The organism is Candidatus Pantoea rara (assembly GCF_051136265.1).
GTDB classification, from domain to species: Bacteria; Pseudomonadota; Gammaproteobacteria; order Enterobacterales; family Enterobacteriaceae; genus Pantoea; species Pantoea rara.
The window spans coordinates 2,061,499-2,174,399 of the sequence record NZ_CP194942.1; the positions used below are offsets into that span (position 1 = coordinate 2,061,499).

The 112,901-nt window shown below is 57.0% G+C and carries 108 protein-coding genes (2 of these 108 only partly in view); 51 read left to right on the top strand and 57 right to left on the bottom strand.

Going from position 1 to position 112,901, the window contains the following annotated elements; genetic code table 11:
- From ACR8BF_RS09685 to ACR8BF_RS09700, 4 genes are all read right to left on the bottom strand, one after another.
- Positions 1–842, bottom strand: the 5' portion of a protein-coding gene (locus ACR8BF_RS09685; RefSeq protein ID WP_434744856.1) for a sugar ABC transporter ATP-binding protein. The gene continues 661 nt to the left of window position 1, outside the view; 842 of the gene's 1,503 nt are visible here — the first part of the coding sequence; it begins with the start codon at positions 840–842; its stop codon lies off the left edge, out of view.
- 16 nt (positions 843–858) lie between these two features.
- Positions 859–1,899, bottom strand: a complete 1,041-nt coding sequence (locus ACR8BF_RS09690) for a sugar ABC transporter substrate-binding protein (RefSeq protein WP_179895765.1) — start codon at positions 1,897–1,899, stop codon at positions 859–861.
- A gap of 55 nt (positions 1,900–1,954) precedes the next feature.
- Positions 1,955–2,935, bottom strand: coding sequence for a TIM barrel protein (locus ACR8BF_RS09695; RefSeq protein WP_179895766.1), 981 nt, complete (start codon positions 2,933–2,935; stop codon positions 1,955–1,957).
- Positions 2,936–3,237: 302 nt separating this feature from the next.
- Positions 3,238–5,595 (bottom strand): membrane-bound PQQ-dependent dehydrogenase, glucose/quinate/shikimate family, encoded by a 2,358-nt coding sequence (locus tag ACR8BF_RS09700; RefSeq protein WP_434744857.1) that lies wholly within the window; start codon positions 5,593–5,595, stop codon positions 3,238–3,240.
- 668 nt (positions 5,596–6,263) lie between these two features.
- Between ACR8BF_RS09700 and ACR8BF_RS09705 the strand changes: the two genes are divergently transcribed.
- Both ACR8BF_RS09705 and ACR8BF_RS09710 read left to right on the top strand, forming a co-directional pair.
- Entirely contained in the window at positions 6,264–7,277 is a 1,014-nt protein-coding gene (locus ACR8BF_RS09705; RefSeq protein WP_434744858.1) for a GT-D fold domain-containing glycosyltransferase, read from the top strand.
- Between the two features lie 190 nt (positions 7,278–7,467).
- Complete coding sequence (locus tag ACR8BF_RS09710; protein WP_434744859.1) at positions 7,468–8,790, top strand: MFS transporter; 1,323 nt, start codon at positions 7,468–7,470, stop codon at positions 8,788–8,790.
- A 93-nt stretch (positions 8,791–8,883) separates the two neighbouring features.
- Here the strand turns inward: ACR8BF_RS09710 and ACR8BF_RS09715 are convergent, their stop codons facing one another.
- Both ACR8BF_RS09715 and ACR8BF_RS09720 read right to left on the bottom strand, forming a co-directional pair.
- Positions 8,884–10,314, bottom strand: a complete 1,431-nt coding sequence (locus tag ACR8BF_RS09715; RefSeq protein ID WP_434744860.1) for a purine-cytosine permease family protein — start codon at positions 10,312–10,314, stop codon at positions 8,884–8,886.
- A 235-nt stretch (positions 10,315–10,549) separates the two neighbouring features.
- Positions 10,550–11,005, bottom strand: a complete 456-nt coding sequence (locus ACR8BF_RS09720; RefSeq protein WP_434744861.1) for a winged helix-turn-helix transcriptional regulator — start codon at positions 11,003–11,005, stop codon at positions 10,550–10,552.
- A gap of 127 nt (positions 11,006–11,132) precedes the next feature.
- Here ACR8BF_RS09720 and ACR8BF_RS09725 point away from each other — a divergent pair, with 127 nt between their 5' ends.
- Both ACR8BF_RS09725 and ACR8BF_RS09730 read left to right on the top strand, forming a co-directional pair.
- Entirely contained in the window at positions 11,133–12,341 is a 1,209-nt protein-coding gene (locus ACR8BF_RS09725; protein WP_434744862.1) for an MFS transporter, read from the top strand.
- Between the two features lie 113 nt (positions 12,342–12,454).
- Complete coding sequence (locus ACR8BF_RS09730) at positions 12,455–12,721, top strand: hypothetical protein (RefSeq protein WP_434744863.1); 267 nt, start codon at positions 12,455–12,457, stop codon at positions 12,719–12,721.
- Between the two features lie 44 nt (positions 12,722–12,765).
- Here ACR8BF_RS09730 and ACR8BF_RS09735 read toward each other — a convergent pair whose 3' ends face one another.
- From ACR8BF_RS09735 to ACR8BF_RS09750, 4 genes are all read right to left on the bottom strand, one after another.
- Positions 12,766–13,398, bottom strand: coding sequence for a DapH/DapD/GlmU-related protein (locus ACR8BF_RS09735; RefSeq protein ID WP_434744864.1), 633 nt, complete (start codon positions 13,396–13,398; stop codon positions 12,766–12,768).
- Positions 13,399–14,025: 627 nt separating this feature from the next.
- Positions 14,026–15,327, bottom strand: coding sequence for a PQQ-dependent sugar dehydrogenase (locus ACR8BF_RS09740; protein WP_292992507.1), 1,302 nt, complete (start codon positions 15,325–15,327; stop codon positions 14,026–14,028).
- Between the two features lie 12 nt (positions 15,328–15,339).
- A complete protein-coding gene (locus ACR8BF_RS09745) occupies positions 15,340–15,747 on the bottom strand; it encodes a DUF2231 domain-containing protein (RefSeq protein WP_179895776.1) in 408 nt (135 codons plus the stop codon).
- Between the two features lie 165 nt (positions 15,748–15,912).
- The gene (locus tag ACR8BF_RS09750) at positions 15,913–17,028 is read right to left on the bottom strand and encodes an ABC transporter substrate-binding protein (protein ID WP_434744865.1); all 1,116 of its coding nucleotides are present in this window, start codon (positions 17,026–17,028) and stop codon (positions 15,913–15,915) included.
- 347 nt (positions 17,029–17,375) lie between these two features.
- Between ACR8BF_RS09750 and ACR8BF_RS09755 the strand changes: the two genes are divergently transcribed.
- The 6 genes from ACR8BF_RS09755 (at position 17,376) to ACR8BF_RS09780 (ending at position 23,793) form a co-directional block, all read left to right on the top strand.
- A complete protein-coding gene (locus ACR8BF_RS09755; protein ID WP_434744866.1) occupies positions 17,376–18,530 on the top strand; it encodes a mandelate racemase family protein in 1,155 nt (384 codons plus the stop codon).
- 194 nt (positions 18,531–18,724) lie between these two features.
- Positions 18,725–20,251 carry an ABC transporter substrate-binding protein gene (locus ACR8BF_RS09760; RefSeq protein ID WP_434745931.1) on the top strand — a complete coding sequence of 509 codons (1,527 nt, stop codon included), beginning with the start codon at positions 18,725–18,727 and terminating at the stop codon, positions 20,249–20,251.
- The gene (locus ACR8BF_RS09765) at positions 20,248–21,279 is read left to right on the top strand and encodes an ABC transporter permease (RefSeq protein WP_292992514.1); all 1,032 of its coding nucleotides are present in this window, start codon (positions 20,248–20,250) and stop codon (positions 21,277–21,279) included. Before ACR8BF_RS09760 ends, ACR8BF_RS09765 begins: the two co-directional genes overlap by 4 nt.
- On the top strand, positions 21,276–22,181 hold the full coding sequence (locus tag ACR8BF_RS09770) for an ABC transporter permease (protein WP_434744867.1): 906 nt from the start codon (positions 21,276–21,278) through the stop codon (positions 22,179–22,181). Before ACR8BF_RS09765 ends, ACR8BF_RS09770 begins: the two co-directional genes overlap by 4 nt.
- Complete coding sequence (locus tag ACR8BF_RS09775) at positions 22,153–23,019, top strand: ABC transporter ATP-binding protein (RefSeq protein WP_179895782.1); 867 nt, start codon at positions 22,153–22,155, stop codon at positions 23,017–23,019. The genes ACR8BF_RS09770 and ACR8BF_RS09775 overlap by 29 nt, the downstream gene beginning before the upstream one ends.
- A 9-nt stretch (positions 23,020–23,028) precedes the next feature.
- Positions 23,029–23,793 carry an ABC transporter ATP-binding protein gene (locus tag ACR8BF_RS09780; RefSeq protein WP_179895783.1) on the top strand — a complete coding sequence of 255 codons (765 nt, stop codon included), beginning with the start codon at positions 23,029–23,031 and terminating at the stop codon, positions 23,791–23,793.
- 67 nt (positions 23,794–23,860) lie between these two features.
- On the opposite strand, the gene ACR8BF_RS09785 is transcribed toward ACR8BF_RS09780, so the two are convergent.
- Positions 23,861–24,499 carry an RpiB/LacA/LacB family sugar-phosphate isomerase gene (locus ACR8BF_RS09785; protein WP_003853539.1) on the bottom strand — a complete coding sequence of 213 codons (639 nt, stop codon included), beginning with the start codon at positions 24,497–24,499 and terminating at the stop codon, positions 23,861–23,863.
- Positions 24,500–24,638: 139 nt separating this feature from the next.
- Here ACR8BF_RS09785 and ACR8BF_RS09790 point away from each other — a divergent pair, with 139 nt between their 5' ends.
- The 3 genes from ACR8BF_RS09790 (at position 24,639) to ACR8BF_RS09800 (ending at position 26,264) form a co-directional block, all read left to right on the top strand.
- Positions 24,639–24,965 (top strand): cupin domain-containing protein, encoded by a 327-nt coding sequence (locus ACR8BF_RS09790; protein ID WP_434744868.1) that lies wholly within the window; start codon positions 24,639–24,641, stop codon positions 24,963–24,965.
- 265 nt (positions 24,966–25,230) lie between these two features.
- Positions 25,231–25,470, top strand: a complete 240-nt coding sequence (locus tag ACR8BF_RS09795) for a hypothetical protein (RefSeq protein WP_136199271.1) — start codon at positions 25,231–25,233, stop codon at positions 25,468–25,470.
- Between the two features lie 299 nt (positions 25,471–25,769).
- Positions 25,770–26,264: an AAA family ATPase gene (locus ACR8BF_RS09800; RefSeq protein WP_179895785.1), complete on the top strand. Its 495-nt coding sequence runs from the start codon at positions 25,770–25,772 to the stop codon at positions 26,262–26,264.
- A gap of 14 nt (positions 26,265–26,278) precedes the next feature.
- Here ACR8BF_RS09800 and ACR8BF_RS09805 read toward each other — a convergent pair whose 3' ends face one another.
- On the bottom strand, positions 26,279–27,172 hold the full coding sequence (locus tag ACR8BF_RS09805) for a dihydrodipicolinate synthase family protein (protein ID WP_179895786.1): 894 nt from the start codon (positions 27,170–27,172) through the stop codon (positions 26,279–26,281).
- 127 nt (positions 27,173–27,299) lie between these two features.
- Here ACR8BF_RS09805 and ACR8BF_RS09810 point away from each other — a divergent pair, with 127 nt between their 5' ends.
- The 5 genes from ACR8BF_RS09810 (at position 27,300) to ACR8BF_RS09830 (ending at position 31,161) form a co-directional block, all read left to right on the top strand.
- Positions 27,300–27,614 carry an antibiotic biosynthesis monooxygenase family protein gene (locus tag ACR8BF_RS09810; RefSeq protein WP_313699126.1) on the top strand — a complete coding sequence of 105 codons (315 nt, stop codon included), beginning with the start codon at positions 27,300–27,302 and terminating at the stop codon, positions 27,612–27,614.
- 1 nt (position 27,615) lies between these two features.
- Positions 27,616–27,999, top strand: a complete 384-nt coding sequence (locus ACR8BF_RS09815; protein ID WP_434744869.1) for an amino acid-binding protein — start codon at positions 27,616–27,618, stop codon at positions 27,997–27,999.
- 4 nt (positions 28,000–28,003) lie between these two features.
- Complete coding sequence (locus ACR8BF_RS09820) at positions 28,004–28,717, top strand: ArsR/SmtB family transcription factor (protein ID WP_434744870.1); 714 nt, start codon at positions 28,004–28,006, stop codon at positions 28,715–28,717.
- 319 nt (positions 28,718–29,036) lie between these two features.
- A complete protein-coding gene (locus ACR8BF_RS09825; RefSeq protein ID WP_434744871.1) occupies positions 29,037–30,341 on the top strand; it encodes an MFS transporter in 1,305 nt (434 codons plus the stop codon).
- A 10-nt stretch (positions 30,342–30,351) separates the two neighbouring features.
- A complete protein-coding gene (locus ACR8BF_RS09830) occupies positions 30,352–31,161 on the top strand; it encodes a molybdate ABC transporter substrate-binding protein (protein ID WP_434744872.1) in 810 nt (269 codons plus the stop codon).
- On the opposite strand, the gene ACR8BF_RS09835 is transcribed toward ACR8BF_RS09830, so the two are convergent.
- Both ACR8BF_RS09835 and ACR8BF_RS09840 read right to left on the bottom strand, forming a co-directional pair.
- A complete protein-coding gene (locus tag ACR8BF_RS09835) occupies positions 31,136–32,035 on the bottom strand; it encodes a LysR family transcriptional regulator (protein ID WP_434744873.1) in 900 nt (299 codons plus the stop codon). The genes ACR8BF_RS09830 and ACR8BF_RS09835 overlap by 26 nt on opposite strands.
- Before the next feature lie 14 nt (positions 32,036–32,049).
- Positions 32,050–32,544: a MarR family winged helix-turn-helix transcriptional regulator gene (locus tag ACR8BF_RS09840; protein WP_434744874.1), complete on the bottom strand. Its 495-nt coding sequence runs from the start codon at positions 32,542–32,544 to the stop codon at positions 32,050–32,052.
- Between the two features lie 73 nt (positions 32,545–32,617).
- Between ACR8BF_RS09840 and ACR8BF_RS09845 the strand changes: the two genes are divergently transcribed.
- The gene (locus ACR8BF_RS09845) at positions 32,618–33,553 is read left to right on the top strand and encodes a quinone oxidoreductase family protein (protein ID WP_434744875.1); all 936 of its coding nucleotides are present in this window, start codon (positions 32,618–32,620) and stop codon (positions 33,551–33,553) included.
- A gap of 49 nt (positions 33,554–33,602) precedes the next feature.
- Here ACR8BF_RS09845 and ACR8BF_RS09850 read toward each other — a convergent pair whose 3' ends face one another.
- The 16 genes from ACR8BF_RS09850 to ACR8BF_RS09925 form a co-directional block, all read right to left on the bottom strand.
- On the bottom strand, positions 33,603–34,043 hold the full coding sequence (locus tag ACR8BF_RS09850; protein ID WP_314983869.1) for a thiol-disulfide oxidoreductase DCC family protein: 441 nt from the start codon (positions 34,041–34,043) through the stop codon (positions 33,603–33,605).
- Entirely contained in the window at positions 34,012–34,635 is a 624-nt protein-coding gene (locus ACR8BF_RS09855) for an AAA family ATPase (protein ID WP_314983867.1), read from the bottom strand. Before ACR8BF_RS09855 ends, ACR8BF_RS09850 begins: the two co-directional genes overlap by 32 nt.
- Positions 34,632–35,069: a PTS sugar transporter subunit IIA gene (locus ACR8BF_RS09860; RefSeq protein WP_314983865.1), complete on the bottom strand. Its 438-nt coding sequence runs from the start codon at positions 35,067–35,069 to the stop codon at positions 34,632–34,634. Before ACR8BF_RS09860 ends, ACR8BF_RS09855 begins: the two co-directional genes overlap by 4 nt.
- Positions 35,070–35,078: 9 nt before the next feature.
- Positions 35,079–35,348 carry a hypothetical protein gene (locus ACR8BF_RS09865; RefSeq protein ID WP_434744876.1) on the bottom strand — a complete coding sequence of 90 codons (270 nt, stop codon included), beginning with the start codon at positions 35,346–35,348 and terminating at the stop codon, positions 35,079–35,081.
- 94 nt (positions 35,349–35,442) lie between these two features.
- The gene (locus tag ACR8BF_RS09870) at positions 35,443–36,285 is read right to left on the bottom strand and encodes a class II fructose-bisphosphate aldolase (protein WP_434744877.1); all 843 of its coding nucleotides are present in this window, start codon (positions 36,283–36,285) and stop codon (positions 35,443–35,445) included.
- The gene (locus tag ACR8BF_RS09875; protein ID WP_313699113.1) at positions 36,272–37,639 is read right to left on the bottom strand and encodes a PTS sugar transporter subunit IIC; all 1,368 of its coding nucleotides are present in this window, start codon (positions 37,637–37,639) and stop codon (positions 36,272–36,274) included. The genes ACR8BF_RS09870 and ACR8BF_RS09875 overlap by 14 nt, the downstream gene beginning before the upstream one ends.
- The gene (locus ACR8BF_RS09880) at positions 37,632–37,946 is read right to left on the bottom strand and encodes a PTS sugar transporter subunit IIB (protein WP_434744878.1); all 315 of its coding nucleotides are present in this window, start codon (positions 37,944–37,946) and stop codon (positions 37,632–37,634) included. The genes ACR8BF_RS09875 and ACR8BF_RS09880 overlap by 8 nt, the downstream gene beginning before the upstream one ends.
- A gap of 10 nt (positions 37,947–37,956) precedes the next feature.
- Positions 37,957–38,937: a 6-phosphofructokinase gene (locus ACR8BF_RS09885; protein WP_179895794.1), complete on the bottom strand. Its 981-nt coding sequence runs from the start codon at positions 38,935–38,937 to the stop codon at positions 37,957–37,959.
- Between the two features lie 450 nt (positions 38,938–39,387).
- The gene (locus tag ACR8BF_RS09890) at positions 39,388–39,972 is read right to left on the bottom strand and encodes a YceI family protein (protein ID WP_179895795.1); all 585 of its coding nucleotides are present in this window, start codon (positions 39,970–39,972) and stop codon (positions 39,388–39,390) included.
- Between the two features lie 115 nt (positions 39,973–40,087).
- On the bottom strand, positions 40,088–42,364 hold the full coding sequence (pqqF, locus tag ACR8BF_RS09895) for a pyrroloquinoline quinone biosynthesis protein PqqF (RefSeq protein WP_434744879.1): 2,277 nt from the start codon (positions 42,362–42,364) through the stop codon (positions 40,088–40,090).
- A complete protein-coding gene (gene pqqE / locus ACR8BF_RS09900) occupies positions 42,364–43,530 on the bottom strand; it encodes a pyrroloquinoline quinone biosynthesis protein PqqE (RefSeq protein WP_218928054.1) in 1,167 nt (388 codons plus the stop codon). The genes pqqF and pqqE overlap by 1 nt, the downstream gene beginning before the upstream one ends.
- Positions 43,493–43,771, bottom strand: a complete 279-nt coding sequence (gene pqqD / locus ACR8BF_RS09905) for a pyrroloquinoline quinone biosynthesis peptide chaperone PqqD (protein ID WP_013357814.1) — start codon at positions 43,769–43,771, stop codon at positions 43,493–43,495. The genes pqqE and pqqD overlap by 38 nt, the downstream gene beginning before the upstream one ends.
- A 3-nt stretch (positions 43,772–43,774) precedes the next feature.
- Complete coding sequence (gene pqqC / locus ACR8BF_RS09910) at positions 43,775–44,530, bottom strand: pyrroloquinoline-quinone synthase PqqC (protein WP_010245074.1); 756 nt, start codon at positions 44,528–44,530, stop codon at positions 43,775–43,777.
- A gap of 3 nt (positions 44,531–44,533) precedes the next feature.
- Entirely contained in the window at positions 44,534–45,451 is a 918-nt protein-coding gene (pqqB, locus tag ACR8BF_RS09915) for a pyrroloquinoline quinone biosynthesis protein PqqB (RefSeq protein WP_292992586.1), read from the bottom strand.
- Positions 45,452–45,505: 54 nt separating this feature from the next.
- Positions 45,506–45,577: a pyrroloquinoline quinone precursor peptide PqqA gene (gene pqqA / locus ACR8BF_RS09920; RefSeq protein WP_010245082.1), complete on the bottom strand. Its 72-nt coding sequence runs from the start codon at positions 45,575–45,577 to the stop codon at positions 45,506–45,508.
- Positions 45,578–45,720: 143 nt separating this feature from the next.
- Positions 45,721–46,737, bottom strand: a complete 1,017-nt coding sequence (locus tag ACR8BF_RS09925; RefSeq protein WP_434744880.1) for a dipeptidase — start codon at positions 46,735–46,737, stop codon at positions 45,721–45,723.
- A gap of 164 nt (positions 46,738–46,901) precedes the next feature.
- Here ACR8BF_RS09925 and leuA point away from each other — a divergent pair, with 164 nt between their 5' ends.
- Positions 46,902–48,617 (top strand): 2-isopropylmalate synthase, encoded by a 1,716-nt coding sequence (leuA, locus tag ACR8BF_RS09930; protein ID WP_434744881.1) that lies wholly within the window; start codon positions 46,902–46,904, stop codon positions 48,615–48,617.
- On the opposite strand, the gene ACR8BF_RS09935 is transcribed toward leuA, so the two are convergent.
- A complete protein-coding gene (locus ACR8BF_RS09935; protein ID WP_179895801.1) occupies positions 48,538–49,317 on the bottom strand; it encodes an AraC family transcriptional regulator in 780 nt (259 codons plus the stop codon). The genes leuA and ACR8BF_RS09935 overlap by 80 nt on opposite strands.
- Positions 49,314–50,174, bottom strand: coding sequence for an NAD(P)-dependent oxidoreductase (locus ACR8BF_RS09940; RefSeq protein ID WP_434744882.1), 861 nt, complete (start codon positions 50,172–50,174; stop codon positions 49,314–49,316). Before ACR8BF_RS09940 ends, ACR8BF_RS09935 begins: the two co-directional genes overlap by 4 nt.
- A gap of 195 nt (positions 50,175–50,369) precedes the next feature.
- On the opposite strand from ACR8BF_RS09940, the gene pqqU reads away from it, so the two are divergent.
- A complete protein-coding gene (gene pqqU, locus ACR8BF_RS09945) occupies positions 50,370–52,484 on the top strand; it encodes a TonB-dependent receptor PqqU (RefSeq protein WP_434744883.1) in 2,115 nt (704 codons plus the stop codon).
- Between the two features lie 51 nt (positions 52,485–52,535).
- Here pqqU and ACR8BF_RS09950 read toward each other — a convergent pair whose 3' ends face one another.
- The 3 genes from ACR8BF_RS09950 to ACR8BF_RS09960 all read right to left on the bottom strand — a co-directional run bounded on the left by ACR8BF_RS09950 (position 52,536) and on the right by ACR8BF_RS09960 (position 54,161).
- Positions 52,536–53,096, bottom strand: coding sequence for an isochorismatase family protein (locus ACR8BF_RS09950; RefSeq protein ID WP_179895804.1), 561 nt, complete (start codon positions 53,094–53,096; stop codon positions 52,536–52,538).
- A gap of 15 nt (positions 53,097–53,111) precedes the next feature.
- The gene (locus ACR8BF_RS09955; protein WP_179895805.1) at positions 53,112–53,537 is read right to left on the bottom strand and encodes a MarR family winged helix-turn-helix transcriptional regulator; all 426 of its coding nucleotides are present in this window, start codon (positions 53,535–53,537) and stop codon (positions 53,112–53,114) included.
- A gap of 66 nt (positions 53,538–53,603) precedes the next feature.
- A complete protein-coding gene (locus ACR8BF_RS09960) occupies positions 53,604–54,161 on the bottom strand; it encodes a helix-turn-helix domain-containing protein (protein WP_434744884.1) in 558 nt (185 codons plus the stop codon).
- A 120-nt stretch (positions 54,162–54,281) separates the two neighbouring features.
- Between ACR8BF_RS09960 and ACR8BF_RS09965 the strand changes: the two genes are divergently transcribed.
- The 4 genes from ACR8BF_RS09965 to ACR8BF_RS09980 all read left to right on the top strand — a co-directional run bounded on the left by ACR8BF_RS09965 (position 54,282) and on the right by ACR8BF_RS09980 (position 62,358).
- Complete coding sequence (locus tag ACR8BF_RS09965) at positions 54,282–55,454, top strand: benzoate/H(+) symporter BenE family transporter (protein ID WP_434744885.1); 1,173 nt, start codon at positions 54,282–54,284, stop codon at positions 55,452–55,454.
- Positions 55,455–55,625: 171 nt separating this feature from the next.
- Complete coding sequence (locus ACR8BF_RS09970; protein ID WP_434744886.1) at positions 55,626–57,029, top strand: SrfA family protein; 1,404 nt, start codon at positions 55,626–55,628, stop codon at positions 57,027–57,029.
- A gap of 2 nt (positions 57,030–57,031) precedes the next feature.
- Positions 57,032–59,995: a virulence factor SrfB gene (locus ACR8BF_RS09975; RefSeq protein ID WP_314983847.1), complete on the top strand. Its 2,964-nt coding sequence runs from the start codon at positions 57,032–57,034 to the stop codon at positions 59,993–59,995.
- Positions 59,992–62,358 (top strand): virulence factor SrfC family protein, encoded by a 2,367-nt coding sequence (locus ACR8BF_RS09980; RefSeq protein WP_434744887.1) that lies wholly within the window; start codon positions 59,992–59,994, stop codon positions 62,356–62,358. The genes ACR8BF_RS09975 and ACR8BF_RS09980 overlap by 4 nt, the downstream gene beginning before the upstream one ends.
- On the opposite strand, the gene ACR8BF_RS09985 is transcribed toward ACR8BF_RS09980, so the two are convergent.
- From ACR8BF_RS09985 to ACR8BF_RS09995, 3 genes are all read right to left on the bottom strand, one after another.
- Entirely contained in the window at positions 62,355–62,618 is a 264-nt protein-coding gene (locus ACR8BF_RS09985) for a barstar family protein (protein ID WP_292992606.1), read from the bottom strand. The two genes, ACR8BF_RS09980 and ACR8BF_RS09985, sit on opposite strands and share 4 nt — an antisense overlap.
- A 2-nt stretch (positions 62,619–62,620) precedes the next feature.
- Positions 62,621–63,055 carry a ribonuclease domain-containing protein gene (locus ACR8BF_RS09990; RefSeq protein WP_292992608.1) on the bottom strand — a complete coding sequence of 145 codons (435 nt, stop codon included), beginning with the start codon at positions 63,053–63,055 and terminating at the stop codon, positions 62,621–62,623.
- 86 nt (positions 63,056–63,141) lie between these two features.
- On the bottom strand, positions 63,142–63,483 hold the full coding sequence (locus tag ACR8BF_RS09995) for a helix-turn-helix domain-containing protein (RefSeq protein ID WP_003853463.1): 342 nt from the start codon (positions 63,481–63,483) through the stop codon (positions 63,142–63,144).
- Between the two features lie 302 nt (positions 63,484–63,785).
- Between ACR8BF_RS09995 and ACR8BF_RS10000 the strand changes: the two genes are divergently transcribed.
- Together ACR8BF_RS10000 and oqxB are read left to right on the top strand one after the other, a co-directional pair.
- A complete protein-coding gene (locus ACR8BF_RS10000) occupies positions 63,786–64,940 on the top strand; it encodes an efflux RND transporter periplasmic adaptor subunit (RefSeq protein ID WP_179895813.1) in 1,155 nt (384 codons plus the stop codon).
- A gap of 12 nt (positions 64,941–64,952) precedes the next feature.
- Positions 64,953–68,105 carry a multidrug efflux RND transporter permease subunit OqxB gene (oqxB, locus tag ACR8BF_RS10005; RefSeq protein WP_434744888.1) on the top strand — a complete coding sequence of 1,051 codons (3,153 nt, stop codon included), beginning with the start codon at positions 64,953–64,955 and terminating at the stop codon, positions 68,103–68,105.
- Between the two features lie 80 nt (positions 68,106–68,185).
- Here oqxB and ACR8BF_RS10010 read toward each other — a convergent pair whose 3' ends face one another.
- The 4 genes from ACR8BF_RS10010 to ACR8BF_RS10025 all read right to left on the bottom strand — a co-directional run bounded on the left by ACR8BF_RS10010 (position 68,186) and on the right by ACR8BF_RS10025 (position 70,855).
- Positions 68,186–68,542: a type II toxin-antitoxin system HicB family antitoxin gene (locus tag ACR8BF_RS10010; protein ID WP_179895815.1), complete on the bottom strand. Its 357-nt coding sequence runs from the start codon at positions 68,540–68,542 to the stop codon at positions 68,186–68,188.
- Positions 68,535–68,816, bottom strand: coding sequence for a type II toxin-antitoxin system HicA family toxin (locus ACR8BF_RS10015; protein ID WP_179895816.1), 282 nt, complete (start codon positions 68,814–68,816; stop codon positions 68,535–68,537). The genes ACR8BF_RS10010 and ACR8BF_RS10015 overlap by 8 nt, the downstream gene beginning before the upstream one ends.
- A 152-nt stretch (positions 68,817–68,968) precedes the next feature.
- Entirely contained in the window at positions 68,969–69,463 is a 495-nt protein-coding gene (locus ACR8BF_RS10020) for an RrF2 family transcriptional regulator (RefSeq protein ID WP_314983842.1), read from the bottom strand.
- Between the two features lie 207 nt (positions 69,464–69,670).
- The gene (locus ACR8BF_RS10025) at positions 69,671–70,855 is read right to left on the bottom strand and encodes an MFS transporter (protein WP_434744889.1); all 1,185 of its coding nucleotides are present in this window, start codon (positions 70,853–70,855) and stop codon (positions 69,671–69,673) included.
- A gap of 203 nt (positions 70,856–71,058) precedes the next feature.
- Between ACR8BF_RS10025 and tus the strand changes: the two genes are divergently transcribed.
- Positions 71,059–71,988 (top strand): DNA replication terminus site-binding protein, encoded by a 930-nt coding sequence (gene tus, locus ACR8BF_RS10030; protein WP_434744890.1) that lies wholly within the window; start codon positions 71,059–71,061, stop codon positions 71,986–71,988.
- A gap of 45 nt (positions 71,989–72,033) precedes the next feature.
- Here tus and fumC read toward each other — a convergent pair whose 3' ends face one another.
- Positions 72,034–73,431, bottom strand: coding sequence for a class II fumarate hydratase (gene fumC, locus ACR8BF_RS10035; protein WP_179895820.1), 1,398 nt, complete (start codon positions 73,429–73,431; stop codon positions 72,034–72,036).
- Positions 73,432–73,627: 196 nt separating this feature from the next.
- Between fumC and manA the strand changes: the two genes are divergently transcribed.
- The 3 genes from manA to add all read left to right on the top strand — a co-directional run bounded on the left by manA (position 73,628) and on the right by add (position 77,621).
- The gene (gene manA, locus ACR8BF_RS10040) at positions 73,628–74,803 is read left to right on the top strand and encodes a mannose-6-phosphate isomerase (RefSeq protein WP_434744891.1); all 1,176 of its coding nucleotides are present in this window, start codon (positions 73,628–73,630) and stop codon (positions 74,801–74,803) included.
- A gap of 132 nt (positions 74,804–74,935) precedes the next feature.
- Positions 74,936–76,435, top strand: a complete 1,500-nt coding sequence (locus ACR8BF_RS10045) for a YdgA family protein (RefSeq protein WP_434744892.1) — start codon at positions 74,936–74,938, stop codon at positions 76,433–76,435.
- Between the two features lie 190 nt (positions 76,436–76,625).
- Positions 76,626–77,621, top strand: coding sequence for an adenosine deaminase (add, locus tag ACR8BF_RS10050; RefSeq protein WP_292992627.1), 996 nt, complete (start codon positions 76,626–76,628; stop codon positions 77,619–77,621).
- A 73-nt stretch (positions 77,622–77,694) separates the two neighbouring features.
- Here the strand turns inward: add and ACR8BF_RS10055 are convergent, their stop codons facing one another.
- From ACR8BF_RS10055 to ACR8BF_RS10075, 5 genes are all read right to left on the bottom strand, one after another.
- The gene (locus ACR8BF_RS10055) at positions 77,695–78,741 is read right to left on the bottom strand and encodes an oxidoreductase (protein ID WP_292992628.1); all 1,047 of its coding nucleotides are present in this window, start codon (positions 78,739–78,741) and stop codon (positions 77,695–77,697) included.
- Between the two features lie 79 nt (positions 78,742–78,820).
- Positions 78,821–79,738 (bottom strand): arabinose operon transcriptional regulator AraC, encoded by a 918-nt coding sequence (gene araC, locus ACR8BF_RS10060; protein WP_179895825.1) that lies wholly within the window; start codon positions 79,736–79,738, stop codon positions 78,821–78,823.
- Between the two features lie 76 nt (positions 79,739–79,814).
- The gene (gene araH, locus ACR8BF_RS10065; RefSeq protein ID WP_314983828.1) at positions 79,815–80,798 is read right to left on the bottom strand and encodes an L-arabinose ABC transporter permease AraH; all 984 of its coding nucleotides are present in this window, start codon (positions 80,796–80,798) and stop codon (positions 79,815–79,817) included.
- Between the two features lie 12 nt (positions 80,799–80,810).
- Positions 80,811–82,331, bottom strand: coding sequence for an L-arabinose ABC transporter ATP-binding protein AraG (gene araG, locus ACR8BF_RS10070; protein WP_314983827.1), 1,521 nt, complete (start codon positions 82,329–82,331; stop codon positions 80,811–80,813).
- Positions 82,332–82,430: 99 nt separating this feature from the next.
- Positions 82,431–83,414 carry an arabinose ABC transporter substrate-binding protein gene (locus ACR8BF_RS10075; protein WP_003853437.1) on the bottom strand — a complete coding sequence of 328 codons (984 nt, stop codon included), beginning with the start codon at positions 83,412–83,414 and terminating at the stop codon, positions 82,431–82,433.
- Positions 83,415–83,779: 365 nt separating this feature from the next.
- Between ACR8BF_RS10075 and ACR8BF_RS10080 the strand changes: the two genes are divergently transcribed.
- The 3 genes from ACR8BF_RS10080 to ACR8BF_RS10090 all read left to right on the top strand — a co-directional run bounded on the left by ACR8BF_RS10080 (position 83,780) and on the right by ACR8BF_RS10090 (position 88,182).
- Positions 83,780–85,483 carry a ribulokinase gene (locus ACR8BF_RS10080; protein WP_292992637.1) on the top strand — a complete coding sequence of 568 codons (1,704 nt, stop codon included), beginning with the start codon at positions 83,780–83,782 and terminating at the stop codon, positions 85,481–85,483.
- Between the two features lie 139 nt (positions 85,484–85,622).
- Positions 85,623–87,122 (top strand): L-arabinose isomerase, encoded by a 1,500-nt coding sequence (gene araA, locus ACR8BF_RS10085; protein ID WP_179895828.1) that lies wholly within the window; start codon positions 85,623–85,625, stop codon positions 87,120–87,122.
- Positions 87,123–87,714: 592 nt separating this feature from the next.
- Complete coding sequence (locus tag ACR8BF_RS10090) at positions 87,715–88,182, top strand: GNAT family N-acetyltransferase (protein WP_434744893.1); 468 nt, start codon at positions 87,715–87,717, stop codon at positions 88,180–88,182.
- A 43-nt stretch (positions 88,183–88,225) separates the two neighbouring features.
- Here ACR8BF_RS10090 and yjfF read toward each other — a convergent pair whose 3' ends face one another.
- From yjfF to ytfQ, 4 genes are all read right to left on the bottom strand, one after another.
- Positions 88,226–89,212 (bottom strand): galactofuranose ABC transporter, permease protein YjfF, encoded by a 987-nt coding sequence (yjfF, locus tag ACR8BF_RS10095; protein WP_179895830.1) that lies wholly within the window; start codon positions 89,210–89,212, stop codon positions 88,226–88,228.
- Positions 89,209–90,225: a galactofuranose ABC transporter, ATP-binding protein YtfT gene (gene ytfT, locus ACR8BF_RS10100; RefSeq protein ID WP_292992645.1), complete on the bottom strand. Its 1,017-nt coding sequence runs from the start codon at positions 90,223–90,225 to the stop codon at positions 89,209–89,211. Before ytfT ends, yjfF begins: the two co-directional genes overlap by 4 nt.
- A complete protein-coding gene (locus ACR8BF_RS10105; RefSeq protein ID WP_179895832.1) occupies positions 90,218–91,738 on the bottom strand; it encodes a sugar ABC transporter ATP-binding protein in 1,521 nt (506 codons plus the stop codon). Before ACR8BF_RS10105 ends, ytfT begins: the two co-directional genes overlap by 8 nt.
- 76 nt (positions 91,739–91,814) lie before the next feature.
- Positions 91,815–92,771, bottom strand: coding sequence for a galactofuranose ABC transporter, galactofuranose-binding protein YtfQ (gene ytfQ, locus ACR8BF_RS10110; protein ID WP_090961336.1), 957 nt, complete (start codon positions 92,769–92,771; stop codon positions 91,815–91,817).
- A 216-nt stretch (positions 92,772–92,987) separates the two neighbouring features.
- Between ytfQ and ACR8BF_RS10115 the strand changes: the two genes are divergently transcribed.
- From ACR8BF_RS10115 to ACR8BF_RS10175, 13 genes are all read left to right on the top strand, one after another.
- Positions 92,988–93,182 (top strand): hypothetical protein, encoded by a 195-nt coding sequence (locus ACR8BF_RS10115; protein ID WP_434744894.1) that lies wholly within the window; start codon positions 92,988–92,990, stop codon positions 93,180–93,182.
- A 274-nt stretch (positions 93,183–93,456) separates the two neighbouring features.
- The gene (gene ydgT, locus ACR8BF_RS10120) at positions 93,457–93,672 is read left to right on the top strand and encodes a transcription modulator YdgT (RefSeq protein ID WP_179897057.1); all 216 of its coding nucleotides are present in this window, start codon (positions 93,457–93,459) and stop codon (positions 93,670–93,672) included.
- 110 nt (positions 93,673–93,782) lie between these two features.
- Positions 93,783–94,226 (top strand): DUF2569 domain-containing protein, encoded by a 444-nt coding sequence (locus tag ACR8BF_RS10125; protein WP_275770274.1) that lies wholly within the window; start codon positions 93,783–93,785, stop codon positions 94,224–94,226.
- A gap of 123 nt (positions 94,227–94,349) precedes the next feature.
- The gene (gene rsxA, locus ACR8BF_RS10130; RefSeq protein WP_136198741.1) at positions 94,350–94,931 is read left to right on the top strand and encodes an electron transport complex subunit RsxA; all 582 of its coding nucleotides are present in this window, start codon (positions 94,350–94,352) and stop codon (positions 94,929–94,931) included.
- Positions 94,931–95,509: an electron transport complex subunit RsxB gene (gene rsxB, locus ACR8BF_RS10135; RefSeq protein WP_434744895.1), complete on the top strand. Its 579-nt coding sequence runs from the start codon at positions 94,931–94,933 to the stop codon at positions 95,507–95,509. The genes rsxA and rsxB overlap by 1 nt, the downstream gene beginning before the upstream one ends.
- Positions 95,502–98,210, top strand: a complete 2,709-nt coding sequence (gene rsxC / locus ACR8BF_RS10140; protein WP_434744896.1) for an electron transport complex subunit RsxC — start codon at positions 95,502–95,504, stop codon at positions 98,208–98,210. Before rsxB ends, rsxC begins: the two co-directional genes overlap by 8 nt.
- On the top strand, positions 98,211–99,269 hold the full coding sequence (gene rsxD / locus ACR8BF_RS10145; RefSeq protein WP_292992658.1) for an electron transport complex subunit RsxD: 1,059 nt from the start codon (positions 98,211–98,213) through the stop codon (positions 99,267–99,269).
- 3 nt (positions 99,270–99,272) lie between these two features.
- A complete protein-coding gene (gene rsxG, locus ACR8BF_RS10150) occupies positions 99,273–99,905 on the top strand; it encodes an electron transport complex subunit RsxG (RefSeq protein WP_292992660.1) in 633 nt (210 codons plus the stop codon).
- Positions 99,898–100,602, top strand: a complete 705-nt coding sequence (locus ACR8BF_RS10155; RefSeq protein ID WP_003849003.1) for an electron transport complex subunit E — start codon at positions 99,898–99,900, stop codon at positions 100,600–100,602. The genes rsxG and ACR8BF_RS10155 overlap by 8 nt, the downstream gene beginning before the upstream one ends.
- On the top strand, positions 100,599–101,231 hold the full coding sequence (gene nth, locus ACR8BF_RS10160; RefSeq protein WP_061062392.1) for an endonuclease III: 633 nt from the start codon (positions 100,599–100,601) through the stop codon (positions 101,229–101,231). The genes ACR8BF_RS10155 and nth overlap by 4 nt, the downstream gene beginning before the upstream one ends.
- Before the next feature lie 205 nt (positions 101,232–101,436).
- Complete coding sequence (locus tag ACR8BF_RS10165) at positions 101,437–102,156, top strand: HPP family protein (RefSeq protein WP_292993049.1); 720 nt, start codon at positions 101,437–101,439, stop codon at positions 102,154–102,156.
- A 233-nt stretch (positions 102,157–102,389) separates the two neighbouring features.
- Positions 102,390–103,733 carry an MFS transporter gene (locus ACR8BF_RS10170; protein ID WP_292992667.1) on the top strand — a complete coding sequence of 448 codons (1,344 nt, stop codon included), beginning with the start codon at positions 102,390–102,392 and terminating at the stop codon, positions 103,731–103,733.
- Positions 103,711–105,054 (top strand): enolase C-terminal domain-like protein, encoded by a 1,344-nt coding sequence (locus ACR8BF_RS10175; RefSeq protein WP_434744897.1) that lies wholly within the window; start codon positions 103,711–103,713, stop codon positions 105,052–105,054. The genes ACR8BF_RS10170 and ACR8BF_RS10175 overlap by 23 nt, the downstream gene beginning before the upstream one ends.
- 39 nt (positions 105,055–105,093) lie before the next feature.
- Here ACR8BF_RS10175 and ACR8BF_RS10180 read toward each other — a convergent pair whose 3' ends face one another.
- Positions 105,094–105,789, bottom strand: coding sequence for a CTP synthase C-terminal region-related (seleno)protein (locus tag ACR8BF_RS10180; protein WP_434744898.1), 696 nt, complete (start codon positions 105,787–105,789; stop codon positions 105,094–105,096).
- Positions 105,790–106,458: 669 nt separating this feature from the next.
- Between ACR8BF_RS10180 and dtpA the strand changes: the two genes are divergently transcribed.
- Complete coding sequence (dtpA, locus tag ACR8BF_RS10185; RefSeq protein WP_179895842.1) at positions 106,459–107,961, top strand: dipeptide/tripeptide permease DtpA; 1,503 nt, start codon at positions 106,459–106,461, stop codon at positions 107,959–107,961.
- Between the two features lie 151 nt (positions 107,962–108,112).
- The gene (gstA, locus tag ACR8BF_RS10190; RefSeq protein ID WP_434744899.1) at positions 108,113–108,718 is read left to right on the top strand and encodes a glutathione transferase GstA; all 606 of its coding nucleotides are present in this window, start codon (positions 108,113–108,115) and stop codon (positions 108,716–108,718) included.
- A gap of 32 nt (positions 108,719–108,750) precedes the next feature.
- On the opposite strand, the gene pdxY is transcribed toward gstA, so the two are convergent.
- The 4 genes from pdxY to ACR8BF_RS10210 form a co-directional block, all read right to left on the bottom strand.
- Entirely contained in the window at positions 108,751–109,611 is an 861-nt protein-coding gene (gene pdxY, locus ACR8BF_RS10195) for a pyridoxal kinase PdxY (RefSeq protein ID WP_013357761.1), read from the bottom strand.
- A gap of 57 nt (positions 109,612–109,668) precedes the next feature.
- Positions 109,669–110,943 carry a tyrosine--tRNA ligase gene (gene tyrS, locus ACR8BF_RS10200; RefSeq protein WP_179895844.1) on the bottom strand — a complete coding sequence of 425 codons (1,275 nt, stop codon included), beginning with the start codon at positions 110,941–110,943 and terminating at the stop codon, positions 109,669–109,671.
- Positions 110,944–111,083: 140 nt separating this feature from the next.
- Entirely contained in the window at positions 111,084–111,740 is a 657-nt protein-coding gene (pdxH, locus tag ACR8BF_RS10205) for a pyridoxamine 5'-phosphate oxidase (RefSeq protein ID WP_179895845.1), read from the bottom strand.
- Between the two features lie 25 nt (positions 111,741–111,765).
- Positions 111,766–112,080: an MliC family protein gene (locus ACR8BF_RS10210; RefSeq protein ID WP_179895846.1), complete on the bottom strand. Its 315-nt coding sequence runs from the start codon at positions 112,078–112,080 to the stop codon at positions 111,766–111,768.
- 190 nt (positions 112,081–112,270) lie between these two features.
- Here ACR8BF_RS10210 and ACR8BF_RS10215 point away from each other — a divergent pair, with 190 nt between their 5' ends.
- Together ACR8BF_RS10215 and ACR8BF_RS10220 are read left to right on the top strand one after the other, a co-directional pair.
- Positions 112,271–112,474, top strand: coding sequence for a hypothetical protein (locus tag ACR8BF_RS10215; RefSeq protein ID WP_003848989.1), 204 nt, complete (start codon positions 112,271–112,273; stop codon positions 112,472–112,474).
- 356 nt (positions 112,475–112,830) lie between these two features.
- Positions 112,831–112,901: the 5' portion of a YgdI/YgdR family lipoprotein gene (locus ACR8BF_RS10220; RefSeq protein ID WP_010245442.1), read on the top strand. 163 nt of this gene lie beyond the right edge of the window; the window shows 71 of its 234 coding nt (coding positions 1–71); it begins with the start codon at positions 112,831–112,833; its stop codon lies off the right edge, out of view.

The window sequence follows — 112,901 nt, forward strand, 5'->3', positions numbered from 1 at the left end:
TCGCCAGCACGAACGCTGAAGTTTGCCGCCACCACCTCATTGCCACGCGTCAGATCCTCTACCCGCAGCACTTCGCGATCGGTGACAAATGCCTGATGGTCGAGCTTGTCGATCTTCCGTCCGACCATTTTGGCGACGATGCTCTCCTCATCCTCATCACTGATATTGACCACCCCAACCTGCTTTCCGTCACGCATAATGGTGGCGCGGTCGCAGACCCGGAAAATCTCATTCATCTTGTGCGACACATAGATCAGTGAGACGCCGGTCGATTTTAAGTCGCCAATCAGTTCCGCCAGCCGGTCGAACTCGCGGGGCGTCAGGCTGGAGGTCGGCTCATCCATGGCGATGATTTTCGCGTCATCCAGCAGCGCGCGGGCGATCTCCACAATCTGCTGCTGCGACACCTTAAGGTTCCTGATCGGCGTATCGGGATCGATAGTGGGATCCAGCGTCTTCAGAATCAGAGTAGCCCGTGCCAGCTGGGCTTTCTTATCCACCCACCAGCCGCCAGCGCGGGTCAGCGGGCGACCCAGAAACATGTTCTGCGCCACGGAAAGCTCAGGCACATGCTGCAACTCCTGGTGGATCATCGCGATCCCTGACTGACGGGCGCTGAGCGGACTGCGGATTTGCACCCGGTTTCCGTTGACGCTAATCTCCCCGCTGTCCGCACCGCGCACGCCGGAGAGGATATTCAGCAGCGTCGACTTACCTGCGCCGTTTTCCCCAATCAGCGCGTGCACCTCGCCGGGCCGCACTGAGAAATCGACATCCTGTAGCGCGGCGGCGTTACCGTAACTTTTGCTGATGCCACGCATCATTAAGCGAAACTGTTCCATACCCGCTCCCGCTGACCTATTGTTGAGCCAGCAACTGACGCAACCGGCTGTTGTCTTTAGTGGAGAACGCCCCGACATTCTCTTTGGTGATCAGCGCCTGCGGTGTGGAGATAACGCGCGACAGTTTCTGTCCATTGATCAGACGGATCACCACGTCCATGGCCACTTCACCGGTCAGCACCGGGAAACTGTCTACCGTGCCAGTAAGCTCGCCGCGCTTAATGGAGGCGTAGGCATCGGAAATGCCGTCGGTGCCAAAGATCGCCACCTGTGACGCTTTGTTCTGCGCGCGAACCGCCTCTACCACGCCCAGCGCCATGGTGTCGTTGTTGGCGTAGAAGCCGATGAGATCAGGATGCTGTTGCAGAATGGTCGATGCAGCGTTAAAGGCCTGCTCGCGACTCCAGTTAGCGGGCACGCTGGCCACGATGGTGAACTTGCCGGCGCTGTCCAGCGTCTCTTTAAAGCCACGGGTACGCTGTCCGGCGGCATAAACCCCTGGCTGCCCTTCAATCACCGCCACTTTGCCGCCCTGCGGATGATGCTGAATAAACCATTTCGCCACCCGCACGCCATTATCCTTCTGGACGTTGCCGACGTAGTAACGCGCGTTCGGCATCACCGCATCATTAACATTAACCACCGGGATATTTTTACTGTTGGCGCTCTCCAGCGCAGGCTCCAGGTTGATGTCGGTCTGCGGCGAAACCAGCAGGCCGTTAAAGCCCTGCGAGATCAGGGTTTCCGCAATGGAGAGCTGACCGAGCTGATCGTCTTCATTAGCCGCCGCCTGATAGGCCACGGTAACGCCATATTTTTTCGCCGCGACCTCGTAGCCCTGACCGAGCAGACGCCAGTATTCATTGGTCAGGGTTTTCGATACCCCACCAATCTTCAATGACTTATCGACTTTTGGCAGTGCACCATATTTGGTGTCAAGCTGGGTCCAGTCGGTGCGGTCCGGTTCAGTATCGGATTGCAGGGGTGCCAGTTCTGCCGCATAAACCGTGCTGCAGAGTAGTGAAGAAGCGATAAAGGCAAGCAGGCGTTTTTTCATTTTTATAGTCTCAGCATGTGGGTAGAGATGTGATGTTCTTATGATTAATCGGCTGTCAGCGGGCCAGCATGATGTCGTTGACGATCTGCTGTGAGGCGACCGCATCCTGACGCTCAATAGCAGCCTGTAACTGCGCGTTACCGTGCAACTGGTCACAAAGTCTGAGCAGGCGCTTAACGGTGGCGATGTTGCTCTCCGCTTCACGAATCGGGTCAAGCCCGCTGGCATCCGGGAAGGTATCGAAGTAGTAGGCGCCGCGGTAGCCGTCGCGCTGCATCTGCCAGAGAAACTCCAGCGTGGCGCGCGGATTAACGGAGGCGACCATCAGGCCGTCGTCACGTTTGCCCCAGCCATCATTCAGGTCCAGCCCCAGCAGTCGTGAGCGGCGTGCCACCATCGCAGCAGCGTAAGCCGGGATCTCATTGGCAAACAGCACGTGCGCAAAATCCAGGGTGATCCCCAGATTGGCGCAGCCCGCCTCTTCCACCGCCAGCAGACAGGTAGTGGCGTTGGGGAAGATGCTGTAGGCGCGCGGCTCATTGGGTTTGTATTCGATGCTGACGTCAACGTCCGGGGCATACTCCGCCACTTCACGCACGGCGCTGACCGCATCCTCCCAGATCTTTTTATAGTCGGCCTGGAAGCAGTAATCGAAACCGTCCTGCCCCATCCACAGCGTCATCAGCTGTGAACCAAATTCCCGCCCCGCGTCAATGCCGCGCTTGGTCAGCTCGATCGCTTCGCGACGCACTTTCGCGTCGGGATGAGTGAACGCGCCGATTTTGAACTGCGGCGCATCCCAGCGCATCTGCATGCCGTTGACAGCAAGCCCCGCATCACTGATCGCCTGTCGAAGAGTGGGAATATCGCTGGTCAGATGCTGCGGAAAGTTGAGGTCGAGATGCGTTAAGCCTTTTACCTTGCCTGCGCGGGCAACCATCTGCAGCACAGAGGGCTTGCCCTGCTGATCGGGCCAGTAGAGATGTGCGCCCGAGGCGAACGAGTTGAGACGGGTAGCAAATTTCAGTTCCGACATGAGCATCAATCCTTCAGAGTGCGTATTGTGAAGTACTTTTCATATTCACGATTAGTTGTGAAGTTATGTATTAATCTACGCCTCGCGCTTCAATGCGCAAGTCTGTCAGGACGGGAAAATCCTTAAACCGCGAGCACGGTCACGAAATAGTTTCGGTGTGTTATCAGATGAAGTACAGGGAGTGCCGGGAGAATTTATCTGGAATACAACGGGTTGTAGTGAGCAGCCGGGCGTGGAGTCTGACAGGGAAAGAAATGAAAAAAGCTGAGCGCCAGGGTGGCGCTCAGCGGGACGAGATAACTTTACTTCAGACGGAAAGCGACAACGCTGTCGCCCTGCGTGGTGCCGAGCGAGCCGTGGCCGCCTGCGGCAATCACCACGTACTGCTTGCCATCTTTACCCATAAAGGTGGATGGCGTGGCCTGCGCTCCGGCGCTGAGTTCAGTCTGCCACAGCAGTTCGCCGGTAGTGCTGTCGTAAGCGCGGAAGAAGTTATCTGCCGTTGCGCCGTGGAACACCAGATCACCGGCCGTCAGCAGCGGTCCGCCGTGCGCGACCATCCCCATCGGGAAACCGAGCGGGAAGCGGCCAGGCAGGAAGCTGGTCTTCAGGTTTTTGGTGGTGCCGACGCGGCGCAGCCATTCGGTTTTGCCGGTGGTCAGATCCACACCCACCATCCGTCCCCACGGTGGCGCGATGCAGGGAATACCCAGTCCCGACGCCATCTGCTGGATGTGAATAGCGTAGTCACCGTGGAAGTTCTCATTCCAGTACGGCGTGCCATCTTTGGTGAAGGTACGCTGCGTTTCGGTTTCCGGTGTGCGCTTAATCAGGTTGTATTTGTAAGCCAGGCGTACCGGTGCCGCAATCAGCATCTGACGCTGGGGATCAACGGCTACGGAACCCCAGTTAAACACCCCGATGTTGCCCGGGAAGATCAGCGAGCCTTTCTCGGTAGGCGGCGTCCACGGGTTACCGTCATAACGCAGCTCACGGAAGGTGGTGCGGCAGGCCATCTGGTCAAACGGCGTGATGCCCCACATGGACTTCTCAGTCAGCGGCTGTGGAATGAAGTTCAGGCTCGAGACCGGCTGGGTCGCCGCATACTGCTCGCCTTTAATGCCATCCGTTGAAACCTTAACCTGCTCTACCGGGTAAACCGGCTCGCCGGTCAGGCGGTTCAGCACAAACAGATTGCCGGTTTTGGTCGGCAGAATGACCGCGGGCTGCGGTTTACCCTGATAGTTGATGTCCACCAGCGACGGCTGTGACGGGTTATCGCGATCCCACAGATCGTGGTTTGAACTCTGATAACGCCATTTGAACGCACCGGTTTTCAGATCCAGCGCCACCAGCGCATCACGGAATTTTTCGGTGTTACTGGCCGGATCGCGTTCGATACCGACTTCATCCGGCGAGGCGTTACCAAACGGCACATAGACCAGGCCGTTTTTCAGATCGGCGCTCAGGGTGGCCCAGGCGATCGGGGTATCCTGAGGATAGGTTGCCCCTGCAGCGACCGGTGCAGTGTTATCCGGGTTAGCCGGATCAAAGTTCCACACCAGACGACCGCTGACAGCGTCATAGGCACGAATTACACCTGATGGGTTGCCGCTGTTGAAGCCGTTATCCATCACCGAACCGCCAACAATCACCAGATTGCCTGCCACCAGCGGTGCTGCGGTCTGCATCAGCGCGTGCGGACGCACCTCGCCCATGTTGGCACGCAGGTTCACCACGCCGTTGTCACCAAAGTCCGCGCAGGGCTTGCCGGTATCGGCATCCAGCGCCAGCAGGCGGGCATCGGTGGTCGCGTTGAAGATACGCTTGCGGCAGATCGCCGGTGCTGCGCCCGTCTGCTGCTGCCCCTGCTGACCGGCCTCGAAGTAGCTTACGCCACGACAGGTCTGGTGCTGCTGCAGATAAGAGCGGTTTTTATCCGGCAGGGTTTTCCATTTTACCGCACCCGTTTCCGGGTCGAGAGCATGGACTTCGTTGTGCGGCGTACAGAAGTAGAGCATGCCGTTGGCTTTCAGCGGCGTCGCTTCAAAAGTGTATTCAGTCGCATCATCACCCTGGCGCAGATCGCCGGTGTGATAGGTCCAGGCCACTTCCAGGTCTTTAACGTTATCTTTAGTGATCTGCTTCAGCGCCGAGAAACGCTGGCCATCCGCCGTTCCGCCATAGGCGCTCCACTCTTCAGCGGCTCCGCCGGTCGCAGAGGCGTTGCGCGGCGTAGCGATAGTGCCCTGTTGCGGCAGCGGATCGTAGAAGCAGAGGCCAACCACCAGCAGCACCATCAGCACCACTGAACCGCCGAGGAAAGGATGGAAGCGACGCTGTTCCTGATAGAGCGGACGTACCACCCACGGCAGAGCCAGCCAGACGCCCAGCACACCAAACAGGTCGCCGCGCGGGATCCACTGCCATTTGTCGAAGCCCACTTCCCAGATAGTCCAGAACAGCGTGACCCACATCAACAGCGCATAAAGCGTCAGCGCACTGCGTTTGTTCATCATCAGCAGGATCGCGCTGAGCAGAACGCCCACGCCCATCAGCGCATAGAACGCGCTGCCTCCTGCAAGCAGGAGTTGTCCTCCCATGTAAATCAGGGCGATAGCAAATATCACCATGATTATACTGGTTATTTTATTGATCATGATCCTTCCTCGGGTCATTAGCGGCGATAAGTAAGTTAAGCTGGAAACATAAATTCAACGAGATTTTAACTTACGCGCGAAATATGTAAAAACGTGTTCAGGCGTAAATCATTAGTAATATTTATTATAAATATTACCTTCTGAGGTATTCAGGCCGCTTTTTTTACTTTCTGAAGGCAGAATAACGAGATATACATCACAAAATGTTAACCATAGGCTGCTAACTACCGCACCTTTTGTTCAAAGGCGAACAATTATCAGACAAGGCGCGCTTCTGTAATGCAGCCGTACGTTTGCCCGGTGAACATTTTTCAGTGTCAAATAGTCATAATGATTTATTCACCCTGCCCTGCAATAACTCTTAATGCTGAATTTGGAAAAGCCATTGACCCGTTTTTTTTCTCAGCGCGAACATCAAGGCTGATGCGGTGTGATGAATTTTAAAATTTTTTTAAAATGTCGATAACGCCGCGACTTTACTTATTTCAGGGAAAATTAAAGGCAGAGAACAGATTAATAAAATAAGGAATTTCTACGATGAAAACGATTTCAGATATTCCGTAGCCTGACACGGATTTTACCTGTGATATATATCATCACGCTTATTATTATTTATCCGGCCATCAGGCGGGATTTTCTATGGCAGCAATAACCCAGGCAGGTTCATTATGTCCGCACTTCATGCTATTTATCGCAAGTTTCGTTTTCCGTTTAAATTTATCAATGCCGCGCTTCGCTATCCTGCTGCACAGGCACAGGTAAAACGTTATTCCGTGATGTCGATAGAAGAAACAATTGATCTGTTGTTACGTAACCCACATTTATCCCTGGCCCGATATGGCGACGGTGAACTGGAAATGACCTGGTATAAAAATATCGGTTTCCAGCCATTTGACCCGAAGCTCTCTGCCCGGCTCAAATCCCTGCTGCAGCAGGAGCCAGCAGCCAATCCAGACTGTCTGATCTGCCTGCCGGATGCCTTTCGCACCACCCGCAGTATGCGAAGTGGATCGGCCCTGTTCTGGTTCTTCCATAAAGCATTTTACTTTAAACATTATGAGGCTCTGCTGAATAAACAGGTCCGGTATGGCAATACTTCTGTTACCCGGCCTTATCACGATTATAAAGGCAAGCAATTATCCCGGACGATATTTGATAAATTCAAACAGCTCTATCAGGGGCGCCGGGTATTAATTGTTGAAGGCAGTGGTACACGTCTGGGATTAGGCAATGATTTACTTGAGGGGGCCAGCGACGTTAAACGTATTACCACACTGAACCGTAATGCCTTTTCTGTTTATGATCGCCTGTTTGAAACCGTTTCAGAGCATGCCGTCAACTTTGACCTGGTCTTAATTTCATTGGGCCCGACCGCCACCGTACTGGCGTATGATTTAAGTCAGCGCGGTATCCGTTGTATTGATAGCGGCCATGTCGATATCGAATATGAGTGGATGCTGGCCAGTGCCACCACAAAAATAAAAGTGGAAGGCAAAAACGTCAATGAAGCGGGCGTACTGCTGAGTGAGCAAACCACGGTGGACGATGCGACTTATCAGCAGCAGATTTTGCTGCACCTTGGCGAAATGCCGCAGAACAAGACCGCAGAAGAGGTCGCGATTGATGAAGCCGTGATTATCCCGCTGCCACATGTCAGCACCACACATCATAACGCCGCCTGAGACTCACCATCGACAGGCAACGCCTGCACTGCATTGATGCGCAGGCGAATAATGAGCGGGATCAGTGTACGCCATTCAGGGCTGGCCTGGCGGCCCGCACCCACTCTCCGCCCCCTGTTTGCCGGATACATGCCTTTCCGGCATCAATTTTGCTTGAGCTCTCCTGAGACACTTAATCAGGAGAAGTGAGATGACATCCAGCCGTTACCGTTACACCCTATTTTCACTGCTGTTCCTGATCGCCCTGATCAACTACATCGATCGCGGCGCCTTGTCGTTTGCAGCCAACGCTATCGCAGCGGAGTATCACTTCAGCAAAGTCCAGCTTGGTGCAGTGCTGGGTTACTTTGGTTTTGGCTATCTGTTTGGTTCATTGTGCGGCGGCTTTCTGGCTGACCGCATCGGCACGAAAAAGGTCTGGCTGCTGGCCGGCGTGCTCTGGTCACTGCTGGAAATCGCTACCGCCTGGGCGGGTGAGCTGGGTATGGCGCTGTTTGGCGGCTCCGCCATTATGGGCTTTGCTGCCCTGCGCATCCTGTTTGGTTTTTCCGAAGGGCCGGCCTACGCGCTGATGAACAAAGCGATTGCCCACTGGGCACCTGATAACGAGCGTGGTTTTGCGCTGGGCATCGGTCTGCTCTCGACACAGGTTGGCGCGCTGCTGACGGCCCCGATGGCGGTTGGCCTGCTGCTGCTGACCCATGACTGGCGCATGATGTTTATCCTGCTCGGGGTGTTCTCCCTGCTGGCGATGGCGCTGTTTGCACGCACTTTCAGCGACAGCCCGGATAAGAGTCCCCATACTGATGCCGCAGAGCGCGCGCTGATTCAGAACGGTCAGCGCCGCAGCGCGGGCGACAGCGTGCCATTGCCCTGGTGGCGCTTCTTCACCAGCCGCACGCTGGTCTGCAACGCACTGGGCTACTTCTCCTTCCTCTACATCACCTTTACCCTGGTGACCTGGATGCCGAAGTATCTGCAGGATAATTTCCATTACGATCTGCATTCGCTGTGGTACGTGGCGATGATCCCGTGGAGCGGTGCCTGTATCACCGTGCTGCTGGGCGGACGCATTGCCGACGCCCTGCTGGCCCGCTTCAGTAATCTGCGGCTGGCGCGTAATCTGTTTGCCGCCGTCACGCTGTGCGGCACCGCCTGCTGCTTTATGGCGATCCCGTATGTGCAGTCGGCCGCCGGAATTATTGCGCTGATGACCCTGGGCAATGCACTGAACGCGCTGGTGAATAATGTCTACTGGTCGGTGGTCATTGATGTCACCCCGAAAGCGTCGGTCGGCACCTACAGCGGCATGACGCTGGCGATTGCCAATCTGGCAGCGATTATTTCTCCCATGCTTTGCGGCTGGCTGGCGGAATACTACGGCTACAACGCGATGTTTACCGTCACCGCAGTAATCGCCTTCGGCAGCATGCTGGCGATGACACTGCTGCAGCCTGAAAAGCCGCTGGTGGCCGAGGCGCAGACCGGCGTGGCGGATGTTTCAGCGGCCTGATTTCAAACGCGCAGTTTTCCTCACACGCGGGTGAACACCCACCCGCGCAGAGTGACATTCCCTGAACCTAAGCCGCCCAGCGGCTTAACCTGGTCACACCGCAGGATAAATGGACTGTTCAGGTGTGCCACGGCGATCCCAGCGGCTGGCGATCAGCCACAACAGTGCCGTCGCAAACCAGCCGACGATCCACGAGACATCATTACCGGCAAAGATCCAGGTGAGCGATCCATGGTACAGCGGATTATCGATAAACGGCAGTTGCACCAGCACGCCCAGAAAATAGACGGTAATACCGGCAAGGTTCCAGCGTCCATAGCGTCCGTCCGGCTGCGACAGTGCCGGGACATCAACCCTGCCTTTGGTGATCAGATAAAAATCGGTCAGGCTGATCGCACTCCAGGGTACAAAGAAAGCCAGCAGAAAGAGCAGGAAGTGGGTGAAAGATTTCAGGAAGGCCGGTTCACTGAGCAGAGCAATGACGCAAGCCAGCGCCACCATCAAAACCACAAACAGAATGCGCGCTCCCCGGCTCAGCGTAGTTTGCTGCCGGAAGCCAGAGACAATGGTCGTCAGTGACATAAAACTGCCGTACGCATTCAGTGTGGTAAAGGTGATTTTCCCAAAGCAAATCGCGAAATACATCACCATAGCCATGGTTGCCGTGCTGCCCATACTTACGATGTAACCGACCTCATTGCCTGCAAACGCACTTCCGGCAATGGCAGCAACGATCACCCCCAGCGTCATTGACGCCTGGGTGCCCAGTACGGTGCCCAAAAAGACCGAACTGAAGAGTTTCCTCGCGGAGACATCTGCTGGCAGATAGCGCGAATAGTCCGAGACATAAGGACAGAAGGCAATCTGCCAGGAGGAAGAAAGAGAGACCGCCAGCAGGAAGTTTGCCAGGGTAAAGTGCTGATTCTGCCACACGACGGATAAATCATGCGTAGTGAACAGCGTGATAAACAGATAAGCAAAAGCTAAAACGCCAATGACGCTCGCCACCTTCCCCAGTTGATGAATCACGCGATAGCCCAGCACCGCAATGATCACGATCAGGGTGCTGAACAGGATCATCCCGGTGGAATGACTGACATCGATAAGTTTAGCCAGCGCCTGCCCCGCCAGGACGGTCCCGCTGGCTGAAAATCCCACATACATCATGCACACCAGCACCAGAGGAATGACGGCACCAAACACCCCAAACTGCATACGGCTGGTGATCATCTGCGGTAAACCCAGGCGCGGGCCCTGGATAGCATGCAACGACATGATCGCTGCGCCCAGAACCTGACCCACCAGTAAGCCTGTCAGCGACCACACGACGTCCCCGCCCAGCACCACGGCCAGCGCACCCGTGACAATCGCCGTGATTTGCAGGTTGCCACCAAACCAGAGCGTAAACTGGCTAAAGGGATGGCCGTGACGTTCACGCAACGGGATGTAATCAATGGAACGGGTTTCTGACAGGCGCGGTGTCTCTGCGCCTGAATAATCTGATACAGATGATTTGACCGACATAGATTCCTCGCTGAAGCAGTGAGAGACGCGTTTGCTGAAAGAGTGACGTGCCCTATCCAGGGTTGAAGATACCTGTCTATACAACTAGTGAGGATGTCATGCGAATTGGCAAGTTACAAGGCAACCTGTCATTGGAAAATGTGATGATATCGACAGGCCGACAACGCAGATCGGGATCGCATGCGATGCCAGCCTGTCAGGTGCAGCGTGCAGTGAGGAGGCAATACGCTGACGGTTATTCTTCCGCAATCACCCGCTGACGATGGCAGTCGGTGGGATCCAGTTTCTGTCCCTGAGACGAATAAACTTCAAGACGTGGCAGCGGCTTGCCTTCCGCATTATCCAGCAGCACCGAGTAGGTCTCGCCCTTTTCAAACAGATAACGTTCGCCCCACTGGCGCATAGCCACTATCACCGAAAACAGTGAACGGCCTCTTTCGGTCAGGACATATTCGCTGTAGGCACTGCCATCCGAGGCCGGCGCAATCTCAAACACCCCAATCTCCACCAGCTGCTTCAGGCGCGACGCCAGAATATTTTTCGCCAGCCCTAAGTTGCGCTGGAAGTCACTGAATCGGCGAACGTCATCAAAGGCTTCACGCACAATCATCATGCACCAGCGCTCACCTATCGACTCCAGGGTTCTTGCAACCGGACACTCGCTGGTTCTCAGGGATTCCTGCTTAGCCATTTTATTCTCTCACTCTGCCAGTCTGATGAGCCCAGCTTAGCCACCCTGAAAAGAAGTTGCAAAAAAAAACCACCGCGGTTAATGATATTGCTAATCCAGTTTCAAATAAAAACCAGAAGGCATAATCATGACCACGACGACATGCAAGGCTCAGGAAGCCGATCCATCGCCCGCCGCGATGCCGGTGCTCTCGCCCCGGATGATCTTTTTGTTCTCACTCACCTCTGCGCTGGCGGTCGCCAATGTTTATTCGGCGCAGCCGTTGCTGGAATCGATAGCCACCAGCCTGCAGGTTTCTCCCGGCACCATTGGCACAGTGGTCACGGTCACCCAGACCGGCTACGCCCTCGGATTACTCTTTCTGGTGCCGCTGGGCGACTGCATCAACCGCAAAAAACTGGTGCTAACCCAGCTGCTGCTTTCCGTGCTGGCGTTAGCCGCCGCGGCTTTCGCGCCCGACCTGATGACGCTGCTCTGTGCAATGCTGCTGGTGGGATTAATGGCGGTAGTCACACAGCTGATGGTGGCCTGGGCCGCCATGCTGGCATCGCCCACGCAGCGCGGACAGGTGGTGGGCAGCGTGACCAGTGGTATCGTGATCGGCATCCTGCTGGCGCGCTTTATTGCCGGAATGATTGCCGATCTGGCGGGCTGGCGCGCGGTCTATCTGACGGCCGCCTGCCTGTTACTGCTGATCTCGCTGGTACTGGTGAAAGTGCTGCCTGCCACAACCGGCCAGCCGCAGCGCAACGCTTACCTTCAGCTGTTACTGTCGGTTTTACGGCTGTTTCGAACGGAACCGCTGTTGCGCAGGCGAGGCATTCTCGCGCTGCTGATTTTTGCGGCCTTCAGTATGCTCTGGTCTTCGATGGTGCTGCCGCTGACGGATCTGTCGCTGACACACACCGCGACTGGAATGTTCGGACTGGCAGGTCTGGCCGGGGCGCTGGCGGCCTCCAGAGCGGGCACATGGGCTGACCAGGGACGGGGGCAGCGAGCCACCGGCTTCGCTCTGGTACTGCTGACCTTCTCCTGGCTGCCGATAGCCGCGCTGCAAAGCTCGCTACTGCTGCTGATAGTCGGGGTGGTCCTGCTCGACTTCGCGATCCAGACGGTACATGTGATTAATCAGAGCCTGCTGGTGGCTGCCCGGCCCGAGGCGGCCAGTCGTCTGGTCGGTGCCTATATGTGCTTTTACTCGCTGGGCAGTGCGTTGGGCGCGATTGCCGCTACCCAGCTTTATGCCCACTGGGGATGGCAGGCCGTCTGCTATGCCGGTGCTGCGGTCAGCGCCTCTGCCTTTCTTTGCTGGTACGGGTCCCGTCATGCAGGATAGCCGCGCCCTCCGGCGGACCACTTCTGAACCTGCTGCCAGAAGACTTTGGTATACAATGCCCTGCCGGTTCATATAGGTTATTTCTCACAGCCACCCTGTTCCAGGAGGAGCACATGCCTGACTATTGTTTTTTTAAAAAGGGTCACCAGATTACCGTGCTGGAGAGAGACGACAGCGCGGGCGCGGCTCAACTGTCACAGCACGGCTACGAAAAGCAGTCTGAAGAAGTGACCGCCCTTGATGAAAACCGCGCACTGGCGCGTTTTCATGATATTCGAAATGAAGAGCAGCATCGGCAGAATGCTTCTGCCCGCGGCAAAGTGTTTGTCGTGTTGACTCTGGGACTGCTTAGCGTGGTGGGCTGGCTCTTTTTTAAATAGGCAGACGCACCCTCAGTCAGCGGGAAAATGGCCCTGGAGGACCATTAACCGTCGTGCCGCTGGCAGAACGCGTCGATGTCGCCGTGCTGAAAATCGGGCAGATTCGCAAGCAGTTTCTCCAGCGACCAGTTCCACCAGGCAATACGCTGAAGGCGGGCGGCAATCGCTGGCGTAAACCGCACCCGCAAGGGTCTGGCTGGCACACCGCCAACCACGCTGTAGGGCGCAACGTTTTTTGTCACCACCGTGCCTGCGGCCAGCACGGCACCATCACCAATAGTGACGCCGGGCAGCACAATCACACCGTGGCCGATCCAGACATCATTTCCGATCACCGCCCGATCGGCGCGACGGGCCGCAAAGAAGCCCTGATCGCGGCGGGCGTCGGGATGGTAATACTCCGGGCAGTAAGTAAAGCGATGCTGGGAAGCGCGATCCATCGGATGATTCGGTGCGCCGATCCGCACCTGATTTGCGATGGCGCAGAAGCGCCCCACCTGGGTGTCGGCCAGGCAGCAGTGTTCGCCGACATACGAGAAGTCACCCAGCTCGCTATATTCCAGCGAACTGTGTGCCAGGATCTCACACTGCTGACCCACGGTGGTCTCCCGCATCTTCACACTTTCATCAATCCAGGTGTGGGCTAAACGGGCGGGCATAACGGCGGCAATGGACATAAAATTCCCGGTCTGAATAAGCAGCGCCCCGGCGGCGTGCTTTGCCGCACCACCTTACCCGCCCCTGATGACAGAGAATTGACACAGAAAAAAGGCGGAGTGGTTAGCTCCGCCTTGTTTCAAGTTCCGGTTAACCTGCGTGACCGGTCAGTTGCATAAGGGCAACGATGATCTGCAAGATGACCCGGATAAGATCCAGAATCAGCTTAGTCAGTTCCATCACTTTCCTTCTCCTTCTACAGGAGCGCGCTGTTCGGCAACCAGGGCTTTGACTCTACCCGCCGGGCGCCTAAGCACATCTTTGTGGAGAGGGCTGAGCGGCACTCATGGTTAAAGCCACAGGCCAGCACCACCTGATGCCTGCCGGGATTTTAAAACCGTGCCCCTGGGAGCGGCCAGTCGACAATGAGGCGATGCTCAACACTCAACACCTGTATAAACATACAGCATTTTGGCGAAACTTGAAATCCTTAGCCGCACATTTTACAATCTGGTTTGTGGAGAGTGCTGAGCACCTCGTTCGCAGCGCGGTTACCAGCCGGGTAGCGAACAAAAAAATAAAGGATTTGGCGAGATGCCAAATCCTTTTTTTATGCCTGCTTTCTGCTTAAAAAAGCAGCACAGAACCTACTTCGCGGCGCTGATACGCCAGACCGTATTCCCTGCATCATCCGCAATCAGCACGCCGCCCTGTTTGTCGCTGGCCAGACCCACCGGCAAACCACGCACCTGCTTTTCATCATCCGTCAGGAAGCCCGAAACCACCGTCTGCGGCTGACCCACCGGCTTGCCGTTTTCGAACTTCACCCACACCACTTTGTAGCCATTGAGCGGCGTCCGGTTCCAGCTGCCATGTTCACTGATAAACGCACCGCCCCGATATTGCGGCATGTTATCGGCACCGTAGAACAGCAGGCCCAGCGGGGCAACATGCGAGCTCAGGGCATAATCGGGCTTGATCGCCTTCTCTACCAGGTCGGGACGCTGCGGTTCGGCACGGGTATCGACATGCTGACCAAAGTAACTGTAGGGCCAGCCGTAAAAGCCTTTATCCTGCACCGAGGTCATGTAGTCCGGCACCAGATCGGAGCCGATTTCATCACGCTCATTGACCACAGCCCACAGCTTGCCGCTCTGCGGTTCCCACTGTAATCCGGTCGGGTTGCGCAGTCCGCTGGCGTAGATTCGGCTGGCACCGCTGGCCGCGTCCACTTCCAGTACCGCTGCACGGCGATACTCCGCGCCAATGCCGTTCTCGGTGACGTTACTGTTAGAACCGACACCCACATAAAGCTTGCTGCCATCGGGGCTGGCTAACAGCGATTTCGTCCAGTGGTGGTTAATCGGTCCGCCGGGCAGTTCCGTCACCTCTTCTGGCGCAGTCCGGATTTCCGTGTCGCCTTCGCGATACGGGAACTTCACCAGGCTGTCAGCATTCGCCACATAGAGCGTATTGCCAATCAGTTGCATGCCAAACGGTGAATGCAGATTCTCAATAAAGCGATGCTGCTCCCATTTGCCATTGACATTACGCAGCAGCGTAATGCGGTTGCCACCTGCGCCACCTTTACCCGAGGCTTTTTGCACGAGACCCATAATCAGCTGTTTAGGCCGGGTGGTTGGTTTCGGTGGCCCATTAGATTCTGCCACCAGCACATCATTATTCGGCAGTACGTAGACCTGACGGGGGTGCTGCAGATTCTCAGCAATTTTTTCTATTTTCAGCCCGTCAGCCACTTTTGGCATCTCCCCGGCTTTCCAGGGCGTGCCTTCCGGCACCTGCATCGGCGGCATAAAGAAATTCTTCGCCTGCGGCAGTTCAGGATTCGCTCCGATCTGCTTTTGCGGATCGACCAGCGCACCCTCATCACAGCCTGCCAGCAAGGCGGTCAGGGTCAGCGCGAGCAGCGTTTTATGCGGTATGTTCATGGTGGCTCCTCCTTAAGCGCTACGCTGACGTAACGCAAGTTGCACATTCGCCAGCAGCAGCAGCGCTACCACCAGCGTCGAAAGCGTCACGCCCAGCGGGATCACAGCGGCGGCATCACGGCTGTGAATAAACGCATTGACGATAGCGATCACAATCGCCACCAGCCAGAGCCAGAAATGGCCTTTTTCCGCACTGTCACTGCCACGAAACAGATAAATCAGCGCGATGAGTCTTGGCACAATCGCCACGATCAGTCCCAGCGCAATCAGCCAGCTGGCGGCATCCGTCCAGAACTGCACAAAGGTCTGCATGTATAAGATGTCGAACAGCCAGGCCGCCACAAAAAAGCCCAGCGGCACAGGCTCCAGCAGAGCATACAGCGTCACGGCAAAGGCCGATCTTCCCAGGGTATTGCGCATGTTTCTCTCCATTTTTAACGTGAATGCGGATCGGGTCAGACGTCGCGCTGCTCAGAGCAACCGACCCCGCGCCTGTAAAAGATTAGTAAATCTGAAGAGAAACAGAGGGTTTATTCGAAGGGAATTCCAAATCAGGCGGATGACGTCCCTGTCATCGCCGGTCAGTCAGGGCTTATCAGCGGGTAACGTCACCCAGTATCCTGGCTGATAAGGCAGCGGCAGGAACTTCTCGTGGAACGCGCGGAAGGTGGCGTCCGGATCCACATCGGCAAACAGATCGGGATGCAGCCATTTCGCCAGTGCCTGGATAGCCACAAACTGATACGGGCTGTCGTAGAACTGATGCCAGATGGCGTGGACGTTGCCGTTGTGCGCGACCGGTAAGGTTTTAAAGGCATCACGCATCATCAGCGCTTTCAGACGCGATGTGGCGTCGGTGACATTGGCACCCGGACCGACGCCGACCCATTTGCCTACGGTGTTGTAGTTCTTCCAGTTTGCGCCGGTTACCACCACCACATCCGGCTGGCTGGCGATAATCTGCTCAGGGTTAACGGTGCCGAAGGTGCCAGGAATCAGATCTTTGGCGATGTTGCGACCGCCCGCGATCTCCACCATCTGACCAAAATTCTCATTGCCGAACGACATGCAGCACTCGTCGCTGTAGCCGCCTGCGCGGTCAATCATCACTTTCGGCCGATAGCCGGTGAAATTTTTCAGACGCGAGGTCACAAGGTCAATCTGCTGCTGGCGGAAGGTGATGATCTCCTGAGCCCGTGCCGGTTTGTTCACCAGTTCGCCCATGATGCGGATGCTTTTCTCCGCGTTCACCATCGGCGCTTCACGAAAATCGATAAACACCACCGGCACGCCAACTGCCTGCAGTTTTTCGATCAACTTGCCTTCATCAGTAGCGGCTTTGGATTCCAGATTCATCAGCACCAGATCGGGCTTCAGCGTTAATGCCTGCTCAACGTTGAACGTGCCATCTTTGGCGCCACCAAAGGTCGGTAATTTTTTGATTTCCGGGTAACGTTTCTCATAAGCCTGATACCCGTCCCAGTCGGCTTTGTGCAGGTCATCACGCCAGCCAATCACCCGTTTAAACGGCGCGTTGGTATCAAACGCCGCCAGAAGATAGATCTGACGGCCCTCACCCAGAATGATGCGTTTGGCCTCCTGTGGCACCTCGACCTGACGGCCTGCGACATCGGTAATCATTTTGGCCGAAGCCGTCCCTGCCAGCGTGAGCAGCCCCAGTGCTAAAAACCATTTTTTCATTGTAAAAGCCCGCACAAATGATAATGAGAATTATTAATGTAAAGCGGCGTTACTATTACCTAAAAGTGCTGTCAGGGGAAGTCCCGGGCACATGTTTTTTGCGGCGGCGGTTAACGGGCAGCGAGGAGGGTGAAAAGTCAGCTTCCAGAGACAAAAAGCGCAGCGTGTCGTTGCTCACAAAACGGTCAGCTTTCGTGAATATGTTCACAACATCCTGGGCAGATGCACACATATTAGCCATCAATCGTATCGTTTTGGCTAATGCGTTAATGATTTGTGAACGCTAGATTGAAAATGAAACAGCGTTTTAATAATCAGTCAGGATAGCCTGCCACAGGAGCTTAACCGTGAAGATCAGCGCCATTGATGTCACCCTTTTCACCTATCCCACCCAGCGCTGTGCCGACAGCGCTGGCCACTCCCATCCCGGTCCGGAAAATGATGCGCAGATGGCGTTACTGACCCTGACCAGTGAGGATGGCGACTGCGGTTATGCCTTGGCGCCGCCGGAAGTGGTGCGCTCCCACGTGGTTAACGCCTTCTTCCGCAAGGTGCTGATCGGTCAGAACGCCTTTGACCGTGAGCGTCTGTGGCAGGACCTGGCACACTGGCAGCGCGGTAGCGCCCACCAGCTCACCGAACGTGCACTCTCCGCTGTGGAGCAGGCACTGTGGGATCTGATTGGGCGCAAACTGAAACAGCCGGTCCACAAGCTGCTGGGCGGCTATCGCGAGAAGATCCCGGCTTATGGCAGCACCATGTGTGGCGATGAGCTGAACGGCGGTTTATCGACGCCGGATGAATATGCACAGTTTGCGGAAAAGCTGGTGGCGCGCGGGTATCAGGCGATCAAGCTGCACACCTGGATGCCGCCGGTCTCCTTTGCGCCCAGCCCGGCGATGGATATCAAAGCCTGCGCGGCAGTGCGCGAAGCAGTGGGTCCCGATATCGCACTGATGCTGGATGGCTACCACTGGTACAGCCGCAGCGACGCGCTGACCATCGGCAAAGCGCTGGAAAAGCTTAACTTCGCCTGGTTCGAGGAGCCCATGGAGGAAGAAAGCATGGCCTCTTACGCCTGGCTGGCCGACAACCTCTCCATCGACGTGCTCGGCCCGGAGAGTCTGGGCGGCAAGCATCACAGCCGCGCAGACTGGGTCCGCGCGGGCGCCTGCGACATTCTGCGCGCCGGTGCCAACGGCGTGGGTGGCATTTCCGCCACCCTGAAAGTGGCCAGTCTGGCTGAAGCCTTTGGCATGGATTGTGAAGTGCACGGCAACGGCGCGGCCAGCCTGGCGGTGGTCGGGGCAATTCGTAACTGCCGCTGGTATGAGCGCGGCCTGCTGCATCCCTTCCTGGATTATGAGACGCCGCCCGCCTACCTCAACAGCCTGATTGATCCGATGGACGATCAGGGCTTTGTCACTCTGCCCACCCGCAGCGGCCTGGGTGAAGATATCAACTTCAGCTGGATTGAGACCCACACCCTGAACCGCTGGTAATGAAGTACAGCAAATAATAATAACGCCGTTACCGCGCTGCTCTGACAACGCGGTAAACGGGAAAACCTCTGACCTGCTGGACTTTACCTATGACCCTGACACAACGATGTGGCGCGTGGCTGATCACGCTGCTGGTTCTGACGGGCAGTGCGTCAATCCAGGCGAAGACCCCGGATGACCAGCTGATCATCGGCATGAACATGAACAACCTGCTCACCCTGGATCCGGCCGCCATGACCGGCAACGAGGTGGTCGGCATTGTCGTCAATCTCTATGACGGCCTGGTGGAGCTGAACCCGCAACAGCTCACCGAGGTGCGCCCGGCGCTGGCAGAACGCTGGTCAGTCAGCCCGGATAACCGCACCCTGACGTTTCATCTGCGCAACAACGTCAGGTTTCATTCCGGTCATCCCCTCACCAGCGCCGATGCAGTCTGGTCGATGCGACGGGTGCTGCATCTGAACCTGGCGCAGGCGTCGGTGTGGAAATCGTACGGCTTCAGCCGCGACAACGTTGACCAGATGATCACCGCCCCCGACGACCGCACGCTGGTGATCACCCTGCCGAAGCCAAACGATCCACAACTGGTGATTTACTCGCTGGCGGCACTGGGCAGCATGGTGGTACTGGACAGCAAAACCGTGCAGCAGCATGAGGTCGGGGGTGACTGGGGCAACCGCTGGCTCACGACCCATGAAGCCGGCTCCGGCCCGTTCCGGCTGGATGTCTGGCAGGCAAAAGATGTGCTCCGGATGAGCCGCGCGGCAGACTACTGGCGCGGCGAAGCAAAAATGTCACGGGTCGTGTTCCGTCACCTGCAGGAGTCGCAGACACTGCGGCTGATGATGGAAAAAGGCGATCTGGATATCGCCAGCAACATGGCAATCCCGGACGTGCGCGCCCTGCGTCACGATCCCGACCTCACCATCGACGCCGTCAGAAAAGGAACACTCTACTACCTGGCAATGAGCATGAAAGATCCGCACTTCGGGAATATCAAAGTGCGTGAGGCGATCCGCTATCTGGTCGATTATCAGGGCATCAATAAGAGCCTGATGACCGGCTACGGCGAACTCCATCAGCGCCCTATTCAGGCCGGGATGCCCGCCACGCTGCCCGACCCCGGTTACCGGCTTGATGTGCCGCGTGCCCGGGCCTTGCTGGCTGAAGCGGGTTATCCGGACGGCTTCGACACTACGCTGAGGGTACTGGCCGATCAGCCGTTCCTGAATATCGCCATCGCGGTGCAGTCCACGCTGCTGCAGGGCGGGATTCGCGCAAAAATCATTACCGGCACCGGTAACCAGATTTATGGCGCAATGCGCGATCGCCAGTTTAATCTGCTGGTCGGACGCGGCGGCAGCGGCGTGGAGCCGCATCCCCACTCCAGCCTGCGTTCGCTGGTCTACAACCCGAACAATGCGGACAGCGCCCGGCTGACTAACTTCCAGGGCTGGCGCACCGGTTTCTACGACGCACAGCTCAACCGCATGATCGATCAGGCATTGGTTGAACGCGACAAAACCCGTCAGCAGCAAGACTATTTCGCCATCCAGCAACGCTATGACCAGCTGGTGCCTGCGCTGATGCCCATTTCACAAATGCTCGACTCCGTGGTGGTCAGTAACCGGGTGCAGGCGTATCAGCCCCATCCCTCCGCGACCACCTTCCTGCGCGACGTCTGGAAAACCCCTGAAGCCCTGGCGGGAGGCACACAATGACCCTCACTCTGACCCGACATCAGTGCCGCCGCATCAGCCATCGCGCGGTGCAGGTGCTGATTACCCTGCTCGGCCTGCTGCTGCTGACCTTTTTTATTGGCCGGGTAATGCCGCTGGATCCGGTGCTGGCGATTGTCGGCCCCGACGCCGACCACGCCACTTACCAGCAGGTCTACCACCAGCTCGGCTTTGATAAACCCTTGTGGGTACAGTTTGGCATCTACCTTAACGCGCTGTTGCATGGCGATCTCGGTCATGCGCTGCTCACCGGCCAGCCGGTAGTACAAGACATCCTGCGCGTCTTTCCCGCCACCGTAGAGCTGGCCACGCTGGCGATTGTGATTGGCGCGGGCCTCGGCGTGCCGCTGGGTGTGCTGGCGGCGGCGCGCCGTAACAGCGTCATCGACTATGTGGTGCGGATGCTCAGTCTGGCCGGTTACTCCACGCCAATTTTCTGGGTCGGCATGATGGGCCTGCTGCTGTTCTATGCCCATCTCGGCTGGGTCGGCGGCGCAGGACGGGTGGATTTCAGCCTGGATGGCATCGTGCCCCATCGCACCGGCTTTATGCTGATTGACGCTCTGCTGGCCGGCAACAGCCAGGTGTTCCGGAACGCGCTGAATCATCTGGTGCTGCCCGCCTCTCTGCTGGGTTTTCACTCTATGGCTTACATCAGCAGAATGACGCGCAGCTTTATGCTGGCGCAGCTGTCGCAGGAGTTCATTCTCACCGCACGGGTCAAGGGCCTGACTGAATGGCAGGTGATCTGGCAGCACGCCTTCCGCAACATCCTGGTGCAGTTGCTGACCGTCGTGGCGCTGGCTTATGGCTCGCTGCTGGAGGGTGCGGTGCTGATCGAAACGGTCTTCTCCTGGCCCGGCTTTGGTTCCTACCTCACCGGCAGCCTGATGCTGGGCGATATGAATGCGGTGATGGGCTGTGTGCTGGTAGTGGGCCTGATTTTTGTGCTGCTTAACCTGATCTCCGACCTGCTCTATCAGGTGTTCGATCCGAGGACCAAAGTATGACGATCTCCTTTGACACTGCGTCTGTGAGTCAATCCCGCGAGCGTCTGGCACGCTGCCAGCGGTTTGCAGCCCGCTGCGGCTATTTCCTCTGGCGCATGGCCTGTAACCCCCTGACCGCCATTGGCGGCGGCATTGTGCTGCTGCTCTGCATTGTTGCTCTCTTTGCGCCCTGGATCGCGCCGTATCATCCGCTGATTCAGGATCTGAACAATGCGCTGACACCGCCCGGCGCGGCACACTGGTTCGGCACCGACGAGTTTGGCCGGGATATCTTCAGCCGTCTGGTGTGGGGCGCGCGCATCACGCTCTACATCGTGCTGCTGGTGTCGGTCACTGTCGGGCCGCTCGGCCTGCTGCTGGGCATTACCGCCGGTTACTTCGGCGGCAAAGTTGACGGCGTGCTGATGCGCGTTACCGACATCTTCATCTCCTTCCCGAGCCTGGTACTGGCGCTGGCGTTTGTTGCCGCGCTGGGACCGGGTCTGGAGCATGTGGTGATTGCCATTACGCTCACGGCGTGGCCGCCCATTGCCCGTCTTGCGCGCGCCGAAACGTTGTCGCTGCGACAGGCGGACTTTATCTCGGCGGTCCGTTTACAGGGTGCGTCGCCGCTGCGGGTGTTGTGGAAGCACATTATTCCGCTCTGCCTGCCGTCGGTGATTATCCGCATCACCATGAACATGGCGGGCATTATCCTCACCGCCGCCGGTCTGGGTTTTCTTGGGCTGGGCGCGCAGCCGCCCGATCCGGAATGGGGCGCGATGATCGCCAGCGGCCGCACCTACATGCTGGAGTGCTGGTGGGTGGTCACTGTACCCGGTCTGGCGATCCTGATTAACAGCCTGGCATTTAACTTCTTAGGAGATGGCCTACGTGACCTGCTCGATCCCCGCAGTGAGTAACGCCTCACCGTTGCTCGACGTGCGCGATTTGCACGTGAACTTTGTTAACGGACGCCAGGCAACCCCGGCGGTGCGCGGCGTCTCCTTTCAGCTCGGTCAGGAGAAGCTGGCGATTGTCGGCGAGTCCGGCTCCGGTAAATCGACTGTGGGCCGCGCCCTGCTGCAGCTGCATCCGGCGAAGGCGCGCATCGAGGCGAGCCGGATGCAGTTTGGCGATATCGACCTGCTGCACGCCAGCCCGGCGCAGATGCGCGCCATTCGTGGCAAACGCATCTCAATGATTATGCAGGACCCGAAATATTCGCTGAATCCGGTGATTCGGGTGGGCGAGCAGATTGCCGAGGCCTGGCGCAGTCATCATCGCGACCAGAAATCAGCGGCGCGTCAGCGGGCACTGGCGATGCTGGAGGAGGTGCAGATCCGCGATCCTGAACGGGTCTATCAGCTTTATCCCCATGAGATTTCCGGCGGTCAGGGGCAGCGTGTGATGATTGCCATGATGCTGATTACTGAACCGGAACTGGTCATTGCCGATGAACCGACCTCTGCGCTGGATGTCTCGGTGCGCCTGCAGGTGCTGGCACTGCTCGATGATCTGGTGAAAGCACGCGGGCTGGGGCTGATTTTTATCAGTCACGATATCAATCTGGTGCGCAGTTTCTGCGATCGGGTGCTGGTGATGTACGCCGGGCGCGTGGTGGAGTCGCTGGCCGCCAGTGAACTCGACCGCGCGCAGCATCCTTACACGCAGGGGCTGCTGGCAGCACTGCCCGACCTGGACCGCCGCCGTACGCGCCTGCCGGTGTTACAACGTCATGCAAGCTGGCTAACTGACTAAGGAGTGGTGATGATTAACGTGAAAAATCTCAACCTCAGCTTCGGTGATGAGGGTGCACGGAATCAGGTGCTGTTCGACGTGAATCTGCAGGTGAAACAGGGTGAAATCTTCGGGCTGGTCGGTGAATCAGGCTCAGGCAAAACGACGGTCCTGAAGTGCCTGGCGGGCCTGTTTACTCACTGGCAGGGAGAGCTGACGATTGATAATCAGCCGCTGACGCATCGAATCGAACGGGCGCGCTGTCGGCAGGTACAGATGGTGTTTCAGGACCCTTACGGCTCGCTGCATCCGCGTCACACGCTGGGTGATATCCTTGAAGAGCCGTTGCAGATTCAGGGCATCGGTCAGCGCCAGCAGCGGGTAGTGGCGATGCTGGATAAGGTCGGGCTGAACCGTGCCTGGCAGACGCGCTATCCCCATCAGCTTTCCGGGGGGCAGCGTCAGCGCGTGGCGATTGCAAGGGCGCTGATTTTAGAACCGCGCGTCCTGTTGCTGGATGAGCCGACCTCAGCACTGGATGTTTCAGTGCAGGCAGAAATCCTGAATCTGCTCAGCGATCTGCAGCAGCAGGAGAACCTGACCTATCTGATGGTGACGCACGATCTCGGGGTGGTGGCGCATCTTTGCCATCGCGTAGCAGTCATGCAACAGGGCAACGTGCTGGAGACGCTGGATGTGCCGACGCTGGTAGCCGATCGCGCTGCAATGCCCTATACGCGGATGCTGGTGGAAGCGAGTCGCCACAATCATGCGGTGCTGGCGCAGCAGAGCTGAATAGTCGCGGACGCTGAGAGAAGATAAAAAAAGGGCCGGTCAGACCGGCCCTGTCAAATCGGCGCGCTTAGTGAGTCAGCTGACGCACAAAGGCAACGATCTCCTGATTTTTGCCATGCTCAAACAGGCACTGCTGGAAGCGCGGGCCGCTGACGGCGGTGCGTACCAGTTCAGGATCGATGGCGCGCAGGGTGTCGAGATAGTTCTCTTTGATCACCGCAGCCTTGACCTGATTCAGCAGGCCGGCATTGCGCACCTGCGGCTCTTTACGCTCTGGCGGATAGCCATTGCCCTTCTCGCCCGTGAATGCTTTTTCAAAGATAAAGCGCAGATTAAGTTCAGCACCCCAGCCAAACCCTTTGGCGAATGGCAGGGATAAGGCATTGCCGTTGTTGATTTGCGCGAACAGGTAAGCATCCGCCGGATCGATACAGTAGCCGCAGACCACACCCGGATGGATGTTCAGCGACATCAGCGCACCCTGCCCGGTGCCGCAGCCCGCGACCACGAAATCCACCGCCTGGCTGTTGAGCAGCACGCTGGCCTGGATGCCAAGATGAATGTAGGTCAGATGGTGATCCTGCTCATCGCTCATCCCGACGTTGAAGACCTGATGGCCCAGCGGCTGCGCGACGCCTTCCAGTTCTTTCAGCACGGTAACGTTTTTAGCGGCCTGGCTGTTTTCCATCATTAACGCGATTTTCATGATCTACCCTCATAAAATAAATGAAACACCGTTTCATTTTAGAGAAAAACCACTAAAGTGCATGGACTAATTGACCCTGGTGCTGTGAGACCCATCACAAAACGGCCACTGCAGCGCCCACTACCGCGTGAGGATAGCGATGTTTATCTACCATAAAGAGCGACCACTGGAAGATTTGGGTAACGGCGTGACCCGCCGCGTACTGGCTTATGGCGGCACAATGATGGCGGTTGAGGTGTGTTTTAAAAAAGACGCCATCGGCCCGCTGCATCACCATCCCCATGAGCAGCTGACCTATGTCCTGAGCGGACGCTTTGCCTTCACCATTGATGGTGAAACACGGGAAGTTGGCGCAGGGGACACACTCTACAAAGCGCCCGATGTGGTTCATGGTTGTATCTGTCTTGAGGCCGGTGTGCTGCTGGATACCTTTACACCACAACGCGAAGATTTCCTGGCCATATAACAGCGCAGGCGGTCCACAGGGCCGCCCTGAACACCTGTGTTCAGGACTTTTTTCCCGTTGCCCGAATAGGGCTTAAAACCCGAAAAATTTTTCTGAAATCCCTTCTCAGGTTAACTAAATGATTAGCCAGCATTTACTCCGCACCCGCGCTACGCTTAGCTTCGGCTTAAAAATCAATCTGGCATATTTCTGTACAAAACAGCGATCGTTGTATAAGTTTAATAGCAATGACAGTGCGTTTTTTAACCCGAAACAGGACAGTAATATGCCAATGCAAAATACCCTTACGTTGCCGGTGACTCATACTCTTCCGGTCAAAAATGAATTCACCTCCTCTTTTGCTGCATCAGAGCAGGACAAGCTTAATTTTCTGATTGAAGAGTTAATGGAAGCGGGCAAGGAAAAAAGCTGCATGGAACTGCTGCGTCACCTGGCTTCCGCTGACAGCACCGAAGAAGAAGCGTGCTGCCGTGAACTACTGACTTTGCTGATGGCAAAAAAATGAAACCTGTGGCTCAATGTTCAGCGCAGCTGCTCTCTGATAGTGTCATTCAAATTCCGGACTCCGCCTGAGCACACTTCCCCGTTCAGGCGTGTTACCTCTCCCGTATAGGCCGCCAGTTTTTTGCATCGCAGTGCTGCTCTCAGCTACGACTGCTGTTACGCGCAGTAATTCCGGGCTTTACACAGCTGCCATTTCAGTTCTGTTATTGCTTGTTTCCCTTCTCTTTTGTTAGCCTGGATTTCATGCTGGCGAGACTCGTTTTGCGCACTCATTTATGACCCGGTTGTTAAAGGAGAGATATGGCCCTGACCTCATCCCCCGCCACGCTGCATCTGCTGTGCGGTAAAATTGCTTCCGGGAAATCGACGCTGGCAACCGAGCTGGGTACTGCGCCCGGTTGTGTCGTAATCAGCGAGGATCAGTGGCTGGCCGCGCTCTGGCAAAATGAGATGCAATCGGTGGCAGATTACGTGCGTGTTGCAGCAAAACTCAGACAGGCGATGACGCCTCATCTGGTAGCACTGCTTAATGCAGGTGTATCGATAGTGCTCGATTTTCCGGCAAACACCCGGGCGAATCGCGACTGGATGCGCTCGATTATTCAGGCATCCTCTGCCGACCATTGCCTGCATTATCTGGATGTGCCAGACGCGCTATGTAAAGCACGTCTGCATGCCCGCAATCAGGGCGGCGAACACGCTTTTGCCGCAACGGACGAGCAGTTCACGCTGATTACCCGCTATTTTGAACCGCCGCAGACGGAGGAAGGCTTTAACCTCGTGCGGCACGGTTAACGCCTTCTGTAACGTTAAGTGAGATCGAGTGCCGCGAGCACATCAGCAATCTGCTGGTTATCCGCACAGGAGAGCGGCAACAGCGGACGCGGCAGGCAGTCGCGTTCGGTCAATCCCAGCAGCCCTGCTGCGGCACTTATGACCCGGAAACTACCGCCGTGCTGGCGAAACAGCGCCCACAACGGCTGCAGGCGATCGGACTGCGCCCTGAGGCTCTGATGATCGCCTGCGGCTGCCGCGTCAGTCATCGCTTTTGCAACGCGCGGAAACAGCCCGCCGCACACTGAATACCAGCCATCACAGCCTGCAATCAATGCATTAGCGGCAAAGGCATCGCCGCTGACGCCAATCGACACGGAATCAGGCAGTGTGCTGCGCAACTGAGCGAGGCGATCATTCGCCGCAGATTGCTCCGCGGGTACACCCGGAATTTTTACTGAGCCAACACCGGGCAGTGCGGCGATTCGGCTCAGCAACGCATCAGAAAATGTAAAATGGGTAGTGCCCGGATTGTCATAAATGCAAATCGGTACCGAAGCGTGGCGTGTCACGCTCTCAAAAAGCCCGAACACCTCATCCTCTTTCAATGCCTGATAACCCAGCGGCGGCAGCAGTAAAGCAGATGCGCCTGCCTGCTGCGCGTCCTCCGCCAGCGTCAGCACCTCGTCTGTGCTTACCGCGCCAATGCAAATCATAACCGGAATCGAATCTGCATGCTCAACCGCCAGTTCTGCGATTCGCCTGCGCTGCGCGCGGGTCATATAGGCATAGCTGCCGGTAGAACCCAGCACGCCAAGGGAATCGACTTTTGCTTCAGTCAGCCTGCGCACTAGTCGTAAAAAGGCCGCTTCATCGGGTTTGCCATCAGCAAAGGGAGTGAGGGGAAAGGCACTGAGTCCGCTAAACATATCGTCTGCTCCATCATGAGGTTGCACTGGCTGGCTGCAGCCATATTTCGTTACCGGCCGAAGCATCAGGTCGCCCCGCCCGCTATTTTTCGCTCACCCCCTTTTTTACATCCAAAGGAAGATCGCGATGATTGCCGTCCTGTTTGAAGCCGAAGCCCGACCTGAACACCAGATGCGTTACCTGCAACTGGCTACCGATCTGAAACCGCTGCTGATGCAAAACAGCGGATTTATCTCTCTTGAGCGCTTTCAAAGCCTGACCGATGAGAAAAAAATTCTCTCGCTCTCCTGGTGGCGCGATGAAGAATCGGTGCTGGCCTGGAAGCGCAACCTGTGCCATCAGGCCGCACAGCGGGAAGGCCGTGAAACCCTTTTTGCCGGATATCGTCTGCGCATCGTCACGCTGGTCAGAGAATATGCCTCACTTCAGGGAGTAAATTAACATGTTCGATATTCACGTGATCCTGCAAAATAGTCCAGGCACCCTTTCCCGACTGACCACACTGCTGGGCCATCATGGAATTGGACTGGAAGGTGGCGGCCTGTTCTCTTTTGGTGAACTGAGCCACGCCCATTTTCTGGTTGCGGAAGGCGAACGGGCACGTGCTGTGCTGGAAGCGGAGGGGATCGCCGTCGAGGCTGTTAACATCCCGCTGATTCGCAGGCTACCGCAGCAGCGTCCCGGCGAGCTGGGGTCGATCACGGCTCGGCTTGCCGATGCCGGGATCAACATCCTGCTGCAATACAGCGATCACGCTAATCAGCTGATCCTGATGACCGATAACAATGCATCAGCCGCCAGGCTGACCACAGAATGGGCACCGTAATCTGATGGCAAGATCGCAACCGCAAAATGCACCGGACGACAGCGACGCGCTTGAGCACGCGATTGCAGGCGTTGCTGCCGCGATGGCCGATCCTTCACGGGTGAAGATGCTGTCAGCCCTGATGGATGGGCGGGCCTGGACCGCCACGGAACTCAGTGCCGTCACCGACGTGGCGCCCTCCACCGCCAGCGCTCATCTGAACCGGTTAATGAACAGCGGTCTGATCGTCTGTGTAGCGCAGGGTCGTCACCATTATTACCGGCTAGCTGGCAGTGACATTGCTGCTTTGATTGAGAACATGATGGGCGTGTCGTGGCGACGGATTGACGTGCCGAAGAGCAGTACGCCAGCATCGCTTCGTATCGCCCGCACCTGTTACGACCATCTGGCGGGTGAAATCGCAGTGCAGATCTACAGCGCTATGGCGAAACAGGGCTGGATCACGCCGGAGGGCAGCACGGTCACCCTTTACGGCCAGCAGCAGTTTGCGGCGTTGCGGATTGATCTGTCGCAGCCCGGACGCCGCAAAGCGTGCTGTGGCTGCCTCGACTGGAGTGAACGCCGGTTCCATCTCGGCGGCTATGCAGGTGGCGCGCTGCTGACCGCCTTTAACGCGCAGGGCTGGCTCACCCGCCAGCCAGGCTACCGTGAAGTCGCGTTTTCCGAAGCGGGAATCCGGCATTTACGTCAGGTCTTCGCAATCACCGTCGCTGATTGAGCACATCTGAATGTTGTTCCCTTGTGCCGCCAGGATCTGCATGAGCAGCTTCAGACAGGCCAGAATCCCCGGGCAGCCCGTAACACGCTTATGAATTCTGTCACATTTCCGTAAACCCGTCTCAGACTCAATAACAGGTGCACAAAAGCCACTGATCGATATAAGTGAATGAATTAAAACATGTTTAAATGATAACATCTGGCAATCATGCGAAGCACACATCAATCAATGCCCTTTTTGCACTTATTTAGCGCGGGGCGCTGATCCACTCTCCAGTAACAAACGCTTCAAAAAGCGTCAAACCTTACTGGAGTTACTGATGCAGACAACCTTACCCATGACTCACCGCGCCAGGATTGGCGCCATATTTCGTGTTACCTCAGGCAATTTCCTCGAACAGTTCGATTTCTTTCTGTTCGGTTTTTATGCCACGTATATCGCCCATGCTTTCTTTCCGGCCAGCAGTGAGTTCGCCTCACTGATGATGACCTTTGCCGTGTTTGGCGCAGGGTTCCTGATGCGCCCTATCGGCGCAGTCGTGCTGGGGGCGTACATCGATAAGGTCGGCCGTCGTAAGGGGCTGATCGTCACGCTCTCCATCATGGCGGCGGGCACCTTTATGATCGTGCTAATCCCCTCCTACCAGAGCATTGGCCTGTGGGCGCCAATGCTGGTGCTGATCGGTCGGTTGTTACAGGGCTTCTCCGCCGGTGCAGAACTGGGCGGTGTATCGGTCTATCTGGCGGAGATCGCCACACCAGGCCGTAAGGGCTTTTACACCAGCTGGCAGTCAGGCAGTCAGCAGGTGGCGATTATGGTCGCGGCGGCGATGGGCTTTATCCTCAACGCGGTGCTGGAAGAGAGTGCTATCCGCGAATGGGGCTGGCGTATTCCATTTCTGGCTGGCTGCCTGATTGTGCCCTTTATCTTCGTGCTGCGTCGCAAGCTGGAAGAGACCCAGGAATTCAACAAACGTCGCAGCCATCCTGATGTGAAGCAGGTGTTCCGTATCCTGCTGAGTAACTGGCAGGTGGTGATAGCCGGGATGCTGATGGTGGCGATGACCACAACAGCGTTTTACCTGATTACGGTTTATGCCCCGACCTTTGGCAAGAAAGTGCTGCTGCTGAGTGCCTCTGACAGCCTGCTGGTGACCTTGCTGGTGGCAGTGTCTAACTTTGTCTGGCTGCCGATTGGCGGCGCAATCTCCGACCGCTTTGGCCGTAAACCTGTACTGGTCGCCATGACACTGCTGGCGATTGTCACCACCTACCCGGCCCTGAGCATGCTGGCGGCGGCCCCGGGCTTCCCGATGATGCTGGGCGTGCTGCTGTGGCTTTCGATGATTTACGGTCTTTATAACGGCGCGATGATCCCGGCGCTGACCGAAATCATGCCTGCGGAAGTCCGTGTGGCGGGCTTCTCGCTGGCATACAGCCTGGCAACCGCGCTGTTTGGCGGCTTTACCCCGGTGATGTCAACCGGCCTGATTGAGATGACCGGTGATAAAGCGTCACCCGGCTACTGGATGAGTTTTGCGGCAGTCTGCGCCCTGGGGGCGACACTTTATCTCTATCGACGTACCCGCAGCGCTGTCGCGCCAGCCCATGAAACCGTAAGCTAAGGAACTGAAGATGAAACTGAAAACGATGTCGCTGTACGCCGCCCTGCTGTTCAGCGTGGCGGGCAGCGCCACGGCACAGGCAAAGGAACTGACGGTGATGATCTCCGGCGGGTTTAAAGCAGCGTGGGATACGCTATCGCCACAATTCGCAAAACAGGAAGGGATCACCATCAACACCGTGGCTGGCCCCTCAATGGGCAAGACGCCGCAGGCGATTCCGGCGCGACTGGCGCGCGGTGAGCCGGCCGATGTGGTGATTATGGTCGGCGATGCGTTAAGCGATCTGCAAAAAAAGGGCGAAACGCGGCCGGGTTCACGGGTTGAGCTGGCAGACTCACGCATCGGCGCGGTCATTAAAAAAGGGGCCACGCCAGTTAACATCGGCAGTGAACGCGCGCTGCGCGCTGCCCTGCTGAACGCCTCTTCCATCGCCTACTCCGACAGCGCCAGCGGCCAATATGTCAGCCGCCAGCTGTTCAGCCGATTGGGCATTGAGGATCAGGTTAAGGCGAAGGCGGTGAAGGTTGAGCGCATCCCGGTGGCGTCAGAGGTCGCAGCCGGTAAATACACTATTGGCTTTCAACAGGTCAGTGAGCTGCTGCCGGTGTCAGGCGTAACCTTTATTGGCGAACTGCCGGACAACCTGCAATACACCACTCGTTTTGCCGGTGCCGTGGTAAGCAAATCCGCGCAGCCGGATGAGGCAGCGAAGCTGCTGCACTGGCTCGCCTCGCCGGAGGCTCAGCAGGCGGTCCACGCCAGCGGACTGCACACCGTAAAAGCGTCAAAACCGGTCAAAGTCGCTGATACTGTTCAATAATCAGGTTCTCCAGTTCGCTGGCAATGTGCGACAACGTGCGGCCATTTTTACGCAACAGGCCCACGGTGCGTTTTACTTCCGGGTCAGTTAATGGCACCGCCATCAGCATGGCGTGATCGTAGCCCGGCATCGCCATGGCGGGGACGGCAGCAATGCCAAGCCCCGCCTCAACCATCCCCAGCATGGTGGTTACGTGCCGGGTTTCACAGATACAGGGTTTCTCCGGTATAACCGCCTGCAACGCCAGATCCAGCAGGTTGCGATTGCCGGAGGTTTTATCCAGCCCTACCCACTCATACTGATAAAACGCCTGCCAGCTCAGACTCTTTTTCGCGGCGACAGGATGGTCACGCCGACAGGCCGCCACGTAGGGGTCATCCATCAGCGGCTGAAAAAGCACATCCGGCTGAGAGCGGCTGGAAAAACTGATGCCGAAGTCGGCCTGCCCGCCAATCACCGCGTCATAGACGTTGGCCGCACTGCTGTCGATCATTTTGACCCGCACCTTTGGATAGCGCGCCTGAAACAGCCGGATGATATTGGGCATAAAATAGTAGGCGGCTGACGGCACGCAGGCCACCCTGATCAGGCCGGTGCGGGCTAAGCTCACCTCACTGAGATCGGCCATGACCTCTTCAAAATCGGCCAGCAGCTTTTCCGATCGCTGCGCAAACGCATGCCCTTTCAGCGTCAGCGTGACGCGGCGCGTGGTCCGCTCAAACAGTTTAATCCCCAGCGTGGTTTCGAGCTTATCAATGCGGCGGCTTAGTGCCGACTGAGAGAGGCAGATCGATTCCGCCGCCAGGCGAAAATTACCAAACTCCACCAGCGCGCGAAACGCGTAGAGATCGTTGAGATCGACATTAACCGGCATGGTTACCTCTTCCCTTAAATCGCATCAGACCCCTGGTCATTATTTTCATCGCCTTCCGTCTGACTAAAATCGGTCACAAATCTGCTGAGCAGTTGCTCCAGCGTTTCGCGATCAATCTCCGGCCAGTGCTGGAAAACACGCTGATAAACCTGCACGCGTTGGGCATCGATTTTATCGGTCATCGCCCTGCCATCCGGGGTGATTACCGCCTCGTTAATCCTTTTGTCCTGGCGATTTTTTTGCCGCATGACCAGTCCGGTTTCCTCTAACTTCGCCACCTGACGGCTGACCGTACTGTAATCACGCCCCACCCGATCGGCCAGTTCGCCTACGCCGATTGGGCCGAACCGGCTGACCTGTACCAGCAGCGGAAACAGCGCCCGATCCAGATCAATACCTGCCGCTTTAATCATCGCCATATCGCGCTGGGGCCGGTTAAGCGCGCCTGCAATCATCAACAAACAATCATGCAGCGCATCGTATTTATGTGTATTTTGCACACTTTTCATTGACGCCATCCTGAGGCAGGAATAATGTGTGTACTTTACACTTAATTGCTTATTATTAGAAGGACAACACCTTATGAAAGCAGCCATCATTAATCAGGCCGGTCAGAAACCACACTATGGTGATTTCCCCACTCCTCAGCCCGCTGAAAACCAACGGCTGGTTCAGGTGAAAGCCGCCGCCATGAGCCAGCTGGTCAAAGCACGGGCCGCAGGTACGCATTACAGTGCCGCTGCGCTCTATCCTGTGGTGCCGGGCATTGACGGCACGGGTTACCTCGAAAACGGCGATCCGGTTTACTTTCTGACCTTTGGTACCGCGTCAGGCAGCATGGCAGAAAGCGTGGTGGTCAATGCCCGCTGCGTCATTCCGCTTCCTGCGTCGCTTGATCCCGTGGTCGCCGCCGCGCTTGCCAATCCGGGCATGTCTTCATGGGCCGCACTCACCCGACGGGCTGAACTGCGCAAAGGCGAAACCGTGTTGATCAACGGCGCAACCGGCACCTCCGGCCGTCTGGCGATTCGCATTGCCCGCAGTCTCGGCGCAGGCAAAATTATTGCGACCGGCCGGAACCCAGAGATCCTGCAGCAACTGCTTAATGAGGGCGCAGACAGCGTCATGACACTTGACGCTCTGCCCGCTGAACTCCCTGCCCTGATGGCAGACGGCATTGATGTGGTGCTGGATTATCTCTGGGGAGAGAGCGCGCTGGCGATCATGGAAGCGGCGGTGCGGGGCGGTGACCACGTCGTCCGCTTCGTTCAGATTGGCTCACTCAGCGCACAGGAGATCCCTCTGCACAGTCATTTGCTGCGTGCATCCGGGTTGACACTGATGGGGAGTGGACTGGGCAGTGTATCCAACGCAGACCTGATTGGCTCGCTGGCTGAACTACTGCAGGCTGCCGGACAGCACGCCTTTTCGGTGCCTTTTAAACCACGTCCTCTTTCTGAGGTGGAGACAGCATGGGATGAAGATGACAGCCGCTGTCGGACGGTGTTTACGCTGTAGTCACCCGGCGCATGAACAGCGCGGGCCTGCCTGTCGGGCAGACCTGCCGCTAACTCCCGGACGGCATCGGATGCAGAAAACGGTCAGGATAATCAGGTGTGAGAGCATGCTGGCTACTGTAACGGCCAAACAGCTTATAGCGGTTTAACGCGATGCGGTCATAGGCAAAATTACTGATCGCGTCAGGGAAGTGGCGCAGCACCGCCAGCCCGCGCCAGGGTGCCGGCAGGTGCTGCATCACGCGGAAAACTGCCTGCGCCCGCAGCCAGTGCTGGTTACCGGCAATGTAGACAATAGTGCTGACGTTCTCTTCCGGCATACCCGCCCAGCGCAGCAGCGCTTTGCCCTGCTCGCTCTGCACCGAAGCAAAACGGACCTGCCGCGCCAGGTGGTGACGCAGCAGAAACTCAACCCAGCCGTTACACAGCTTACAGACGCCGTCATAAAGCACGGCGCTTTCACCGGTTTGCAGATACGGGGGCGACGACATCCTGCAACTCCTCATTCCTCTGATGATGAGCTGAAGTGTAGCGGATTCTGGTCAGTTGCTGTTGCAGCCAGTGAATAACGGCAGCGTGATCCTGGGCGCAGGCATCCACGTCATACACCGCTCCAAGGGCCATCGGCCTGGCCTGATGCGCCAGCTGACGCAGTTCCGGAAGATACTCTGCGCCCGGATGTCCCGGTAGCCGCTGCGACAGACGCGCCTGATAGCGCGCTACCGCCACCTCTGGCTCAATCTTCAGCCACAGCTCCAGCACCTCTTCGACGCCCGCCTGTTTCAGCCCCTGTTCAAGCAGCGTGCGCGGCTGAAAACCAAACCAGGCGTCTATCAGCCAGACCTGACTGGCCGGTGCCTGTTCGACGATGTTCCAGATCGCCTGATAGGCCGCGCAGCCCAGTTGCCGGTTACGCTGGCGATCGACCGGCGCAAAAGCGTCCATAAACGGCTCTTTCAGACTGTCGAGCGTTAGCACCGGCCAGCCAAAATGGTGTGACAGCGCGTGCGTCAGGGTGCTCTTACCCGATGCCGGAATACCGTTAACCAGCACCACGCGTTTGGGGGGGATGTTTTGCGTCATAAGATATCGATAACCTCCGCGACACTGCTGGCCCGACGTAACCGCACCAGCGTCTCCTCATCCTCCAGCAGCGATACAATCGCGCGAATCCCCTCTTCAATGTGGGCGTTGCTGTCGCGCGCGCCAAACATAATCACAATGTCCGCTTTATCACTGCCCTCAAACGAGATCGGTTCATTCAGCAGGATCATGCTGAAACAATCGCGGATCACCCCCGCTTCCGGCCGCGCATGGGGGATAGCAATGCCCTCCTCAAACACATAATACGCCCCATGGGCCAGCGTGTTGGCGATCACCGCATCGGGATAAGAGGCAGCGAGATAGCCGCCGCTAACCAGCGGTTCGGCGGCCAGCGCGATAACCTGACGCCAGTCCGTGGCGTCGATGCCAATCTGAATGGCGTTGGCCTCTTGCAATAACTGCTTAATCGTCATCAGCTCTCCTTAAATCGACTGGCGAACCACATTACGTAATTCATCGATTTTGACAAACAGCGCATCAATTTCATTGCGGTAGCGACGGCTTTTCGCAAATAAACTTAATGCCCGATTATATTCCAGCATTAATTGTTTTTGCGTTTCGCCATCACGCGGATTAATAGCCAGCTGCTGCTCCAGTTGCGTTATTTTCTCGCGACTTAATTCCGCCAGATAATCCTGCTGCTGCTCGCTGGGTTGTTCCACAGCCGGAGACTTTTTTAAGAATCCAAACATAGGCTCTCCTGCCCCTGTCATGTCGGGGTAGCTAAGATTAATAGTGATGATAAAAACGGTTAATGCAAAAAACCGGTGATGGCGACGCGGGCAATTACCGGAATAATTGCATTTTCTCTACCAGCACATTTGTCACCGCATCATTAGCTGGCACCAGGAAATTACGCACGCTGTCATTCACCTTGCCTTTCTCAAAGGTCGATTTGCACTGCGCCACCCACTGCACATTCATTTCGGTGCCGACATTGACCTTCTCAATCCCGCTGCTCACCGCCAGCCGCATATCTTCATCGCTGACGCCGGTGCCGCCGTGCAGCACCAGTGGCGTGTGGGTTGCCGCCGTAATATCCGCCAGACGCTGATGCTGAATATGCGCCTTACCCGTATAAAGCCCATGTACGGTGCCAATCGAGATCGCCAGCATATCGACGCCGGTCTCTTTAACGAAACGGCGTGCATCTTCCACCGGCGTAAACGCGATCGCCTCCATCTCCACACATTTACCATCTTCCGAACCACCAATTGCACCCAGTTCTGCTTCTACCGAGACATTATGCGGACGCGCCATATCAATCACCCGGCGGGTATTAGCAATATTCTCTTCAATCGACAGATGTGACCCGTCATACATCACGGAACTGAATCCGGCATCTATCGCCGTCTGAATCGCGGCTAAATCAGAACAGTGATCGAGATGCAGACAGGTCGGCACATTCATACTTTCTGACAGCGATTTAATCGCATCGACCAGCAGTTTATGGCCGAGATATTTTGCCGTGCCGGTAGAGATCTGAATCATTAAGGGACTATTGGTTTTCTCTGCTGCTTTAAAATAGGCGGGCAGCATTTCCAGGCAGTGAAGATTAAAAGATCCCACCGCTTTAAAGTCACGCTGTTTAGCCAGCTTTAACAGATCGGCGAAGTTATAAAGTTTCATGGATATTTTCCTCTTGAGGTTTGGTGGATTTGCCATTAACAAACCAGGCAAGTGCGGTAACAAAGGCAATAAACAGGGCGACAAACAGCCAGTTATTCTGGAAGGCGTGGCCGAGCACCAGGCCGGTACTGATGACGTCTGAGTCACTGAAGGTCACACCGGTGAAGCCGTAGCTCTCAAGCATCGGCACCAGGATGGCGGGCAGAATGGTGATAAAGAGTCCGTGGACGAAGCCGCCGATCATCGCGCCGCGCCGTCCGCCCATGGCATTACCAAATACGCCGGCGGTGCCACCGGCGAAGAAGTTGGTCAACAGGCCAGGCAGGATCATCGCCAGTCCAAACATCGGGAAGACCAGCATGCCGACGATGGAGCCCAGCGTGGTGGCGAGGAAGCCAACGATCACCGCGTTCGGGGCGTAAGGAAACATCACGGGGCAGTCCAGCGCCGGTTTGGCATCCGGCACCACACGCATGGCGATACCCCGGAAAGCAGGCACCAGCTCGTTGAGCAGCAGACGGACACCGCTGTAGAGCACGAAGACCCCGGCCACGAACTGAATCGACTGCATAAAGGCGTACATCAGGTAGTTCATGCCATTGCTGTACTGGGCAATGAACGCCGGACCGGCCGCCACAGCGGGGATCAGGTACATGGGCACCATCACCAGCGCCATCGACAGATAGGTATCCTGCAGAAACTTGAAGTTATCGGGCAGTTTCAGATCTTCGGTAGAGCGCGATCCTTTGCCGACCACTTTGGCAACCGCCGCCGTGACCAGATAGCCGATAGTGCAGAAATGACCTAACGCCACGTCGTCCGAGTCAGTAATCCGCCTTACCACCGGCTGCGCCAGCGCCGGCATTACCACCGCCATGATCCCGCCAAAGATACCGCCGGTCAGGATCAGCGGCAGGCCGGTCAGCCCCGCTTTGTAACCGATCACCGCGCCAATCGTCGCCATCCACAGCAGGGCCTGGCCGGTCAGGAAGATGTACTTAAACGGTGTCAGTCGCGCGATGATGATATTGACGATAAAGATCACCAGCAGCGTCAGCGCCACCTCCGAGCCCAGCTCGCGGTTAGCCAGGCCGGCAATGGCGGCCACATCGGTGATATAGCCGCGCATACCAAAGCCGTGGGTAAAAATGGTATTGAGGAACGTCAGGGTGCCCACAATAATATTGATACCCGCCATCATAATTAAAAAGCCGAGCAGGGTTTTGAAGGTGCCTTCCACCACCTTGCCTGCCGATTTTTTTTGCAGCAGCAGACCAATCAGGGCAATAAAGGCAATCAGAATAGACGCCTGCCCCAGCAGATCTTTGACCAGGAAGTCGATCACACTATTCATGGGCGGCGACCTTCTCGTTGCGTTCTCTTAAAAAGGCCAGAATCTTCTGCTCTATTTCCGCTTTATCGGTGAGCCGGTTAAGAATAATGACCCGTTTAATCTGTTCCGGACTGGCGTCGGCGTTTAATACGTCGGCAAAGGCTTTTTGTGTCAGGATCATATCTGACTTAAATGCATTCGCTTCTGAAATGGTGGTGTGATCGATATCGGCCTCAATTTCCAGTTTTTTTAATACCGCTTTCGCGCTCATCTCAATCGCAAAACTGGAGCCTAATCCACAACCACAGACACATAATATTTTCAGCATGGTTTTTTCCTCACACTATATTGAGTTGTTTAGCGAGTTTGTAATGGTGCCCGTCAATATCGACCAGGCGTTTTTGCATGCTTATTAAATCAATCGGGATCGGTTTATTACTGCCATTAATAATGACGGCTTTATTCCGCATGCCTGACTGAATACAACGCACCACTTCACTGGCCATAATGGTACCCTGATAAATTTCTTCGCAGGTAGGATCACCATTGCGCAGTCCGTAACCGAGAATGGTTTTACGGATGCGTACACCAATAAGCGGCTCAAGCTGTTTGATTAAGGTGTCGATCGCCCCCTGAAAGCCGGGCGAATATTCACGGGTGTAACCTTCAGAACAGAGGATGACCACGCTGTTCTGCTCTGCCAGTCGCCCGGTAATGCGCTGCGCCAGTTGTGGCAGCGGGATCTGGCACTCCGGGATTAACGCAATGTCCGCGTTGGATTTAATCGCCGACTGCAGCGTTAATTCACCGCAATAGCCGCCGAGCAACTCCAGCATAAAAACCCGGCCGGGTAAGGCGCGGCCGGTATTGCGCAGTTTCGCGACCTCTTTTAATACCTGCTCGCAGGCGGTGGAAAAACCCAGCGTGTAATCACTGCCAAAGACATCATTATCGATGGTCATGCCGACACCGAAACAATTAACCCCAGACTCAGACAGGATGTGGAGAAATTGCAGCGAACCGTCACCACCCGCCATGATTAATACGTCAATGCGGGCGCTTTTCAGCTGGCGCGCAATTAACTCATATTCGCTGCGAACCAGTTTCTTTTGCGTGCGACCCGATTGCATAACGGGAATCGGGGCGATCGAAAAGTCGAGCAGATCGCGTTGGCTGATATCACGATGGTTATTTTCCAGCAGGCCGGGAATGCCGCCGTCAAATATCACCATCTCAGCCTGCGCCAGACGCCCTATCTGGAAGACAAAATTATTAATGCCGGTGACATCCCCGCCACTGATTACCATTCCAATGCGCATTTCCCTCACCCCACTAACTTACTCTGCTGAGGAACATTCTTCCGGTTCGTGGGGTTGCTATTTGCAGAGGAGATCACAGTTATGCACGGTATTTTTTAGGCAGGTGTGTTGACAGCGGCAGTTTATCAGCATTATCTGTGAATCAGGTCACATTATTAGCGAACGTAACGTTCACAGCGAAATGATATAAATCAGCAGGTTAGTTAAACAGACATCAAAATTCGATTTCGCCACACGCGGGTGCCGATTTCGTTATTTCTTGCTGTTGCAAATTTGTGACTTTCGCCTCATTTTTACCGGATCGGGCCCGGATAAGACGTTAAAGAAATAGTTTTAAGCGGTGTGGCGGGATTATTTCAGGGCAAATCTGGCAGGCGTATTTCAGGGGGACGCAGGAGAGGTAGAAAATGAATCGGGGGCGCAGCAGTGAGCCGCTACGCCCCGAAAAACTTACTTCGCGTAAGCTTCGGTAGACAGCGTCAGGGTGACGTCGTCGCTTACCGCTGGGACATATTTGTCCAGTTTGAAGTCAGAACGCTTGATGGTGCCGGTGGCATCAAAACCAATCGCCTGCTTCTTCACCATCGGATGCTCGCCCTGCTTGTTCAGCGTCGCGTGCAGCGTAACAGGCTTAGTGATGCCTTTCAGCGTCAGGTTGCCTTCAACGTCAAATTTGTTGTCGCCCTTGGCAACCACTTTGGTGCTGTGGAAGGTCGCCGTCGGGTATTTGGCCGTGTCGAAGTACTCTGCGCCTTTGAACTCTTTGGTCAGCGCCGCAACGTGGCTGTCGATTTTGCTGACTGGCAGGGTCACATCAACGCGTGATGCTTCTGGATGATCTTTATCAAATACCAGCGTACCGGACGCATCAGGAATATCTGCGGTAGGATTTGAGAAGCCGAAATGGTTCCAGGCAACAATCACCGACGTATGCTCAGGGTTCAGCTGGTAGTGCATCGCCTCAGCCTGCGATAACGGAGCGTAGAGGGTAGCAGCGGCTAACAGGGGCAGTGCGATACGTTTGAAGTTCTTCACAGTCAATTCCTTATGCGGACAAAAGTGAACTGAGTGTGGTCCAGTTTGCCCGGAATAGACAGTGAAGAGATTTGTCGGTAATTTTCAAATAAATTCAGCAACTTTTTGCCGGGCGCTACAGATTTCCGCCGCCGGTAAACAGCACCCGCCAGCGGCGGCGATCCTGAATCAGCGTGCGGTGCAGCTGTTGAAGATCAGAGAGGGTCAGCGCATCAACCTGTGCCGCGTCCACTTCTGCCAGGCCATTTTCATGGCGCAACTGCGCCAGAGGTTGCGCGACTTCCTGGCTCAGCAGACGCGCTTTCAGTGCCACCAGATCACAACCCGCCAGCGTTTCGTTCAGAGAACGCAGGAAGTTGCGGCAGTAGCGCAGCAGTGACAGCGCGCTGTAATCGGGCGACTGCAGCGCAAACAGGACGCCATCTTCATCAGCACAGCGCATATAGCGGCTACTGACCACATAACCAATGGGCTGCTCAACGCGATAGCGCTGGAAAAAGCGTGGCTCATAGATCAGCGCCAGCGCGCGCAATGCAGCCAGCTGTTCAGGACGGTGCAGCGGAATAAACAGCAGCAGCGCGTTGTCCGTGCTGGCGTGCGGCTGGCGTGTCATGCCGGTTTGCGTAGTCATGCGTTTCGGGGGCGTTGCTGGATTCACCGGCAGCGACAGCGCGCTCAGCCGCCGGGCAATCAGCGAATGCAGCGCCGCGTTGCCGCCTTTCAGCGCTGCCCGCCAGCAATCTGGCGCAAAGGTCGCTGCCATCTGATAAGGCAACTGCCGCAGCAGCGCGCGGATGGCGATGCTTTCGACAGGCGATGGCAGGTTTGCCGCAACCGGCAGTGTCAGTGCGATGACAATCTGGCTAAGCGCCTGATCCGTCACCGCCTCATCCTTTGTCAGCTGGAGCGTCAGTTGCCACACGCCCTCCACTTCCTGCCAGCTGCCGTTCCCGCCCAGATGACGCAGCGCAGCAAACAGCGGACGCAATCGCCGTCCCAGTGCTTCGCCCACCTCGGCGGTAAACGTTGAGTAAAACTCCGGTCGCAGGATCAGCGTTGCCTGCGGGTCATCGGACGGATGATGCGGCAATGCCACTGCCTTTGCGGGCAGCGGCTCAGTGATGACGGTGGTATCGAGCGGGTAGAAGGTGAAATTCGCAGCGGGCAGCGCCTCAGGCGGTAAGGGCTGCCACGCTGTCAGCGGCAGGCTGAAGCCCTGCGTGATAAGGTTTTCCGTGGCCGGGTGCGGTGTGCACTTCAGCCGCGTGCCCGGCGCACTGTTAAGGCTTTTCAGCAGCGGCAGCAGTTCAGGCACGGTTTCATCCGGTGCAAAGCCGATGGCGCGCTGTCGCAGCTGCTCCATCGGTGACAGCGTCACAAATCGCTGCTGCGCCAGCTGATGATAATGCTGATGTTGCACCGAACTGGTCTGGCTTAGCGCATCGAGATAGCGGTCGATCAGTTCATTGACGACATCAGGCTGCTGCGTTTCGACACCCAGCCCCAGCCAGAGCGCGCCACCCGCCTGATAGATCCACTTCAGCTCCAGCCACTCTGCCAGCCCCTGTTCACGCAGGATAGCCAGCAAAGAACCTGGCGCTTCATCCAGAAGAAACTCACGCCATAACGTGACACCGTCACCGGCACTCAGCAACCAGGTGCGCCATAACGCGGGTGAGGCGGTATCGGCCAGTTGCCAGCAGCTATCGCTGAGCAGGTGCGGCGGTGGCAGATCCTGCTGCCACTGACCCGCAGGCAGCGCGGTGGCAAACTGGCGCGCCAGCTGCTCCAGTTCATCCAGTGACTGCGGTCCCTGCAGCCAGAGCCGTATATTGCTGGCGAAATAGTAACGCTGGTGGAAGTGACGCAGCGCGCGTTGCAGCGCAGACATCTCATCGCCAAAGCTCGCCCGGCTGCCGATATGGAAGCGCTGAAATTCAGCGGGTGACTGAACGGCATGCAACAGTGCCGCTTCGATGCGGGATGGCTCATGACGCTGCAACAGCTGATATTCGGCGTCGATCACTGCCACTTCCTGCGCGATAGCCTGGTTATCCAGCAGCGGAGAGACGAGCATATCCTGCAGTCGTGCCAGCCCGTCAGCCAGCAACGGCGGCGTCACCTCAAAGAAGAACGCGCTGCGATGGGCCAGCGTGGTGGCGTTAACCTTGCCGCCCTGCGTCTGGATCCAGCTCATCAGCCGGCCCTCATCAGGCCAGCCGCTGCTTCCGGTAAACAGCAGATGTTCCAGCAGATGTGCCAGTCCGGGCCAGCGTTCTGGCTCGTCATGGCTCCCTGCTCCCACCTGAATCAGGGCGGCGGCCTGGCTGGCATCAGCCTGATGCACCAGTTCAACCGTCAGACCGTTTATCTCCAGGCAGCGCGTTTTCATCAGAGGTTCCGTGTTTTGTAGATCAGTTGCGAGTTGCTGCGGTTACGGAACTGCAGCTGACCAATTTTAATGTCACTGCAATCCGCCTCACGCCGGGCTTCAAGGATTTTGCCGTGATGCGGAGATTTGCTGCAGACCGGATCGGTGTTGTCAGCATTGCCGGTCAGCATGAAAGCCTGACAGCGACAGCCGCCAAAATCTTTCTCTTTCTCATCACAGGAGCGGCACGGCTCCGGCATCCAGTCAAAACCGCGATAACGGTTAAAGCCGAACGAGTTATACCAGATATCATCCAGGCTTTGGGTCAGAACCGACGGAAATTCTATCGGCAGCTGGCGCGCACTGTGACACGGTAGCGCGGTGCCCTCTGGCGTGACGCTGAGGAAGATCGCGCCCCAGCCACCCATACAGGGTTTAGGGCGTTCTTCGTAGTAGTCTGGCGTCACGAACAACAGATTGGTCAGATTACCGGTGGTGCTCATCCGCTCACGGTAGGTTTTCACCACCGCTTCCGCCCGGGCGATCTGCTCACGCGTCGGCAGCAGACCTTCGCGGTTAAGCTGCGCCCAGCCGTAAAACTGGCAGGTCGCCAGTTCTACGTCATCCGCCTCCAGCTCAATGCAGAGGTCGATGATTTTATCGATCTGATCGATGTTATGGCGATGCAGCACGAAGTTCAGCACCATCGGATAGCCGTGCGCTTTGACCGCTTTCGCCATCTCCAGCTTCTGCTGAAATGCTTTTTTCGATCCCGCCAGCGCCGCATTCAGGGTTTCGTCACTCGCCTGGAAGCTGATCTGGATATGATCCAGACCGGCCTCGCTGAACGCATCCAGCTTCTTCTCCGTCAGGCCAATACCGGAGGTGATCAGGTTGGTGTAGAAGCCGAGATCGCGCGCCGCTTTAATCAGCTCAGGCAGATCTTTACGCACCAGCGGCTCGCCGCCAGAAAAGCCGAGCTGGACGCTGCCCATGGCACGCGCCTGGCGAAAGACCTCAATCCACTGCTCGGTGGTCAGCTCCTTCTCCTGCTGCGCGAAATCCAGCGGGTTGGAGCAATAAGGACACTGCAGTGGACAGCGATAAGTCAGCTCGGCCAGCAGCCAGAGCGGTGGGTTCACACCAGGTTTATGCGGGGTCACGGAACTGTATCCACTTCTGTTCATAAGCTGATTGCAGGAACTCTAAAACGTCCGGTCCTACGCCGCCTGCTTCCGGAAAACGGCTATCCAGCGTCGCGATGATCGCGGCGATATCCTGTTTGCCATCCACCAGTTCAAGAATGGCGGCGGCGGTTTCGTTCAGCTTCGCCATGCCTTCGGGATAGAGCACCACATGGGTATCCTGGGCGGCTTCCCACTGCATACGGTAGCCGCGGCGAAACGCGGCAATCGAGTTTTCATTCATCTGTTATACCAGTCGGGTGGTGTGCCACGCCGCCTTGTCTGTGACGGTGTGATAAGGCGGACGTTTCAGCTCGTAAGCCATGGTCATGGCGTCCAGCATGCTCCATAAAATATCAAGCTTAAACTGCAAAATTTCCAGCATGCGGTTCTGCGTTTCTGCGGTGGTGAAATACTCCAGCGCCAGCGCCAGGCCATGTTCCACATCGCGGTTCGCCTGACCCAGGCGGCTGCGGAAGTAGAAATAGCCCTCTTCTTTGATCCACGGATAGTGCTGCGGCCAGCTGTCGAGCCGCGACTGGTGGATCTGTGGAGCGAACAGCTCGGTCAGTGAACTGCAGGCCGCCTCCTGCCAGTTGGCGCGGCGGGCAAAGTTAATGTACGCATCGACCGCGAACCGCACGCCCGGCAGCACATGCTGCTCTGACAATAATTCTTCACGCGTCAGCCCGACCGCCTCGCCCAGCCGCAGCCAGGCCTCGATGCCACCCTCTTCGCCGTTGCTGCCGTCGTGGTCGAGAATGCGCTGCACCCATTTACGGCGGGTGGCCGGATCGGGACAGTTGGCCATGATCGCCGCATCTTTCAGCGGAATGGTGGTCTGGTAATAGAAGCGGTTCGCCACCCAGCCCTGAATCTGCTCGCGTGTAGCCTGACCGTTGTGCATCGCGATGTGATAAGGGTGATGGATATGGTAGTAAGCGCCTTTATCGCGCAGGGCCTGTTCAAAAGCCTGCGGCGACAGCGTGTCAGTGATCTGCATGATTTAGCCCTGAAGGTGAATCGCCATCCCGTCCCAGCTCACCTCTATTCCCTGCTCCGTCAGAAACTGACGCTGCGGTGACTGCTCGTTAAGGATCGGATTGGTGTTGTTTATGTGGATCAGAATTTTGCGTTTTGCCGGCAGCGACGCCAGCAGCGCCATCAATCCCTGCTCTTCCGCCAGCGCCAGATGGCCCATCGCCTTGCCGGTGTTGTGACCCACGCCGGTGGTCAGCAGTTCATCATCCTGCCAGACGGTGCCATCAATCAGCAGGCAATCCGCTTTTTGCAGCCACGGCAGGATCACTGCATCCGGCTCGCCCAGACCTGGCGCATAGAGCAGCGTCTGACCCTTCGCCCGGTTCTCAATAAACAGCGCCACGTTGTGGCCCGGCAGCGGCCGATCACGGTACGGCGAATAAGGCGGTGCATTACTGATGATAGGAATTGCAGTGAACTGCAGATCAGTGCAGACGTCGACGCTGAACGGCATCAGTGGCGCAATCGGCCGGTGCTGCAAGCCGCCATTCCAGTGGGTGAGCATCGGAAAGATCGGGAAGCCGGTGCTGAGATCGGCATGCACTTCCGGCGTACACCACACCTGATGTGGACAGCCCTCACGCAGGCTCAGGAGCCCGGTCGTGTGATCGATCTGGCTGTCGGTCAGGATAATCCCCCCGATCGCCGTGCCGCGCAACACGCCCTTGCGGGTCAGTTCCGGGGTATGCAGGATCTGCTGGCTGATGTCGGGTGAGGCGTTGCATAGCACCCAGTCTTCGCCGTTATCACTGAGGATAATCGACGATTGCGTGCGTGCCTGGGCCTGAATTGTGCCGGTACGCACGCCGTGGCAGTTGGCGCAGTTGCAGTTCCACTGTGGAAACCCGCCACCCGCGGCTGAACCGAGGATTTTGATAAACATAGAGGAAAACCAGAAGTTGAAAAAAAATGCCCGCTCAGAGGGCGGGCAGAACGATTAACGGTTGGAGATGTAAAGAGTCACTTCCAGACCGAGACGCATATCAACGAAAGTGGGTTTTTTCCACATGAGTTACTTCCTCTTGGTTAACAATAAATGAGCTGCCTGAAATCAGCGTGATCGGTAATGAATGAGACCGCCGTCACAATTTCCAGGCAGATGTTGCGCCAATGGCGCGTCGGGATCAAGTCCGGAACGTAAGGAAATTGTTATCACAGCCCGGTCAGTTGTAAAACGCGCTGCCAGTTTCCCCATGCCAGTTTCTCTATCAGTGTCTGATCATAGCCCGCTTCCTGAAAAGCGGCGAGCAATCGCGGCATTCCGCTGACATCGCCCAGCGCCGCAGGAGGAGTAATCCCGTCAAAATCAGAGCCAAAGGCCACATTGTCGCTGCCCATTATCTTCATCAGGTGATCACAATGCTTAACAATTGCTGTTAATGGCGTATCCGCGTCGCGTTTACCGTCGGCGCGCAAAAACGCATTGCCGAAATTAATGCCGACCAGTCCGCCGCTGTCGCGGATCGCCATCAGCTGGTCATCAGTCAGATTACGCGGCTGCGGACAGAGAGCATGCGCGTTGGAGTGGCTGGCCACCAGCGGCGCGCGGGAGAGCCGGGCAGTCTCCCAAAACGTCTTACTGTTCATGTGCGACACGTCGATCATCATCTTCAGCTCACCCGCCTGCTGAATCAGCCTTTCACCGGCGGCGGTCAGGCCCGGCCCGGTATCAGGTGAGCCGGGAAAAGTGCCACTGACGCCTTCACCAAAGTGACTGCGCAGATTCCAGAATGGCCCGATGCTGCGCACACCTGCCTGCCAGAAGGCGTGCAGCTGCTCGCCCTGCTCATCCAGCGCATCGGCACCTTCGATGTGAGCCACCATCGCCAGCACACCATCGGTGCGGCAGGCGGTAATTTCGTCACTGCTGCGGCAGAGTCGCGCCCGTCCGCCGGACGCATCGGCCAGCTGCTGCAGGATATCGAGCTGTTGCCACATGATTTGCAGCGGTTCATACGGCTCAACGGCGCGTGCCGGAACCGTACTGGCAATGTACGCCTGCGGCGGCACGAAGATCGCAAACAGCCCGCCGCCCATTTCGCCCTGCTGTATGCGCGGAAAGTCGAGATGGCCTCGTTCAACACCCTGATAAAACGCCTGCGCGGGCGCATCACGATGATGCAGCCAGAGGTTAAGCAACAGATCGTTGTGACCGTCAAAAATCAGCATAAGTGTTCACCCGAATAAACAGGCGACCATGCTAACCCTGCCCGGCGGTTTTACCAAACAGGCGCACGCCGGGTGTTGTCACTTTTGCGCGTCAGGTTGTCAGCATTGCGCGCGCGGACCTGGAGGCGTGTTGGCAGACTGATAAAAAACAAAAGGAGAATCCTATGCTGACCCGACCTGCTGATAAATATCGTTCCTCCCCGGTAGTGTCTCTGCCCGACCGCCAGTGGCCTTCGCGCCAGCTCACCCGGGCCCCACGCTGGCTCTCTACCGATTTGCGTGACGGCAATCAGGCGCTGGCAGAACCGATGGATCGGGCGCGGAAAATGGCGTTCTGGGATCTGCTGCTGGGCTGCGGGTTCCGGGAGATTGAAGTCGCTTTTCCCTCGGCGTCGCAGACGGATTTCGATTTCGTCCGCGAGCTGATTGAGCAGCAGCGCATCCCGGCGGATGTGACGTTACAGGTACTGACCCAGGCGCGCGAAGATCTGATTGCCCGCACCTTTGTGGCGCTGCAGGGCGCTCCACGCGCCATTGTGCATCTGTATAACGCCACCGCGCCGCTGTTTCGCGAGCGAGTATTTAAGCAGAGCAAAGCGGACATCGTGGCGCTGGCCACCGCTGGCGCACGCCAGATCCGTGCCGAATGCCAGGCGCAACCGGAAACCCATTGGACCTTTGAATATTCGCCAGAGACCTTCTGCTTTACCGAGCCAGAGTTTGTGCTGGAGATTTGCGAGGCGGTGGCCGATGTCTGGCAACCGGACGCGCAGCGCCCGATGATCATTAATCTGCCTGCCACGGTGGAGATGAATACTCCCAACGTCTATGCCGATCAGATTGAGTTTTTCTGCCGCCATTTCAGCCGTCGTGATGCTGTCTGCATCAGCGTGCATCCGCACAACGATCGCGGCACCGGCGTCGCCTGTGCAGAACTGGCCCTGCTGGCGGGCGCTGATCGGGTCGAGGGCTGCCTGTTTGGCAACGGCGAACGCACCGGCAATGTCGATTTGATAACGCTGGCGCTGAATCTCTATACCCAGGGCGTTTCACCCCTGCTCGATTTCAGCCAGATGCATGAGGTGATTGAGGTCGTGACCCGCTGCAACCAGTTGCCGGTTCATCCGCGCCATCCCTATGCGGGCGAGCTGGTCTTCACCGCCTTCTCCGGTTCTCATCAGGATGCGATCAAAAAAGGGTTCGCCATCCGCGCAGAACGGCAGGAGAAAGTGTGGCAGATGCCCTATCTGCCGCTGGATCCGGCCGACATTGGCTGCAGCTATGAGGCGGTAATCCGCGTAAACAGTCAGTCGGGTAAAAGCGGGACCGCCTGGCTGCTGGAGCAGAATCATGGGTTACAAATGCCGCGTGCGCTGCAGCAGGATTTCAGCCGCTGTGTGCAGCAGGAGACGGACCGTCACGGCGGCGAGATGACGCACTACGCGCTGTGGCAACTCTTCTGCCGCCAGTATGGCGTAACGCAGCCTGCGGTGGCCTTGCAGCGGGCTGACAGCCAGAGTGACAGCGGCGGGCAGACGCAGATCAGCGCCAGCGTGAGGGTTCAGGACCGCTTCCTGACACTGACCGGCAGCGGCAACGGCTGGCTCTCTGCGGCGGTGAATGCCCTGCGCAGCGCGTTTGATCTGCATCTGACCATTGAGGACTATCACGAGCATACGCTGGGACGGCGCAGTGACAGCCGTTCTGTGGCCTATATCAGCTGTGTGGATGCCCGCGGTGTGCGGGCCTGGGGAGTGAGTATCGATAACGACACGGCCCGTGCCGCATTGCAGGCGCTGCTCAGCGCGGCAGGCCAGTTTCTGCAGGCGGAAAGTAGTCAGTGGGCGCAACGCCCAGCAGACGACGAAACATCGCACTAAACGCGCTGGGGCTCTCATATCCCAGCTCCAGCGCCACCCGCAACACGGAGTCGCCCTGCGCCAGTCGCGTCAGGGCGATTGCCAGGCGGGCACGTCGCACCCAGTCGCTGAACTGCAGTCCGGTTTCGCGCATAAAATGACGGGCCAGCGTGCGGCCCGAGACATTCATCTGCGCGCTGGCACGCTGCAGCGTCCATTTTTCATCGGGCGTCTGCTGAATCTGCTCGCACAGCGCCTGTAACCGGGGGCTGTCGGGCGTCGGCAGCGCAAAAGGCAGCACATCCATGCCCCGAATCTCATCCAGAATTAACTCCATCACTCGCTCGTCACGGCTCCCGGCGCTGTACTGCTCCGGCAGACTTAGCGCGGTGACGATCAGTTCACGCAGCAGCGGCGAGATCTGCACCACCTGACAACTGGCGGGCAGATCGGCGCGCGCCAGCGGATCGATAAACAACGTGCGCGCCGCGACGCTGCCGGTAACCCGCAGTGCATGGCGGGTAAACGCGGGCAGCCAGACACCGCGACCCGGCGGCACAATCCAGCTGCCGAACTCCGTCTCGACCCGCACCACGCCGCTCAGGGTATGGATCAGCTGGGCGCAGGTGTGATGATGCCAGGGTTCGCTGGCACCGTGCAGGTAGTCGTGCGCCAGCGGCACCAGCGGGCGCATGCTGAAATCAAAATGCTGCTGACTCATTGCGCCTTCAGGTAGCGGTAGATGACCGCCAGATCCTCTTCTCCGTGTCCCGCGTCTACCGCCTGCTGCCAGAGCTGCGCGATATTCTCCAGCGCGGGTAATGGCGTCTCTGTCGCATCCAGCGCCAGGCGGGCATCTTTAAGCGCCCAGACCAGATGCATCTGCGGCGTATAGTCATCGCTGGCCATCATTCCGAGCTTCATTTTCGCATAAGGCGCGGCCAGCGGACCGCCTTCCAGCACCTGCCAGAGATCGTCGGTGGAAAAGCCGAACTGCTCCGCCAGCCGGGTACTCTCCGCCAGGCTCTGCATCATGCCGATCAGCCAGCTGTTGATGACCAGCTTCATGCGGGTACTTTTTCCCGCCTCACCCAGCCACTTTGTGCCTTTACTGATGGCGGCAAACACCGCTTCTGCCGCCTGCGCCCGGCTCTGATCACCGCTGGCCAGCACCAGAATCTGTGCGTTTTCTGCTGGCGCTTTGGTGCCGGAGACTGGCGCGTCGATCAGCAAAAGATCGGGGCGTTTTTCTGCGAAAAATGCGATCAGCGCGTCGGTTTTTTCTATGCCGATGGTGCCCATCTGGCAGAGCGTTGCGCCCTGTTTAAACGCCTCTTTCGCCTGATGCAGCACCTGCTCCGTCGTGTCGCCATCGGCGAGCATGGCAATCACCACATCCGCCTGACGCACCGCGTCTTCCGGTGAGTCAGCCAGCTGTAAACCGGCTTCCAGCAGATCCTCGCCGCGTGCGCGGGTGCGGTTCCAGCCGTGTACGCGAAAGCCTTTTTTCAGCAGGTTGGCGGCAAATGCGTGCCCCATTGCGCCTAATCCCAGAACCGCCACTTCAGGTTGTTTCATGCTGACTCCCGTGAGTTTTTGTCTGCATCCGGAAGGCCCGGATGCCTGGTCACTGCAAAAGATGGATTCCAGCCTGGCGGTAAACAGAAAAAAAATCCAGCCCGAAACGGTGTACCCCGTCGCATCAAACCCTTACCATATGCAGCAATTGTTCCACCTGGTTCATTTACGCTTCTTTTTTTCAGGCCTCTGATAATGAAAATAATCTCTCTGCGTCAGGCGACGCTGTTGATGTTGCCTGCCCTTTTGCCGATGCCGATGCTGGCGGCGGATAATACGCTGGTCGTGACAGCCGCGCCGCTGGAAACGGGACTCAATGAACTCGATACGCCGGCTGCCCTGAGCGTGGTCAGCGGCGACGATATGCGTCAGTCAGCCGCGCGCGTAAACCTGTCGGAAAACCTCAGCAGCGTGCCAGGTCTGCAGATCCAGAACCGGCAGAATTACGCGCAGGACCTGCAGCTGTCGATGCGCGGCTTTGGCTCCCGCTCAACCTACGGCGTGCGGGGTCTGCGTATCTACGTGGATGGTATCCCCGCCACCATGCCGGATGGTCAGGCGCAGACCTCCAATATTGATATCGGCTCAATCGATCATGTCGACGTGCTGCGCGGTCCTTTTTCTGCGCTGTATGGCAACGCCTCGGGCGGCGTGATCAATGTTACTACCCAGCAGGGTCAGCAACCGACCACGCTGGAAGCCAGCAGCTGGTACGGCAGTTACGGCAGCTGGCGCAACAGCGTCAAAGCCAGCGGCGCCACCGGTGACGGCAGTCACGCCGGGGATGTGAATTACACCGTCTCCGCTTCCCGCTTCACCACCCACGGCTATCGCGATCACAGCGATGCACAGAAGAACCTCGGCAACGCCCGGCTGGGTGTGCGGATCGATGATGTCAGCACCCTGACGCTGCTGTTTAACAGCGTTCACATCGACGCGCAGGATCCTGGCGGCTTAACCGAGGCGCAGTGGCGGGACAATCCGCGCCAGGTAGCCAGCAACGTTACGCTCTACAACACCCGTAAAACCGTGGATCAGACCCAGGGCGGCCTGCGGTATCAGCGCCAGATGAGTGAAAATGACGACCTCAGCGTAATGCTTTATGCGGGGATGCGAGAAACCACTCAGTTCCAGTCAATTCCCGCCGCTGTTCAGCGCAACCCGTCTCATCCTGGTGGCGTAATCGCCCTGACACGCCACTATCAGGGTGTCGATACCCGCTGGACCCATCGCGACACGCTGCTGTCGATTCCGGTGGCGGTGACCGGTGGCCTCGACTACGAAACCATGACCGAGCGCCGTAAAGGCTATGAAAACTTCACCGTCAGCAATGGCGTGACGCAGCTGGGTGAACAGGGCAATCTGCGCCGCAACGAACGCAATCTGATGTGGACGCTCGATCCCTATCTGCAGACCGCCTGGCAACTGACCGATAAGCTGTCGCTGGATGCAGGGGTGCGCTTCAGCACCGTCAACTTTGACGCCAATGATTCCTATGTCCGGCCCGGTAACGGCGACGACAGCGGTGATGCGCGCTATCACAAATGGCTGCCCGCTGCGGCGCTGAAGTATGCCTTTGACCCAGGCTGGAATGCCTATGTTTCTGCCGGTCGTGGCTTTGAAACCCCGACCATTAATGAGCTGTCTTACCGTTCAGATGGCGCGACGGGCCTGAATCTCGGCTTGAAACCGGCCACCAGCGACACGCTGGAGATCGGCAGCAAAAAACGCATCGGCAATGGCCTGGTCAGCGCGGCGCTGTTCCAGACCGATACCCGTGATGAGATTGTGGCGGATACCAGCAGTGGCGGCCGCACCACCTATAAAAATGCCGGTCAGACCCGCCGTCGCGGTCTGGAGTTAAGCCTGGATCAGCAGTTTGCCTGGGACTGGCGACTGAAAATGGCTTACACGCTGCTGGATGCGCGCTATCGCAGCAACGCCTGCGGCAGCGAGAGCTGTGACGGCAATCGTATCCCTGGCATCGCACGTAACATGGCGTACGCCGGACTCGGCTACCTGCCAGAACAGGGCTTTTATGCAGGCAGCGAGGTACGCTATCTGAGCCAGATCGCCGCTGAAGATCAGAACAACGTGAATACCCCGTCCTACACCGTGGCGGCGGTAAACAGTGGCTATAAATGGCTGGTTGAGAACTGGACGCTGGATCTGTTTGGTCGGGTAGATAACCTGTTTGACCGGCACTATGTAGGTTCAGTGATTGTGAATGAGAGTAATGGACGCTACTTCGAGTCAGCGCCCGGCCGCAATTACAGCGTCGGTTTAACGCTGGGTTACGCCTTCCGCTAAAACCATCCGGGCCACCCTTGCCGTGGCCCGAATCTTACCGTTACACGCTAATCAGCCGCGCGATTTCAACTGCGCTTTAATATCCTCAGAGCTCCCGGTTTCACCCAGACGTGGGAAGATCAATTTCACGCTGTTGTCATGGGTATCCCTGTTCAAATCGGTCATCGCATCGGTGGCCAGCGTGACGTTGTAACCCAGCTCATACGCCTGACGTGCAGTTGATTCCACGCCGATGCTGGTTGCAATACCGCAGATCACAACCTGAGTAATGCCGCGCTTTTGCAGTTCCTCGTGCAGTGCCGTAGCGTGAAACGCGCCCCAGGTTTTCTTGGTGATGGTGAGGTCATTGGGCTGCGGGGTCATCGCCGGAACCAGTGTCGCCCAGTCAGCAGGCAATTCGCCGCTGTGAGGCGTCTGCTCGTTGCGGCCCGGTGCTCCACCCGCCACGTTAACCAGCACGACCGGCAGATCGTGCGCGCGAAATGCCTCTGCCAGTGCGGCACAGCGTTCGATCACCGGTTGCGGTTCATGAACCAGCGGCAGCGCCACAATACCGTGTTGCATGTCGATAACAATCAGCGCAGTTTTTGCATCAAGGGTGGTTACAGCCATGTTGAATCCTCAGGTTTAATCGTCAGTGAGTCGTTGTAACAGAGGAAGAACGTCTGTCAGTTGCTGCTGCTCTGCCGGGCTGAGCCGTGCTTCCAGGGTCCGGGTCAGCCAGTCATCGCGGAGTGCGCGACTCGAGCTAATCACCGCCATTCCCGACTCAGTAGGCAGATAGCGGGTTTTCCGTCCATCATGGGGATCAGCCTCGCCCCTCACCCATTCTGCCGCCAGTAACCCGGCGACGGTCGCACCCATTGACTGGGTACGTACACCTTCGGCAGATGCCAGCTGCGTTACCGTCATTGCTCCGGCGCGCACCAGATGGCCCAGCACCGCAACCTGTGACCAGGTGAGTTCGCCAGGCGGTGCCGACTCACGTAACCGGCGACCCAGCTTGCCCACCAGCATACGCAGCATTGCAGCGGATTCCGTCAGATCGCTCATTACTCGTCTCCATCGATTAGCGAAAGTATAAAGATACGAAGGCAAACTGTGTAGTTTGCACCGGTATCAATTTGTAACGTCCGGGCGTTGCAGGTAATGAATCAGGCTGTGGAAGCGCAGCGGCGTGCTGAGCGGGTTACGGTAGCTGTGCAGCACATCGGCCCTGAACTGAAACGCTTCGCCGGTCAGCAGACGGCGCCAGACATCGCCGATCCCCAGCAGCAGTTCGCCTTCAATCACCACCACCTGCTCCACGCAGCCCGCTTCATGCGGTGAAGAGTGACTCTGCGCGCCCGCTGCCAGCTCCACCGCCAGCAGATCAAAACGCAGTTGTGGATCGTAAGGCAGCAGCGACCGTACCGACATTTCGGCATTCGGCTGACTGAAGCCTGATGCTGTGCCGACGGGTAGCGCGCTACCGTCGATAAAAAAGGAAAAGGGAACGTTGAAACCGGTGGCAATCTTCCACAGCGTCGCCACAGTGGGACTCGATTCGCCGCGCTCAATCTGCCCCAGCATCGCTTTGCTGACGCCGGTACGCTCTGCCGTGAGCGTCAGGCTCCAGCCATTGGCCTGCCGCAACTGTCTGAGCGCGCCGCTCAGGTGTTGCTGAAAATCCGCCATTTTTTCTCCTGAATTCCCGTCCTGGTGTGTCACGTTATGGCGATAGTGTACCACTTGTGCGTTATAGCGCATCATGCGACCATGTGCGCTATAACGCACAATCTCATTAAGAGTTTAATCATGACGAGAGCCGAACCGTCCCGTTTTACCCTGCCAATGCTGGTCTCTGGCTTTGTTGCAGTTCTGGTAGGCTACAGCAGCAGCAGCGCAATTATTTATCAGATGTTTCAGGCGGCCGGTGCCACGCCTGAACAGATTGGCGGCTGGCTGTCTGTGCTGGGGCTTGCGCAGGGAATCGTCTCGCTGGGGCTGTCATTACGTTACCGCATGCCGGTTCTGGCCGCCTGGTCAACGCCGGGGGCCGCACTGCTGGCGACCAGTTTTCACGGCATTTCGCTGAATGAGGCGGCAGGCGTCTTTGTTTTCGCCAACCTGCTGATTGTCGTATGCGGCGTGACCGGCCTGTTTGCCCGGCTGATGAACCACATTCCCGCCTCGCTGGCGGCGGCGATGCTGGCGGGCATTCTGCTGCGCTTCGGGCTACAGACTTTTGCCGATTTGCAGAGCAATTTTGCGCTGTGCGCCAGCATGTGCCTGGCCTGGCTACTGGCCCGTCGCTGGCTGGCCCGTTATGCCATTCTGGTGACGCTGATGGTGGGTATTGCAGTCGCGCTTGGCCAGCACGCCATCCACTTTCCGCCGCAGTCGATTATGCTGGCGCTGCCGCAGCCGGTGATGCCGCACTTTACCCTGACCACGCTGCTGGGGATTGGCGTGCCCTATTTCCTGGTGACGATGGCATCGCAGAATGCGCCCGGCATCGCGACGTTACAGGCGCACGGCTACCGGCCGCCAGTCTCGTCACTAATGAGCTGGACCGGATTCACTGCCCTGTTGCTCTCGCCCTTTGGGGGTTTTTCGGTCTGCGTGGCGGCAATTACAGCGGCGATCTGCATGAGCGATGAGGTCGATCCTGATCCTCAGCAGCGCTGGCGGGCGGCGGTGCTGGCCGGGGTGTTCTATTTGCTGGCGGGCGCATCCGGTGCGCTGATTGCCGTGCTCTTCAGTGCACTGCCTGCGGTGCTGATTGAGGCGATGGCGGGTCTGGCACTGCTTGCCACGCTGGGCGGCAGCCTGCATCGCGCACTCGATGTGCCTGCGGAACGCGACAGCGCACTGATCGCATTTTTGATCACTGCGTCAGGCGTTTCTCTATTGGGTATTGGTCCTGCCTTCTGGGGACTGTTGGGTGGCGTTTTCGCTCACCTGTTGCTGGTGCGTAAAACCGCCTGATTGCGTGATAGCTGCTGAAATATCGGTTATTTTTCCACCCGCCGATGAAAAAAACACTGGATTTACCTCCTTTTCTGCCGTTTGATTTGTCATTGCCCCGCGTAAAATCAACCTAATCGTCGATAACACGCGATTTTCTGCCTCAGACAACGACCGATAAGGGCCCAACAGGTGGCAAAAACTATTCTGCGCAGCGGTAATTTAGATGCAGTTCTGGCATTAGGTGAAAATGGCCAGCCGGTCTACGCCTCTGCACTGCAAATTCGTGAAACCCTGCGCCTGCGCCGTCAGGGCGCACTGGCAGATTGCCTGGCAATTCCTCAGGCCAATGAACGGGGCGATCGCCTCGACTGGTATGCCCCTTTTAGCGGCCGGGTGAAATCCTGGCTGGGCGCCAGCGATCATGAACGTCGTGCGGCGCTGCAACAGCTCACTGCCTGTCAGCAGGATATGCAGGAACTTAGCACGCGCGCGCGCGCGGCAGAGAACCCGTCGATGCGCCTGTTTGGTGCCCTTCTGAGCAAAACCCTGCAATTCCCCGACCAGCAGTATGTCTATCTGGTTGATGGCAAACCGGTTATCACTTTCTGGGGCTTTGTCGATGCCCAGGCGCGCAGTCGCGATGACGCGCTGGCCTGTCTGCGTGACACCCTGGAAGAGAACCTGCCGGCTTCACTGGTTGAACCGCTGCCTGAGCTGCCTGCTGCGCCGGCAGTCGCTGACCCGGTTGTTATCGCGGAACCTGAGCCTGAATCCAGACCTGAACCAGAACCTGAACCCGACGCGGTTGCAGAACCGCTGCCGGTTGCGGCACCCGCTGAACCTCAGCCGGTCACGCCGGTGGCGGCACGCCATCCTTTCCGCATCTGGTATCTGTTACCGCCTGTGGCGATTGCGGCTGCTGTGATGGTGGCCGTGCTGCTGCATAAACCGGAGCCTGTGGTGACACCGGTTGCGACAACGAAGCCGGTAACCGCCCCTGCACCTGTATCCACCCCGACACCCGCTGCGACTCAGGCACCCGCTGCGACACCGTCTGCTGCGCCGTCCACTGCGACACCTGCGGAGACAGCAACGGCTGAGAAACAACCCGAGGCGCTGCCGCAGAAACCCGCAAGCACTGGCACGACCGAAGCCGCACCTGCCGACTCATCTGCTACCCTTGCCACTGTGGTGACCCCGCCGGTTCCGGCTAAAGCCGATGACCTGATCGTCACGCCGGACGCCGTCCGCGAAGGTCAGGTGCAGGTGATTGATGGCCGCTGGCGTGTCACTATCGACCAGATGCAGACACCAACCGGTAAGCCGCCAGTGATGCGCTTCCAGTTTAAAAATGGCAAAGGCAGCGTGCAGGTCGCCCAGGGTAATACTACCTGTAAAGCCGATGTCAGTGCCGCCATGACCAGCGCTGGCAACCTGGTTATTGAGAGCCGCTACACGGCGAAGTGCCAGAACAATTCGCGCTACCGTATGCCACTGCTGGTCTGCCATGCGAGTATGGGCGCCGCCGTGTGTGAAGCACAGTATGCTGATGACCGGGTGTTCCCGATGACGATTAAGCGTGAGAGTAAATAACGATGCTGGCTCCCCTGATCGATGACAAACAAAAAATTTCGCTGATTGAAAACAGCGGTGTGCAGTTTCTTGATTTTGGCCTGCAGCTCTCAGATACCCCGGCGCGCCGTCAGTTTGTGCGCCAGACCGCCAACGGCCCGCTGCTGCGCCTCAAGGTCGATGGCAACAGTGGGAAGTTCCTGCTCTATCCGGAAGATGGGGGTGCCGCTGAAGTGGTACGTCCGGAGTCCGATATCGCCCTGGCGGACTCACTGACTTTGCTGTCAGCCTGCTGGCTGCCGTTGCCGATGCTGCGCTGCGCCAGCGGACGTCGTTTTATCGGCGGCCCTGAAAACTGGGCGCGCATGCGTCTGGTTGCCCTGCCTGCACCCGATGCGGCGGGCAATACCCATCGCGTCAGCCTCGCCTTTGATACCCGCTGCGTGGCGGAACAGGACGGCGGCGAACAGCTGGGCCTCAGCGTCGCCGATGCGCAGAATGGCGTATCCTTTGCGCTCGCCTGGCACAATTATGAGCTGGGTGAGTTTCTGGACCTGACCTGGGTTGATGGCTGGCTGCGCGAATCCTTTACCGACCGCGTCTCCGATCGCCGTGAACAGGCCATTAATCAGGCGCTGCGCGAATTTGAGTATCAAGCGCACTACCTTAATCTGCTGGAACTGCTGGGCGAACAGCTCGACCTCAGCGAGATCCACATTCAGGCTGCCACGCTGCAAACCCCGGCGGTCAATGTCGATATCATTCTGGATGTCGGCAACTCCCATACCTGCGGCGTTCTGGTGGAAGATCATCCGGAAGAAAGCAACGGCCTGAAGCAAACCTATGAGTTGCAGCTGCGCGATCTCTCCGAGCCGCATCAGGTTTACAACGAGCTGTTCGACAGCCGCCTGGAATTTGCCGAGACCCGTTTTGGCAAAGCCAATTTCTCGCTGGAAAGCGGTCGTGAACAGGCCTTTATGTGGCCTTCTCTGACGCGCGTCGGACGCGAAGCGAGCCGTCTGGCCCTGCAGCGTGTGGGACTGGAAGGCAGCACTGGCCTCTCCAGCCCGCGCCGCTATCTGTGGGACGAAGCGCGCTATCAGCCAGGCTGGCGTTTTAACACGCCCGGCGATCAGGCTGAACCCCTGGCTTATGCCGCACCCTTTACTACCCTGCTGAACGACGAAGGTCAGCCGCTCTCTACGCTGGCACCGGACGATCGTCTGCCGGTCTTTTCACCGCACTACAGCCGCAGTTCGCTGATGACCTTTATGCTGTGTGAACTGCTGGCTCAGGCGCTGATGCAGATGAACAGCGCGGCACAGCGTCAGCGGATGCCGCAGAGCCACGCGCCGCGTCAGCTGCGCCATGTGATCCTGACGTTGCCGTCAGCGATGCCAAAACCGGAGCGTGAAATTTTCCGCCGCCGGATGCAGGAAGCGCTGGCGCTGGTCTGGAAAGCGGAAGGCTGGCTGGCGGATGAAGATGAATTCACACCTTCGCTGCCGCGTCAGAATCCGAAACCGCTGCCGGATGTGCAGATGGAGTGGGATGAAGCGACCTGTGGTCAGATGGTCTGGCTGTTCAATGAAACCCAGGTCAACTTTGCCGGTCGCGCCGAAGACTTTTTCAGCAGCATGGCCCGGCCCGATCGCCCGCGCGATGCCGACGAACTGCCAGGCAAGAGCCTGCGTATCGCCTCGATCGATATTGGCGGCGGCACCACCGATCTCGCCATCACCCAGTATCGTCTGGACGATGGTCAGGGCAATAACGTTAAAATCACGCCACGCCTGCTGTTCCGCGAAGGGTTTAAAGTGGCGGGCGACGATATCCTGCTGGATGTGATCCAGCTGTGGATTCTACCGGCCCTGCAGCAGCATCTGCAGAAAGCGGGACTGACGCTGGCAGAACCGCTGATGAACAAGCTGTTTGGTCACGACAGCCGCATGGACGGTCAGGCGACACTGCGTCAGCAGGTCACCCTGCAATTGTTTATTCCGCTGGCGCAGGCGGTGCTGGAGCGCTATGAAAACTGGGATCCGCTGGAGAGCCACGCAGAAATTAATGCCCTGTTTGGCGAGCTGGTCGAACAGCCACCAGGCGACGCGGTGCTGGCGTTTGTTAACGGCGAGATTCAGCGCGAACTGGGCGGTAATAGCCGTTTTGACCTGCTGCAGGTGCCGCTGGTCGTCAGCCTGGCACAGCTGCATGGTGAATTTATGCAGCACCGCATGGCGATCATTCCGGCGCTGCGCTCAATGTGTGAAGTCGTGTCGCTCTATCAGTGCGACGTGCTGCTGCTGACCGGTCGTCCGTCGCGCTTCCCTGGCATCCAGGCACTGGTGCGCCATCTGCAACCGCTGCCGGGCAGCCGTATTCTGTCGCTGGAAGGCTATCACACCAGCGACTGGTATCCGTTTAACAAACATGGTCGCATCGATAACCCAAAATCCACGGCGGCGGTCGGCGCGATGCTCTGCCTGCTGGCGCTGGATCTTCGCCTTAGCAGCTTCTGGTTCCGCGCGGGCGACTTTGAACCCTATTCGACGATTCGCTACCTTGGCGTGCTCGATGAAAACCAGGCGCTCACGGACGAGAACCTCTGCTACAGCGAAATGGACCTCGACGATCCCGGTTATGTGCTGGATAAAAAAGGCAGTTTCCGTATTCGCGGCAATGTCTGTCTGGGCTTCCGGCAGCTCGATAACGACCGCTGGCCCGCCTCACCGCTTTACAGCCTGACGCTGAACGACGCCACGCTGGCGCGCAAAGTGGCCGGTGAGAGCGTGCTGCGCATCCGCCTGGCCGTAAAAGCGGGTCCTGACGCGTCCGGCCCGGAAACCCTGGTGCTGAGCGATGCGCGTCTGGATGATGGCACCCGCGTGCCACTGGAACAATTAAGTCTGAAGCTGAATACCCTGTCGGCGACCGGCAATGCCAATGCGCAATACTGGATTGACAGCGGGAGCGTGTGTAAACGATGAAAGCTCTGAAACCCCGTCAGCCGCAAACGCTGGCAAAGCGTCTTAGCCTGTTACAGGACGCACTGAATAATAGTCTGGCGTGGATTGAGACCACGCGCGAGCAGTCGCCGCGTCTGGCGCTGGAAGCCGAAACCCTGACGCTGCAACTGCGGCAGGCGCGCGTGCAGGCTCAGGCACTGGCGCAGCAGGTGGCGCGTCCGGTGACGCTGGCGCTGTTTGGTCAGTCGCAGGCAGGCAAAGCCTGGCTGCTGAACGAGATGGTGGCTGATGCCCAGGGCCAGTTAGTGACCCGCATGGGCGAGAAACAGCTGAGCTGGTTCCAGCATATCAATCCCGGCAACCTCGATTTTGCTACCGCTACCCGCTTCAGCCATCAGCGCGAACCGCTGTCAGGTGAATGGCCGGTTGAACTGACGCTGCTGAGCGAAGCGGAGATCGTACGGCTGATGGTCGCCTGTGCCGGCGCGATCACGCCCGACACCGCGCAGATTGACAGCGCACTGCAGCGTCTTCAGCGTCATCGTCTCGCGACGCCGCTGGCCGGTCTGGAAGGTGATGCGATGGTCACGCTCTGGTCCTGGAGCCGTCGCCGTCCGCACCATGATGTGCGTCTCGATCGTCACTTCTGGCCACAGGCCGTTGAGCTGGCGCCCTGGCTCAGCGTTGACGACCGGGTGGAGCTCTTTTCACTGTTGTGGTCTGGTCAGTCCGAACTGAATGAGATGCTGCGCAGCCTGCTGCATCTGCGCCACCAGTTGCGTAACAGCAGCCGGATACTCGCCCCGCTGAGCCTGCTGACCGACGCGTCATTGCTGCCAGCCGAGCAGTTGATTGTGCCAGCCAGCGAGCAGGATCAGCAGCAGCTGGTCGAAGTCTGCCCGCTGAACGGTAACCGCATCGGCAAAGCGCAAAACGTCCCGCTGGGACTACTGGCGCTGCTGACGCTGGAAGTGCTGGTGCCGCTGAGCTCCACACCGCGTACCGCGCTCTATGATGATGCCGATATGCTGGAGCTGCCCGCGCCGGGTAAGTCTGCCGACGTGGCGACCCAGGAAGATCGTCAGCGCCTGCAGCAGCAGGATCCGTTGCGAGCGCAGCTGCTGGAACAGAAACGCGCCCTGCTGCCCGGTTTTTACGCCGCCCGTCAGGCGATTGATCTGCTGCTGGTCTGCACCGCAGCCAGCCACCGTCAGGATGCTGACCTCGCCAGCGAAACGCTGCGCGAATGGCAGCGTCAGCAGCCCGCCCAGGAATCAGCAGAGAAACCGCGCCTGATCTGGGCAATTACCCCGTTCGATGCCCGCCATCAGCAGGTCAACGTGGATGAAGCAGTGCAGCGTCAGATGGGACAACCCGGCCAGCACTGGGGATCGATGCTGGCGCTGGATCGCGCGGGCGTCGACCGCATGGCGAGCTGGTTACTGGAAGAGATGCAGCCGGAAGCCCGCCGCGACATGCTGCTGGCTCAGCTGGCGCAGATTCAGCACACCGTCGTGGAGCGGCGTCTGCTGCCCTGGACCGAAGCGGGTGCCAGCCCGGAACAGGCGGCACGCAAACAGAATATCGCCGACACGCTGCTGAAGTGTTTACAGCATCGCACCGGCCTGCATGGCGAGCTGCTGGAACGTCTGCAGCCGCCGCGTGAAGCACTGCGCCAGCTGTGGCTCAATCAGTCAGCCCTGCAGGGCAGCAAACCGGCCACTATTCAGGCACCGGAAAATCAGTTCGGCATCGGGTTTGAATTTGACCTGTTCAGTGAGAGCCCGGCTGAAGCGCCGGTTCAGCCGCGTCAGAGCCTGCAGAGTGCACAGCAGTTCCCGCGTCAGGTGCTGCTGCTGTGGCTGGATCATCTGCGTCAGTTGCCGGAAAACCGCAGCCTGCTGGCGTTGCTGAACGTGGACAAGGCAACGATGGAGTGGCTGGTTGAGGAGTTGATCACGGCCGGTTTCCGCAACGATATCGCCCAGAAATTGCAGCTGGCACTGCATGAGCCGGATACGCAGAGCGTCAGTCATGAATCACGCGCCGATCGTCAGGTAACGCGGGCGATGACGGTGCTGGGGGATTTTGTGGCCTGGCTCGGTTTTTTACAGCGTCCTGAGTCTAAACGTCCTGCCAGCCGCGTTAATCGCGGTCAGGTGATTTTCTCACGCCCTCCGGCGCCCAGCGTCAGCTTCAGTACCGGTCAGCGCCTGACCAAACTCTCTGCAGCGCCGGCCAACCACACCGCCTACTATATCTACGACTGGCTGGTAGGTCTGAATCAGGTGATCATTGAGAACAATGGTTACACCGGCGGCGGCGATTTGCCGCTGGCGGCCCGCGAAGCGCTGGTTGCACTGCTCAAGCCACTGCGCGCTTAATCAATGATCAGGCGCAGTTCGCCCTCCAGCGACTGCGCCGCCTCTTCCAGCAGCGCCAGCACCGGCGCTAAATCAGCCTGATGCGCCGCATAATGCTGCAATCCTACTGTAGCAGGCAGCGCCATCCCGCCCGTCAGCCAGTCCCATAACGCATCCAGATTATGTCCGAAGCTCTGCGGGCAACCGCTCTGCTCAGCAAACTGCTGATAAAAGGCCGCACGCGTAGTGAGCTGACGCAGGTCAAAGGTCAGATTCAGCATGATCAGGGCACCTGTCTGAAGCTGCGGTAGTGATCGGTGGAGAGAAACACCAGCCCGTCAGAGGAGTAAACCAAACGATCGGCGTCGCGATGACCACAGCGATAATTCACATCCGCTTCATACCACTGACGGCCCGCCCGCGATGGCAGACGTTTTTCACGGTTGGTAAAACGATCGCCGCCGATGGCTTTGCCAGGCAGAACGTCACACAGGTTGCCATTGGCCGGATTCCAGCCACGCTTACGCGCATCGCTTTTGGTGAGGTAGTAGTCCGGCAATTGCTGATGCTGCAGTACCCAGCGCGCCACGGTATGGGCATCGGTCAGGGAGGCGATATCCGCCTGAGCAGGCGCTGAATCCGTGTTCAGCCAGGGTTTCAGGCCGTAAAAACAGGCCGCGAGGAGGAGGAAAAGTCCAATCCAAAGTTTTTTTGACATGATGGCATCCGAGACAACAGGACGCAGATGATACCAGTTTTATGCACAGAGAAAAGCGCGGGCCAGACAAGCTGGCCCTGGCGAGGTTAAGCTGCGTGCGATTCCCCGCTGTGACGACGCCATGCACCGGGCGCGACACCATACTGGCGTTTGAAGCTGCGATTAAAGGATTGCTGGGAGTCAAACCCTAACGAGATCGCCACATTGAGAATCGGCTCATCGGTTGTGGTCAGGCGATCGGCTGATTTCTTCAGCTTCTTAACGCGAATATATTCACCCAGTGGATAGCCGGTGTGCTCTTTAAACATGCGCTGCAGGTGCCACTTGGAGTAACCCGCGCGCTCTGAAACGGTATCCAGATCCAGGCGTGCTTCGATGTTGTTATCAATCCAGTCGATTAAATCGTGAATAAAGGCGTCACTCATCATTCCAGTCTCTCCTGTCGCCGTGGCGAAAAGTATTAGTATCAGTTGCAGTTACACTAAAGGGTGGCTGACTATGCCATTTAATGCAAGTTTTATTAGTACATTAAATGCCGCACTTTTTATGGGGTTTTTACTGAGCTGTTCAGGTCTTCATCGCCCTGCCCCAAACCGCACATAAAGTGTATCTCTTATTCTTGCAGTTGCCAGCCACGCAAGCCTACACTCACTGCGATTAATTGCAATCTTAAAAGTTGCAAATATTGGCCTGCAGGCCGCCTGTTTATATCTATCGCGGAATAACAACAATGATTACGAACCGGGTTCGTCAGGGTTTAACCCTCTTAGGGATGGTACTGCTCATCACTCAACTCGTCGGCTGCGACAAGGGTGTGGCGCAAAACGCCCCGCCACCGCCGCCTGAGGTGAGTGCCGCCCCCGTGCTGATCAAGCCCGTCAGCCAGTGGGACAATTTCAATGGCCGGGTTGAAGCGGTGCAGAGCGTGCAACTGCGCCCGCGCGTCTCGGGCTACATCGACTCCGTTAACTATCGCGAAGGCGATGAGGTAAAAAAAGGTCAGGTGCTGTTTACCATTGATGACCGGAGTTACCGCGCGGCGCTGGAACAGGCCAAAGCGGAACTGGCCCGCGCGCGCAGTCAGGCGAGTCTGGCCCGCAGCGAATCGGGCCGCAGCGAGAAGCTGATCGGCACACAGGCGATTTCCCGCGAGGCATGGGAACAGCGTCGCTCCGCTGCCAGTCAGGCGCAGGCGGATGTGCTGGCCGCAGAAGCTGCAGTAGACATGGCGCAGCTCAACCTGGACTTTACCCGCGTCACCGCGCCGATTGATGGTCGCGCCAGTCGCGCGCAGATCACCACCGGTAACCTGGTAACCGCTGGCGACAGTGCCAGCGTGCTGACCACGCTGGTCTCTCAGCAGCAGATGTATGTCTATTTCGATGTCGATGAGAACACCTTCCTGAATTATCAGGCGATGGCGCGTCAGGGCCAGCAGCGTCATGCGCTGCCGGTAGAGATTGCGCTGGTCGGTGAACAGGGTTTCCCGCATCAGGGCAAAATCGACTTCATGGATAACCAGCTGACCGCCAGCACCGGCACCATTCGCATGCGCGCCCTGCTCGACAATCAACAGCGGCAGTTCACGCCCGGCCTGTTTGCCCGCGTGCGTCTGCCAGGCAGCGCGCAGTTCGAAGCGGTGCTGATAGATGATAAAGCGGTATTAACCGACCAGGATCGCAAATATGTCTACGTGGTGGATGGCGAGGGAAAAGCGCAGCGGCGCGATATCCAGCCCGGCGCGATGATAGATGGCCTGCGTATCGTTAAATCCGGTCTGAAATCGGGTGACAGGGTGATCATCGCCGGTCTGCAAAAAGTATTTATGCCCGGCATGCCGGTCACTGCTCAGCAGGTCGCCATGCGTGCGGCAGCCGCTCAATAATCCGAGGCCGCTATGGACTTTTCCCGCTTTTTTATCGACCGGCCGATTTTTGCTGCGGTGCTGTCGATCCTGATTTTTGTCACTGGCGTGATTTCCATTCCGCTGTTGCCGATCAGTGAATATCCCGACGTTGTGCCACCCAGCGTGCAGGTGCGCGCTGAGTATCCGGGCGCTAACCCGAAAGTGATTGCGGACTCCGTGGCGACGCCACTGGAAGAGGCGATCAACGGCGTCGAAAACATGATGTACATGAAGTCAGTGGCGGGTTCGGACGGCGTGCTGGTGACTACCGTCACCTTCCGTCCAGGCACCGATCCCGATCAGGCGCAGGTTCAGGTGCAGAACCGCGTGGCGCAGGCGGAAGCGCGTCTGCCGGAAGATGTGCGTCGGCTGGGGGTAACAACCCAGAAGATGTCGCCGACCCTGACGCTGGTCGTCCACATGTTCTCACCCAATAATACCTACGATTCGCTCTACCTGCGTAACTACGCCACGCTGAAGGTGAAAGATGAGCTGGCGCGTTTGCCGGGCGTCGGTCAGATCCAGATTTTCGGCGCAGGTGAATATGCAATGCGCGTCTGGCTGGATCCTAACAAAGTCGCGGCGCGAGGCCTGACTGCTTCTGACGTGGTGACGGCGATGCAGGAGCAGAACGTGCAGGTCTCTGCCGGTCAGCTGGGTGCCGAGCCGCTTAAGAAGCAGAGCGACTTCCTGCTGTCGATTAACACGCAGGGACGACTGGAGAGCGAGCAGGAGTTCGGCGATATCATCCTGAAAACCTCAGAAGATGGTTCACTGGTGCGCCTGCGTGATGTGGCGCGGATTGAGATGGGTTCAGGCAGCTATGCCCTGCGCTCGCAGCTCAATAACAAAGATGCGGTCGGTATCGGCATCTTCCAGGCACCAGGCGCCAACGCCATCGATCTCTCCAATGCGGTTCGCGCCAAAATGGATGAGCTGGCAACCCGCTTCCCCAACGATGTGAAATGGGCCGCGCCTTATGACCCGACGGTGTTTGTCCGCGACTCGATTAAGGCGGTGGTTCAGACCCTGCTGGAAGCGGTGATCCTGGTGGTGCTGGTCGTGATTCTGTTCCTGCAGACCTGGCGCGCCTCGATCATTCCGTTGCTGGCGGTGCCGGTTTCTATCGTGGGTACTTTTAGCGTGCTCTATCTGCTTGGCTTCTCGCTGAACACCCTCAGCCTGTTCGGGCTGGTACTGGCGATCGGTATCGTGGTGGATGACGCCATTGTGGTGGTAGAGAACGTCGAACGTAATATCGAAATGGGACTCTCACCACGCGCCGCTGCACATCAGGCGATGCGAGAGGTCTCCGGGCCGATCATTGCGATTGCGCTGGTGCTGTGCGCGGTGTTTGTGCCGATGGCGTTTCTCTCGGGCGTTACCGGACAGTTCTACAAGCAGTTCGCCACCACCATTGCGATCTCCACCGTGATCTCGGCCATTAACTCGCTGACGCTCTCGCCCGCCCTGGCGGCGATGCTGCTGAAAGATCATAACGCGCCGAAAGACCGGCTGACGCGGATTATTGATGCGCTGTTTGGCTGGCTGTTCCGTCCGTTTAACCGCTTCTTCCAGCGAAGTGCGCATGGCTATGAATCGCTGGTCGGTCGCACGCTGCGTCGCCGCGGCGCGGTGTTTGGCGTCTATGTGTTGTTGCTGGCCGGTGCCGGATTTATGTTCCACACCGTGCCGGGCGGCTTTATCCCGACTCAGGATAAGCTCTATCTGATTGGCGGCGTGAAGATGCCGGAAGGCTCCTCACTGGCGCGTACCGATGAAGTGATTCGCAGGATGAGCGAAATTGGTATGCAGACCGAAGGCGTCGCCTATGCGGTGGCGTTCCCCGGCCTGAATGCGCTGCAGTTTACCAATACGCCAAACAGCGGAACGGTCTTCTTCGGCCTGAAGCCGTTTAATGAGCGCAAACATACGGCGGCCGAGATTAACGCGGAGATCAATGTGAAGATCTCGCAAATCCAGCAGGGTTTTGGCTTCTCGATAATGCCACCCCCGATTCTGGGGCTGGGCCAGGGTTCGGGTTATTCGCTGTATGTGCAGGACCGTGCGGGTCTGGGTTATGGTGCATTGCAGACGGCAATTAATACGCTGTCGGGCAGCATCATGCAGACACCAGGGATGCACTTCCCTATCTCCTCCTATCAGGCCAACGTTCCACAGCTTGATGTGAAGGTTGACCGGGATAAAGCCAAGGCGCAGGGCGTCTCGCTGACTGCACTGTTCAGCACGCTGCAGACCTATCTTGGCTCGTCGTACGTGAATGACTTCAACCGCTTTGGCCGCACCTGGCGAGTGATGGCGCAGGCAGATGGCGATTTCCGCGACAGCGTGGAAGATATTGCTAACCTGCGTACCCGTAACGATCGCGGTGAGATGGTGCCGATTGGCAGCATGGTTAACATCACCACCACCTACGGTCCCGACCCGGTGATTCGCTATAACGGCTATCCGGCAGCGGATTTGATTGGCGATGCCGACCCACGCGTGCTCTCTTCCGCGCAGGCGATGAGTCAGCTGGAAGCGATGTCCGGTCAGCTGTTGCCTAACGGCATGAACATTGAGTGGACGGATCTGAGTTATCAACAGTCCACTCAGGGCAACACCGCACTGATTGTTTTCCCGATGGCTGTGTTGCTGGCGTTCCTTGTGCTGGCGGCGCTGTATGAGAGCTGGACGCTGCCGCTGGCGGTGATCCTGATTGTGCCCATGACGATGCTCTCCGCGCTGTTTGGCGTCTGGCTAACCGGCGGGGACAACAACGTCTTCGTGCAGGTCGGACTGGTGGTGCTGATGGGACTGGCCTGTAAGAACGCGATTTTGATCGTTGAGTTCGCACGTGAGCTGGAGATTCAGGGTAAAGGAATTGTGGAAGCGGCGCTGGAAGCGTGTCGCCTGCGTCTGCGTCCGATTGTGATGACCTCCATCGCCTTTATCGCCGGTACGATACCGCTGATTCTGGGTGAAGGCGCGGGTGCAGAAGTGCGCGGCGTAACCGGTATAACGGTCTTCTCCGGTATGCTCGGCGTAACGCTGTTCGGCCTCTTCCTGACACCGGTATTTTATGTTGCCCTGCGCAAGCTGGTGACGCGCCGGTCAGGGAATACGGAGTCAGTGACGGCATAAACCGTAAAAGTTAACAGGGGCGATCGGATGATCGCCCCTTTTTTATGACGCACCCATTCCAGCAAACCTGGCCTTGCAGGTTAGCGCTGCTTCAATCTTTCATTTAGCGTTTCAATGATAAACGCATTCAGCGAGGTTTCATTTTGCGCGGCAGCCTGAGAAAGACGCTCTCCCAGCGATTCAGGATAGCGCAGCGTAAAGGTCTTAATTTTTTCCTGCTCAGCATAGGGATTAATGCCGGAGGCTGCACAATCTTCCAGGTATTCGCGCAGCGAAATCTCGCCCTCTTTGTACAGGCCCTGTACGCTGTCAGAGACAAAATCACAATAGCCTGACAGGCCAGTAAAGCGCCCGCGGAACATGTTGAGTTCAGGGACATAGGAGATCACGGCGGATTGCCCGGCGACGGTGATTGATGAATTTGAACGATTATTCATAGGGATCGACTCCAATACTTTCCAGCCATTCACGCAGATTAACAACAGCAGCTCTGTCGGTGTCTGGCGAAGGATGTGGCCGGTGAAAACGCGCTATTCTTCCTCTGAGAAGAAAACGCACCCGTGAACCACTGCCTTCTTTAATCTCACCACCCAGAGCCCTGATTAATGACTCAACTGCCTGCCATTTCAGTCCGGACGGCGGCGGCATTTGAAAAACCTGCTCCAGCGTTTCACGCTGTTTTTTCCGTAAGTCCCTGACAACGGTGTTCATCCTGACCTCCGCGACTTCATCCAATGAAGTCATTTTAAGACGATGCTGTAGGAGGTCAAGATGAAATTTACGGAGAGAAGGCCTGCGTTGCCGGTTTGGGAAAGAAAAGGCTCAGGAAATGGACGTTCAGCAGACATAAAAAAAGCCGCTCATCAGCGGCCTTTTTTGCAGAGTTCTTCACTCTCTTCGGGTTCAGGTTCCGGTACGGCGGTGCAGTTACTGGTGTCGCGTTTCTTCAGCTCGCTCAGTGCGTCTGCCACGGTGCGTTTTGCCAGCACATCCAGCGATGCCTGCTCGGCTTCATCGGCTATCGACTTGAAGTACCAGCAGAGGTTGGCACTGACCAGACAGCGCGGCGCGACATCAGGACGCGCAGCCCAGATCTTTTTGTCTTCGATCACTGAGACATAGATATCCCGCAGAGTAATGTCTGCTGCAGGACGGCCCAGATGAATCGAACCGGTTCGGCCCAGCGTAGAGACGATGATGCCGTCTCGGGTCAGCGGGACCATTAATTTTCGAATGAAACTGGGATTCGCTTCCAGCCCATAGGCCAGAATCGCGCTGGTAGAGCGTTTACCCATTTGCTCCGCCATCGCTACGCTCAGAACCATTTGCAAAGCTGTCGGGAAGCGATAATCAAGCATTTCTTTATCCTGAGTTGCGGTGGATCTTATTGTTTTATTGCCGCATAAGTGAACAATCAATGAGCAATAAATATAACAAACACTGTTGCTTTTTTGAAGCAAACCGGCAGCGACAAGGCACGTATTCACCAAAGGCGGAGGCCCGATAGCACAAGGTGCTTAGCCTGCTAACGGCCCACTCTTTGCCGAACAGGCTTAACAGCATTGTCATACGCTGGGGGCTGATATTGCCGGTAAGCGCTGTTTCAGCGCCATGACCAGTACCACGTTAAAGATTGCTAAGGCGCAAAGCAACCGCAGCGTTGCCGGGGCTCCCATCCTTTCAAACACATATCCACCAATAAGCGGCGTCAGTGCCTGGCCCATTAATGCCGGGCGGGCCATTTTACCCACCACAATTGCGTAAGACTCTGGTTTGACCATCGCCAGCGGTAAAGTTCCGCGCACGATGGCACGTAAGCCATTCCCTGCGCCATACAGCACCATGCTCAGCAGCGCCATCTGCGGAAAGAGTGCCAGCAGCAGAAGACCCAGCGCGACCAGCCCAACAGAGAAAAAGGTGGTACGAATCGGATGGCTGCGTTTAAACGCGATATCGACAATACGGGCCCCCACCTGGCACGGACCCAGTACGGCGCTGATCGCCAGCGCCGACGTCAGCGTATGGCCTGTGGCCTGCAACAGGGCGATGAGCTGCACGGAAATCGCCGTCATAATCACGGATGCCAGAGTAAAGATGGCGCAAAGGAGCCAGAATAACGTGGGTTCAATCTCCGCCGTGGCAGGCGGCTTAATCCTGCGTTTAACTGGCCGCGTAGTGTGACTCCCGGGTAATGCAAACAGATAGGCAGGCAGCACGCAGACCACCATCATGGCCGCAATAATCAGTGACGCATTCCGCCAGCCAAATCCATGGATTAACAATGCCGTGCCCGGCCAGACCAGCGTGGTGCAGAAGCCCGATATCAGCGTAATACTGGTGATGGCTGAACGTGCCTGACCGCCATAGCAGGTGCCGAGCGTGGCAAACAGCGCATCATAGAGGCCCATCGCCATACCGATGCCAATAATCACCCAGGCGAACAGAAACAGCGGCAGCGAGTCGCTATACGCCATCGTCACCAGCCCCACCGCCATCACCACCCCGCTCAACGCCAGCAGCAGGCGGCCACCGGTTCGCGCGATAATCCTGCCCGCCATCGGTGACAGGAGGCCTGACACCAGAATGCCGGTCGAGAGCGCGCCGTAAATCCACTGCTGTGACCAGCCCGTCTCAGCCGCAATCGGATTCGCCATCACGGCCATCAGGTAGAACGACCCGCCCCATGAGAGTATCTGCACCCAGCCCAGAGTGATAATGGCGGCAATGCCGGGTTTGATGTTCTGATTCACAGGTAATCTCTTCGTTAGCAGGCGAACCGTTTTTATAACATGTTCTGCGATAAGCCAAAATGCGTGACGCTCTTTTCGCTTTATCGCCGGGCAGATCGCACGGTTTTTAAAGAAAACACTAACTGTATGTTGTAACTATGAGGGAATTGCATTCTCGCAAGGCTTCTGCCACATTGTGGACGTTGTAACTATGGAGGCACAACATGACGCGCTACGACTTAGTGGCTGATATGCATCAGTGTGTAAATGACCTGGAACAGGCGCTGGGGGAGCTGCGTCAGCAGATTGAAGCGCAGCCTCTGCTGATCGCCCGCGTCTTCAGCCTGCCACCGGTGGTGAAAGGCCGTGAGCATGAAGCGATCACTCAGATTGCCGTTGAGCAGCATCTAGGCGAGAGCGCACTGAAGATGGCGCTCGACCACTACTGCCGCCTGTTCATGCAGCATCAGTCCGAACAGCTGAGCACCAAGGCAGCTGTTCGCTTACCCGGTGCACTCTGTATTGAATGCGACGCGGAACGGGAAGCAGAAATTGGCGCGCTGGTCGATCTCATCAACCAGCTGAAAGCGCGGCTGGAGCAGCTGATTACGGTGGACTCGGGTCTGCCGAGCGAAGCACGTTTTGAGTTCGTCCACCAGCATTTACGCGGTCTGATTACCCTGAATGCCTATCGCTCAATCACCCTTCTCAGCGCCCCAGATAGCCTGCGTTTCGGCTGGGCCAATAAGCACATTATCAAGAATCTCAAGCGTGAAGAGGTGATCGCCCAGCTGGAAAAAAGCCTGAAGTCGGGACGCGCGAAAGCGCCCTGGTCACGGGAACAGTGGGCGGAAAAAGTACAGGAGGAGCTGGCTAGCGTGCGTGCCCTTCCCGCCTCAGCACGGCTGAAAATCAAGCGCCCGGTGAAGGTCCAGCCGGTGGCGCGCGTCTGGCGCGCGGATGAACAAAAGCAGACCCAACTGGCCTGTCCTTCGCCAATTCTGGTGATCTGTCGCGATCGCACTCAGGTGCCGGTGCTGGGCGAGTTGCTTAACTACGACGCTGATAACATTACGCATCGTCATAAACCTGCCGCTGAACCGCTGAATCTGTTGATACCCCGGCTGCATCTGTGGGTCGATTGCCCCATCTGAATAAAAAAAGGCCAGCATCCGCTGGCCTTTGATCTCGCTTAAATCTTACGACTTCATGCTGCCGACCATCTCTTCCGGCCGGACCCAGGCATCAAACTCTTCTTCAGTGAGATAACCCAGTTTCAGCGCCGAGCCTTTCAGCGTCAGCCCTTCTTTGTGTGCTTTCTTGGCAATTTCTGCCGCTTTGTCATAACCAATATGGGTATTCAGCGCCGTCACCAGCATCAGTGACTCATTCAGCAGTTGATCGATACGCTCACGCACCGGCTCAATGCCGACAGCACAGTGATGATTAAAACTGTCCATACCATCTGCCAGCAGGCGAATCGATTGCAGGAAGTTATGAATGACCATCGGACGGAAGACATTAAGCTCAAAGTTACCGGACGCGCCGCCCATATTGATCGCCACGTCATTTCCCATCACCTGACAGCAAAGCATGGTCATCGCCTCGCACTGGGTCGGATTGACTTTGCCTGGCATGATGGAGCTGCCAGGTTCATTTTCGGGAATCGCGATTTCGCCGATGCCGCAGCGCGGACCGGAAGAGAGCCAGCGCACGTCGTTGGCGATCTTCATTAGTGAGGCGGCCAGACCTTTCAGTGCGCCATGGGCATGCACCAGCGCATCGCAGGTGGCCAGTGCCTCAAACTTGTTAGGCGCGGTGACGAACGGCTGCTGCGTGAGATCGGCCAGCGCCTTCGCCACGCGCACCGCATATTCCGGGTGGGTGTTGAGGCCGGTGCCCACGGCGGTTCCGCCCAGCGCCAGCTCTGCCACATGCGGAATGCTCTGTTCGATATGCTTCAGGTTGTGCTCCAGCATCGCTACCCAGCCAGAGATTTCCTGGCCCAGGGTCAGCGGCGTCGCATCCTGCAGGTGAGTACGGCCAATCTTGACGATATCTTTAAAGGCGTCGGATTTCTGGCTCAGCGTTTTCTTAAGCACCTGAATCTGTGGGATCAGCTGTTCACGCAGGGCGATCACAGCGGCAACATGCATCGCCGTCGGGAAGACATCGTTGGAGCTCTGGCTCTTGTTCACATCGTCGTTGGGATGGACCAGGCGTGACATGCCGCGCTCTCCGCCGAGGATTTCACTCGCGCGGTTCGCCAGCACTTCGTTCATGTTCATATTGGTCTGGGTGCCGGAGCCGGTTTGCCAGATCGCCAGCGGAAATTCATCCGCATGCTTATCAGCCAGTACTTCATCTGCCGCGCTGACAATTGCATCGGCTCGTTCGGCGGGCAGCAGTCCCAGATCGCGGTTCACGCTGGCTGCGGCGCGCTTGGTCAGCGCCAGTGCGTGCACCAGCGCGGTGGGCATTTTTTCGGTTGAGATGCGGAAATGTTCCAGTGAGCGCTGCGTCTGCGCGCCCCATAATTTGTCTGTAGGTACATCGATGGGGCCCATTGAATCTTTCTCAATGCGGTTGGCTGCCATGAATACGTCTCCTTCACCTTGTTTTTAAAAGAATGACCGCCGGGGTCGTTACAATCAGCTGTCGGGCGGTCCGGATGGTAATACACAATAATTTAACATTATCAGAGCTTAGCGTCCTTTTGCGCTGGATATGTATTTTTACCGGCAGTTTCTGCTTTAATAGCGGCAATAATTTCCCGTGATAAAGGGTTATACGATGCAAAAAATGAACAATTCGCTGCAAAATTACGCGTGGGGCAGCAAAACGGCGTTAACTGAGCTTTACGGTATCGCAAATCCTCAGGGCCAGCCGATGGCGGAACTCTGGATGGGCGCGCATCCGAAAAGCCCCTCCACCGTGATGCATCAGGGTGGCGAGCGTTCCCTGCGTGACGTGATCGATGCCGCGCCTGTCGCGATGCTGGGCGAGGCGGTGGCGCAGCGGTTTGGTGAACTGCCTTTCCTCTTCAAAGTGTTGTGTGCCGATCAGCCGCTGTCGATTCAGGTTCATCCCAGCAAACACGCGGCTGAAGTGGGTTTTGCCCGTGAGAATGCGGCGGGTATTCCACTGAGTGCGGCAGAGCGTAACTATAAAGATGCCAACCATAAGCCGGAACTGGTCTATGCGCTGACCCCCTTCCAGGCGATGAATGGCTTTCGCACGCTGACGCAGATGGTTTCACTGCTGGAGCCGGTCGCGGGCGCACATCCGCAGATTGCGCATTTTCTGCAGCATCCCGATCAGAATACGCTGGCCGCGCTGTTCTCTACCCTGCTGTCACTGGAAGATGAGGCGAAATCGCTGGCGCTGGGCGTGCTGAAATCCGCGCTTGATGCGCAACAGGGCGAGCCGTGGGAAACCATCCGCATGATTGCGGCAGAGTATCCTGACGACAGCGGCCTGTTTTCACCGCTGCTGCTGAACGTGATCACCCTGCAACCGGGTGAGGCGATGTTCCTCTACGCGGAAACGCCGCACGCCTATCTGAAAGGGGTGGCGCTGGAGGTGATGGCAAACTCCGATAACGTGTTGCGGGCCGGTCTGACGCCAAAATATATCGATATCGCCGAGCTGATGGCTAACCTGAAGTTTGACGAGAAACCCGCCAGTGCCCTGCTGACCGAGCCTGTGCAACAGGACAACGCGTTGCGCTTCCCGATTCCGGTCGAGGATTTTGCCTTCGCTATTCATGCCCTGAACGCGGAGCCGCAATCGCTGACGCAGCAAAGCGCCGCCCTGCTGTTCTGTATCGAAGGCCAGGCGGTGATTGCTAAAGGCGAAGAGCAACTGACGCTGAAACCCGGCGAATCCTGCTTCATCGCCGCCAGCGAATCACCGGTTACGGCAGCCGGTACGGGCCGACTGGCACGGGTATTTAATGACTTAGGGTGAAGCGGCTGACGGAATGCCTGTTAACTGCTATTATTTCAACCTATTAGCTTTTAAACGCCTGCGGGCGTTTTTCTTCGGTCGCTGGGGCAAACCTGCGGCATAAGCGGACTCATGGATAAGGACGAATCAGCAATGAAAAAGACCAATGTTGCCGTAGGTGTGATTATCGCACTGGGCGTAGTCTGGACTGGCGCGGCATGGTTCACCGGCAAGCAGATTGAAAGCCACAAGGACCAGCTGGTGCAAAATGCCAATACCCAGCTGAATGCTTATGCCCCTAATAGCCGACTGAAGATCAGCTATCAGGACTATCAGCGCGGCGTGTTCAGCAGCAAAGTGAATCTGGTGGTTCAGGCTAACTCGCAGACGGAAGATAATCCGCTGCTGAAGCCGGGTCAGAGCATCATCCTGAATGAGACCATCGATCACGGACCTTTCCCGTTTGCTCAACTGAAGCATTTCAATCTGATCCCGAGCATGGCGTCGGTGCATACCGAACTGGCTAACACCGATGCGGTGAAGAAGCTATTTGAGCTGACCGGCAATAAGTCCCTGATTAACGCAGATACCCGCATCGGCTACAGCGGTGCTACCGACACGGCGCTGCGCGTCCTGCCGGTTGATTATCAGAATGCGCAAACCGGCGAGCGTCTGGCCACCAATGGCGGCACCTTCAACATCAGCGCAGATAATAAAGGCGATAAAGTGTCGCTGGACAGTGACGTTGATAGCCTCGCGCTGACCAGTAAAAATGAGATGGGTCAGCCAGTCCTCTTCACCATCAATGGACTGAAGCTGAGTGGTAACACACACCTCAGCCCCGAAGGTGTGCGTATCGGCGACCAGTCAGTGAATATTGAGAAGGTCAATGCCAGCATCAATGGTCAGGATGCCCTGACGCTGAACAAAATGAAAGGCACCTCCTCTTTCGATAACAGTGCCGGAAAGATTGGCGGCGATATCGACTACAAGGTTGAAGGCGTACAGTTGCAGAAGCAGGACTTTGGTCAGGCGGCGCTGAAAATGAAACTGTCCCAGTTTGATGCACAGGCGGTAAAAGCCTTCTCCGATCGTTATAATGCGCAGATGCAGGAATTACTGAGCCAGCCTGGCGTCGCGGAAGACCCTATCCGCTATCAGGCGGGCGTGCATCAGATTCTGATGAGCAATCTGCCAATGCTGCTGAAAGGCTCACCATCCATCAGCATCGCGCCGCTGAGCTGGAAGAATGATAAAGGTGAAAGTACCTTTAACCTGACCGCCAGCTTCAACGACCCTTCTGCCGTAACCGGTGAAGCCCAGACCCTCAGCGCGATGGTTGACCGGGTTCTGAAGAACCTGGACAGCAAGCTGGTCATCAATATGCCGATGGCGACAGAAACCATGCATAAAGTGGGTCTGGCCGAGGGCTATCAGGCCGATGATGCGCAGAAACTGGCGGATCAACAGGTGAAAGGTCTGGCGGCAATGGGGCAAATGTTCCGCCTGACTCAGCAGCAGGATAACAACATCGTGACCAGCCTGCAGTACGCCAACGGACAGGTGAACATGAACGGCGATAAAATGACGCTGGAGCAGTTCCTGTCCCGCTATATGCTGGGTATGCCGACCAGCGAAGGCATGCCACAGTAATTGAGCTTGCGTCCATTAAAGCGACCTTCGGGTCGCTTTTTTTATGTCTGCCCGCCGCAAACCGCCCTTTTCCCGCCGGTTATGGGTAATTAAGCAGCATCCGGCGTGACTGTTGCGCAAATCGCTGGCGCTGTTGCGCAAGATATTTTTATAATGCTCTGCACTTCACCGACAACTGAGCGAGTGCGCCATGATCGATTCTAAAATTCCTCTGACTGATATTCACCGCCATCTTGATGGCAACATCCGTGCACAAACCATTCTTGATTTAGGTCGCCAGTTTAACCTTGCCATGCCCGCCACCACGCTTGAGACGCTGCTTCCCCATGTGCAGGTCGGCGAGAATGAACCTGACCTGGTAAGCTTCCTGCAGAAGCTCGACTGGGGCGTGAAAGTGCTGGGCGATCTGGATGCCTGCCGCCGGATTGCGCAGGAGAATGTCGAAGATGCCGCGCGCGCGGGCATTCACTATGCAGAACTGCGTTTTTCCCCTGGCTACATGGCGATGACCCACAACCTGCCCATTGCCGGTGTGGTTGAAGCAGTAATCGATGGCGTGCGCGCTGGCTGTCAGCAGCACAATATCGACGTACGTCTGATTGGTATTATGAGCCGTACCTTTGGTGAAGATGCCTGCCTCGGCGAACTGGAAGGTTTGCTTGCCCATCGCGACCACATCACTGCGGTCGATCTGGCGGGCGATGAGCTGGGCTTCCCGGGCAGTGAGTTCCTGAGCCACTTCACCCAGGCACGCGATGCCGGTTTCCGCGTTACCGTACATGCGGGTGAAGCCGCCGGACCCGAGAGCATCTGGCAGGCAATCCGGGAGCTGGGCGCTGAACGTATTGGTCACGGTGTGAAAGCGATTGAAGATCGCGCGCTGATGGATTTCCTGGCGGAGCACCGTATTGGTATTGAATCCTGCCTGACATCTAATATCCAGACCAGCACAGTGCCCTCGCTGGCGCAGCATCCACTGAAGATCTTCCTTGAGCATGGCATTCTGGCAACGATTAACACCGATGATCCGGCCGTTCAGGGCATTGAGCTGGCGCATGAGTATCAGCATGCCGCACCGGCTGCTGGCCTGAGCATGGCGCAGATGCGTCAGGCGCAGGAAAACGGTCTGACGATTGCCTTCCTGAGTGACGCTGAGAAAGCGGCTGTTCGCGCCCGCGTGCAGTAATCTGCTCGCGTCAGCCATAAAAAACGGGCCGGATAACCGGCCCGTTCTGCTTTCTTCGCTACGTACTCAGCGATCAGACGCGCTTCAGTGACATCGTCTGGCGTTTCTCGGCGGATTGCAGACCCAGTTCGATCAGCTCCATCACCTGAATCGCCTCTTCTGCCGTCACCGGATTATTCCCGCGTCCGGCAATCGCATCGCGAATGCCCGCATAATAAGCCGGGTAGTTGCCAGGCTGAGTCAGCTGCGTGGTTTCCGTCAGTGAATCACCATCAACCAGCGTCAGCGTGCCGTCGCGCATGTCATAACCCCAGTCTGCCTGCGGCGGGAAATCTCCCGACTTGAGGCGATCTTCCTGCGGGTCCAGACCATATTTGACGTAACTGCCGCGCGTGCCGTGGACGGTATAACGCGCGGATTCCGCCGCCACCAGCATGCTGGCGTGAAGCACGACACGGCGCTGCGGATAGGTCAGCGTGGCGTGGAAGTAGTCTGTGGTCTGCGCGCCCGGACGCATCTCGGCCAGATCGACATTAATGGCGACCGGCGGGCCAAACAGTTGCAGCGCCTGGTCCAGCAGATGTGGCCCAAGGTCATACCAGATTCCGCTGCCTGCGCCCTTCATTTCGCGCCAGCGATTACGCACTTCCAGACGGAAGCGGTCAAAATGCGATTCGAAATAGCGCACTTCACCCAGCGAGCCCGCCTCAAGCAGGGATTTCAGCGTCAGAAAATCACTGTCCCAGCGGCGGTTGTGGAACACTGAAAGCAGCAGACCTTTGGCTTTCGCCAGCGCATCCAGTTCGCGCGCCTGTGACAGCGTCACGGTGAACGGCTTATCAACCACCACATGCTTACCGGCGTTCAGCGCCGCTTTGGCCAGCGGGAAGTGGGTGTCGTTGGGGGTAGGAATAACAATCAGTTGCAGCGTAGGGTCGTCCAGCAGCGCCTGAGGATCGGCCACCACCTTAACGGCAGGCCAGTCGGCGTGGACTTTGCTGGCGTCGCTACTGGAAATGGCTGCCAGCTCGACGTCCGGTGTCCCTGCAATCAGCGGGGCGTGAAACGTTTTACTGGCAAAACCGTAGCCGATCAGACCAACACGTAATTTATCGCTCATTTTGATTCCTCTTTGTCGCTAACCTGATTGATTTAAGACTATTAACCAGGTGAGGACAAGGCGGAATCTCCCGAAAAAACTAAGAGATAGCACTCCGCGCCAGGGGCCAGGCCGTCTGCGCCGCAAGGCTATCGTGTGCGTCCTGATTACGGCGGCGGAAATCGCTGGGACTGACACCAACACGCTTGCGAAACACGCGCGAGAAGTAGAGCTGGTCGTCGTAACCCACTTCACGCCCTACCGAGGCGATCGGTTCCTGGGTGGTCTGCAGCAACAGTTTGGCGCGAATAACGCGCTGATCTTCTCGCCAGCGCAGCAGGTTCACACCCATCTGCTCGCGGAACAGGTGTGCCAGCCGCGACGGTGACAGGCAGACGTGGCGCGCCACCTCTTCGATCTTGACCTCGCTGGCGAGGTGGTTGGTCACATACTGGCAGGCTTCAATCACGCGCGGATCGCGGATTAACTGATGACTGCGCGGATCTTCTTCGACAGCACGCAGCAGCAGTCGCTCCAGCAGGTTCATCGCAAGCTCTTCCGCAAAGCGACGACCCGAGTTATGGGTCTGTTCGATGCTGGCAAACAAGCGGTCAAATTCGCCACGCAGCGATTCAGGCAGCAGCAGGCGTCCCACACCCTCCTGCTCATCCTGCCAGCGCAGCCAGTCGTGCCAGTAGGCACGCGGTCGGAAATAGACCCAGCGGTGGAACCACTGCGGACTGTCCGGCGCGCGACCATAATAGTGGGCAGTTTTCGGCTGAAACAGCAGCATTTCGCCCGGTTCGCAGTCAAACGCCCGCTCGCCGTCGAATACCCGTCCTTTGCCTTTAATGGTGAGATTCAGAATGTAACCTTTCATGCCGTGCGGGCGATCGATAAAGAAATCGAGCGGACCCTCAGCGGTGATGGGCGTCAGCCCCGCCACCAGCCAGGCATTGAATGAATAGCCAGGCAACAGGGGGTTTTGCTGCTCGGCCGGTAATTCGCGGTGATACATAGCGTCCTCACTCAGTCTGTTATTGTTCGGATAGTCCGCAGAGGCGTCTGCCTCTGCGGACCAACGGCTCGCTCAATCAGGCTTTTTTCTGTTTGTAACGGTCAAAAATCACCGCTGCTAACAGTATCAGACCGCGCACCACATACTGTGAGAACGGCGAGATATTCAATAAATTCATCGCATTCTCGACGGTGCCGAGAATTAATACCCCTGCCACCACGTAGGAAATCTTACCGATACCGCCCTTCAGTGACACGCCACCCAGTACGCAGGCAGAAATCACCACCAGCTCATAGCCGATGGACGTCATAGGCTGACCACTGGTCATACGTGATGCCAGGATGATGCCCGCTGCTGCTGAAACCAGACCGGAAAGAATAAAGATGATGATGCGGGTACGTACCACCGGCACACCGGCCAGGCGCGCTGCCTCTTCATTACCGCCAATCGCCAGCGTATTACGACCAAAGGTGGTTTTGTTGAGCAGGAAGCCGAAGATCACCATGGTGGCCAGCGTCAGCCAGATTGGCGCAGGCACGCCAAACCAGTTGGCGAAGCCCAGTTCAAAGAAGCGCTCATCTTCAATACCAACCGCTTTACCGTCAGAGAAGATATACGCCAGGCCGCGCACGATCTGCATCGTCGCCAGCGTGGTGATCAGCGCATTGATCTTGAGACGGGCGATCACAAAGCCGTTGATAAAACCGGTGATCATGCCGAGCACCAGACCGGCACCGACACCAATCCACAGGCTCTCGGTCATGTTGATCACCACGGCGGTGACAACCCCCGCACAGGCGATAACGGAAGCGACCGACAGGTCAAAATCACCGGAAGCCAGACAGAACAGCATGCCGCAGGCGACCATGCCGGACATCGACATCGCCAGTCCCAGGCCTTTCATATTGATAAACGAGCCAAAGTTCGGCACAAAAATCGCACAGACAATAAACAGCAGTGCAAATACTACCAGCATGCCGAAGTTGTCCCAGATGCGGCCTAACCGCAGGCCACCGCGTGAAGCAGGCTGCGGCGTATTTGAGGTCGTGGATGAAGCCATGATGATCTCCTGTCAGGCCACGGCGGCCGCTTGAGTGGTTTTGGGCATCGCCAGGCTCAGCGTCTGCTGCTCCGTGGCGTCGTCGTGCAGCAGTTCACCGGCAATGGCACCTTCACGCATCACAACGATGCGATCGGCGAGGCCCATCACTTCCGGTAAATCGCTTGAGGCGAACAGCACCGCAATACCCCGGTTCGCCAGCTGATAAATCAGGTTATAAATTTCATGTTTAGCACCGACGTCGATGCCGCGCGTTGGCTCATCCAGCAGGATCACTTTCATATCTTCAGAGAGCCAGCGACCCAGAATCGCCTTCTGCTGGTTACCGCCAGAGAGGTTCATGATCAGCTGATCGGCGCTGGGCGTTTTAATGTTCAGCGAGCGGATATGGCTGTCGGCATTCTTGTTTTCCCAGCCGTTTTTAATCAGGCAACCGGCAGTGAGATTGTGCCGGCGGGCGCTGATATTGATGTTGTCGCGCACCGAGTGCACGGGAATAATGCCCTCAGCTTTGCGGTCTTCCGGGCAGAGCATAATGCCGGCGCGGATGGCGTCGATAGGCTCCCGCAGCGGCAAAGGCTTGCCGTCCAGAATCACCTGACCACCGCGCAGACGCGTGCCGCCAAACAGGCCTTTCAGCAGTTCACTGCGTCCGGCACCGACCAGGCCAAACAGTCCCACGATTTCACCGGCATGGACTTTCAGCGAAATAGGCGTACGCACGCCCTTGGCTTCGACCTTGTCCAGTTCCAGACGCACTTCCCCTTTAGGACGCGGTGAGTAGCCATAGATATCCCCCAGGTTACGTCCCACCATCGCCTGCACCAGATCGTCATGATGGGTGTTAGCCATGTCAGTAAACGTCCGCACGTAGCGGCCATCTTTAAAGACGGTGATGGCATCGCTGAGGGCGAAGATCTCTTCCATGCGGTGTGACACGTAGAGCACCACCCGGCCCTCCTCGCGGAGCTGGCGGATGACGCGGAACAGGTTGTCGATTTCGCGTGCCGACAGGGAACTGGTTGGCTCATCAAAGGCGATAATGCGCGCATTGCGCGCCAGCGCTTTGGCAATCTCCACCATCTGCCACTGCCCCAGCGACAGGTACTTCAGCGGCATATCGGGGTCGATATCCATGCCGAGGTTTTTCAGCTGCACGCCAGCTTCGTAACGCATCAGCTTACGGTTAACCAGACCATGTTTGTGCGGGATTTGACCGAGATAGATGTTCTCTGCCACGCTCATTTCCGGCACCAGATGCAGTTCCTGGTAAATAATGGCGACGCCCGCGTCCAGCGCATCCGTTGTGCGCTGAAAACTCATCGGCTTGCCTTTAATGCGAATCTCACCGCCGCTCGGCTGATAACTGCCGCTGAGTATTTTTAACAGCGTCGATTTGCCTGCGCCGTTCTCGCCCATCAGCGCGTGAACTTCACCGCCACGGCAGTCGAAGGAGATATCCTGCAACGCTTTCACGCCAGGGAAAGTTTTACTGATGCCATGAAACGACAGAAATGCTGAATCAGTGTTCATGTTAATCCTCACTCTTTCGCGCCACCGGCCTGTCAGGGCGGGCGACGCGAAATGGGCTATTAAGGATGCCGGGCTGCGAACAGCCCGACAGGCTCAGAGTTACATCAGTCCTTTTTTCGCCAGTTCGGTTTTGAAGTTGTCACGGGTGATCAGCACCACATCTGTAACTTCGGTGAATTTCGGTGGCTCTTCACCTTTGCTGACCCAGTTGTAAAGCATCTGGCTGCTTTTGTAGCCGTGGATATCCGGGCTTGGCAGCAGCGAACCGTAGAAGCCGGTCGCCTTGTCTTTAGACAGTTCACTGATGGCATCGACGCCGTTAATGCCGATACCGATGACGTCAGCCGCTTTAAAGCCCTGACCTTCAGTCGCACGCACGCCGCCCAGCACGGTGTTGTCGTTCATGCCGACAATCAGCCAGTGTTTGACTTCAGGATGCTGCACCAGCAGGGAGTTACCGGCGTCAAACGCGCCAGGGATATCATTGGATTTGGTTGGGACCTGATAGATCTGAGCTGCCGGGAAACCAGCGGCTTTGATCGCGTCCATTGAGCCGCCGGTACGACGACGTGCGGTGTCGAGTTCGTTCGCGGTAATCGCCATCACGCCGGTGGTTTTCACATCCCAGCCGCGCTTCTGCATCTCTTTATAGAGTTCCTGACCCTGACGCTCACCAATTTTGGTGGCCGCCATCATCACCAGCGGTACGGTGTCCATTGGCTTGCCTTTGGCGGTCACGAATTGGTCATCTACCGCGATGACTTTCAGACCGTAGCCACGCGCTTTTGCCATGATGGCGGAGCCCAGTTTCGGATCGGGGGTACAGATGACAAAACCTTTTGCGCCGTTCGCCGCCAGGCTGTCGATGGCATTCAGGGTTTTTTCACCATCCGGCACGGCAATTTTAATGACATCAAAGCCAAGATCTTTGCCCGCTTTATCGGCGAATTTCCATTCAGTCTGGAACCAGGGTTCTTCTGGTTGCTTGACTAAAAAACCCAGCTTCATGGTCTCGGCGATAGCGGATTGTGACATAACCGCTGCCAGGCCGATGGCCGCGAATGCTTTAGTGAATTTATGCATGATGCTCTCCGGTACCAGGTTATTTTTCGCTGCTAATAACGAATCGGTGTAAACGCTACCAGTTTGTTTTGTTTTGTGGGTACAGCCATAAATCAGTGCGTTAGGCTGGCATGTGCTGACAGACTGTCCAGACGCTGGGCTAGTTTTAGCGGTATTAGCGAAGAAAAATGTAGAGCGGTATCACACATTAAAATCACGACAAAATGATCCATATATTCAGCAAATTTAACCGGACCTTAACTTTTGCAATGGATCACAAAATCACTGCCGATGACAGAAAAGTGCATATTGTCAGCCAGCGATGACTAACTGATTTGGCGCGCCGAACCCAGGATACAGGAGTTAACTAACTACAGGAGATTCCGATGCGTGCTGGAGCCATCACCCTTGGGCTGGACTTTGGTAGTGATTCGGTGCGTGCGCTGGCCGTGGATTGTCATAGCGGCAAAGAGCTGCAGAGTGCGGTGTTCAGCTATCCGCGCTGGCAACAGGGCTTATACAGCGATCCGCACACTAACCGTTTTCGTCACCATCCACAGGATTACATCGACGCTATGGAGCAGGCGCTGCTCGGCGTGCTGAATGCACTGAGCGAAGATCAGCGCAATGCCGTGGTCGGCATTGGCGTTGACAGTACCGGCTCAACGCCGGCGCCTATCGACCGCGACGGCAATGTGCTGGCGTTGCGTCCGGAGTTCGCTGAGAACCCCAACGCGATGTTCGTGTTGTGGAAAGATCATACTGCTATAGAAGAAGCGGAAGAGATTAATCAGCTTTGCCACAGCGGCCGCTTCGAGGATTACAGCCGCTACATCGGCGGCATTTACTCCTCGGAGTGGTTCTGGGCGAAGATTCTGCACGTGTCGCGTGAAGATGCGGCCGTGCGTGAAGCCGCCGTCTCTTGGGTGGAGCTGTGCGACTGGGTGCCTGCCCTGTTAAGCGGCACCACCGCGCCAGAGAAGCTGCGTCGTGGCCGTTGTGCCGCGGGGCATAAAGCGCTATGGCATGACGACTGGAACGGCCTGCCCGATGTCGATTTCCTTAATGCGCTCGACCCGCTGTTAACCCAGCAGCTCGACTCCCCTCTGTTTACGGATACCTGGACCGCTGATGTGCCGGTCGGCACGCTCAGTCCGGAATGGGCGAAGCGTCTTGGCCTGACCCAAACCGTTACCCTCTCCGGTGGCGCATTTGACTGTCATATGGGCGCCGTGGGTGGCGGTGCCAAACCTTATACGCTGGTGAAAGTGATTGGCACCTCAACCTGCGACATCCTGATTGCTGATGCGGAAAAGGTCGGCGACCGCGATATCAAGGGTATCTGTGGTCAGGTCGATGGCAGCGTCGTACCTGGCGCTATCGGGCTGGAAGCAGGTCAGTCTGCCTTTGGTGATATCTATGCCTGGTTCAGCCGCTTACTGGGCTGGCCATTGCAGCTGGCGGCCCAGCAGCATCCGGCGCTGAAACCTCAGCTGGCTGAGATGCAAAAGAATCTGATTAAGGATCTCACCGAGGCCTGGGCTGCCAATCCGCAGCTCGACCATCTGCCGGTGGTGCTGGACTGGTTTAACGGTCGCCGCACACCGAATGCGAATCAGCGTCTGAAAGGGGTGATTACCGACCTGAATCTGGGCACCGATGCCCCTGCACTGTTTGGTGGTCTGGTCGCGGCAACCGCATTTGGCGCCCGCGCCATTATGGAGTGCTTCGAGCAGCAGCAGATCCCGGTCGAGAGCATTCTGACCCTTGGCGGCATCGCGCGAAAATCTCCGGCGATTATGCAGGCCTGCTGCGATGTGATGAACCGGCCACTGGATATCGTCGCCTCTGACGAGTGCTGTGCTCTGGGTGCGGCCATTTTCGCTGCCGTTGCCGCCGGTGTTCACGCCAGCGTCCCGGATGCTCAGCAGGTCATGGCCAGTCCGATTGCCGTAACGCTGCAGCCCGATCCGGCGCGCGTCGCCCGCTATCAACAACTGTATCAACGCTATCAACAATGGTGCGTGACGGCTGAACCGCAATACGCCGCTCGCCCCGCTTCCGCGACGAGCCTGGCCCAACAGGCGTAATTGTTGCAGGCAGTCTGGACACGGACAGCGCGGAGCAACCAGGTGTACACGGCGTACGTGAGGATTGTGAGCACTGTCCAGGTTCAGAATGACAAATAAAATAGCCTATTAGGGTAGGCTCAAAGTAAAGGAGTGGTTTATGGAACAGTCAAACAGCTACAGCGTGTGGTTTGTCATCGGCACGCAGCACCTCTATGGGGCAGAGACGTTACGCCAGGTTGAACAGAATGCCCGTCAGGTTGTCGACGGTTTAAATCAGGCGGGTTTACCACTACGTCTGGAGCTGAAACCGCTGGTGAAATCACCGGATGAAGCGCTGGCCCTGTGCCGCGACGCAAACTACGACAAGCAGTGTGTCGGGATCATTACCTGGCTGCACACTTTCTCCCCGGCCAAAATGTGGATCGGCGGCCTGAGCGTACTGAATAAGCCGCTGCTGCAATTCCATACCCAGTTCAATGCCGAGATCCCGTGGGACAGCATGGACATGGACTTTATGAACCTGAACCAGACCGCGCACGGCGGCCGTGAGTTCGGTTTCATCGGCGCGCGCATGGGCCTGCAGCACAGCGTGGTGACCGGTCACTGGCAAGACAGCGCCAGCCAGCAGCGTCTGGGCAACTGGATGCGGGCGGCTCTGGCTAAACAGGCCAGCCAGCAGCTGAAAGTCGCCCGTTTTGGCGACAACATGCGTGAAGTGGCCGTGACCGAAGGCGATAAAGTCGCCGCACAGATTCAGTTCGGTTATTCAGTAAATGGCTGGGGCGTTGGCGATCTGGTTGAGGTGATCAACGGCGTCAGCGATGGCGACGTGAACGCGCTGATCGACGAATATGAAAGCCTTTATCGCTTTACCGATGTCGCCGCGTCTGGCGGTGAAAAGCGTCAGAACGTGCTGGATGCTGCACGTATCGAACTCGGTCTGAAACGTTTTCTGGAAGCAGAGGGCTGCCACGCCTTCACCACTAACTTCCAGACGCTGCACGGCATGACGCAGTTACCTGGTCTGGCCGTTCAGCGCCTGATGGGTCAGGGTTATGGCTTCGCAGGCGAAGGAGACTGGAAAACCGCTGCCCTGCTGCGCATTTTCAAAGTGCTGGCCGGCGATCGTAAAGGTGGCACCTCATTTATGGAGGATTACACCTATCACTTCTCACCGGGCAACGATTTAGTGCTTGGCTCACACATGCTGGAAGTCTGCCCGTCGATTGCCATTGAAGAGAAACCCTTAATCGATGTGCAGTTCCTGGGCATTGGTGATAAAGCCGATCCGGCACGTATGATTTTCTCCACGCCAGCCGGTCGTGCGGTTAACGCCAGCGTGATTGATATGGGCGATCGTTTCCGTCTGCTGGTTAACGTGGTGGATGCTATCGAACAGCCGAAACCGCTGCCGAAGTTGCCGGTTGCGCGCGCACTGTGGAAAGCGCAGCCATCACTGGCGACCGCCTCCGAAGCGTGGATTCTGGGCGGCGGCGCACACCATACGGTGTTCAGTCAGGCGCTGACGCTGGAGGATATGTATCTGTACGGTGAGATGAACGACATTGAAGTGCTGGTGATTGATGAGCACACGCGTTTGCCTGCGTTTAAAGACGCGCTGCGCTGGAACGAAGCGTACTACCGTCTGAAACGTTAATTAGCGATCATTGGCGCCTTAGGACTCTTTAAAAGATAGTTTCAGGGAAGGTAAGGCGCCGTTTGGTAGAAAATTAGTGCAATTCAGTCGGAAATGGCGGGCGTTGCGTAAAGACGCCGTAAATACATCCCTGTAGGCTCTGCCGCCGCATCCATGCGGCGGACGCTTTACTCCACTGCCCGCCATCCCCTCCTTAATTTTGCATTTTTGCGAATATTCAAAAACTCAGCATAATCAGCATGTAATAAAAGCCCTTACTGGGAAAGTCCCATTTCGCTGCAACTGTGCACTCCATTATTTCAATTTCGCACTGCCCTTTACAGCAATGATTAAGCCCAACCGGGAAGGAATGGCATGCCTGAAGAGCAAAGCGTCCGCGCCAGGGATGGCGCGGCCGATCCGCATGGATGCGGGAATCCTTTGCGATCAGGCATACCTTTCCTGACCTTACACCTGAATCCCATAGCGATTGTTTTCCCGGTAATACATAAGAGCACCGGTCTCTTTGCTAAAACTCAACTCTTTCATCATCTTGCACTTTCTCCCACCAGCCTGTATTGCTACATACCTGATAAAACAAGGTGCCAACGCCATGCAAATTGCCGATCTGAACCAGCATCCTGACTACGCCCCACAAACCGCACAACTGCTGCACACCGAATGGTCACATCTTCCTGCATGGTCGCATCAGCCCACCATCCTTGCGCGTTTAACAAAACGGAATCAGACCGGCTCGTCGGAATTTACCCTCGTCGCCACATCGGACGGCAAAACGGTTATCGCGACCTGTAGCGTCATCCGTTATGAACTGGACGACATCGCGGCAAGGGAATACTGGATTGGCGAAGTAGTGACGGATAAGAAATTCAGGGGCCAGGGCGTGGCGAAAGCCTTAATCCAGCAAGCGATTGCCCGGGCAAAACACCAGCAGATTGGCGAGTTCTGGCTCTATACACCCGATCAACAGGCGTACTATCAGCGTTCAGGCTGGCAGGCGGTGGAACAGCGGCACATCGCGGGTGAAGAAGTCACGGTGATGGTGTTGCATCTGACGCAGTAAAAGGCGGCTCCTGAGAGCCGCCATTAATCAGAATCCGCAATACTCAGCCAGGGATGCGTTTGACGGGTGCGTTCTGCTGACGATCCCAGATCACCGTCAGTAACCGCTGCAGCGCGATAAACGCAAACAGCAGAATCCCGATGGCGATCTTGGTCCACCACGAACTCAGCGTGCCGTCAAAGTTAATCCAGGTCTGAATCAGTCCCTGAATTAACACGCCAAACAGTGTACCCAGCACAGTTCCTACGCCACCCGACAACAACGTGCCGCCAATCACCACTGACGCAATCGCATCCAGCTCCACACCCAGCCCGGCCAGCGCATAACCTGCCGAGGTATAGATAGAGAACACAATGCCCGCCAGCGTTGCCAGCGTGGTGGAAAGCATATAAATCTTAATGGTCGTCGCACGGGTTGAAACACCCATCAACTGAGCGGACGTCATATTGCCGCCGATAGCGTAAACCCGGTTACCAAAGCGCGTGCGATGCGCCAGAATAATCCCGCCAAACACCACCACCAGCATAATCACGGCCAGCAGGCTAAGACGCCCTCCACCCGGCACTTTCCACGCCAGACTTGAAAGCAGGGTATAGAACGGATGATCGATTGGAATCGAGTTCTCGGACACCAGATAGCTGCAGCCGCGCAGGAAAAACATCCCCGCCAGCGTAATGATAAAGGCCGGGATCTTCAGTGCATCAATCAGCCAGCCCATCATGGCACCGAACAGCGCACCCAGTGACAGAATCAGCGCAAACGCGAGCAGCGGATCGACATGGAAATCACCAATTGCTCGCGCCAGAAACACACCGGTAAACGCAATGACTGCGCCGACTGACAGATCGATACCACCGGATAAAATCACAAAGGTCATGCCGACGGCGATAATGCCGAGGAAAGCGTTATCGGTCAGGATATTGCAGATGACCCGGGTGGAGGCAAAGCCTGGAAACTGACTCAGACAAAAAAGGTAACCCGCGACAAACACCAGCAAGGTGATCATCAGCGGAAGATGACGTTTGATCATGTCGGGCGTCTCCGTTTCAACATCGCAATAAACCGCGGTGACTGCAGCAACAGCACGCACATCACCACCACCGCTTTCACGACCTGATTCAGCTCAGGCGGGAAGCCAGAAAGCAAAATCCCGGTATTCATCGACTGAATAATCAGTGCGCCAATCAGCGACAACACCAGATTAAAGCGCCCCCCCATCAAAGATGCCCCACCAATGACCACGGCGAGAATTGCATCCAGCTCCAGCCATAAACCCGCGTTATTGGCATCCGCACCGCGAATATCTGCTGCGACGATCAGACCCGCGACGGCGGCACAGACGCCACTGATCGCATAAGTGGACATTACGACCAGCCAGCCCGTCACACCCGCATTGCGCGCAGCGCGCAGGTTAATCCCCACGGCTTCGATAAACAGACCCAGCGCGGTTTTGCGCGTCAGCAGCCAGACGGCCAGCGCCACCACCAGCGTAATCCAGACCGGCACCGGCAACATCCATAGTGAGCCATTACCAAACCAGCCAAGACTGTCGCTATCGAAGGTCACAATCTGTCCCTGAGTAATCAACTGAGCGATACCGCGTCCGGCCACCATCAGAATCAGCGTGGCAACAAATGGCTGAATCCGCAGCAGCGCCACCAGCACCCCATTCCACAAACCACAGGCTAAACCGGTGCCCAGCGTGCAGAGAATAATAAACGGCACACCGTGCCCGGCCACGGTGAGTGTGGCGGCCGTCGCGCCCGCTATCGCCATCACCGCCCCCACGGAAAGATCGATGCCGCCAGTCGCGATCACCAGCGTCATCCCAATCGCCAGCAGGGCAACCGGTGCCGCACGGTTAAGAATATCGATTGGACTGCCGAACAGACGACCATCCTGCAGATGCACCGCAAAAAAGTTACTGGCCACCAGACTGTCGATCAACAGCACCAGCAGCAGCGCGGCGATTTGCGGCATCCCTGGCGGGAGTTTTAGCTTACGACGTGGCGTTTTTTCAGATGTCATAGGAGACTCAAGCATGTTTTGCCCCTCCGTCTGCGATAGCATTGACGATCGACGCCACGGATAGCTGCTCCAGCGGAATTTCAGCCACCTGCTTCAGATCGCGCATGATCAACACCCGATCGGCATAACCGACCAGCTCTTCGAGTTCAGAGGAGATCACCAGCAGCGCCAGGCCATCAGCGCACAGGGATTCAATTAAACGGATAATTTCGGCGTGCGCGCCCACATCAATACCGCGCGTCGGTTCGTCGAGGATTAAAAACTGGGGTTTAGTGACCAGCCAGCGCGACAGTAACACCTTCTGCTGATTGCCGCCCGATAACAGCTCCACCGGCTGCTCTGCATGCGGCGTGCGAATGCCCAGACTTTTGATAAAACGATCGGCAATCGCCTGCTGTTCACGCTTCTTAATCGGCCGTAACCAGCCGCGTTGCGCCTGCAGTGCCAGAATAATATTTTCGCGCACGGAGGCCGCACCAATAATCCCGTCAGTCTTACGATCCTCCGGGCAAAAACCCATGCCGAGTTGTGACGCTTTCGCCGGGTTGGTAATGCGCTGCACTTTGCCTTTGATCTTCGCAGTTCCGCGATCGGCACGACGAATACCAAATAATACCTCGGCAGTTTCGGTACGGCCTGAACCCAGCAGACCGGCCAGACCGACGACCTCACCGGGACGTACCGACAGGTTAAAGGGTTCAATGGTGCCCTTCCTGCCGTAATCTTCAAACGACACGACCGGCTGATTGCTACGCAGCGTACTGCCCTGACGTTGTAACGCCGTCTCCAGCAGTTCGCGACCCAGCATCAGCTTAATCAGTTCAATCTGCGGCAGCGTGGCAGTATCGCGGGTGGCGATAAACTGCCCGTTGCGCAGTACGGTAATCCGGTCAGTAATGCGGTACACCTGGTCGAGAAAGTGGGTCACAAAAATCAGGCTCATCCCCCTGGCTTTTAACTGCGCCATCAGGGTAAACAGCATCTCAACTTCGCTGGCATCCAGACTGGCTGTCGGCTCATCGAGGATCAGCACCTGGGCCGACAGATCCACCGCGCGGCAGATGGCGATAATTTGCTGCATCGCCACCGAGTAGTGGCCAAGCGGGCGCGTCACATCAAGGGAAAAACCGTAGTTCCGCATCAGTGCATCGGCATCGCGCACCATCTTCCGACGGTCGATCATGCCAAAGCGGCGCGGCTCACGGCCAATATAGAGGTTATCCGCCACCGACATGTTCGGCAGCATATTCACTTCCTGATAGACGGTGCCGATGCCCATTTCCTGCGCCTGCGCCGTATTATGCGGCGTAATGGGCTCTCCATTCAGGGTGATCGTGCCCGCATCGCGCGTGTAAACCCCGGTCAGCACTTTAATCAGGGTGGATTTGCCCGCGCCGTTCTCGCCCAGCAGCGCCATGATCTCCCCTTTACGGATATCAAAGGAAACATTGCTCAGCGCTTTGACGCCGGGAAACCCTTTGCTGACGCCGCTGATAGATAACAGCGGTGTTTCATTTTGCGTGGTCATTCTGCTCACTCCGCCTTACGTCATGAAAAACCGCCCCGTAGGGCGGTCTGCGGCTGGTCTGTGGCGGGTCTGTGAATCAGTAACCCATACCATTTTTCTTATCCAGCTCCTTCTGCGCATCAGCAGGCAGGAACAGCTTCGACTCGGTCTTGATCACTTTTGGCGGCAGCGTGCCATCTTTCTTGAATTTTTCCAGCGCATCAAACGCCGGGCCAGCCATATCTGGCGTCAGCTCGACGTTGGCGTTAGCCTCACCCGCCAGCATCGCTTTATAGATATCCGGTACACCATCAATTGAGCCGGTAAGAATATCTTTGCCTGGTTTCAGGCCCGCTTCTTTAATCGCCTGGATGGCACCGATCGCCATGTCATCGTTATGCGCGTAAACCATGCAGATGTTTTTGCCGTTGTTCTCTGCCTTGATAAAGCTCTCCATCACCTCTTTACCTTTACTGCGGGTAAAGTCACCCGACTGCGAGCGAATCACTTTAATATTTGGATGGTTGCTGATCGCCTCGGCAAAGCCTTTCTTACGGTCGATCGCCACGCTGGCACCCACTGTGCCCTGCAGTTCCACGACGTTACACTGTTTGTCGCCCACGGTTTTCACCAGCCAGTCGCCAATCAGTTTGCCTTCCAGCACGTTGTCCGCCGTCACCACCGCCTGATACAACGATTTGTCTTTCACCACGATGGCGCGGTCCAGCAGGTAAACCGGGATTTTGGCATCTTTGGCTTCTTCCAGGACCGGCTCCCAGCCAGTCTGTACAACAGGCGCAATAAAGATGGCATCAACGCCCTGTGCGATGAACGAGCGTACGGCTTTGATCTGGTTCTCTTGTTTCTGCTGTCCATCGGCGATTTTCAGGGTGATTCCGCGTTTTTTGGCTTCGCTTTTCGCTACGTTGGTTTCCGCTGAGCGCCAGCCAGATTCCGAACCGACCTGCGAGAAGCCGACCGTCATATCTGCGGCAAGTACCGGGCCGGTTAACGCGGCGCTGACCAGCGTGGTCAGAAGTAAACGTTTCCACATAGTTTTTAATCCTCTGAAAGGCGTTTGCTGTTTAGGGTAGAGAGCCTGCTTAGACTGGACTAAAAAAGGGTGCATAATGGCGACATACTTCACAAAATAGAGCAATTTAAAGGAGTTACGTGCAGAGTCGCGGGTTCGCTGGCTGGGGTATTATGGATAAAACGGCTGATTAAAATGACAATGCCCGTTAAATAATTGTAATAAACAGAATCGCTTATGTTTATCGCCACTGGAAACGATTACAGCCAGGCGTACAAAACGGGTTATCCGGCTTACGATGAACAAAAAATGGGATTTGTGATTGCCCGCACAGTCGTCAGCGGCTTCAGGGCAGGAGCGAAACGTTTCTATGGCAGAGGTTCCCGAACGGTCAAATTTCCCGCGATAAAAACGTCAGAAAGAAGACGCTGACTCCCTGTCCAGTCCGAATGAAATAAAAATAATGTTTTAACTCTACGGTAAACGATTTATTCGCGTACTCTGCTTCCGGTGCCAGTCAGGTATTTAAAGCAAATACCCTGAGTTAACGACCCAAATAACAGTAAAAAAGCCAGATATGGACTTTTAGTGACGAATAAGGTGCTTTTGTCTGATTTTCGGCTTTTTTCATCTGCATGATCTGGACAGCTTAAGCCTGCCCCCTATACTGAGCACTCCTTTGTTACTTCTATCTCTTATGGCAATGATGACTGCGCACGATTACCTGCTTAAATTCCGCAAAGTAAATAATACAGACAGTCTGGAAAAGCTTTTCGATCATCTGAATTATTCCCTGACGAATGATCTGGAAATCATCAATATGTACCGGGCTGCCGACCATCGGCGCGCTGAACTGGCCTCTGGCGGTCGGTTATATGATCTGGGCTGTGTTCCTAAAACGGTGTGGCGCTACGTAGTCTGATCTCAGACTGATTCATCACCTCTTTTACCGCTGACCTTGTCCGGATGGGCGCGCCCCTCTGGACATGTTATTCTGCTGCGCTTCGACTCCCCGAGACAGGAATAACCACGATGAATGAACAGGTTGCTGCGCCGCGTATTGGTGGCTGGCTTTTGCTGCCGCTGGCCTGGCTGATAATGACCCTGTTAACCACCGTTCTGGTGCTGGCGATGTATCTGACACCCCTGTTTAATCCGGAATGGCGTGTCGCGCTGTTTTCTCACGGCAGCACACTCTTCTCTTACTGGGCCATTTCTCTGCTCACCGCTGTGGCGGTCTGGGCCTATAGTCTCTGGATCAGCTGGCTGTTCCTGAAGCGCTCCCGCCGCCTGCCGCGCCATTATCTGCTCTGGCTGCTTATTACCGTGCTACTGGCGCTGAAAACTTTTGCTTTCACGCCAGTCGCTGATAGCCGGGCCCTCCAGACATTACTGCTGTCACTGCTGGCCGCTGCGGTGTTTGTGCCCTATTTTAAACGCTCAGAACGGGTAAAAAAGACCTTTATCGCGCCCTGATGTGGTGAGTTGTGTCAGGAATTTAATTCTGAGTGCGGTCTGCCGCCTTGCGGGTGGCGCGGGTGTTGAGATACGTCGCGCTATCAATGATAATAAGCCGCTTTCTGGCTCCCAGGCGAAAAAATGACCGATTATCTGCTTCTCTTTGTTGGCACCGTGCTGGTGAATAACTTCGTATTAGTGAAGTTTCTCGGCCTTTGTCCCTTTATGGGCGTTTCCAAAAAACTGGAAACGGCGATTGGCATGGGCCTCGCCACGACATTCGTGATCACCCTGGCCTCGATCTGCGCCTGGCTGGTCAACCATCTGATCCTGCTGCCGCTGGACCTGGTCTATCTGCGGACCATGGCGTATATCCTGGTCATCGCTGTTGTGGTGCAGTTCACCGAGATGGTAGTGCGTAAAACCAGCCCGTCGCTCTATCGCCTGCTGGGTATCTTTCTGCCGCTGATTACCACCAACTGTGCGGTACTGGGTGTGCCTCTGCTGAGCGTCAACCTTAACCACACCTTTATGCAGGCCGCGCTGTATGGTTTCAGCGCTTCAATCGGCTTCTCGCTGGTGATGGTGCTGTTCGCCGGTATGCGTGAGCGCCTGGTGCTGGCGAATGTTCCTGCCCCGTTTAAAGGCAACTCCATCGCCCTGATTACTGCGGGCCTGATGGCGCTGGCATTTATGGGCTTCACCGGCTTGGTGAAATTCTGATGACCGCGATCTGGATTGCTGTTGCGGTATTAAGTGCGCTGAGCCTGGTGTTCGGTGCCCTGCTGGGTTACGCCTCGCGCCGCTTTGAAGTGGAAGAAGATCCTATCGTTGAGCAGATTGATGCCATTCTGCCGCAGAGCCAGTGCGGCCAGTGCGGCTATCCTGGCTGCCGTCCTTATGCGGATGCGGTCGGCAACAACGGTGAAGCGATCAATAAATGCGCGCCAGGCGGTGAGCAGACCATGCTCAAGCTGGCTGCGCTGCTCAACGTGGAACCGCAGCCGATTGATGGTGATGAAACGGCGAAAGAGCCGGTACGTACCGTCGCCTTTATTGATGAGGCCAACTGCATTGGCTGCACCAAATGTATTCAGGCCTGTCCGGTAGATGCGATTGTCGGGGCAACCCGCGCCATGCACACTGTGCTGAGCGATGTCTGCACCGGCTGCGATCTCTGTGTGGCACCCTGCCCGACTGACTGTATTGAGATGCGTCCGGTTGAAACCACACCAGCTAGCTGGAAGTGGGATTTGAATACCATTCCTGTACGGGTGATCCCGGTAAAAACTCATGCTTAATCTGTTTAACTTCCTGAAAAAAGAGAAGGTCTGGGATTTTCAGGGGGGTATTCATCCGCCGGAAATGAAAACCCAGTCCAACGGCACGCCGCTCAGCGAACTGCCGTTGCCGCACCGTTTTATTATTCCGCTGAAACAGCATATCGGACACGAAGGTGAGATCTGCGTTACGCCTGGCGACCATGTGCTGCGCGGTCAGCCTCTGACGTTTGGCACGGGCCGTATGCTGCCGGTCCATGCGCCTACCTCCGGCGTGATTGAAGATATTGGTCAGCATATGACCGCGCATCCATCGGGGCTGTCCGAGCTTTGCATTTTCCTGACGCCTGATGGCGATGACCGCTGGATGCCGCTCGATCCGTTGCCTGACTACCGTCAGCATCCGCGCACGGATGTTGTACAGCGTATTCACGACGCGGGCATCGCGGGCCTGGGCGGTGCGGGATTCCCTACTGCCACCAAACTGAAAGGCGGCCTGCGCGGCGTTAAAACCCTGATTATCAATGCGGCCGAGTGCGAGCCTTATATCACCGCTGACGATCGCCTGATGCAGGACTACGCCGCCGAAGTGCTGGAAGGCAGCCGCATTCTTGCCTGGGTGCTCCAGGCCGAGCGGGTGATGATTGGCATTGAAGATAATAAACCTGAAGCGATCGCTGCGCTGAAACAGGCGCTGGGTAGCGAGCGCGACCTGCAAATCCGGGTGATTCCGACCAAATATCCTTCCGGCGGTGCCAAGCAGCTGACCCGCATTCTGACCGGCATGGAAGTACCGCACGGCGGACGCTCCACTGATATCGGTGTGCTGATGCAGAACGTCGGCACCGCCTGGGCTGTTAAACGGGCCATTATCAATGGTGAGCCGATTACTGAGCGCGTGGTGACACTGACCGGCGAGGCAATTGCACAGCCGCGTAACGTCTGGAGTCGTCTCGGCACCCCAATTAGCCATCTGCTGCACCACGTCGGATTTACACCTGCACCGCGTCAGATGGTGATTATGGGCGGTCCGCTGATGGGCTTTACTCTGCCATCGCTGGATGTGCCGGTGGTGAAGATCACCAACTGTATTCTTGCCCCCTCTGCCAGTGAGATGGGCAACAACGACGAAGAGCAGTCGTGCATTCGCTGCTCCGCCTGTGCCGATGCCTGTCCGGCTAAACTGCTGCCACAGCAGCTTTACTGGTTCAGCCAGGGCGGCGATCACGATAAAGCGCGTTCACACCATATTGATGATTGCATCGAATGTGGCGCCTGCGCCTATGTCTGCCCGAGTAACATTCCGCTGGTACAATATTACCGTCAGGAAAAAGCGGAACTGCGCGCCATCGATCTGGAAGCGAAACGCACGCTGGAAGCCAAAGCACGCTTTGAAGCGCGTCAGGCACGACTGGAGCGTGAGAAGCAGGCCCGCGAAGCGCGTCATGAAGAGGCGAAACAGCGTGTGGCCCGCACAGATACCCGTGAACTGGCGGCTGCAAAAGCGCGAGTGAAAGCCCGCCAGACCCCTGAGCCGGATGAGGCAACCCTTGACGCTCAGCGTGAAGCCCGCCATGCGCAGGCGCGTCTGCGTCAGGCCGAGGCCCAGGCTGAAACCCAGCCGGTAACGCGTCAGTCCATCGATCCCCGTAAAGCGGCGGTTGAAGCAGCCATTGCCCGGGCGAAAGCGAAGAAAGTCACGCCGGCTGATGCAGTAGAGAACGGGGCTGAAGCCAGCGTCGATCCGCGCAAAGCCGCTGTCGAAGCCGCCGTTGCCCGTGCCAAAGCGAAGAAGGCCGCGCAGGCTGAAGGCAATGAGGCGACGCCTCCGGCTGCACCGGTGAGCGTTACAGACGCCGCCGCGGAGACCGACCCGCGTAAAGCCGCCGTTCAGGCCGCCATCGCCCGTGCCAAAGCGAAGAAAGCGGCACAGGCTGAAGGCAATGAGGCGATGCCTCCGGCTGCACCGGATAGCGTTCCAGAAGCCGCGCCAGACGCCGCCGCGGAGACCGACCCGCGTAAAGCCGCCGTTCAGGCCGCCATCGCCCGTGCCAAAGCGAAGAAAGCCGCGCAGGCTGAAGGCAATGAGGCCACGCCTCCGGCTGCACCGGATAGCGTTCCAGACGCCGCCGCGGAGACCGACCCGCGTAAAGCCGCCGTTCAGGCCGCTATCGCCCGTGCCAAAGCGAAGAAAGCGGCGCAGGCTGAAGGCAATGAAGCGACGCCCCCGGCTGCACCGGATAGCGTTCCAGAAGCCGCTTCAGACGCCGCCGCGGAGACCGACCCGCGTAAAGCCGCCGTTCAGGCCGCCATCGCCCGTGCCAAAGCGAAGAAAGCCGCACAGGCTGAAGGCAGCAATGAGGCCACGCCTCCGGCTGCACCGGATAGCGTTCCAGAAGTTGCTTCAGACGCCGCCGCGGAGACCGACCCGCGTAAAGCCGCGATTCAGGCCGCCATCGCCCGCGCCAAAGCGAAGAAAGCGGCACAGGCTGAAAGTGACGCGGATGCGGCTTCACGCGACGCTGCAGCACTGGCCACTGCTGCACACTTTGCAGTAGAGAATGCGGAGCAGGCTCAGGAACAGGCCAATAACGCTAATGCTGAACCTGAACAGGCACCTGAACTGAATCAACCCGATGATGCGCGCAAAGCCGCTATTGCTGCCGCCATCGCCCGTGCCAAAGCGCGTAAAGCGCAGTCGTCTACGACGCTTGAGGATTAAATGGCTTTTCGTATCGCAAGTTCTCCCTACACCCATAATCGCCGCAGCACTGGAAACATCATGCTGCTGGTGGTGCTGGCCGCGGTGCCGGGTTTTGCTGCACAGTGTTATTTCTTTGGCTACGGCACCTTTTTGCAGGTTTTACTGGCAACGCTGACCGCCTGGCTGACGGAAGCGGCAATTTTACGGCTGCGCAAAGCGCCGGTCGCCAGCACGCTGGCGGATAACTCCGCGTTGCTGACCGCCGTCCTGATCGGTATCAGCCTGCCACCGCTGGCACCCTGGTGGCTGGTGGTGATCGGTACGTTGTTTGCAGTCGTCATTGCTAAACAGCTTTATGGCGGGCTGGGCCAGAACCCGTTTAACCCGGCGATGGTCGGCTATGTGGTGTTGCTGATCTCCTTCCCGGTACAGATGACCAGCTGGTTGCCGCCTGACACCCTTCAGGCGATCAAGCCCGGACTGATGGACAGTCTGAGCATGGTATTCCACGGCCACACGCTGGCGGGCGAAACGATGCAGCAGTTGCAGATGGGTGTGGATGGCATTAGCCAGGCGACACCGCTTGATACCTTTAAAACCGGTTTACGCGCCGGGCACAGCGCCGGACAGCTGCTGGCCCAGCCGATCTACAGCGGCGTGCTGGCGGGCCTTGGCTGGCAGTGGGTTAACGTCGGTTATCTGGCGGGTGGCCTGTTCCTGCTGTGGAAAAGTGCGATTCGCTGGCACATTCCTGCTGCCATGCTGCTGTCACTGGCGTTCTGCGCCACGCTGGGCGTGTTCTTCTCACCGGAATCGCTGAACAGCCCGCTGATTCACCTGTTCTCCGGTGCCACCATGCTGGGCGCGTTCTTTATTGCCACCGACCCGGTGACTGCCTCCACCACCAACCGGGGTCGCCTGATCTATGGTGCGCTGATTGGGCTGCTGGTCTGGCTGATCCGCAGCTTTGGCGGTTATCCCGATGGCGTGGCATTTGCTGTGCTGCTGGCAAACATCTGCGTGCCGCTCATCGATTACTACACCCAGCCGCGCGTTTACGGCCATCAGAAGGAGTAAGCGATGCTGGAGACGATTCGCAAAAATGGGGTCACGCTGGCGATTTTCGCTGCGATTACTACGGCAGCGACGGCGGTAGTCAACACCGTCACCAGGCCGACGGTGGAACATCAGACCCTGCTGCAGCAGAAAAACCTGCTGGATCAGGTAGTCCCCACCGACCTTTATGACAATAACATCCAGCAGGATTGTTACGTTGTCACAGATGCTGCACTGGGCAATAATGCCCCGCACCATCTCTTTCTGGCGCGTAAAGGCGGCCAGCCGGTCGCTGCCGCACTGGAGACAACTGCGCCTGACGGCTATTCTGGTGCGATACAGATGCTGGTCGGTGCTGATTTCCAGGGTAAAGTACTGGGCGTGCGGGTGGTCGAACACCATGAGACGCCTGGCCTGGGCGATAAGATCGAATTACGCATCTCTGACTGGATCAACAGCTTCAATGGCAAAGTGGTTCATGGTCCGGCGGATAAAGCGTTTGCGGTTAAGAAAGATGGCGGCGACTTTGATCAATTCACCGGCGCCACCATTACCCCACGCGCGGTGGTCAATGCGACCAAACGCACCGCGCTGTTGATGAAAACGCTTCCGGAGAGACTCTCTTCGTTACCGGCATGTGGAGACGCAAATGAGTGAAGCTAAAAGTCTGCTGGTGGGTGGACTGTGGAAGAACAACTCGGCACTGGTGCAGCTGCTGGGCCTCTGCCCGCTGCTGGCGGTCACGGCGACGGCAACCAATGCGCTGGGTTTAGGTCTGGCTACCACGCTGGTGCTGACCCTGACCAACAGTTTTATTTCGGCCTCGCGCCGCTGGGTGCCGTCAGAAATCCGTATCCCGATTTATGTGATGATCATCGCCTCGGTGGTGAGCTGCGTGCAGATGCTTATCAACGCCTATGCCTACGGTCTCTATCAGTCGCTGGGGATTTTTATTCCGCTGATCGTGACCAACTGCATCGTGGTGGGCCGTGCGGAAGCGGTCGCCTCTAAAAGCAGTATCCCGCTTGCCGCGCTCGATGGCTTCGCCATCGGTATGGGCGCGACCTGCGCCATGGTGGTGCTGGGTTCGCTGCGTGAAATCATCGGCAGTGGCACGCTGTTTAACGGTGCCGATCAGTTGCTTGGCCCGTGGGCGAAATCGCTGCGTATCGAAGTGGTGCATTTCGATTCACCCATGCTGCTGGCGATGCTGCCGCCTGGCGCGTTTATTGGCCTGGGCATGATGCTGGCGGGTAAATACCTGATCGATCAGAAGATGAAACAGCGGGCAGCCCTGCGTGCTCAGGCTGCTGAAAACGCGGCACCTCAGAACGCCGTCGGGAAGCCGGTGTGAACCAGACTAAACGCACCGAGATTCTTCATCGCCTGCAGCAGAACAATCCGCATCCCACCACCGAGCTGAACTTCAGCTCGCCGTTTGAGCTGCTGATTGCAGTACTGCTCTCGGCGCAGGCGACCGATGTCAGCGTCAACAAAGCCACCGCAAAGCTTTATCCGGTGGCAAATACGCCTGCCGCGATGCTGGCGCTGGGCGTGGATGGCGTAAAGGAATACATCAAAACTATCGGCCTGTTTAACAGCAAAGCGGAAAATGTGATTAAGACCTGTCGCATTCTGCTTGAGCAGCACAACGGCGAAGTGCCGGAAGATCGTGCGGCGCTGGAAGCCCTGCCCGGTGTGGGTCGTAAAACTGCCAATGTGGTGCTGAATACCGCCTTTGGCTGGCCGACAATTGCTGTTGATACTCACATCTTCCGCGTCAGCAACCGGACAAAATTTGCGCCGGGTAAGAATGTGGAAGAGGTGGAGCAGAAGCTGCTGAAGGTGGTTCCGGCCGCCTATAAGGTTGACTGCCACCACTGGCTGATTCTGCATGGCCGCTACACCTGCGTGGCGCGTAAGCCGCGCTGCGGCGCCTGCCTGATTGAAGATCTTTGCGAGTATCCCGATAAAGTCGAGTGATTCGCCTGACTGACCCGCTGCGGCGGGTTTTTTATTGTCTGGTTAAACCCTCTGCAACCCTCTTTCAAGCCTGACGCCCCTTTTCGCTGCGCGCGCTGGCTCGCCTGAATACCTCTACAGTTTGTCGGGTTGTTACATTGATGTTGATGATGGAAAATCGCCGCCCCTGACGATAAGAAAATGTTATGACACGGTGAGTAAAGTAATGATCAAAGGTTCTACTGCAGAGAGGCATCCGCTGCACCTGTTTCTGGCACGATTCTGGCCACATCCGCTGACAGTAAGCAAAAAGCATGTGGTGATTGCCGGACTGGGTGCGGGCATTGGCCTGGTGCTGACCAGTCTGCTGAGTCACTGGATGTTGGGGGAGCTGAATCTGTGGTTTGTCGCGCCCGTAGGTGCTTCGGCGGTTTTACTCTTTGGTCTGCCCGCCAGTCCGCTGGCGCAGCCGTGGGCGATAGTCGGCGGCAACACCCTGTCCGCACTGGCGGGCGTCACCGTCAGCCAGCTTATCCCCGATCCGGCGATTGCCTGCGGCGTCGCGGCCTGCGTGGCGATCCTGTTGATGTTCCAGCTGCGCTGTCTGCATCCGCCCGGCGGCGCCGTGGCACTGACCGCTATTCTGGGCGGGCCTTCAGTGCAGCAACTGGGTTATCAGTTTGTCCTTACGCCGATCCTGCTTAACTCGCTGACTCTGGCGCTCCTGGCTCTGCTGCTTAATAATCTGGCCGGTCGCCGCTATCCCCACCCGCTGGCGCCTCAGGAAATTAAACCTGATCCGGTCGCCATGCCGGTCCCGTTGACGCGTGCTGATTTGCATCAGGCTTTACAGGACGGTGAACTGCTGGATATTGATGAGGATGATTTGCAGGCACTGCTGCTGCGTGCGGAAGAGATTGCCCAGCGCCGTCAGGTTAGCGGCTGAAGCCTGTCTGCTGTGACTGTCGGTACTCCGCTCTTCTCCTGACGTCAGCGGGCTGACGACGTTGATCGCTGCCACACTTTTGCTTAGCCGCTTCGCCCACTCCACCCCGTAACATATTGATAACACAATCGTCCAGGCCGGACGCCCATCGGGTCCTGGGCGAATGCCCATAGAGTTGCCCTTTTGCGCGCCCTACACTTTGCTCTTCTTTACGTTTCTTACGAGGAAGACCGATGGATAGCGCTTTGTCCCCGCAGCACGATGAGCTGATCGCCTCCGCCATCAAAAAGTTCTTCACCCATATCATCCCCATGCTGGTGGTGATGCTGATCATTAACCAGATCGACCGCGCGAATATAGGCTTTATCAAGGCGGAACTGCGCACCGATGCCGGGATCAGCGCGGCGGCCTTTGGTCTGGGTGCGGGCCTGTTTTTTATCGGCTATGCGCTGTTTGAGGTCCCCAGTAACCTGATGATGAAGCGCTTCGGTGCCCGCGTCTGGCTGACACGCATCATGATTACCTGGGGATTCGTGGTGGTCATAACGGGTTTCGTCACCTCACCCATCCAGTTTTACCTGCTGCGTTTTTTACTCGGCGTGGCGGAAGCAGGCTTCTTTCCCGGCGTACTGTTCTATTTCCGCCAGTGGGTCCCGAATGCCTGGCGTGGCCGGGCCACTGCGATGGTGCTGAGTGCCACCGCGGGCGCCTTCCTCTTTTCCGGGCCGATCACTGGCGCCATTCTGATGATGCACGATTTTTTAGGCATTGCCGGCTGGAAATGGGTGATGTTTCTCGAAGGCGGTGCCTCCGTGCTGGTCGGTATTCTCGCCGCATGGGTACTGGTGTCACGCCCCGGCGACGCACGCTGGCTGAGCGATGCGGAAAAACAGGCGCTGGTACTGCAGCTGAATAATGAAGAGGCACAGCGTGACGAGCTTAACCGCGCGCCCGGTAAAATGTCGCTGTTACGCAATCGCAGCCTGCTGTTCTTCTGCGCCATCTTCTTCACCATGACCATGACAGGCTATACGCTGGTGTTCTGGCTGCCGCAGATTATTCAGCGTATTCAGGGCTTCAGCAGTTTTGGCATCGGCATTCTTACCGCCGTGCCCTGGCTTTGCGCCATTATTGCCATCAACCTGCTGAGTCGCTTTTCAGACCGCCACCGCGACAAACTCGATAAAGCGCTGGGCGTCGCGATGCTGGTCGCGGCCTGCGGCACCTTTATGGCTACACTGGGTTCCCCATGGTTTGGCTTCCTGGCGATGATCGTGGCCTGTATCGGCTCGAAAGTCAGCGCCACCTTTTTCTGGCCGATGCCGCAGGGAGAACTGCCCGCCTCGATTGTTGCGCCTGGGATTGCGCTGGTGAACTCTGTTGGTAACCTTGGCGGCTTCTTCGCACCGACAGTGTTTGGCTATCTGGAGATGAAGACCGGCTCCACCACCGGCGGCCTCTATGCCCTGACCAGCGTCTCGCTGCTGACCGGACTCTGGCTGCTGCTGCGCCGCAAGCCGTCCCCGCCTTCCCTTGATCCTATGGAGAATCAACATGTCAGACAGTCCAGTCATTAAAACAATGCGGGTCGTGCCCGTCGCCGGATATGACAGCATGCTGCTGAACATTGGCGGTGCGCACAACTGCTACTTTACCCGCATCCTGGTGATCCTGACCGATTCCGCAGGCCGTACCGGCGTCGGTGAAAGTCCCTGCCACGCTTCAACGCTGGCGCTGCTGGCGCGCTTTCGTCCGCAGATTGAGGGCAGCGACCTGCTCCGGCTGAATGCCACCGTCGCCACGCTATTTGCCAGCGACGCACGACACCAGCAGACCGCGCATACCGACGACATTCATATTCCGCAGATGAATCCGGAGAAGTTTTATAACGCCACCGCGGCCATTGAAGCCGCGCTGCTTGACCTGTTGGGTCAGCACCAGAATCTGCCGGTTGCTGAATTGCTCGCCAGCGGTAAACAGCGCGATCGGGTGCCCGTCCTCGGCTATCTGTTCTATATCGCCGACCGTAACCTGACCAGCATGAACTATCAGGCGGGCCACGCTGGCGGTGATGCCTGGCTGCAACTGCGTCATGAGAAAGCGATGGATACGGACGGCGTAGTGCGGCTGGCGGAGGCGGCAGCCGATCGCTATGGCTTCCGGGATTTTAAACTGAAGGGCGGCGTACATCATGCCGAAGTGGAAGTGGAGACGGTTAACGCCCTGCTGACACGTTTTCCTCAGGCGCGGGTAACGGTTGATCCCAATGCCAGCTGGTCGCTGGATGAGGCTATCTATTATGGCAAACAGCTGGCGGGCCGTATTCCCTATCTGGAAGACCCCTGCGGCGCGGAGCAGGGCTATTCCGGCAGGGAAACGCTGGCGGAGTTTAAGCGAGCCACGGGTATTCCGGTCGCCACCAATATGATCGCCAATGACTGGCGACAGCTGCAGCATGCCTTACAGCTTAATGCCATCGACATCCCGCTGGCCGACCCGCATTTCTGGACGATGCGTAACGCACATACCGTGGCGCAGTTGTGTCATGAATGGGGCCTGACAACCGGCTGCCACTCAAACAACCATTTTGATGTGTCACTGGCAATGGTGGCGCATCTGGGGGCCGCGGCACCGGGCGATCGACTGACTGCGTTTGATACCCACTGGATCTGGCAGGATGGCCAGCAGCTGACGCAGCATGCGCCGCAGATTCGGAATGGCTTTCTGGAACTGCCTGAGGGGCCCGGGCTGGGTATTACTCTGAATATGGCGCGGGTCGAAGCTGCTCATGAACTCTACAATTCGCTGCCCGATAAAAACCGAAACGACGCGCTGGGCATGCAGTTTCTGATTGATAACTGGTCATTTAACGCAAAACGCCCGGCCCTGTTACGCTGATCAATGCCATCCTGTGACACTGTCACAGGATGGCAGCGTTTATCGTTGCGCCAGCGCAGCCTGCATCCAGGCAATCACCAGCGGAGAGTCTTTTTCCTGCAGTGCCGCGCGCTCAGACTGGAACAGCGTGGCCACATAGAAAGGATGAGCAGGTAGCTCCACGCCGCGTACGTCACCGGCTTCATCCCAGGCGGTAATGTGCAGCGTGTTATCGCCCAGCGCGTCACTGAATTCCGGGTTAACGCCAAAGTTACAGTGGTAGCCCTCATCGCTTTCCAGCGTCCCGTAAGCCTGAGCGATACGGGAACCCGCTTCAAATCTTACCCTGCCGCGCTGCTCCACCAGCGAGCAACTCAGCGGGGCAATGACCTTCCGTCCGCCGGTGTCAGTTTCAGCATGACTGGCATCGTGCCAGCCCAGTACGTTGCGTGCATACTCGATCACCGCATACTGGAATCCCCCACAGGAACCCAGCAAAGGTTTCCCGGTCTCCCGCGCCCAGCGAAGGGTGTCAAAGACACCTTCATCGTTACGATAAGGACTGCCAGGCACGACCCAGACCGCATCACTGCGCGTAAGGTCTGTTTCATTCAGTTGGTCGGTGGCTATCCAGTCCGCCTCAACGGGGATGTTCAGCCAGCGGGCAGCACGTTCAATAGCAAGGGGAATGGCCTGATGGGCAACCGCATCGGCGCGGTAGTCACCAACGAGAGATAAACGCAGGGGAGACGACATGAACTGATCCTTCTGGGGGAAATTGAGAGGTTACCGGAATGTTAATTTCCTGTCGAGCGAGAGATTTCGTGGCGGCGTATTGATAAGTTTTTTAACACGACTGCGCCGGTTTTCACCGGCAGGCGGTGTCTGTTTTCTCTTCCTGCCTGTTGTGATCCCCCCTTTGCTCCCGTGCCAGGCCGCGCGACGCAATCGATTTCTTTTTTTCCTTTCAGAATTAAATCATCTCTTTGTGCGCAGGATCGCTGTTTGACTGTTTTTCCGGCAATCACGGGCGGGTAATGTCTGATAATTCGTCACATTGGCTGTGAATTAGCCAGTGGCCTGCTATTAATGCTGCCTGTTTATTATTCAACAACCGATTTATCTGGTTAACCCCGTATTAGCAGTTAATGTTAATACTCTCCAGCGTGCGGTGATTATACAGAGTATCTGAACTGATATTTTTGTTCGGCTCAACATTTAAAACCAATTAACAGTTTATTATAAGTTTTTTAACCCAACATTTCTGAACCTGACGGGTTGTCAGAAAATTCTTGCCCTGTCGCCCGTTATCAGCCAAATTAGTCGCCGCTTTTCCCTTCTAATAACAATCTTGCGCATGGAAAATTCACATGACGCGGACTTAATTCCTGTCCCGAAACAGGGTATGAAAAAACTGAGGTACATGTGTCAACTGCAAACAAACACACTGATGAGGCTGTCAGTCTCAATGCGTTTAAACAGCCGAAGGCGTTCTACTTAATCTTCTCGATTGAGTTATGGGAACGTTTTGGCTTCTATGGCCTGCAGGCCATTATGGCGGTTTACCTGGTGAAGCAACTGGGATTGTCTGAATCAGACTCCATTACCCTGTTCTCTTCATTCAGTGCGCTGGTTTATGGTCTGGTCGCGATTGGCGGCTGGCTCGGTGATAAAGTGCTGGGCACTAAACGCGTCATCGTGCTGGGCGTCCTGGTGCTGGCCCTGGGCTATGCCCTGGTGGCGTTCTCCGGTCATAACGTCAGCATTGTCTACGTCGGTATGGCCACCATCGCGGTGGGCAGCGGCCTGTTCAAGGCTAACCCTTCTTCACTGCTCTCAACCTGCTACGACAAAGATGATCCGCGTTTAGACGGTGCGTTCACCATGTTCTATATGTCGATCAACATCGGTTCACTCTTCTCGATGATGCTGACACCGTGGTTAGCGGCGAAATATGGTTACAGCGTGGCTTTCTCACTGTGCGTTATCGGTCTGATTATTACTCTGTTTAACTTCCTGTTCTGCAAACGCATGGTCAGGGATTACGGCTCGAAGCCGGACTTTGCACCGCTGCAGGTCGGCAAACTACTGATGACGCTGGTTGGCGTGGTGGTGTTGATCGCACTGGCTGACTGGATGCTGCATCACCAGGTTATCGCACGACTGGTACTGGCGGTGATTGCGCTCGGTATCGTACTGGTGTTTGCCAAAGAGGCCTTTGCGCTGCAGGGCGCGGCGCGTCGTAAGATGATTGTTGCCTTCCTGCTGATGGTCGAAGCGATTCTGTTCTTCGTGCTTTATATGCAGATGCCAACATCACTTAACTTCTTTGCTATCCGCAACGTTGAGCACACCATTTTCGGCATCACCTTTGCGCCGGAGCAGTTCCAGGCGCTGAACCCGTTCTGGATCATGCTGGCCAGTCCGTTGCTGGCGGCGTTGTATAACAAGCTGGGCGATAAATTACCGATGCCGCACAAGTTTGCCTTTGGTATGGTGCTCTGCTCTGCGGCGTTCCTGGTGCTGCCGATGGGCGCGAAGTTCGCCAGCGATGCCGGTATCGTTTCTGTTAACTGGCTGATTCTGAGCTATGCGCTTCAGAGTATCGGTGAGCTGATGATCTCCGGCCTTGGCCTGGCGATGGTGGCGCAGCTGGTGCCTCAGCGCCTGATGGGCTTCATCATGGGTTCCTGGTTCCTGACCACCGCGGGTGCAGCAGTGATTGCCGGTAAAGTGGCAAACCTGATGGCCGTGCCTGAAAACGTGAATGATCCCCTGGTTTCGCTGGCGACCTACAGCCGTGTATTCCAGGAAATTGGTATCGTGACGGCGGTAATTGCCCTGCTGATGCTGATTACGGCGCCGTTGCTGAACCGTATGACTCAGGCACAGGACAGCGACGCAACATTAAAAGACGTGAAGGCGTAACCGCCACCGCGTTTTAGCTAAGCCGGGCTCTGCCCGGCTTTTTTTATGTCCCACAGTAACGCCCTTATCAGATACCTGATCCTTATCACTGGTAATCCTACTCTGAGTCTTTACTATGCTGTGATCCCATTGCAACAAGGAGTACATGGTCATGAAACTGTTTTGCAAAGCAGGCGCCTGCTCGCTCTCTCCTCACATTGTTATGCGCGAATGCGGGCTGGACTTCACTCAGGTGAATGTTGATCTGGCAACAAAACTCACTGAACGCGGTGACGACTTCCGCCAGGTTAATCCTAAAGGCCAGGTGCCTGCGCTGCTGCTCAGCGACGGCACTGTGCTGACGGAAGGCATCGCGATTGTACAGTATCTGGCGGATCTCAAACCCGATCGTCATCTGCTGGCGCCGGTTGGCAGCCTGACACGTTATCACACCGTGGAGTGGCTCAGTTACATCGGCAGCGAGCTGCACAAAAGCTGTGGCCCCCTGTTTCGCCCAGGCTACTCCGATGAGGTGAAAGCGCAGACCCGCAGCCAGCTGGAAGCGAAATTCCGCTATGTCGATGAGTCATTGCGTGACAAACAGTGGCTGATGGGGATGCATTTCAGCGTGGCGGATGCTTATCTGTTTGTGGTGACGCGCTGGGCAAAAGCGCTGGGACTGGATTTGTCCGGCTACGCGGCGCTGGGGGCATGGTTTGATCGTGTTGCGGAACGTCCTGCAGTGCAGGCAGCGCTTAAAGCGGAAGGCTTAGCCTGAGTGTGCAGGGCCGGTTAACCGGCCCTGATGCGTTACAGTTTTTCTGCCGCGAAGTGCTGCGTCGGACTGGCGATGGCATCCTGTGCCGCCACCAGCTGCAGTTCATACTCACCCATCTCATGAGTTTTCAGCATCACCTCATACACCGCCGCAGTGACGTGCTCCAGCGCATCCTGCAGTGATTTGCCGTGCAGCAGATTGACCAGCAGCAGACCGCTGGTCAGATCGCCCACGCCGACCGGCTGACGGACACCGAAATCGACCAGCGGACGGCTGATGTGCCAGGCGTCTTCCGCCGTCACCAGCAGCATCTCAAAACGATCGCTGCGGCGACCCGCCCGCGCCAGATGCTTCACCAGTACCACACGCGGTCCCTGAGCAATCAGAGCCCGCGCAGCGTCCACCGCCGCGTCGACGTCCGTGACGGTGCGCTCGCTCAGCATCTCCAGCTCAAGCAGATTCGGGGCAATAATATCGCTGGCAGGCATCGCCATTTTGCAGTGAAATTCCGCCACACCCGGCGCCACAATGCAGCCCTTCTCCGGATGACCCATCACCGGGTCGCAGAAATACCAGGCATTCGGGTTAGCCGCTTTAACCTGACGAACAATCTGCAGAATCTGCTCACCCTGTTCCGCCGAGCCGAGATAACCGCTCAGCACCGCGTCACAGGTCTTCAGACGGTCGATGTCCGCAATCCCTTTAACGATATCGGTTAAATGGGTCGCAGGCATTACCGTGCCGGTCCAGTGGCCATACTGCGTATGGTTGGAAAATTGCACGGTATTCAGCGGCCAGACGTTTGCACCCAGGCGGCGCATCGGAAACTCAGCCGCGGCGTTACCGGCGTGACCAAAAACAACGTGCGACTGAATCGCTAAAATATTTTTCACTTGTTTGCCCTGTCCTGCCTTGCCATAAAAAAAGGGCCGGAGACCGGCCCTGAAATCTTACTGCCAGTTAATCAGGCAGTAATGTTTCTTGCCGCGACGCAGCAGCGTATAGCGGTTAAACAGTTTATCGCTGTCGCTGAAGCGGTATTCTGCATCAGACTGCTTTTCACCGTTCAGCGAGACGGCATTGGAGCCGATCATGGTACGTGCCTGGCCGCGTGACGGTACCAGCCCGGCTTTTACCAGTGCCTGCTGCAGATCATCGTCAGCGCCCAGTACGATGGTTGGCATACCATCCTGCGCCAGCTGCTCAAAGTCAGCTTCGGTCATCTCGCTCACAGAGCCGGAGAAGAGGCTGGCGGTGATGCGTTTCGCCGCTGACAGACCCGCTTCGCCATGCACCAGGCGCGTAACCTGCTCAGCCAGCACATACTGCGCGCGTGGTGCGGTGCCGCTGTTTTTGTCCTCTTCTTCCAGCGCGTTGATCTCTTCAATGCTCAGGAAGGTGAAGAACTTCAGGAAGCGATAGACGTCAGCATCCGCAGTGTTAATCCAGAACTGATAAAACTTATACGGACTGGTTTTCTTCGCATCCAGCCAGACTGCGCCGCCTTCGGTTTTACCGAACTTGGTACCGTCAGACTTAGTGATCAATGGAACGGTCAGGCCAAAGACCTGGTTCTGATGCAGACGACGGGTCAGATCGATACCAGAAGTGATGTTACCCCACTGATCGGAGCCGCCAATCTGTAGCGACACGCCGTGCAATTCGTTCAGGCAGGCGAAGTCATAACCCTGCAGCAGATTGTAGGAGAACTCGGTAAAGGAGATGCCCTGATCGTCACGGTTCAGACGCTGCTTCACCGCTTCTTTATTAATCATCTGATTAACAGAGAAGTGCTTGCCGATATCACGCAGGAAAGTCAGCACGTTCATGCCACCAAACCAGTCGTAGTTGTTGGCGGCGATGGCGCTGTTGCTGCCGCAATCGAAGTCGAGGAATGGCGCCACCTGCTGGCGGATCTTTTCAACCCATTCATTGACGGTTTCGCTGGTATTAAGTTTACGCTCTGCGGCTTTAAAGCTCGGGTCGCCAATCAGGCCGGTGGCACCGCCGACCAGTGCCACCGGCTTGTGGCCGGCATCCTGAAAACGCTTCAGGCAGAGCAGCGGTACCAGATGGCCCAAATGCAAGCTGTCAGCAGTGGGGTCGAAGCCGCAATAGAGCGAAATTGGCCCCTGCGCCAGTTTCTCTGTTAACGCGTCTTCATCCGTCACCTGGGCGATAAGGCCCCTCTCCTGCAATTGTTGTATCAGGTTACTGCTGGTCATTACTGACTCCAAATTGATCAGACTGCACCTATGCTGGTACACAGCTTTCCGCTGACTTGCGGAATCGAAAAAAATCAGGGCTATAGCATAAAGCGCTGACGCCTTCTGTGCCAGCGCTGATAGGGGAAAATCGTGCAGATTCAGGGTGCCAGACGGTCGATTTTCCAGCCATCCTGATCGCGCTGATAGATGAAACGATCGTGCAGACGATGTTCGCCTCCCTGCCAGAACTCCACCGTGTGAAATTTCACCCGATATCCCCCCCAGAAGCTGGGCAGCGGCACGTCGCCCTGCTGGAACTTCTGCTTAAGTTCAAGGAACTTCCCTTCCAGAATGCCGCGAGCCGAAATCCGGCTCGACTGCTTCGACACCCATGCCCCAATCTGACTGTCGCGCGGCCGGCTGTGGAAATATTTCAGCACTTCCAGCGGCGACAGTTTTTCCACTTCGCCCAGCACCATCACCTGACGTTCCAGAAAGTGCCAAGGGAAGTGCAGGCAAATGCGCGGATTGTGCGCCAGCTGCAACGCCTTACGGCTGCCAAGGTTGGTATAAAACACCATGCCCTGTGCATCAAAGTGTTTCAGCAGCACGATACGCTGCCACGGCTGACCCTGCTCATCCACGGTGGCCACGGTCATGGCGGTAGGATCGGGCAGTTTCGCCTCACAGGCCTGGCTCAGCCACTGTTCAAACAACGCAATCGGATTGTCCGGCAGATCCTTACGACGCAATCCACCGCGGGTATATTCACGCCGCAGATGGGCAATGGTGTGTAGCGTTTCGCTGTCGCTCATAATGCTCGCCTATTCAGATAACACGTCAGCTGGCGGGTTGCAGCTCACAATCATTCACGACAATTTTATCGTTACGTTCGATAAATGCGCCGTTTCCTTTGGACCAGAAAACATAGTTGTCATCGCTGTAGCGTGCGCCGGAAGCGGAGACGGTCTGCTTCAGCGTCAGGGGCTTGCCGTCCATAATGAAGCTCACCTGTTCCTTCGTCTCGTCCAGCGTAACGGTCAGCGGCAGCGTTCCGCAGCGATAATGCAGGGTCTGTGGCGACGGCGGCTGTTTGTGCATCAGGCTACAGCCCGAGAGCAGCAGCACTGCGGCAACGGTTAATCCTTTCAACATAAGCGGGTCTCCTTCACGAGTGAAGCTGGCATTATAAGAAGGATTTAGCACGAAGTAAGTGGGAATCCGCGTCAATCTGGTAGATGCTGTCTGGCAAACTGAATTATTGCGGTTTTTCAGGCGGTTGTCTGAATGCGCAGACCGCGTTCTCAGGCTACGCTCTATAGATTCTTAAGCGAGGAAGACAAACATGAAATTTGATAATGAAGATGCATTTAAGCTGGCAGTCGCGTTTATGAACCATAAAGAGAATGCCACCATCGCCAGCAGCTACTTTAAAACCTTTATCGACACCTACCAGAAATTTGACCGCTGGCTGAGTGCATCTGATCCGGTCAGCGCCATGAAAGCAGAAAAAGCGGCCGCCAAAGCGGGCGAAGACTCCATCCTCTGATCCCCCTTCTCCACGGGTCCGATAACCCTCCAGGAATCGGCCCCGTGCATTCCGCCGGGTCATTACGTCGTTGTCGCGTATTATCGTACGGTTATTCTGGCTTTTGAGGAATCGCCACCGGTGTTATTTCCCGCGCTGGCTTCGTTCTTATTTCGATGCGGGGAGTGATCCGATCAAACGCATAAATGGCGTCGCCCGTTTGCAATAAATGCTGTTTCCCGGCGTCATGTCTGCTAATTACCGCCCTGCACTCTGTTTTTGTCTAAAAAACAAGCAGCGAGACGCGGCAGGGTCAGCAAACTCTATAAAGCGGTCTATGCTGTAAACGTCTGGATATACTTCATGGAGTAAAAAAAATGAAAATGAAATCCCTGTCAGCTATCGCGTTGCTGGCCCTCTCTTTAGGTACGCTGGCAGGTTGCGCTTC

Excerpts from the sequence above, each read along its gene's own strand:
- ACR8BF_RS09690 (WP_179895765.1), bottom strand. The coding sequence starts at position 1,899 with ATGAAAAAACGCCTGCTTGCCTTTATCGCTTCTTCACTACTCTGCAGC.
- ACR8BF_RS09695 (WP_179895766.1), bottom strand. The coding sequence starts at position 2,935 with ATGTCGGAACTGAAATTTGCTACCCGTCTCAACTCGTTCGCCTCGGGC.
- ACR8BF_RS09700 (WP_434744857.1), bottom strand. The coding sequence starts at position 5,595 with ATGATCAATAAAATAACCAGTATAATCATGGTGATATTTGCTATCGCC.
- ACR8BF_RS09705 (WP_434744858.1), top strand. The coding sequence starts at position 6,264 with ATGTCCGCACTTCATGCTATTTATCGCAAGTTTCGTTTTCCGTTTAAA.
- ACR8BF_RS09710 (WP_434744859.1), top strand. The coding sequence starts at position 7,468 with ATGACATCCAGCCGTTACCGTTACACCCTATTTTCACTGCTGTTCCTG.
- ACR8BF_RS09715 (WP_434744860.1), bottom strand. The coding sequence starts at position 10,314 with ATGTCGGTCAAATCATCTGTATCAGATTATTCAGGCGCAGAGACACCG.
- ACR8BF_RS09720 (WP_434744861.1), bottom strand. The coding sequence starts at position 11,005 with ATGGCTAAGCAGGAATCCCTGAGAACCAGCGAGTGTCCGGTTGCAAGA.
- ACR8BF_RS09725 (WP_434744862.1), top strand. The coding sequence starts at position 11,133 with ATGACCACGACGACATGCAAGGCTCAGGAAGCCGATCCATCGCCCGCC.
- ACR8BF_RS09730 (WP_434744863.1), top strand. The coding sequence starts at position 12,455 with ATGCCTGACTATTGTTTTTTTAAAAAGGGTCACCAGATTACCGTGCTG.
- ACR8BF_RS09735 (WP_434744864.1), bottom strand. The coding sequence starts at position 13,398 with ATGTCCATTGCCGCCGTTATGCCCGCCCGTTTAGCCCACACCTGGATT.
- ACR8BF_RS09740 (WP_292992507.1), bottom strand. The coding sequence starts at position 15,327 with ATGAACATACCGCATAAAACGCTGCTCGCGCTGACCCTGACCGCCTTG.
- ACR8BF_RS09745 (WP_179895776.1), bottom strand. The coding sequence starts at position 15,747 with ATGCGCAATACCCTGGGAAGATCGGCCTTTGCCGTGACGCTGTATGCT.
- ACR8BF_RS09750 (WP_434744865.1), bottom strand. The coding sequence starts at position 17,028 with ATGAAAAAATGGTTTTTAGCACTGGGGCTGCTCACGCTGGCAGGGACG.
- ACR8BF_RS09760 (WP_434745931.1), top strand. The coding sequence starts at position 18,725 with ATGAACATGAACAACCTGCTCACCCTGGATCCGGCCGCCATGACCGGC.
- ACR8BF_RS09765 (WP_292992514.1), top strand. The coding sequence starts at position 20,248 with ATGACCCTCACTCTGACCCGACATCAGTGCCGCCGCATCAGCCATCGC.
- ACR8BF_RS09770 (WP_434744867.1), top strand. The coding sequence starts at position 21,276 with ATGACGATCTCCTTTGACACTGCGTCTGTGAGTCAATCCCGCGAGCGT.
- ACR8BF_RS09780 (WP_179895783.1), top strand. The coding sequence starts at position 23,029 with ATGATTAACGTGAAAAATCTCAACCTCAGCTTCGGTGATGAGGGTGCA.
- ACR8BF_RS09785 (WP_003853539.1), bottom strand. The coding sequence starts at position 24,499 with ATGAAAATCGCGTTAATGATGGAAAACAGCCAGGCCGCTAAAAACGTT.
- ACR8BF_RS09790 (WP_434744868.1), top strand. The coding sequence starts at position 24,639 with ATGTTTATCTACCATAAAGAGCGACCACTGGAAGATTTGGGTAACGGC.
- ACR8BF_RS09795 (WP_136199271.1), top strand. The coding sequence starts at position 25,231 with ATGCCAATGCAAAATACCCTTACGTTGCCGGTGACTCATACTCTTCCG.
- ACR8BF_RS09800 (WP_179895785.1), top strand. The coding sequence starts at position 25,770 with ATGGCCCTGACCTCATCCCCCGCCACGCTGCATCTGCTGTGCGGTAAA.
- ACR8BF_RS09805 (WP_179895786.1), bottom strand. The coding sequence starts at position 27,172 with ATGTTTAGCGGACTCAGTGCCTTTCCCCTCACTCCCTTTGCTGATGGC.
- ACR8BF_RS09810 (WP_313699126.1), top strand. The coding sequence starts at position 27,300 with ATGATTGCCGTCCTGTTTGAAGCCGAAGCCCGACCTGAACACCAGATG.
- ACR8BF_RS09815 (WP_434744869.1), top strand. The coding sequence starts at position 27,616 with ATGTTCGATATTCACGTGATCCTGCAAAATAGTCCAGGCACCCTTTCC.
- ACR8BF_RS09820 (WP_434744870.1), top strand. The coding sequence starts at position 28,004 with ATGGCAAGATCGCAACCGCAAAATGCACCGGACGACAGCGACGCGCTT.
- ACR8BF_RS09825 (WP_434744871.1), top strand. The coding sequence starts at position 29,037 with ATGCAGACAACCTTACCCATGACTCACCGCGCCAGGATTGGCGCCATA.
- ACR8BF_RS09830 (WP_434744872.1), top strand. The coding sequence starts at position 30,352 with ATGAAACTGAAAACGATGTCGCTGTACGCCGCCCTGCTGTTCAGCGTG.
- ACR8BF_RS09835 (WP_434744873.1), bottom strand. The coding sequence starts at position 32,035 with ATGCCGGTTAATGTCGATCTCAACGATCTCTACGCGTTTCGCGCGCTG.
- ACR8BF_RS09840 (WP_434744874.1), bottom strand. The coding sequence starts at position 32,544 with ATGAAAAGTGTGCAAAATACACATAAATACGATGCGCTGCATGATTGT.
- ACR8BF_RS09845 (WP_434744875.1), top strand. The coding sequence starts at position 32,618 with ATGAAAGCAGCCATCATTAATCAGGCCGGTCAGAAACCACACTATGGT.
- ACR8BF_RS09850 (WP_314983869.1), bottom strand. The coding sequence starts at position 34,043 with ATGTCGTCGCCCCCGTATCTGCAAACCGGTGAAAGCGCCGTGCTTTAT.
- ACR8BF_RS09855 (WP_314983867.1), bottom strand. The coding sequence starts at position 34,635 with ATGACGCAAAACATCCCCCCCAAACGCGTGGTGCTGGTTAACGGTATT.
- ACR8BF_RS09860 (WP_314983865.1), bottom strand. The coding sequence starts at position 35,069 with ATGACGATTAAGCAGTTATTGCAAGAGGCCAACGCCATTCAGATTGGC.
- ACR8BF_RS09865 (WP_434744876.1), bottom strand. The coding sequence starts at position 35,348 with ATGTTTGGATTCTTAAAAAAGTCTCCGGCTGTGGAACAACCCAGCGAG.
- ACR8BF_RS09870 (WP_434744877.1), bottom strand. The coding sequence starts at position 36,285 with ATGAAACTTTATAACTTCGCCGATCTGTTAAAGCTGGCTAAACAGCGT.
- ACR8BF_RS09875 (WP_313699113.1), bottom strand. The coding sequence starts at position 37,639 with ATGAATAGTGTGATCGACTTCCTGGTCAAAGATCTGCTGGGGCAGGCG.
- ACR8BF_RS09880 (WP_434744878.1), bottom strand. The coding sequence starts at position 37,946 with ATGCTGAAAATATTATGTGTCTGTGGTTGTGGATTAGGCTCCAGTTTT.
- ACR8BF_RS09885 (WP_179895794.1), bottom strand. The coding sequence starts at position 38,937 with ATGCGCATTGGAATGGTAATCAGTGGCGGGGATGTCACCGGCATTAAT.
- pqqF (WP_434744879.1), bottom strand. The coding sequence starts at position 42,364 with ATGAAAACGCGCTGCCTGGAGATAAACGGTCTGACGGTTGAACTGGTG.
- pqqE (WP_218928054.1), bottom strand. The coding sequence starts at position 43,530 with ATGAACAGAAGTGGATACAGTTCCGTGACCCCGCATAAACCTGGTGTG.
- pqqD (WP_013357814.1), bottom strand. The coding sequence starts at position 43,771 with ATGAATGAAAACTCGATTGCCGCGTTTCGCCGCGGCTACCGTATGCAG.
- pqqC (WP_010245074.1), bottom strand. The coding sequence starts at position 44,530 with ATGCAGATCACTGACACGCTGTCGCCGCAGGCTTTTGAACAGGCCCTG.
- pqqB (WP_292992586.1), bottom strand. The coding sequence starts at position 45,451 with ATGTTTATCAAAATCCTCGGTTCAGCCGCGGGTGGCGGGTTTCCACAG.
- ACR8BF_RS09925 (WP_434744880.1), bottom strand. The coding sequence starts at position 46,737 with ATGCTGATTTTTGACGGTCACAACGATCTGTTGCTTAACCTCTGGCTG.
- leuA (WP_434744881.1), top strand. The coding sequence starts at position 46,902 with ATGCTGACCCGACCTGCTGATAAATATCGTTCCTCCCCGGTAGTGTCT.
- ACR8BF_RS09935 (WP_179895801.1), bottom strand. The coding sequence starts at position 49,317 with ATGAGTCAGCAGCATTTTGATTTCAGCATGCGCCCGCTGGTGCCGCTG.
- ACR8BF_RS09940 (WP_434744882.1), bottom strand. The coding sequence starts at position 50,174 with ATGAAACAACCTGAAGTGGCGGTTCTGGGATTAGGCGCAATGGGGCAC.
- pqqU (WP_434744883.1), top strand. The coding sequence starts at position 50,370 with ATGAAAATAATCTCTCTGCGTCAGGCGACGCTGTTGATGTTGCCTGCC.
- ACR8BF_RS09950 (WP_179895804.1), bottom strand. The coding sequence starts at position 53,096 with ATGGCTGTAACCACCCTTGATGCAAAAACTGCGCTGATTGTTATCGAC.
- ACR8BF_RS09955 (WP_179895805.1), bottom strand. The coding sequence starts at position 53,537 with ATGAGCGATCTGACGGAATCCGCTGCAATGCTGCGTATGCTGGTGGGC.
- ACR8BF_RS09960 (WP_434744884.1), bottom strand. The coding sequence starts at position 54,161 with ATGGCGGATTTTCAGCAACACCTGAGCGGCGCGCTCAGACAGTTGCGG.
- ACR8BF_RS09965 (WP_434744885.1), top strand. The coding sequence starts at position 54,282 with ATGACGAGAGCCGAACCGTCCCGTTTTACCCTGCCAATGCTGGTCTCT.
- ACR8BF_RS09975 (WP_314983847.1), top strand. The coding sequence starts at position 57,032 with ATGCTGGCTCCCCTGATCGATGACAAACAAAAAATTTCGCTGATTGAA.
- ACR8BF_RS09980 (WP_434744887.1), top strand. The coding sequence starts at position 59,992 with ATGAAAGCTCTGAAACCCCGTCAGCCGCAAACGCTGGCAAAGCGTCTT.
- ACR8BF_RS09985 (WP_292992606.1), bottom strand. The coding sequence starts at position 62,618 with ATGCTGAATCTGACCTTTGACCTGCGTCAGCTCACTACGCGTGCGGCC.
- ACR8BF_RS09990 (WP_292992608.1), bottom strand. The coding sequence starts at position 63,055 with ATGTCAAAAAAACTTTGGATTGGACTTTTCCTCCTCCTCGCGGCCTGT.
- ACR8BF_RS09995 (WP_003853463.1), bottom strand. The coding sequence starts at position 63,483 with ATGATGAGTGACGCCTTTATTCACGATTTAATCGACTGGATTGATAAC.
- ACR8BF_RS10000 (WP_179895813.1), top strand. The coding sequence starts at position 63,786 with ATGATTACGAACCGGGTTCGTCAGGGTTTAACCCTCTTAGGGATGGTA.
- oqxB (WP_434744888.1), top strand. The coding sequence starts at position 64,953 with ATGGACTTTTCCCGCTTTTTTATCGACCGGCCGATTTTTGCTGCGGTG.
- ACR8BF_RS10010 (WP_179895815.1), bottom strand. The coding sequence starts at position 68,542 with ATGAATAATCGTTCAAATTCATCAATCACCGTCGCCGGGCAATCCGCC.
- ACR8BF_RS10015 (WP_179895816.1), bottom strand. The coding sequence starts at position 68,816 with ATGAACACCGTTGTCAGGGACTTACGGAAAAAACAGCGTGAAACGCTG.
- ACR8BF_RS10020 (WP_314983842.1), bottom strand. The coding sequence starts at position 69,463 with ATGCTTGATTATCGCTTCCCGACAGCTTTGCAAATGGTTCTGAGCGTA.
- tus (WP_434744890.1), top strand. The coding sequence starts at position 71,059 with ATGACGCGCTACGACTTAGTGGCTGATATGCATCAGTGTGTAAATGAC.
- fumC (WP_179895820.1), bottom strand. The coding sequence starts at position 73,431 with ATGGCAGCCAACCGCATTGAGAAAGATTCAATGGGCCCCATCGATGTA.
- manA (WP_434744891.1), top strand. The coding sequence starts at position 73,628 with ATGCAAAAAATGAACAATTCGCTGCAAAATTACGCGTGGGGCAGCAAA.
- ACR8BF_RS10045 (WP_434744892.1), top strand. The coding sequence starts at position 74,936 with ATGAAAAAGACCAATGTTGCCGTAGGTGTGATTATCGCACTGGGCGTA.
- add (WP_292992627.1), top strand. The coding sequence starts at position 76,626 with ATGATCGATTCTAAAATTCCTCTGACTGATATTCACCGCCATCTTGAT.
- ACR8BF_RS10055 (WP_292992628.1), bottom strand. The coding sequence starts at position 78,741 with ATGAGCGATAAATTACGTGTTGGTCTGATCGGCTACGGTTTTGCCAGT.
- araC (WP_179895825.1), bottom strand. The coding sequence starts at position 79,738 with ATGTATCACCGCGAATTACCGGCCGAGCAGCAAAACCCCCTGTTGCCT.
- araH (WP_314983828.1), bottom strand. The coding sequence starts at position 80,798 with ATGGCTTCATCCACGACCTCAAATACGCCGCAGCCTGCTTCACGCGGT.
- araG (WP_314983827.1), bottom strand. The coding sequence starts at position 82,331 with ATGAACACTGATTCAGCATTTCTGTCGTTTCATGGCATCAGTAAAACT.
- ACR8BF_RS10075 (WP_003853437.1), bottom strand. The coding sequence starts at position 83,414 with ATGCATAAATTCACTAAAGCATTCGCGGCCATCGGCCTGGCAGCGGTT.
- ACR8BF_RS10080 (WP_292992637.1), top strand. The coding sequence starts at position 83,780 with ATGCGTGCTGGAGCCATCACCCTTGGGCTGGACTTTGGTAGTGATTCG.
- araA (WP_179895828.1), top strand. The coding sequence starts at position 85,623 with ATGGAACAGTCAAACAGCTACAGCGTGTGGTTTGTCATCGGCACGCAG.
- ACR8BF_RS10090 (WP_434744893.1), top strand. The coding sequence starts at position 87,715 with ATGCAAATTGCCGATCTGAACCAGCATCCTGACTACGCCCCACAAACC.
- yjfF (WP_179895830.1), bottom strand. The coding sequence starts at position 89,212 with ATGATCAAACGTCATCTTCCGCTGATGATCACCTTGCTGGTGTTTGTC.
- ytfT (WP_292992645.1), bottom strand. The coding sequence starts at position 90,225 with ATGCTTGAGTCTCCTATGACATCTGAAAAAACGCCACGTCGTAAGCTA.
- ACR8BF_RS10105 (WP_179895832.1), bottom strand. The coding sequence starts at position 91,738 with ATGACCACGCAAAATGAAACACCGCTGTTATCTATCAGCGGCGTCAGC.
- ytfQ (WP_090961336.1), bottom strand. The coding sequence starts at position 92,771 with ATGTGGAAACGTTTACTTCTGACCACGCTGGTCAGCGCCGCGTTAACC.
- ACR8BF_RS10115 (WP_434744894.1), top strand. The coding sequence starts at position 92,988 with ATGTTTATCGCCACTGGAAACGATTACAGCCAGGCGTACAAAACGGGT.
- ydgT (WP_179897057.1), top strand. The coding sequence starts at position 93,457 with ATGACTGCGCACGATTACCTGCTTAAATTCCGCAAAGTAAATAATACA.
- ACR8BF_RS10125 (WP_275770274.1), top strand. The coding sequence starts at position 93,783 with ATGAATGAACAGGTTGCTGCGCCGCGTATTGGTGGCTGGCTTTTGCTG.
- rsxA (WP_136198741.1), top strand. The coding sequence starts at position 94,350 with ATGACCGATTATCTGCTTCTCTTTGTTGGCACCGTGCTGGTGAATAAC.
- rsxB (WP_434744895.1), top strand. The coding sequence starts at position 94,931 with ATGACCGCGATCTGGATTGCTGTTGCGGTATTAAGTGCGCTGAGCCTG.
- rsxC (WP_434744896.1), top strand. The coding sequence starts at position 95,502 with ATGCTTAATCTGTTTAACTTCCTGAAAAAAGAGAAGGTCTGGGATTTT.
- rsxD (WP_292992658.1), top strand. The coding sequence starts at position 98,211 with ATGGCTTTTCGTATCGCAAGTTCTCCCTACACCCATAATCGCCGCAGC.
- rsxG (WP_292992660.1), top strand. The coding sequence starts at position 99,273 with ATGCTGGAGACGATTCGCAAAAATGGGGTCACGCTGGCGATTTTCGCT.
- ACR8BF_RS10155 (WP_003849003.1), top strand. The coding sequence starts at position 99,898 with ATGAGTGAAGCTAAAAGTCTGCTGGTGGGTGGACTGTGGAAGAACAAC.
- ACR8BF_RS10165 (WP_292993049.1), top strand. The coding sequence starts at position 101,437 with ATGATCAAAGGTTCTACTGCAGAGAGGCATCCGCTGCACCTGTTTCTG.
- ACR8BF_RS10170 (WP_292992667.1), top strand. The coding sequence starts at position 102,390 with ATGGATAGCGCTTTGTCCCCGCAGCACGATGAGCTGATCGCCTCCGCC.
- ACR8BF_RS10175 (WP_434744897.1), top strand. The coding sequence starts at position 103,711 with ATGTCAGACAGTCCAGTCATTAAAACAATGCGGGTCGTGCCCGTCGCC.
- ACR8BF_RS10180 (WP_434744898.1), bottom strand. The coding sequence starts at position 105,789 with ATGTCGTCTCCCCTGCGTTTATCTCTCGTTGGTGACTACCGCGCCGAT.
- gstA (WP_434744899.1), top strand. The coding sequence starts at position 108,113 with ATGAAACTGTTTTGCAAAGCAGGCGCCTGCTCGCTCTCTCCTCACATT.
- tyrS (WP_179895844.1), bottom strand. The coding sequence starts at position 110,943 with ATGACCAGCAGTAACCTGATACAACAATTGCAGGAGAGGGGCCTTATC.
- pdxH (WP_179895845.1), bottom strand. The coding sequence starts at position 111,740 with ATGAGCGACAGCGAAACGCTACACACCATTGCCCATCTGCGGCGTGAA.
- ACR8BF_RS10210 (WP_179895846.1), bottom strand. The coding sequence starts at position 112,080 with ATGTTGAAAGGATTAACCGTTGCCGCAGTGCTGCTGCTCTCGGGCTGT.
- ACR8BF_RS10215 (WP_003848989.1), top strand. The coding sequence starts at position 112,271 with ATGAAATTTGATAATGAAGATGCATTTAAGCTGGCAGTCGCGTTTATG.